112 protein-coding genes, 2 pseudogenes and 1 riboswitch (2 of these 115 cut by a window edge) are annotated in these 115,343 nt (G+C 38.1%); of the genes and pseudogenes, 46 read left to right on the forward strand and 68 right to left on the reverse strand.

The features are described from left to right. The 4 genes in view from NDN11_RS09185 to NDN11_RS09200 are tightly spaced (at most 34 nt apart) and all read right to left on the reverse strand, a layout consistent with a single transcriptional unit that may run on beyond the window. Nucleotides 1-72, reverse strand: the 5' end (the start) of a protein-coding gene (locus NDN11_RS09185) for an ABC transporter ATP-binding protein (protein WP_049175663.1). The gene continues 684 nt to the left of window position 1, outside the view; only the first 72 of its 756 coding nucleotides appear in the window; the start codon lies at nt 70-72; its stop codon lies off the left edge, out of view. 34 nt (nt 73-106) lie between these two features. Then, complete coding sequence (locus NDN11_RS09190) at nt 107-892, reverse strand: ABC transporter permease (RefSeq protein WP_251109419.1); 786 nt, start codon at nt 890-892, stop codon at nt 107-109. Further along, nucleotides 892-1,731, reverse strand: a complete 840-nt coding sequence (locus tag NDN11_RS09195) for an ABC transporter permease (protein WP_251109420.1) — start codon at nt 1,729-1,731, stop codon at nt 892-894. The genes NDN11_RS09190 and NDN11_RS09195 overlap by 1 nt, the downstream gene beginning before the upstream one ends. A 3-nt stretch (nt 1,732-1,734) precedes the next feature. Then, nucleotides 1,735-2,808, reverse strand: coding sequence for an ABC transporter substrate-binding protein (locus NDN11_RS09200; RefSeq protein ID WP_251109421.1), 1,074 nt, complete (start codon nt 2,806-2,808; stop codon nt 1,735-1,737). A gap of 313 nt (nt 2,809-3,121) precedes the next feature. On the opposite strand from NDN11_RS09200, the gene NDN11_RS09205 reads away from it, so the two are divergent. From NDN11_RS09205 to NDN11_RS09220, 4 genes are all read left to right on the forward strand, one after another. Continuing rightward, nucleotides 3,122-4,255, forward strand: coding sequence for an LLM class flavin-dependent oxidoreductase (locus NDN11_RS09205; RefSeq protein ID WP_251109422.1), 1,134 nt, complete (start codon nt 3,122-3,124; stop codon nt 4,253-4,255). 190 nt (nt 4,256-4,445) lie between these two features. Then, on the forward strand, nt 4,446-5,273 hold the full coding sequence (locus NDN11_RS09210) for an energy transducer TonB (RefSeq protein ID WP_251109423.1): 828 nt from the start codon (nt 4,446-4,448) through the stop codon (nt 5,271-5,273). A 31-nt stretch (nt 5,274-5,304) separates the two neighbouring features. Continuing rightward, nucleotides 5,305-6,042, forward strand: coding sequence for a MotA/TolQ/ExbB proton channel family protein (locus tag NDN11_RS09215; protein ID WP_167247244.1), 738 nt, complete (start codon nt 5,305-5,307; stop codon nt 6,040-6,042). After that, nucleotides 6,042-6,446 (forward strand): ExbD/TolR family protein, encoded by a 405-nt coding sequence (locus NDN11_RS09220; RefSeq protein WP_004655022.1) that lies wholly within the window; start codon nt 6,042-6,044, stop codon nt 6,444-6,446. The genes NDN11_RS09215 and NDN11_RS09220 overlap by 1 nt, the downstream gene beginning before the upstream one ends. Nucleotides 6,447-6,552: 106 nt before the next feature. Here NDN11_RS09220 and NDN11_RS09225 read toward each other — a convergent pair whose 3' ends face one another. Beyond that, a complete protein-coding gene (locus NDN11_RS09225) occupies nt 6,553-8,136 on the reverse strand; it encodes an ABC transporter substrate-binding protein (protein WP_251109424.1) in 1,584 nt (527 codons plus the stop codon). Between the two features lie 276 nt (nt 8,137-8,412). Between NDN11_RS09225 and NDN11_RS09230 the strand changes: the two genes are divergently transcribed. The 5 genes from NDN11_RS09230 (at nt 8,413) to NDN11_RS09250 (ending at nt 16,647) form a co-directional block, all read left to right on the forward strand. Beyond that, nucleotides 8,413-11,025, forward strand: coding sequence for a TonB-dependent receptor (locus NDN11_RS09230; RefSeq protein ID WP_251109425.1), 2,613 nt, complete (start codon nt 8,413-8,415; stop codon nt 11,023-11,025). A gap of 238 nt (nt 11,026-11,263) precedes the next feature. Continuing rightward, a complete protein-coding gene (locus NDN11_RS09235; protein WP_353050819.1) occupies nt 11,264-13,597 on the forward strand; it encodes a TonB-dependent receptor in 2,334 nt (777 codons plus the stop codon). A 19-nt stretch (nt 13,598-13,616) separates the two neighbouring features. Then, nucleotides 13,617-14,810, forward strand: a complete 1,194-nt coding sequence (locus NDN11_RS09240) for an LLM class flavin-dependent oxidoreductase (protein WP_033133529.1) — start codon at nt 13,617-13,619, stop codon at nt 14,808-14,810. 89 nt (nt 14,811-14,899) lie between these two features. Further along, nucleotides 14,900-15,625 (forward strand): FMN reductase, encoded by a 726-nt coding sequence (msuE, locus tag NDN11_RS09245; RefSeq protein ID WP_251109426.1) that lies wholly within the window; start codon nt 14,900-14,902, stop codon nt 15,623-15,625. A 143-nt stretch (nt 15,626-15,768) separates the two neighbouring features. Further along, nucleotides 15,769-16,647 carry a LysR substrate-binding domain-containing protein gene (locus NDN11_RS09250; protein ID WP_251109427.1) on the forward strand — a complete coding sequence of 293 codons (879 nt, stop codon included), beginning with the start codon at nt 15,769-15,771 and terminating at the stop codon, nt 16,645-16,647. A gap of 92 nt (nt 16,648-16,739) precedes the next feature. On the opposite strand, the gene NDN11_RS09255 is transcribed toward NDN11_RS09250, so the two are convergent. Continuing rightward, nucleotides 16,740-17,441, reverse strand: a complete 702-nt coding sequence (locus tag NDN11_RS09255) for an SDR family oxidoreductase (RefSeq protein WP_251109428.1) — start codon at nt 17,439-17,441, stop codon at nt 16,740-16,742. A gap of 305 nt (nt 17,442-17,746) precedes the next feature. On the opposite strand from NDN11_RS09255, the gene NDN11_RS09260 reads away from it, so the two are divergent. Further along, a complete protein-coding gene (locus tag NDN11_RS09260; RefSeq protein ID WP_251109429.1) occupies nt 17,747-18,085 on the forward strand; it encodes a hypothetical protein in 339 nt (112 codons plus the stop codon). Nucleotides 18,086-18,102: 17 nt separating this feature from the next. Here the strand turns inward: NDN11_RS09260 and NDN11_RS09265 are convergent, their stop codons facing one another. Beyond that, complete coding sequence (locus tag NDN11_RS09265; protein WP_016141020.1) at nt 18,103-18,339, reverse strand: VF530 family protein; 237 nt, start codon at nt 18,337-18,339, stop codon at nt 18,103-18,105. A 532-nt stretch (nt 18,340-18,871) separates the two neighbouring features. Here NDN11_RS09265 and NDN11_RS09270 point away from each other — a divergent pair. Then, the gene (locus NDN11_RS09270) at nt 18,872-19,120 is read left to right on the forward strand and encodes a hypothetical protein (RefSeq protein ID WP_251109430.1); all 249 of its coding nucleotides are present in this window, start codon (nt 18,872-18,874) and stop codon (nt 19,118-19,120) included. 903 nt (nt 19,121-20,023) lie between these two features. Here NDN11_RS09270 and NDN11_RS09275 read toward each other — a convergent pair. Further along, nucleotides 20,024-21,418: a hypothetical protein gene (locus NDN11_RS09275; protein WP_251109431.1), complete on the reverse strand. Its 1,395-nt coding sequence runs from the start codon at nt 21,416-21,418 to the stop codon at nt 20,024-20,026. Nucleotides 21,419-22,172: 754 nt separating this feature from the next. Here NDN11_RS09275 and NDN11_RS09280 point away from each other — a divergent pair. The 5 genes and pseudogenes from NDN11_RS09280 to NDN11_RS09300 form a co-directional block, all read left to right on the forward strand. Further along, the gene (locus NDN11_RS09280; RefSeq protein WP_251109432.1) at nt 22,173-22,889 is read left to right on the forward strand and encodes a hypothetical protein; all 717 of its coding nucleotides are present in this window, start codon (nt 22,173-22,175) and stop codon (nt 22,887-22,889) included. Between the two features lie 427 nt (nt 22,890-23,316). Continuing rightward, entirely contained in the window at nt 23,317-25,227 is a 1,911-nt protein-coding gene (locus tag NDN11_RS09285; RefSeq protein ID WP_251109433.1) for an ATP-dependent nuclease, read from the forward strand. Continuing rightward, on the forward strand, nt 25,220-27,073 hold the full coding sequence (locus tag NDN11_RS09290; RefSeq protein WP_251109434.1) for a UvrD-helicase domain-containing protein: 1,854 nt from the start codon (nt 25,220-25,222) through the stop codon (nt 27,071-27,073). Before NDN11_RS09285 ends, NDN11_RS09290 begins: the two co-directional genes overlap by 8 nt. 343 nt (nt 27,074-27,416) lie before the next feature. Continuing rightward, on the forward strand, nt 27,417-28,388 hold the full coding sequence (locus tag NDN11_RS09295) for an HNH endonuclease (RefSeq protein WP_251109435.1): 972 nt from the start codon (nt 27,417-27,419) through the stop codon (nt 28,386-28,388). Nucleotides 28,389-28,591: 203 nt separating this feature from the next. Next, nucleotides 28,592-29,538: pseudogene (locus NDN11_RS09300) on the forward strand (excinuclease ABC subunit A); the annotation flags it as partial. 102 nt (nt 29,539-29,640) lie between these two features. On the opposite strand, the gene NDN11_RS09305 reads toward NDN11_RS09300, so the two are convergent. The 9 genes and pseudogenes from NDN11_RS09305 to NDN11_RS09340 all read right to left on the reverse strand — a co-directional run bounded on the left by NDN11_RS09305 (nt 29,641) and on the right by NDN11_RS09340 (nt 37,897). Continuing rightward, the gene (locus tag NDN11_RS09305; protein ID WP_251109436.1) at nt 29,641-30,873 is read right to left on the reverse strand and encodes a hypothetical protein; all 1,233 of its coding nucleotides are present in this window, start codon (nt 30,871-30,873) and stop codon (nt 29,641-29,643) included. Nucleotides 30,874-30,921: 48 nt separating this feature from the next. Beyond that, complete coding sequence (locus NDN11_RS09310; protein ID WP_251109437.1) at nt 30,922-31,872, reverse strand: TniB family NTP-binding protein; 951 nt, start codon at nt 31,870-31,872, stop codon at nt 30,922-30,924. Beyond that, complete coding sequence (locus NDN11_RS18260) at nt 31,865-33,055, reverse strand: TnsB C-terminal domain-containing protein (protein WP_502801372.1); 1,191 nt, start codon at nt 33,053-33,055, stop codon at nt 31,865-31,867. The genes NDN11_RS09310 and NDN11_RS18260 overlap by 8 nt, the downstream gene beginning before the upstream one ends. Before the next feature lie 129 nt (nt 33,056-33,184). Continuing rightward, nucleotides 33,185-33,778 (reverse strand): annotated as a pseudogene (locus NDN11_RS09315) (transposase); the annotation flags it as partial. After that, nucleotides 33,775-34,485: a hypothetical protein gene (locus tag NDN11_RS18240; protein WP_353050820.1), complete on the reverse strand. Its 711-nt coding sequence runs from the start codon at nt 34,483-34,485 to the stop codon at nt 33,775-33,777. The pseudogene NDN11_RS09315 and the gene NDN11_RS18240, both read right to left, overlap by 4 nt. Before the next feature lie 220 nt (nt 34,486-34,705). Next, nucleotides 34,706-34,885, reverse strand: a complete 180-nt coding sequence (locus NDN11_RS09325; RefSeq protein WP_251109438.1) for a DNA-binding protein — start codon at nt 34,883-34,885, stop codon at nt 34,706-34,708. A gap of 951 nt (nt 34,886-35,836) precedes the next feature. After that, a complete protein-coding gene (locus tag NDN11_RS09330; RefSeq protein ID WP_251109439.1) occupies nt 35,837-36,067 on the reverse strand; it encodes a hypothetical protein in 231 nt (76 codons plus the stop codon). Between the two features lie 10 nt (nt 36,068-36,077). After that, nucleotides 36,078-36,404, reverse strand: coding sequence for a hypothetical protein (locus tag NDN11_RS09335; protein ID WP_251109440.1), 327 nt, complete (start codon nt 36,402-36,404; stop codon nt 36,078-36,080). An 11-nt stretch (nt 36,405-36,415) separates the two neighbouring features. Beyond that, nucleotides 36,416-37,897: a phage/plasmid replication protein, II/X family gene (locus NDN11_RS09340; RefSeq protein WP_251109441.1), complete on the reverse strand. Its 1,482-nt coding sequence runs from the start codon at nt 37,895-37,897 to the stop codon at nt 36,416-36,418. A gap of 141 nt (nt 37,898-38,038) precedes the next feature. Here NDN11_RS09340 and NDN11_RS09345 point away from each other — a divergent pair, with 141 nt between their 5' ends. Beyond that, nucleotides 38,039-38,245, forward strand: a complete 207-nt coding sequence (locus NDN11_RS09345) for a hypothetical protein (RefSeq protein ID WP_005230419.1) — start codon at nt 38,039-38,041, stop codon at nt 38,243-38,245. Nucleotides 38,246-39,117: 872 nt separating this feature from the next. Here NDN11_RS09345 and NDN11_RS18205 read toward each other — a convergent pair. The 10 genes from NDN11_RS18205 to NDN11_RS09390 all read right to left on the reverse strand — a co-directional run bounded on the left by NDN11_RS18205 (nt 39,118) and on the right by NDN11_RS09390 (nt 46,508). Next, a complete protein-coding gene (locus tag NDN11_RS18205; RefSeq protein ID WP_285292122.1) occupies nt 39,118-39,246 on the reverse strand; it encodes a hypothetical protein in 129 nt (42 codons plus the stop codon). A gap of 446 nt (nt 39,247-39,692) precedes the next feature. After that, on the reverse strand, nt 39,693-40,991 hold the full coding sequence (locus NDN11_RS09350) for a zonular occludens toxin domain-containing protein (RefSeq protein ID WP_251109442.1): 1,299 nt from the start codon (nt 40,989-40,991) through the stop codon (nt 39,693-39,695). Next, nucleotides 40,988-41,272, reverse strand: coding sequence for a DUF2523 family protein (locus NDN11_RS09355; RefSeq protein WP_251109443.1), 285 nt, complete (start codon nt 41,270-41,272; stop codon nt 40,988-40,990). The genes NDN11_RS09350 and NDN11_RS09355 overlap by 4 nt, the downstream gene beginning before the upstream one ends. Beyond that, nucleotides 41,272-42,555, reverse strand: a complete 1,284-nt coding sequence (locus tag NDN11_RS09360; protein ID WP_251109444.1) for a virulence factor TspB C-terminal domain-related protein — start codon at nt 42,553-42,555, stop codon at nt 41,272-41,274. Before NDN11_RS09360 ends, NDN11_RS09355 begins: the two co-directional genes overlap by 1 nt. Next, nucleotides 42,552-43,433 (reverse strand): virulence factor TspB C-terminal domain-related protein, encoded by an 882-nt coding sequence (locus NDN11_RS09365; RefSeq protein ID WP_251109445.1) that lies wholly within the window; start codon nt 43,431-43,433, stop codon nt 42,552-42,554. Before NDN11_RS09365 ends, NDN11_RS09360 begins: the two co-directional genes overlap by 4 nt. Nucleotides 43,434-43,546: 113 nt before the next feature. Beyond that, the gene (locus tag NDN11_RS09370; protein WP_251109446.1) at nt 43,547-43,780 is read right to left on the reverse strand and encodes a hypothetical protein; all 234 of its coding nucleotides are present in this window, start codon (nt 43,778-43,780) and stop codon (nt 43,547-43,549) included. Nucleotides 43,781-44,001: 221 nt separating this feature from the next. Beyond that, nucleotides 44,002-44,289: a hypothetical protein gene (locus NDN11_RS09375; protein WP_251109447.1), complete on the reverse strand. Its 288-nt coding sequence runs from the start codon at nt 44,287-44,289 to the stop codon at nt 44,002-44,004. Nucleotides 44,290-44,447: 158 nt separating this feature from the next. After that, entirely contained in the window at nt 44,448-44,678 is a 231-nt protein-coding gene (locus NDN11_RS09380; RefSeq protein ID WP_251109439.1) for a hypothetical protein, read from the reverse strand. Between the two features lie 10 nt (nt 44,679-44,688). Then, nucleotides 44,689-45,015, reverse strand: coding sequence for a hypothetical protein (locus tag NDN11_RS09385; RefSeq protein WP_251109440.1), 327 nt, complete (start codon nt 45,013-45,015; stop codon nt 44,689-44,691). A gap of 11 nt (nt 45,016-45,026) precedes the next feature. Next, nucleotides 45,027-46,508, reverse strand: a complete 1,482-nt coding sequence (locus NDN11_RS09390) for a phage/plasmid replication protein, II/X family (protein ID WP_251109441.1) — start codon at nt 46,506-46,508, stop codon at nt 45,027-45,029. A gap of 141 nt (nt 46,509-46,649) precedes the next feature. Here NDN11_RS09390 and NDN11_RS09395 point away from each other — a divergent pair, with 141 nt between their 5' ends. From NDN11_RS09395 to NDN11_RS09425, 7 genes are all read left to right on the forward strand, one after another. Beyond that, complete coding sequence (locus tag NDN11_RS09395; RefSeq protein ID WP_005230419.1) at nt 46,650-46,856, forward strand: hypothetical protein; 207 nt, start codon at nt 46,650-46,652, stop codon at nt 46,854-46,856. A 528-nt stretch (nt 46,857-47,384) separates the two neighbouring features. Continuing rightward, nucleotides 47,385-48,020 (forward strand): CDP-alcohol phosphatidyltransferase family protein, encoded by a 636-nt coding sequence (locus NDN11_RS09400; protein WP_167247260.1) that lies wholly within the window; start codon nt 47,385-47,387, stop codon nt 48,018-48,020. 10 nt (nt 48,021-48,030) lie between these two features. Beyond that, nucleotides 48,031-49,779, forward strand: coding sequence for a bifunctional alpha/beta hydrolase/class I SAM-dependent methyltransferase (locus NDN11_RS09405; protein ID WP_251109448.1), 1,749 nt, complete (start codon nt 48,031-48,033; stop codon nt 49,777-49,779). Nucleotides 49,780-49,791: 12 nt separating this feature from the next. Next, a complete protein-coding gene (locus NDN11_RS09410; RefSeq protein WP_251109449.1) occupies nt 49,792-51,162 on the forward strand; it encodes a phosphatase PAP2/dual specificity phosphatase family protein in 1,371 nt (456 codons plus the stop codon). Beyond that, the gene (locus tag NDN11_RS09415) at nt 51,159-51,581 is read left to right on the forward strand and encodes a hypothetical protein (protein WP_251109450.1); all 423 of its coding nucleotides are present in this window, start codon (nt 51,159-51,161) and stop codon (nt 51,579-51,581) included. The genes NDN11_RS09410 and NDN11_RS09415 overlap by 4 nt, the downstream gene beginning before the upstream one ends. A 7-nt stretch (nt 51,582-51,588) precedes the next feature. Then, nucleotides 51,589-52,239: a lysophospholipid acyltransferase family protein gene (locus tag NDN11_RS09420; protein WP_251109451.1), complete on the forward strand. Its 651-nt coding sequence runs from the start codon at nt 51,589-51,591 to the stop codon at nt 52,237-52,239. Further along, nucleotides 52,236-53,180, forward strand: coding sequence for a phosphatidate cytidylyltransferase (locus NDN11_RS09425; RefSeq protein WP_251109452.1), 945 nt, complete (start codon nt 52,236-52,238; stop codon nt 53,178-53,180). The genes NDN11_RS09420 and NDN11_RS09425 overlap by 4 nt, the downstream gene beginning before the upstream one ends. A gap of 3 nt (nt 53,181-53,183) precedes the next feature. On the opposite strand, the gene NDN11_RS09430 is transcribed toward NDN11_RS09425, so the two are convergent. After that, nucleotides 53,184-54,209, reverse strand: coding sequence for an AraC family transcriptional regulator (locus NDN11_RS09430; RefSeq protein ID WP_251109453.1), 1,026 nt, complete (start codon nt 54,207-54,209; stop codon nt 53,184-53,186). Between the two features lie 130 nt (nt 54,210-54,339). On the opposite strand from NDN11_RS09430, the gene NDN11_RS09435 reads away from it, so the two are divergent. Then, nucleotides 54,340-55,038 (forward strand): NAD(P)H-dependent oxidoreductase, encoded by a 699-nt coding sequence (locus tag NDN11_RS09435; protein ID WP_251109454.1) that lies wholly within the window; start codon nt 54,340-54,342, stop codon nt 55,036-55,038. Between the two features lie 47 nt (nt 55,039-55,085). Here the strand turns inward: NDN11_RS09435 and NDN11_RS09440 are convergent, their stop codons facing one another. The 3 genes from NDN11_RS09440 to NDN11_RS09450 form a co-directional block, all read right to left on the reverse strand. Continuing rightward, nucleotides 55,086-57,776 (reverse strand): TonB-dependent receptor, encoded by a 2,691-nt coding sequence (locus NDN11_RS09440; RefSeq protein ID WP_251109455.1) that lies wholly within the window; start codon nt 57,774-57,776, stop codon nt 55,086-55,088. A gap of 200 nt (nt 57,777-57,976) precedes the next feature. After that, complete coding sequence (locus NDN11_RS09445) at nt 57,977-58,945, reverse strand: FecR domain-containing protein (protein WP_251109456.1); 969 nt, start codon at nt 58,943-58,945, stop codon at nt 57,977-57,979. Nucleotides 58,946-58,952: 7 nt separating this feature from the next. Further along, nucleotides 58,953-59,438, reverse strand: coding sequence for a sigma-70 family RNA polymerase sigma factor (locus NDN11_RS09450; protein ID WP_251109457.1), 486 nt, complete (start codon nt 59,436-59,438; stop codon nt 58,953-58,955). 308 nt (nt 59,439-59,746) lie between these two features. Here NDN11_RS09450 and NDN11_RS09455 point away from each other — a divergent pair, with 308 nt between their 5' ends. Both NDN11_RS09455 and NDN11_RS09460 read left to right on the forward strand, forming a co-directional pair. Then, nucleotides 59,747-59,971 carry a hypothetical protein gene (locus NDN11_RS09455; protein ID WP_167246559.1) on the forward strand — a complete coding sequence of 75 codons (225 nt, stop codon included), beginning with the start codon at nt 59,747-59,749 and terminating at the stop codon, nt 59,969-59,971. A 31-nt stretch (nt 59,972-60,002) separates the two neighbouring features. Next, entirely contained in the window at nt 60,003-62,231 is a 2,229-nt protein-coding gene (locus tag NDN11_RS09460; RefSeq protein ID WP_251109458.1) for a phosphocholine-specific phospholipase C, read from the forward strand. A 106-nt stretch (nt 62,232-62,337) separates the two neighbouring features. On the opposite strand, the gene NDN11_RS09465 is transcribed toward NDN11_RS09460, so the two are convergent. Beyond that, nucleotides 62,338-63,084 carry an iron-containing redox enzyme family protein gene (locus tag NDN11_RS09465; RefSeq protein WP_167247295.1) on the reverse strand — a complete coding sequence of 249 codons (747 nt, stop codon included), beginning with the start codon at nt 63,082-63,084 and terminating at the stop codon, nt 62,338-62,340. A gap of 294 nt (nt 63,085-63,378) precedes the next feature. On the opposite strand from NDN11_RS09465, the gene NDN11_RS09470 reads away from it, so the two are divergent. Further along, a complete protein-coding gene (locus NDN11_RS09470) occupies nt 63,379-64,608 on the forward strand; it encodes a GGDEF domain-containing protein (RefSeq protein ID WP_167247297.1) in 1,230 nt (409 codons plus the stop codon). Between the two features lie 109 nt (nt 64,609-64,717). On the opposite strand, the gene aroC is transcribed toward NDN11_RS09470, so the two are convergent. From aroC to NDN11_RS09525, 11 genes are all read right to left on the reverse strand, one after another. Further along, the gene (gene aroC / locus NDN11_RS09475; protein ID WP_167247299.1) at nt 64,718-65,809 is read right to left on the reverse strand and encodes a chorismate synthase; all 1,092 of its coding nucleotides are present in this window, start codon (nt 65,807-65,809) and stop codon (nt 64,718-64,720) included. Between the two features lie 11 nt (nt 65,810-65,820). Continuing rightward, nucleotides 65,821-66,831: a 50S ribosomal protein L3 N(5)-glutamine methyltransferase gene (gene prmB / locus NDN11_RS09480; protein WP_167247301.1), complete on the reverse strand. Its 1,011-nt coding sequence runs from the start codon at nt 66,829-66,831 to the stop codon at nt 65,821-65,823. A 125-nt stretch (nt 66,832-66,956) separates the two neighbouring features. Beyond that, nucleotides 66,957-68,162 carry a tryptophan synthase subunit beta gene (gene trpB, locus NDN11_RS09485; protein WP_251109459.1) on the reverse strand — a complete coding sequence of 402 codons (1,206 nt, stop codon included), beginning with the start codon at nt 68,160-68,162 and terminating at the stop codon, nt 66,957-66,959. A gap of 37 nt (nt 68,163-68,199) precedes the next feature. Beyond that, nucleotides 68,200-69,387, reverse strand: a complete 1,188-nt coding sequence (locus NDN11_RS09490; RefSeq protein ID WP_167247305.1) for a vWA domain-containing protein — start codon at nt 69,385-69,387, stop codon at nt 68,200-68,202. A gap of 12 nt (nt 69,388-69,399) precedes the next feature. Beyond that, a complete protein-coding gene (locus NDN11_RS09495) occupies nt 69,400-70,251 on the reverse strand; it encodes an AAA family ATPase (RefSeq protein WP_005203533.1) in 852 nt (283 codons plus the stop codon). 35 nt (nt 70,252-70,286) lie between these two features. After that, a complete protein-coding gene (locus NDN11_RS09500) occupies nt 70,287-70,673 on the reverse strand; it encodes a hypothetical protein (RefSeq protein WP_016163650.1) in 387 nt (128 codons plus the stop codon). Beyond that, nucleotides 70,666-70,926 (reverse strand): YcgL domain-containing protein, encoded by a 261-nt coding sequence (locus NDN11_RS09505; RefSeq protein ID WP_010590136.1) that lies wholly within the window; start codon nt 70,924-70,926, stop codon nt 70,666-70,668. Before NDN11_RS09505 ends, NDN11_RS09500 begins: the two co-directional genes overlap by 8 nt. A 312-nt stretch (nt 70,927-71,238) precedes the next feature. Further along, nucleotides 71,239-72,381, reverse strand: coding sequence for a ribonuclease D (locus NDN11_RS09510; RefSeq protein ID WP_167247307.1), 1,143 nt, complete (start codon nt 72,379-72,381; stop codon nt 71,239-71,241). A gap of 287 nt (nt 72,382-72,668) precedes the next feature. After that, nucleotides 72,669-73,265 carry a recombination mediator RecR gene (gene recR / locus NDN11_RS09515; RefSeq protein ID WP_251109460.1) on the reverse strand — a complete coding sequence of 199 codons (597 nt, stop codon included), beginning with the start codon at nt 73,263-73,265 and terminating at the stop codon, nt 72,669-72,671. Between the two features lie 82 nt (nt 73,266-73,347). Then, the gene (locus tag NDN11_RS09520; protein WP_167247311.1) at nt 73,348-73,677 is read right to left on the reverse strand and encodes a YbaB/EbfC family nucleoid-associated protein; all 330 of its coding nucleotides are present in this window, start codon (nt 73,675-73,677) and stop codon (nt 73,348-73,350) included. A gap of 12 nt (nt 73,678-73,689) precedes the next feature. Then, nucleotides 73,690-74,877 carry an O-succinylhomoserine sulfhydrylase gene (locus NDN11_RS09525; protein WP_167247313.1) on the reverse strand — a complete coding sequence of 396 codons (1,188 nt, stop codon included), beginning with the start codon at nt 74,875-74,877 and terminating at the stop codon, nt 73,690-73,692. Nucleotides 74,878-75,012: 135 nt separating this feature from the next. Between NDN11_RS09525 and NDN11_RS09530 the strand changes: the two genes are divergently transcribed. The 4 genes from NDN11_RS09530 to NDN11_RS09545 all read left to right on the forward strand — a co-directional run bounded on the left by NDN11_RS09530 (nt 75,013) and on the right by NDN11_RS09545 (nt 80,262). Further along, the gene (locus tag NDN11_RS09530) at nt 75,013-76,098 is read left to right on the forward strand and encodes an alpha/beta fold hydrolase (RefSeq protein WP_251109461.1); all 1,086 of its coding nucleotides are present in this window, start codon (nt 75,013-75,015) and stop codon (nt 76,096-76,098) included. Between the two features lie 3 nt (nt 76,099-76,101). Then, nucleotides 76,102-76,974, forward strand: coding sequence for an NAD(P)-dependent oxidoreductase (locus NDN11_RS09535; RefSeq protein WP_251109462.1), 873 nt, complete (start codon nt 76,102-76,104; stop codon nt 76,972-76,974). A gap of 219 nt (nt 76,975-77,193) precedes the next feature. Further along, complete coding sequence (locus NDN11_RS09540; protein ID WP_251109463.1) at nt 77,194-78,261, forward strand: AraC family transcriptional regulator; 1,068 nt, start codon at nt 77,194-77,196, stop codon at nt 78,259-78,261. Nucleotides 78,262-78,561: 300 nt separating this feature from the next. After that, nucleotides 78,562-80,262 carry a hypothetical protein gene (locus tag NDN11_RS09545; protein WP_251109464.1) on the forward strand — a complete coding sequence of 567 codons (1,701 nt, stop codon included), beginning with the start codon at nt 78,562-78,564 and terminating at the stop codon, nt 80,260-80,262. A 113-nt stretch (nt 80,263-80,375) separates the two neighbouring features. On the opposite strand, the gene NDN11_RS09550 is transcribed toward NDN11_RS09545, so the two are convergent. Then, nucleotides 80,376-80,927, reverse strand: a complete 552-nt coding sequence (locus NDN11_RS09550; protein WP_251109465.1) for an isochorismatase family protein — start codon at nt 80,925-80,927, stop codon at nt 80,376-80,378. 88 nt (nt 80,928-81,015) lie between these two features. Then, nucleotides 81,016-81,297: a hypothetical protein gene (locus NDN11_RS09555; protein WP_171525986.1), complete on the reverse strand. Its 282-nt coding sequence runs from the start codon at nt 81,295-81,297 to the stop codon at nt 81,016-81,018. A gap of 314 nt (nt 81,298-81,611) precedes the next feature. On the opposite strand from NDN11_RS09555, the gene NDN11_RS09560 reads away from it, so the two are divergent. Both NDN11_RS09560 and NDN11_RS09565 read left to right on the forward strand, forming a co-directional pair. Next, nucleotides 81,612-82,055 carry a BLUF domain-containing protein gene (locus NDN11_RS09560; protein WP_167247325.1) on the forward strand — a complete coding sequence of 148 codons (444 nt, stop codon included), beginning with the start codon at nt 81,612-81,614 and terminating at the stop codon, nt 82,053-82,055. Between the two features lie 201 nt (nt 82,056-82,256). Further along, nucleotides 82,257-82,574 carry a DMT family transporter gene (locus NDN11_RS09565; protein ID WP_167247327.1) on the forward strand — a complete coding sequence of 106 codons (318 nt, stop codon included), beginning with the start codon at nt 82,257-82,259 and terminating at the stop codon, nt 82,572-82,574. Nucleotides 82,575-82,698: 124 nt separating this feature from the next. Here NDN11_RS09565 and NDN11_RS18265 read toward each other — a convergent pair whose 3' ends face one another. The 4 genes from NDN11_RS18265 to NDN11_RS09575 form a co-directional block, all read right to left on the reverse strand. After that, nucleotides 82,699-82,812, reverse strand: coding sequence for a hypothetical protein (locus tag NDN11_RS18265; RefSeq protein WP_416224633.1), 114 nt, complete (start codon nt 82,810-82,812; stop codon nt 82,699-82,701). Between the two features lie 230 nt (nt 82,813-83,042). Then, nucleotides 83,043-83,621 carry a lysozyme gene (locus NDN11_RS09570; protein WP_251109466.1) on the reverse strand — a complete coding sequence of 193 codons (579 nt, stop codon included), beginning with the start codon at nt 83,619-83,621 and terminating at the stop codon, nt 83,043-83,045. Nucleotides 83,622-83,733: 112 nt separating this feature from the next. Beyond that, on the reverse strand, nt 83,734-83,847 hold the full coding sequence (locus NDN11_RS18270; RefSeq protein WP_416224634.1) for a hypothetical protein: 114 nt from the start codon (nt 83,845-83,847) through the stop codon (nt 83,734-83,736). A 1,347-nt stretch (nt 83,848-85,194) separates the two neighbouring features. Further along, entirely contained in the window at nt 85,195-85,479 is a 285-nt protein-coding gene (locus NDN11_RS09575) for a hypothetical protein (RefSeq protein WP_251109467.1), read from the reverse strand. Between the two features lie 437 nt (nt 85,480-85,916). Between NDN11_RS09575 and NDN11_RS09580 the strand changes: the two genes are divergently transcribed. From NDN11_RS09580 to NDN11_RS09590, 3 genes are all read left to right on the forward strand, one after another. After that, entirely contained in the window at nt 85,917-86,186 is a 270-nt protein-coding gene (locus NDN11_RS09580) for a YARHG domain-containing protein (RefSeq protein WP_251109468.1), read from the forward strand. Nucleotides 86,187-86,285: 99 nt separating this feature from the next. Then, nucleotides 86,286-86,699 (forward strand): HIT family protein, encoded by a 414-nt coding sequence (locus NDN11_RS09585; RefSeq protein ID WP_167247332.1) that lies wholly within the window; start codon nt 86,286-86,288, stop codon nt 86,697-86,699. Nucleotides 86,700-86,952: 253 nt separating this feature from the next. After that, nucleotides 86,953-88,047 (forward strand): porin, encoded by a 1,095-nt coding sequence (locus tag NDN11_RS09590; protein WP_251109469.1) that lies wholly within the window; start codon nt 86,953-86,955, stop codon nt 88,045-88,047. A gap of 64 nt (nt 88,048-88,111) precedes the next feature. Here NDN11_RS09590 and NDN11_RS09595 read toward each other — a convergent pair whose 3' ends face one another. Both NDN11_RS09595 and NDN11_RS09600 read right to left on the reverse strand, forming a co-directional pair. Continuing rightward, nucleotides 88,112-88,726: a YidB family protein gene (locus NDN11_RS09595; RefSeq protein ID WP_251109470.1), complete on the reverse strand. Its 615-nt coding sequence runs from the start codon at nt 88,724-88,726 to the stop codon at nt 88,112-88,114. Between the two features lie 146 nt (nt 88,727-88,872). After that, entirely contained in the window at nt 88,873-89,334 is a 462-nt protein-coding gene (locus NDN11_RS09600) for a DUF6231 family protein (protein ID WP_016540206.1), read from the reverse strand. Nucleotides 89,335-89,371: 37 nt separating this feature from the next. Here NDN11_RS09600 and NDN11_RS09605 point away from each other — a divergent pair, with 37 nt between their 5' ends. Further along, complete coding sequence (locus NDN11_RS09605) at nt 89,372-90,241, forward strand: DUF2797 domain-containing protein (RefSeq protein WP_251109471.1); 870 nt, start codon at nt 89,372-89,374, stop codon at nt 90,239-90,241. 41 nt (nt 90,242-90,282) lie between these two features. On the opposite strand, the gene lpxB is transcribed toward NDN11_RS09605, so the two are convergent. Further along, entirely contained in the window at nt 90,283-91,461 is a 1,179-nt protein-coding gene (gene lpxB, locus NDN11_RS09610) for a lipid-A-disaccharide synthase (RefSeq protein ID WP_251109472.1), read from the reverse strand. Between the two features lie 248 nt (nt 91,462-91,709). Between lpxB and NDN11_RS09615 the strand changes: the two genes are divergently transcribed. Genes NDN11_RS09615 through NDN11_RS09625 form a run of 3 tightly spaced genes read left to right on the forward strand, consistent with a single transcriptional unit; the run spans nt 91,710 to nt 93,834 of the window. Next, nucleotides 91,710-92,003, forward strand: a complete 294-nt coding sequence (locus tag NDN11_RS09615; RefSeq protein ID WP_251109473.1) for a hypothetical protein — start codon at nt 91,710-91,712, stop codon at nt 92,001-92,003. Nucleotides 92,004-92,005: 2 nt separating this feature from the next. Continuing rightward, nucleotides 92,006-93,559 (forward strand): PepSY-associated TM helix domain-containing protein, encoded by a 1,554-nt coding sequence (locus tag NDN11_RS09620; protein WP_251109474.1) that lies wholly within the window; start codon nt 92,006-92,008, stop codon nt 93,557-93,559. Beyond that, nucleotides 93,556-93,834 carry a DUF1634 domain-containing protein gene (locus NDN11_RS09625; protein WP_251109475.1) on the forward strand — a complete coding sequence of 93 codons (279 nt, stop codon included), beginning with the start codon at nt 93,556-93,558 and terminating at the stop codon, nt 93,832-93,834. The genes NDN11_RS09620 and NDN11_RS09625 overlap by 4 nt, the downstream gene beginning before the upstream one ends. A gap of 56 nt (nt 93,835-93,890) precedes the next feature. On the opposite strand, the gene NDN11_RS09630 is transcribed toward NDN11_RS09625, so the two are convergent. After that, nucleotides 93,891-94,082 carry a hypothetical protein gene (locus NDN11_RS09630; protein WP_251109476.1) on the reverse strand — a complete coding sequence of 64 codons (192 nt, stop codon included), beginning with the start codon at nt 94,080-94,082 and terminating at the stop codon, nt 93,891-93,893. A gap of 36 nt (nt 94,083-94,118) precedes the next feature. Continuing rightward, nucleotides 94,119-94,493, reverse strand: a complete 375-nt coding sequence (locus NDN11_RS09635) for a hypothetical protein (RefSeq protein ID WP_251109477.1) — start codon at nt 94,491-94,493, stop codon at nt 94,119-94,121. 217 nt (nt 94,494-94,710) lie between these two features. On the opposite strand from NDN11_RS09635, the gene NDN11_RS09640 reads away from it, so the two are divergent. After that, nucleotides 94,711-95,598 (forward strand): sulfite exporter TauE/SafE family protein, encoded by an 888-nt coding sequence (locus tag NDN11_RS09640; RefSeq protein ID WP_251109478.1) that lies wholly within the window; start codon nt 94,711-94,713, stop codon nt 95,596-95,598. A 118-nt stretch (nt 95,599-95,716) separates the two neighbouring features. Further along, nucleotides 95,717-96,808, forward strand: a complete 1,092-nt coding sequence (locus NDN11_RS09645; protein WP_004653380.1) for a 3-deoxy-7-phosphoheptulonate synthase — start codon at nt 95,717-95,719, stop codon at nt 96,806-96,808. A gap of 55 nt (nt 96,809-96,863) precedes the next feature. Here the strand turns inward: NDN11_RS09645 and ppa are convergent, their stop codons facing one another. Next, on the reverse strand, nt 96,864-97,385 hold the full coding sequence (ppa, locus tag NDN11_RS09650) for an inorganic diphosphatase (protein ID WP_167247353.1): 522 nt from the start codon (nt 97,383-97,385) through the stop codon (nt 96,864-96,866). Beyond that, nucleotides 97,378-97,710, reverse strand: a complete 333-nt coding sequence (locus NDN11_RS09655; protein ID WP_251109479.1) for a DUF190 domain-containing protein — start codon at nt 97,708-97,710, stop codon at nt 97,378-97,380. The genes ppa and NDN11_RS09655 overlap by 8 nt, the downstream gene beginning before the upstream one ends. A gap of 62 nt (nt 97,711-97,772) precedes the next feature. After that, nucleotides 97,773-97,841, reverse strand: a riboswitch (Fluoride riboswitch). Nucleotides 97,842-98,040: 199 nt separating this feature from the next. Between NDN11_RS09655 and NDN11_RS09660 the strand changes: the two genes are divergently transcribed. The 3 genes from NDN11_RS09660 to NDN11_RS09670 all read left to right on the forward strand — a co-directional run bounded on the left by NDN11_RS09660 (nt 98,041) and on the right by NDN11_RS09670 (nt 102,196). Then, nucleotides 98,041-98,544, forward strand: a complete 504-nt coding sequence (locus tag NDN11_RS09660) for a hypothetical protein (RefSeq protein WP_251109480.1) — start codon at nt 98,041-98,043, stop codon at nt 98,542-98,544. Between the two features lie 73 nt (nt 98,545-98,617). Further along, nucleotides 98,618-100,729: a TonB-dependent receptor gene (locus NDN11_RS09665; protein ID WP_251109481.1), complete on the forward strand. Its 2,112-nt coding sequence runs from the start codon at nt 98,618-98,620 to the stop codon at nt 100,727-100,729. Between the two features lie 3 nt (nt 100,730-100,732). Continuing rightward, a complete protein-coding gene (locus NDN11_RS09670; RefSeq protein ID WP_251109482.1) occupies nt 100,733-102,196 on the forward strand; it encodes a PepSY domain-containing protein in 1,464 nt (487 codons plus the stop codon). Nucleotides 102,197-102,259: 63 nt separating this feature from the next. On the opposite strand, the gene NDN11_RS09675 is transcribed toward NDN11_RS09670, so the two are convergent. The 12 genes from NDN11_RS09675 to acbD form a co-directional block, all read right to left on the reverse strand. Then, nucleotides 102,260-103,003, reverse strand: coding sequence for an adenosylcobinamide-GDP ribazoletransferase (locus NDN11_RS09675; RefSeq protein ID WP_251109483.1), 744 nt, complete (start codon nt 103,001-103,003; stop codon nt 102,260-102,262). Between the two features lie 100 nt (nt 103,004-103,103). Further along, nucleotides 103,104-104,687, reverse strand: coding sequence for a histidine-type phosphatase (locus NDN11_RS09680; RefSeq protein WP_251109484.1), 1,584 nt, complete (start codon nt 104,685-104,687; stop codon nt 103,104-103,106). Nucleotides 104,688-104,797: 110 nt separating this feature from the next. Continuing rightward, nucleotides 104,798-105,403: a histidine phosphatase family protein gene (locus NDN11_RS09685; RefSeq protein WP_251109485.1), complete on the reverse strand. Its 606-nt coding sequence runs from the start codon at nt 105,401-105,403 to the stop codon at nt 104,798-104,800. Beyond that, nucleotides 105,393-106,463, reverse strand: a complete 1,071-nt coding sequence (gene cobT / locus NDN11_RS09690; protein WP_251109486.1) for a nicotinate-nucleotide--dimethylbenzimidazole phosphoribosyltransferase — start codon at nt 106,461-106,463, stop codon at nt 105,393-105,395. The genes NDN11_RS09685 and cobT overlap by 11 nt, the downstream gene beginning before the upstream one ends. Before the next feature lies 1 nt (nt 106,464). Beyond that, nucleotides 106,465-106,983, reverse strand: a complete 519-nt coding sequence (gene cobU / locus NDN11_RS09695) for a bifunctional adenosylcobinamide kinase/adenosylcobinamide-phosphate guanylyltransferase (RefSeq protein ID WP_251109487.1) — start codon at nt 106,981-106,983, stop codon at nt 106,465-106,467. Between the two features lie 2 nt (nt 106,984-106,985). Then, on the reverse strand, nt 106,986-107,609 hold the full coding sequence (locus NDN11_RS09700; RefSeq protein ID WP_251109488.1) for a 2'-5' RNA ligase family protein: 624 nt from the start codon (nt 107,607-107,609) through the stop codon (nt 106,986-106,988). Nucleotides 107,610-107,693: 84 nt separating this feature from the next. Beyond that, nucleotides 107,694-109,820, reverse strand: a complete 2,127-nt coding sequence (mtlD, locus tag NDN11_RS09705; protein WP_251109489.1) for a bifunctional mannitol-1-phosphate dehydrogenase/phosphatase — start codon at nt 109,818-109,820, stop codon at nt 107,694-107,696. A gap of 200 nt (nt 109,821-110,020) precedes the next feature. Beyond that, nucleotides 110,021-111,277: an MFS transporter gene (locus tag NDN11_RS09710; RefSeq protein ID WP_285292123.1), complete on the reverse strand. Its 1,257-nt coding sequence runs from the start codon at nt 111,275-111,277 to the stop codon at nt 110,021-110,023. A 25-nt stretch (nt 111,278-111,302) separates the two neighbouring features. Continuing rightward, on the reverse strand, nt 111,303-113,573 hold the full coding sequence (locus NDN11_RS09715) for a TonB-dependent receptor (protein ID WP_251109490.1): 2,271 nt from the start codon (nt 113,571-113,573) through the stop codon (nt 111,303-111,305). Nucleotides 113,574-113,582: 9 nt separating this feature from the next. Then, nucleotides 113,583-114,833, reverse strand: coding sequence for an MFS transporter (locus NDN11_RS09720; protein WP_167247380.1), 1,251 nt, complete (start codon nt 114,831-114,833; stop codon nt 113,583-113,585). Next, nucleotides 114,830-115,201 (reverse strand): hypothetical protein, encoded by a 372-nt coding sequence (locus NDN11_RS09725; RefSeq protein WP_167247382.1) that lies wholly within the window; start codon nt 115,199-115,201, stop codon nt 114,830-114,832. Before NDN11_RS09725 ends, NDN11_RS09720 begins: the two co-directional genes overlap by 4 nt. Continuing rightward, nucleotides 115,198-115,343, reverse strand: the end of a protein-coding gene (gene acbD / locus NDN11_RS09730) for an acinetoferrin biosynthesis acetyltransferase AcbD (protein ID WP_167247383.1). 493 nt of this gene lie beyond the right edge of the window; 146 of the gene's 639 nt are visible here — the last part of the coding sequence; its start codon lies beyond the right edge, outside the window; it ends in the stop codon at nt 115,198-115,200. Before acbD ends, NDN11_RS09725 begins: the two co-directional genes overlap by 4 nt.

Consider the following 115,343-nt stretch of genomic DNA (forward strand, 5'->3'; position numbering starts at 1 on the left):
AACCGTTAATTTGTTCTGATCACGTTGAAATGATTTATTGAGTTTCTTAATCGAGAGTAAAGGAAAAGACATGTTGAAATCCTGATATGTATTTTTAAATTAAAGGCTAAGCCCGCCATTGCAGCAGACGTTTTGAAATAAGATGGATACAGGCAGTCATTAAAATACCGCTGATCGTGACCGTAATTGCGCATACCAGTAGAATGTCCATTTCGGCATTAATTTCAGCTTTCATCATGAGATTGCCTAAGCCTGCGCCTGCATTGAATAACAACTCACTTGCCGTAGTTGTAATCCAAGTAAAGGGTACGGCTAAGTTTAGCCCCGTTAAGATATGTGGTAGGGCTTGTGGTAAACGGATTCTTTTAAACTCGTGCCAAAATGAAAACCGATACATGCGGGCGACTTCACTGTATTTTTCATCGTAGTGACTGAGTCCTTGAAAGGTATTAATGACCAAAGGGAAAAAAGATGCCAGTGCAATAATAAAGATCTTGGCTTCTTCACCATTGCCAAACCATAAAGCAATTAATGGAGTCAAACCGAGCAGAGGAATTTGTCGAATACTGTTAAACAGCGGAGAAACGAGTGCATTTAAAATTTTTGAATAGGCGAGTAAGGCACCTAAAATTAGTCCAGCTGTTGAACCCAATAAAAAGCCCAAGCCCGCTTTTCTCAGACTACCCCATGTATTCAGCCATAATTCACCAGTTCCCAACAGCTGAAGAAAAGCAAAATAAATATGCTGTAAAGGGACAAAGGCATAGGCATGACTAGAGCCTAGTCCTGAGTTGTATTGCCATAAAGCGAGCAATATCAATGGAAGTAATAGACCTTGTAATAGAACCACAGGCTGTTGTAATGCACCTTTCAAACTAAGTGATAGTGACATTATTTCCCCCTTGAACTGAGCGCAGGTGATATAAAGCGCTGTTCAACCAAACGTAAAAGTTTATCGAGACTAAAACCAATCACACCTGTGATAAATACTCCGACCATCACTACATCTAAACGAAGCATTTGTCGTCCTAGCTCCATCATCTGACCAATGCCAGTACCTGCTGCAAGTAATTCAACAGCGACTAAAATCAACCATGCTCGGCCTAAAGCGATTCGCAGTCCGCTGATTAATGGCGGTAATGTTGAGGGGATGACGATGTACCTAAGCCACGCTCGCGTTTTAAGTTTGTAGATTTGACCGAGTTCAATATATTGTTTAGGAATATTTTTCACTGCATCTGCTGTTGCCAAAGCAATCGGGAAAAAGCAGGCTTTGATAATGAGTAAAATTTTAAACAGTTCGCCAATCCCAAAAATGAGAATAAAAATAGGAATAAGGACGAAGATCGGAATCTGGTATAGGAGATTGAATAGAATATAAGTGTAATTACGGAATGTAGTGATTGAACCATAGGCAATTCCAAAAGCAATGGCACTGAATGCTGCAATAGAAAATCCATAAAACAACCGAAAAAGACTATCCTTTAAGTGCAGTTGTAGTTCACCACTTTGCAATAAACTCATAAATGTATTCCAAACCGTTGCGGGCGGAACCAAAATTTGAGTCGGAAAAATTTGTAAAGAGCAAATAAACTGCCATGTGAGTAAAGCCAATAAGGGCGAAATCATCGAGAGTAGCCGATACAACCGCTCAGCAGAAATTCTCCTCCATAGCGGAGGTCTAACTACAACGATATTCTTTTCAAGGGGAGGATTCACGAGCGTTTTCATCGCTTAGTCTCCCTGTTTATTCTGATGATCGTTTGCATGTAAATTTTGAATTGCTTGATCGGCAAATTTTGGATTTAACAGCTCATCTGCTTTTAAAGGCGTTTGAATCAACTGGTTTTTCACAGCATGATCAATGACTTTGGCATAGTGCTGTTTAAGGAAATCAACTTTGTATTCAGGTGACCAATCCTGTTGCCATGTACTTGCACTATTTTGACTTTCACGTTGAATCACATTTAAAGGTTGACCAAACTTGGTTTGACTTTGCTGAAATTCATCTTGGTGTTGGGATATCCAGTTCATTGCTCTAACTGTTGCGTCAGCAAGTAACTGAGTGGTCTCTGGGTATTGTTCAATATAGTTTTTACGTCCCCATAATTCTGCACGCATTTTCCAGTCAGCAGGCAAGGATTGAGATGACCAGATAATTTTACCGAGATGGCGGTCTTGTAAAGTTAGTGCATCACTTAAAGTAAAAAATGCATCCACACTTTTGGCAGATAAAGCTGCTGCACCTGCTTGAGGGTTTAGGTTAATAATTTGAAAGTCTTTGAGGGTTAAACCTTTGCTTTGTATCAGTTGACCAAAATTGATTTCCCAAGGACGGCCACGGTGTAAAGCAATTTTTTTACCTTTTAAGTCCTCAATACTTTTTACCTGTGAATCAGGTGGCACAATCAGATAGACATTATTACCAATCCCCCCAGGCACAACAATTTGTGTTCTGACCCCAGTTGCATTCAGTACGACAGCTGGTAGATTGCCATAAAAAGCAAAATCAATTTTATTGTTCAGGAAACTTTCATTCACTAAAGTCGCTACAGCAGCAGTTGTTACTGGCTCCCATTTCAACTCAATATGTTGTTGCTTTAAGGCCTTGAGAAAAATAGGGTCTTGAGAGATGAGTTGTGGTACGCCAATAAAGTCCAGACTACCTGATGTTCCATTGGCTACAACAGCAATACGCAACTGTTGCTGAGTAGGTTTACTCTCAGATGCTTGTTGGTTTTGTTTTGCATCGCAAGCAACGAGTCCTAAAAGGCTAAAACTTAAAAATAAGCTAGAAAGAATACGCATATCGTCATAAGAATTAAAAAATATAGAGGGATAGAGCAAGAACTAAGCCAAAATAATTAATACATAAAAATCAATTATTTATTATTTTTTATACGGACTATTGTTTTTGAGTCAGTCATGTATGCTGTGAAACAGACATTTAAATGTATAGAAGTGTTGAAATTTCAACACTACATTTTGGCATGTTTTTATAAAGTTTAAATAAAACAATAGCATATGTTAAAAAAATAGCGAATAAAAAGCGGCATGATTTCTGCTCATGACATAGCTAACGAACACGATGTCGTGAAATGTTTAATTATTGAGAACTATTATGTCAGTTGAGTTTTTATGGAGAATTCCTGTTCATGGGGATGGTCGTCGAGCACATCAGTTACATACCCGTGGTGAATGGAATCAGTTAAATCCAGCAATTCAATCTCCACAACGCGTGGCACCGCAACATGAAGATTCGTTGTTTGCCTACTATGATTATGTACAGCAAGTAGCAAAAGCAGCGGATATTGTTGGTTTCCATGGCGCATTGATTCCTGCTTTTCCTCACACTGAAGAGCCTTGGGTATTGGCTTCAGCATTGGCTCGGGAAACCAAACGACTTCGACTTTTGATTGCGATTCAGCCATGGTTTATTCATCCAGCCTATGCCAGCCAAATGGCTGCCAGTTTACAACGTTTAAGTCAGGGGCGAGTAGAGTGGAATGTCATTTCAGGTGGAGGCGGTGCGCAGCAACGCGCTTACGGTGATTTTATTGAACATGACCAGCGCTATGCACGCACCAACGAGTTTTTGGATTTTGTAAAAGGTTATTCACATCATGCTCCATTTGACTATGCTGGCAAGTTTTTCCATGTTGAGCAGGGTGGGTTGAGATACCCAATGAATCAATATGATGTCCCTCGGTTATGGTTGGCTGGTGCGAGTGATGCCGCTCTACAAGTCGCAGGACGCCATGCTGATATTCATTTAACTTGGGGTGAACCTGTTGAGCAGCAGAAAAAAGTCATTGAACAGGCGCAAGCATTTTTTGAACAAAACTCGCCTGATCGTAAAGTTAAATTTGGTATGCGTATTGATATACTAGCAAGGCCTACACAAGAGCAAGCTTTTCAGGAGCTTAAACAGATGTATGAAACCATTGCTGTTGATGGTCACGCATTTGAACGAAAAGATACTGAGTCGGTTGGAGCAAAACGTCAGCAGGCCTTGGCGCAGGGCAATCGTTTCGAAGACTTATTTGTAAGTCCGAACGTTTGGGCGGGGATGTCCAATGTACGTGGTGGACCAAACTGTATTTTAGTGGGTAGCTATGAACAGGTTGCAGAGCGTTTGCAAGAATATATTGATATTGGTGTTGGTCATTTCATTTTAGCCAGTAACCCTCATTTGGAAGAAGCCTATCGGGTAGCAGAAGAGGTCTTACCACTGGTTGGATATAAATTAAAATAATAAATTTAGATCCCTTTGAGATATCAAAGGGATCTTGTTGTTTGAACAGCAAAATACTGTCTGAAAACCAACATTTTGAATATCAATTAGCTACAAAATATTAATTAAAAAAATATAAATCAAATACTTATATTGTTGGCATGACTTGTGCAATTTTTTATTCAATATTTTATTTTTCATTTAAATCCTTATGAGTGAACTAATATTTAACTCGCATAAACGAGCACTGCTATTTGAACAATATGCACCTGCATCTGGTTCAAACAATATATCAGATCCATTGACACGACATTCCTTGGAGGTGATCCAACCATCGCCACCTCAATTGAATAAAGTGTTGATTGCAATTATTGCAGTTGCTTCAGCACATTTGGGAATTTGGTATATCGCAAAACACTTGCCTACACCGACTTTGGACATTCATAAGCCAGAACCCGTGGTGATTGAAATTGTAAAACCTGAACAACCACCCAAAGTGATTGAACCTAAAATTCCTCCTGTAACAGAGAAACCTAAAATTCCACCGGTTGTGCAAAAGCCAAAACCAATCGTTAAACAGCTTGAACAACCCAAACCTCTACAGAAAGCGGTGGAGCAACCTAAACCCGTTGCAAAAGCAGTCACTCAGCCTACCCCACAAAAAGTTGAAGAGGCTGTCGTAACCAAAGAGGTGGTACCTGCACCTGTTCAGAAAGTAGTTGAACCTGTGAGGTCGGTCGATGACAACTTAGCTGTGACTGAAGCGAAAGGATATGCAGGCTATCTAAGTAATCCTGCACCCGAATATCCAGAACAGGCACTCGAACGGGGTTGGGAAGGTTCCGTGATTTTAAGGGTCAAAGTGCTCGCAAATGGTAGCCCTGACACGGTCAGTGTCAAGCAAAGTAGTGGCAAAAAACTTTTAGATAGCGCTGCTGTAAGAACAGTAAAGCAATGGAAATTTTCACCCGCTTTAAAAGGTAAAACACCTATAGAGGGTTGGGTCGATGTTCCAATTCATTATCAATTACCGAAATAAATTTAATTTTATAGATTAAGAGGATATTTACATGACTGACATTAATTCATTGATCCATGACGGCACCATCTGGTTATTGGTTGCTTTCTCTATTGTGACTTGGGCACTGGTTGTCATCAAAATAGTTCAGACCCAAAGAGCATCAAAACAAGATAAACGTTTTGTAGAGGCGTTTTGGAAAGCAAAAAATTTATCTGACGCCGTGACTAAATCTGAATCGGGTCAAGGACCAGCAGCACGTGTTGCAAATGCAGGGTTTAAAACACTGATAGAAGCAGATGAAAAAACACACCATGACTTGCAAAACAGTTGGAGCCGTCAGGACTTACTGGAACGTCACTTACGCAAACAAATTTTAACTGAACGTCGTCAATTAGAGAAAGGTTCAGCGCTATTGGCGTCTATTGGAAACAATGCACCCTTTATTGGTTTGTTTGGAACAGTATTCGGGATCATTCATGCTTTACAGGCGATTGCCCATTCTGGGAATGCAAGTATGGATGTCGTTGCTGGGCCAATTGGTGAAGCACTGATTGCAACAGGAATTGGTATCGCTGTTGCTGTACCTGCGGTGCTTGCTTATAACTACTTTGTACGTAAAGTTAAAGCGATTGGTGCAGACTTAGATGATTTTGCAACAGATTTTGTCAGTTTAAATCAAAAGGCTGGTTTTCAATTACCGACTGCTAAAACCAAAAATACGGCTGACAATACGATTCTGAATGATGCTTCAACAAAAGAAGTGAAAGAGAAAGGAGTATTTGCATAATGGCAATTTCAACCTCTCAAGATGATGATGTGGTGAGTGAAATCAACATTACACCGTTGGTGGATGTGATGTTAGTTTTACTCATTGTCTTTATCGTCACAGCACCTTTGTTGACCAATACGGTAAAAGTAAATTTACCTAAGGCTGCACCGACTCAGTCAACTGATCAGAATAAAGCTGTCGTGATTAGTGTTAATCCACAGGGTGAGATATTTTTGGATAAGGACAAAGTTTCACTTGCAAGTTTTGAACAAGAAATTCAGTCACGCAAGAATAGCAACCCGAAGCTGGCTTTGAACCTAAATGCGGATGAAACTGTTCCTTATGGGACAGTGGCAAAATTATTGGCAAGTATTGAACGTGTAGGCGTAGATAAATTATCGGTGATTACTGTTCCTCAATAATCTCAACTTTATCTTAAATAGCTGCTTCGGCAGCTTTTTTAATTTATTCTACCGGCAGAATAAAAATCCCCTCATCAAGAGGGGAAGCAAAGTTAAACGGATGTGCTTAAGCCTTCCATAATTTCTCAAAACGCCACGTTGGAAAAATAGTATGTTCTGGGGCTAGGCCTCCAATATTTTTTGTGGCTGCATCAATGGTATGGCTAAATCCCCAGATCAGCATTCCACCACGTTCGTGTTGAATTTTCTGTGCTTGAGTCAAATACACTTTTCGCTTTGCTAAATCTGGTTCGGCAAGCGCCTTATAAAACAACTCACTATATTCAGGATCTTTAAAATTGATTTTATTGGTTGTTGAAATCGGTGCATCGTTGACAACAGCAGTAGATAAATAGGGTGTGCCGACATTGGTTGCGTTACTTGACAGTTGCCATTTATTGCGATCTGGTCCATTAAAAGTTGCAGCATCGACTTGTTTGACTCGTATATTTACATTGGCAAGTTTTGCTTGTTCTGCAAAGATCAATGCAGGCTGGGCGCTGCCAGCAGGTGCAACAAGTTCAACACTTAAACCATCTTTAAAACCAGCTTGTGCCAATAATTTTTTTGCTTGCTCAATATTTTGCTGACGTTGGGGTAAGCTAAGAAAAGCAGGGTCCTGTGGTGAGTAAAGATCATTGGCAATACGTCCCTGACCATTTAACCCGCGTTGTACAAGCTCTTCACGATTGGCAATTAAACGGAATGCCTGACGGACTTTAGGATCATTAAAAGGGGCTTGTTGAGTATTAAAGTCAAAACCATTATGGGTATTTGTTTCAGAACGAATGGTTTGAATATGTTTTGCCTGTTCCAGAATTTTAATGTATTCAGGAGAAATGGCATTGGCGACATCAATCTGTCCTGCTAATAAGGCATTTAAACGCGAGACCTGATCTTTAAAATCAATCACCTCAAAACTGTCTGCATAAGGTTGATCCGCTTTAAAATAGTTTTCAAAACGGGTGAAGACAGAACGCTGACCAGGGATAAACTGTTTGACTTTATAAGGTCCAGCACCGACTGGATTGTGGATTGGATCAAAGTCGGTAGGTACGATTCCACCAAAATTCACCCAAGTTTCAGGTAGTGTAACGAAACCAGCAATTGAATTGATAAAAGGAATACGAACGGTATATTCATCTAATTTTTGAATGCGATCCCGATCAATCCATTGCACCAGACTTCGAAACGGTGAGGCAAGCTTTGGGTCAGTTAAACGCTTTACTGAGAAAATCACATCATCGGCAGTCATTGTTTTACCGTGATGGAATTCTAGACCTTTACGTAGACGAATGGTCCATTCACTCGCATTATGATTTGGTTCAGCAAATTCAGCCAAGGCAAGACGTGGGAGCATATTTTCATCCCATTCCCATAGCTTGTTATATATGGCAAAACCTCGGGTAATTCCTGCGCTTGAAGTAGATAGATGTGGGTCTAAACTGCCTGACTGTTGTCCACCAATTAGACCCAAGCGAATCGTTCCACCATGTTTGGGAGTGAGTGAAGATGGGCGCTGTACTTCAGTATCCGTTTGTGGTGATTGATCGCAGCCAGACAAGCTCCCTATTAAAGAAACACCACCTAATGCGCTAAGACTTTGTGCTAAAAACTTTCGACGTGACAATAGAATTGATCGACTTGTCATTATAAATACTCATATTGGATAATCATCTGTTAGGGACTTGCAGAATAAATGCCAAATATTTACTTATATTTATCAGTATCTTAATTAACTATGGTTTTTGTTTACTGTCTTTATTTCAACAAATCTGTTGAAAAAATAAACATTTATAAAGCTGATATCTAAATATATAAAAATTAAAAACTATTAAATCAATATCTTGGGTGTTGTTTGAAGGCTGTTTAATGATTGGCATAGGCCTTGCGTAACGTACTGTAAATTTACTTTACTGAGTATGATATGAAGCAGACTTTTCAATTAAAACCTCTAGTAATTGCCTTAGCATTTTCGGGGGCATCTTTACCCATACATGTATTTGCCGAAGAAACCCAAAATACATTGGCAAATACTGAAAGTGATGTGATTACTTTGGCAGATGTCGTGGTGACTGATGCAAATAAAAAACAAACTGTTGTTCCCAAACGTAAAGTGACTTCAATCTATGGAACGGATAGCTCAGTATTAGACACACCTCGTGTGGTGTCCCAAGTATCGGAACAACAATTTCGTGAAGATGTGATCCGTAGTGCAGATGATCTTGTTAAATATGCGCCGAGTATTACCCGAGGTGGAGGACAAAATGCCAATTTCGCACCACAGATACGCGGACAAAATTCAGAGGTCTTCCAGGATAGCCAACGAATTTATAGTACCCGTCATCCGACCAATTTAAATGCATATGAAGCGGCTGATATTGTGGCAGGGCCAACGGGAGTAATTTTTGCACCCACTTCAGGTTCAGGTGGATATATTAATTATCTCACTAAAAAACCTAACTTTAATAAAGCAGAAACAACGATTTCTGGTTCGGTTGGTTCAATCTATGCAGGAAAAGGTACAGAACCTAATTTTTCTGTCAGTATTGATCATACAGCCCCAATCTCTAAAGAACTTGCATTTCGTGTCAGTGCAACAGCCCAAAAAACTGATGATTTTTATGACAATGTGAAAAATAATTTTAATGCATTCTATGGCGCCTTAGCTTGGCGTCCAGATGACAGTCTACGTGTCGACTGGAACATCAGTTATGACGATTATTATGATTTTAACGTGACACATGGTTGGAATAGGGCAACACAACAATCAGTTGATAGCCGTCAGTATTACAAAGGTAGGGCTACGCCAATTATTCAAAATGGTTCAGCTTTCTGGTCACCTGTATTTGAATCTGGAGCTGCGAATTCCAAAGTGATCGGTTGGCAGAATCGACAAAGGAATGATAAAAACCAATATATTGCTGTAGGCCCAGTTCAAACAACACCTTTACCTAATGCAACAGCAAATCAGGCTGGAACGATTCGAGGTTGGGTCTATGATCCATCTATACCCGGTAATGGATTGGTCAAACTAGACGATAATATTTCTGGTCGCAGCGAAGATAAAAATAGTGCCAAACGATTCAGCACCCAATTAAAATTAGTTAAAGATTTGAATACGCATTGGTCTGTTTCGAATAGTACGCTTTATCAAAACAGCAAGGATTTAGGTGATTCGGTTGGGAGTTTCTTTACTGATCTGGAGCATGAGTTATTTGATAATCGCCTAGAATTCCTCGCAGATTATGATTTCGAATTGTTTGGCCTGAGAGTGAATAATAAAGGCAGTACTGGAGGAGCATTTCGCCGTGAAGAGTTTACTTCTTTAGCAGCCAATAATAGTTTTAATATTAACCCTTATGATCTGACCAATGATCCTTCTCAAAAAAATCCAGGGGATTTACTGGGCTTGGTTAACAATAGCAGTTCAACAGGAGGCTGGATTGGACAGGCGGGTGTTCCTAAATATTCTCAATACTTTGGTTATTTAAATCTGCCAAGAATGTATCCAGTCGGCCATGGCTTATATGCTGAAAAAGGGGGTTTCCCTCCCAATGGAGGTGGTGCTGTTTATACAGGAACAGGGTCTTGGGATACATGGAGTGTGTTTACTCAGCAGAATTTTACTTTTAATGATGTGTTTGGCATTAATCTTGGGATTAATCATAGTTCAATCAAAGCCAAACTTGAAAACCCGTTGGTCTTAGTGCCGACAGATGTCCGTTCAGATCGTAATAAATATAGTTTGCTCAGTTATCAAGCCAGTACATTTATCAAGCCGACAGAAAAAACTACCCTGTATTTTACTTATGACAAGAGCACTGCACTCAACACAGGTGTTTTTGGCCCATTTCTCATTTGGGGTGCAGGCAATCAGCTCAATCCTTTAGCTTTTGACAGTCAAAGTGAATTAAAGGAATTAGGATTTAAATATGAGCCGATTATCGATCAACTATTTCTCACATTAAGCGGATTTGAGCAGAAGCGAGATTTATCACCTGATACCAATGGCAATATGGCACGCTTTGAAGTGAAAGGGATTGAATCTTCACTACGCTGGCAACTGCAAAAAAATATTGCGATAGGTGGAAACTTAACTTATTTGAATGCGGAATATAGCTCAATTATTCCAGCTGGATTTTCTCCCTTTGGCTTCCATGCAGATAATGCGACTGTTTGGGGGGACAGTAATGGGTTAAACCAGCGCAAAGCTGGTCGTTATGATGCAGCGGGAATTCCGAAATACTCTGCCAGTGCTTATGTAGATTATCAACATCAATCAGGTTTTGGTGTAAATCTGTCAGGTTGGTGGACCAGTAACTGGTATACCAATTTAAGTCAAACGGTTAAAGTTCCAAATAACTATAATTTAGATTTGGGATTATATTATCGACAACCCCAATGGACAGTGGGCTTAAATATTCTGAATTTAACCAATGAACGTAATTTTGTGAATGGTTTAGCTGGGGCAAATAGTGAGTTCTTGCAGCCGATGCGTCCGTTAACGGTGCAGGGACAATTTAGTTATAAATTTTAAATACATGAATATTTCGAATTCTTAATAGTCATACAGTTGTATGGCTATTTTTTTCTTTCATTTTTCAAAAACAAACAATGTTGGAATAACAACAACAACATAAGAAAAAATGTTTATCTATCAGCAAAATCTGATCGCAAGTTTTACTTTTATTTCTTAAGATACTGAAATTTATAAAATAAATTAAGTGGCATAGAAGTTGCCAATATAAGAATAGATTTATTTAAATGGAGTCACCATGTTTAAGGTCACAAAAATTAGGCAGAGTATTTTAACTGCTATGTGGGGAGTAACAGCGAGTGTTTCGACATTGGCTTTGGCAAATGAAGAGATCGATACAGGCATCACAGCTGAGCAACAGGCACAGGTGGTCAATGCAAAAGATGTCAAAAAGTTAAGTGATGTGATTGTAACAGCACAATATCGAGCACAAAATATTCAAAAAGTTCCAACTGCGATTACGGCTGTTTCTGGTAAAGATTTGGCTGCCAAGGGCTCAACCTTTATTGGTGATGTTTTAACGTATACACCGAATGCAGCAGCGGAAAATCCAGATGGTGATAGTCGACCACGTTGGTATATCCGCGGTTTGGGTACAGGGGATGTTGCGGCATCGACTGTATTTCCAGTTGGAATTTATGCAGATGGTGTTTATTTGAATGCTCCCGTTGCAGGTGCAGGAGACTTATTTGATCTAGAGCGTATCGAGGTTCTACGTGGGCCACAAGGGACGCTTTACGGTAAAAATACTACAGCAGGTGCGGTTAATTATATTTCCAAACGACCAACTTTCTCAGAAAAACCAAATGGCTATGCAACGATAGGTGTAGGTGATCATAACCTACGTACTTTTGAGGGGGCTGCCAATGGCAAAGTCTCAGACAATATTGCGGTACGGGGAGCTTTTTATTCTGAAGATCGTGATGGCTATGCAAAGAATTTAGCCAATGGTGAAGATTATGGTGATGTTGATAAGAAATCTTTCCGTTTCCAGATTTTAGGTAAAGTGAATGACCAATGGAATGCATTAGTCAATTTACATAGCCAAACCTATAATGGTTTAGGAAACAATGGTTCCTTAAGTATTGGGAAATACTGGGGAATTTATGAAAGACCAGAGGGACGTAACACCAATTTAGATTTAGATGAAAGTAATAAAATTCAGCATGATGGTGCTTCACTCACTTTAAATGGTGATTTGGGAGGAGGTCACAGCTTTACCTCAATTACTGCTTTTGACAAGACTACACAAAAGTCGATTTCAGATGGTGATTACACACCTTATGACGTTGCACGTAGTTATAGCGATAATGAATGGCGTCAATATAGCCAAGAATTTCGAATTTCATCCGATGCAAACAAACGTTTAAGTTGGATTGCAGGATTACATTATTTTAACGAAGATTTAGATTCTACGGGTGTTGGTGCACGGGTCAAGAAAACGCTGCCAAATGGTACTGCTGCACAGACGGCATCAACCACAGCATTTAGAGACATCACTTATAACCAAGCCACACAAAGCTTTGCCATATTTGGAAATAGTACCTATAAATTTACAGATAAATTTAAGGTGACTGGTGGACTACGCTGGACCAGTGAAGAAAAAGATATTGATCTCGATCTGACTCAGATTACAACAGGTGACTATACAAAAGGTAGTTGGTGGAAAAAAGAGGGGTATAGCAATGCCGTCTATAACCCAACTCCAAATGCGAATGGTTCAACAAGCCGTAAGAAAACATGGAATGAGTTGACCTATGACATTACACCAGAATATGAAATTACACCTGATTTAAATACTTATTTCAGATTTGCACGTGGATTCCGTTCAGGTGGTTTTAATACTGGTTTATCCAGTAGCCTAACCCAACTTGCGGACGTTAACCCTGAATATTTAAACAGTTACGAACTCGGTTTGAAGTCTAGCTTATTGGATGGGGATTTAGTCGCAAATGCCAATATCTTCTATTACGACTATAAAGATATCCAAACCAACTTACTAGTTGCAACAGAGGGACAAGGGGGCGGTGTTACTTCAGTTTTAGCTAATGGACCCAAAGCAGAAGTTAAAGGTGCAGAGTTAGAGCTTGATTATTTAGCCACTGAAAATCTACGTTTACGTTTTGCAGGCGCTTATTTAGATAGTGAATATACTGACTTCGTTGACAAGAACCCAGTAACCAATGTGGTCAATGCTGACAATACTGGCAACAGTTTAGTCCGTTCACCAAAATATACCATCGGTGTTGGTGGTGAATACACCTTCAATTTAAATGATGGTGCTCGTATCGTTGTTGGTACTGACGCAAGCTATCGTGACCGTGAATATTTCTTGGTGAATCGCCAAGACTATTCGGTTGATCCAATCCTAAGCCAAAAATCGTATACCTTGTGGAATGCCAATATTGGTTATCACAGCGCAAATAATAAATATCAGGTCAATACCTATGTTAAGAATTTGCTAAACGAAGAATATCAGGTACACGGCCGTCCAAATGGCCCAGCAGGACAATATGTTTTAACCTACGGAAACCCACGCCAAGTTGGTGTTTCTCTCACAGCCAAATTCTAACTGTTATACGGAGAACATCATGGGAATTGAATTTTTTACTCGTTTACCTTTGCATGGTGAGGCTGAGTTTTTGGCAGGCGATCCTCGTAATCGTGGTGATTGGGCGCGGGTATCTGGCGTGGAAAATACTGGAGCAACATCCAACTATCAAGTGGGTGATGACTTTACCTATATTGACTATTTAGCACAGGTGGCGCGTGCAGCAGAAATCAATGGCTTCGCAGGTGCTTTGATGGTCAATGCACCAACAGGAGAGGAACCTTGGACGGTTTGTTCGCTATTGGCCAGAGAAACCAAGCGACTAAATTTTGTGACTGCATTCCAGCCTTATCACTTTAGTCCATACAATGCAGTACAAAGTGCAGCAACCTATCAGCGTGCAACAGGTAACCGCCTCGTATGGAATATTATTAATGGTGGATCTGAGGTGATTCAGCGTCAAGTTGGCGATGCTACACCACACGATGACCGCTATATCCGCGCAACCGAGTTTCTCGATGTTGTAAAAGGCTATTGGTATAACGAATCCTTCCATTATCAAGGTAAATATTATTCTGCTGAGGGTGGAGGATTAAAATATCCACTCAATAAAGCAGAGTTACCCATCATTTGTACGGCAGGTTCTTCTGAAGCCGCACGTGAGTTTGGTGCAAAGCACGCAGATTATTATTTAATGCGTGCCGAAAAACCAAGTGAAATTGCAGCACTTATCGCTGATGTACGTAAACGTGCTGCAAAATATGGACGTGACAATATTAAGTTTGGTTTATCTATCGATACGATTGCTCGCCGTAGTGAACAGGAAGCTTTGGCAGAGGCACAACGTTATCTAGATGAGGCAGCAGAGAAGCAACGTTTACATGCATCAGCAGCCCATGCAGGGCTCAGATCAGCGCGGGTACTTAGCTTTGAAAAAGAATATGCGGATAAAGATGGCAGTAAAAATGTGAATGATTTCTTCATTCATCCCAATGTTTGGTCTGGCTTTGGCTACATTGGTATCCCACCAGGTGTTGCTTTGGTAGGGAGCTATCAACAAATTGTTGAACGCATCAAGGAATATAACAGTATCGGAATCGACTTATTCTTCTTAGCCGGTTATCCGCATTTAGAAGAAGCTTATCGCTTGGGTGAACATGTTCTACCACATTTTAAAAATCAACGTCAGGCGTTACAGCGTATTCCAGAAGAGTCAAAGTACCGTATTGCCTAGATCACACTCGATCCTATTCAACCAAGGCTTTAAATAGAAGTCTTGGTTTATTCCATATTAGTCATCGTTTTATTTTTTAAAGGCCAAATATGTCATATTCAAATGATAAACCTCTCAACATCGTCGCAGTTTCAGGTGGTCTTAACAGCCCATCAAAAACTGAAAGCTTGATTCAAACTATTTTGGATGAATTAGCACAAGCAATAGAAATAAATGTGAAGTTTGTAAAACTCAGTGAGATTGGGCCTTTGTTGGGTGGTGCAATTTATCGAAGTCAGTTACCCAAACAAGTACAAGATGATCTGGCTGCTATTGAAGCTGCTGATGCTTTAATTGTTGGTACGCCAGTTTATCGTGCTTCTTTTACAGGGCTGTTCAAACATTTATTTGATTTTGTTGAGCAGACCGCTTTAGTGGATGTCCCAGTATTATTGGCAGCATCGGGTGGAAGTGATCGCCATGCTTTAGTACTCGAGCATCAACTTCGCCCTTTGTTTAGTTTTTTTCAGGCGCAGACTTTGCCTATAGGCGTTTATGCAACAGATCGAGACTTTGCACCTGAATATACGGTCAAAAGTGAAGCATTGAATGAGCGTATTTTGCTTGCTGTTGCTCGAGCTTTACCAATTTTGCAATGGGCACCAGCTAAAGGATTGCGTGAGCAAAAGGTTAAAGCTAAATCAGAAAAGGCCAATCAAGATTTAAGTATCAATAAACAAGTTGAACAAGATTCCATACTACCATCTGTAGAGGTGCCAGATTTAGATGTTGCTGAGGCAAGATTACATAGCAAAAGAGCTGTAAGTGTTTTATGACTTCTTAAATAGCGGGGAAGTACAGCAATTTTGTAAGAGTAAAATGAATATAAAGAGCTTTATGCAATCATGGATGATGCATAAAGCTTGTATACGATCAACAAAAAAATTAGAGTGTAGAAAAACTACTTTCTTATGTGTTTATGGTATCTCGTAGAAAACTTCCATCTTTAAATGCCTTACGTGCATTTGAAACAGCCGGGAGAAAGTTAAGTTTTCGTGCTGCTGCTGATGAATTGGGAGTGACTCAGGGTGCAATCGCACAGCAGGTTCGAGCATTAGAAGAACATCTCAAGGTTACTTTATTTCAACGACTTCCTCGGGGATTGTCTTTGACGCCTGAAGGAACAAAGTATCTGGTCGATATAACGCGTGCTTTTGATATTATTGCTGAATCAACAGAATCACTGCTAGACCAGCCAGATCGTGTAACTATAAGTGTGACACCAACGATTGCGACCAAAATATTGATCCCTCGATTAGGTGATTTTCATGCAGTACTACCTGAAATAAATTTATGCACACTTGCAACTGAAGCGATATCAGACTTTGATCGCGATCAAGTTGATATCGCGATAAGGCTTACCCAACAATCATTTCCAGAAAATCTAGAAGCACAATTATTGTTTCATCAAGAACTTATTGCTGTAGCGAGTCCTGATTTTGTTAGGGATCTAACGCTTCCTCTTGAACTTGAACAGTTGATTCGTATGCCATTGCTACATGATGCCCATGATCATTGGTCAAATTTTCTGAACACTAATTCGAAATTAGCTGGAGCTGTATTTAATCAAACAGCGTTGGCAATAGATGCTGCTTTGTCTGGGCAAGGAGTAGCTTTAGTATGCCGAGCATTTGTGGATGCTGATATTCAATCAGGAAAACTCATACAAGTCACTCTGGAAACAAAAACTGTCGAAGCAAGTTATTATCTTGTCAGAAAGAAAAGCTCGCATCCGAATAGCACAGTCGATAAAATTTGGCAGTGGTGTATCGAATATTTAGGTACTAAGCAAAAATAAAAACTGATACTGATTATCCTGATGAGATCAGTTTTTATTTTAAAGGGATAATATATAGATAATTTATCCCTTCAAATTTTTATTCAAAATCATTATACAGAGCGAGTTAAGCCACCATCTACTCGGATATTTTGTCCTGTGATATAGGCCGCGCCATCCGACGCAAGGAAAGCGACTGTAGCTGCAATCTCTTCTGTTGAACCATATCGTTTCATTGGAACACTATTAGCGCGTTCGTCTGTTTTTGGTAGACTATCGATCCACCCAGGCAAGACATTATTAATACGAATATTATCAACAGCATATGTGTCTGCACAAATCTTGGTAAAAGCTGCTAATCCTGAACGAGCAACTGCAGACGTTGGAAATAGTGAACTTGGCTCAAAAGTCCATGCACTGGAAATGTTGACAATCACGCCGTGTTTTTGTTGTTGCATGATTGGAATTACTAAACGAATAGGACGTACAGCATTGAGAAAATAAGTATCTATACCATCATGCCAATCTTGGTCGGTTAACTCTAAAATTCCTTTGCGTGGGCCATGTCCAGCACTGTTAACTAAAACATCTATACGTCCCCAACGAGCCAGCGTTGCATCAATAAGGCGTTGAATATCTTGGATTGATTGATTAGAACCAGTAATGCCTAAGCCATTCAGTTGTTCTGCAAGAATTTCACCTTTACCTGATGAAGATAGAATTGCAACTTTGTATCCATCCTCTGCTAGTTTTTTTGCAACAGCTGCGCCCATACCACTTCCAGCGGCTGTAACAATAGCAACTTTCTCAGTCATGATTTTTACCTCTTAATGTCATTCGGAATATGAAAGAGTTAACTAATTTTAAAATAATATTAAAGTTCAACAGTGTGCTGAGCAAACGATAAATTTTCGTTAAATCCAGTAGAAAATCTACAGGCTTGATCCTTAATCGAATCAAGTTTAAAAAAAGGGACATCCTAAAAAACAAGCTGAACAGGTCTAATGAGAACTATGTGTAATCCTGAATATGTGCTGTTACAACATGTGTAAATTGCTAGATTCTCTCATAAGATTATTTCAGTATAGATCCAGACATTAGAATTTACAGGACAAGAATCATGGCAATAAGACAACGTATCTTATTAAAATATATTGCTATTTTTAGTTTTTTGGCAAGTTCTGCTGTGAGCAGCGTAACTTTCGCAAGTTCTGAGCAGTCATGGAACAAACATGATCAGGAAATAAAAGCGGCTTGTATAAAAGCGAGTCAACTTAAAAATGCCAAGACAGTAAGCAATGTCATGCTGTTTGATGATCGTGTTGGATATTCGGCACTTCTGATTGAAGGAAAATATCCTCAAGCACATATGAAAAACAAAACAGGGCAAGAGCTTTGTTTATGGAACAAGACCTCGAAGAAAGCTTATTTAACCGAAACAAACATGAAAGCGCATTGAAGTCATAACTTTGATAGCTACGATTTCTGTTTGGCTTTTTGGCGTAAGACATACAAATATAAGTTTTCTACTTTTTCACGTGCCCATGGTGTAGTACGTAAGAATCGCAATGATGACTTAACACTTGGATCTATGCAAAAACATCTAATTTCAATTTTACGACTTAAGCCTTCAAAACCACCGTAGTAATCCAATAATTCATCCAAAATGTCAGCAAGTTTTTTGCCGTGTAGAGGGTCATTGGAGGTATTCATAATAGATCAACCATATTTTGGGAGACCATCATTATAACCTGAGCGAGTTGAAAAATCAGAGGGTTAGCATTTAAGCGTAATTAACGATGTGCGCTGAAATAGCAGGAGACATTCACTTGGGAAATTCTAGGCAGCCGACTTGTAAAAATTTTCTGCCATTTATGGAATGAGAACTCGAAGTCAGCAACCTGAATTATGATGGTAGAGATTCAAATTGATGAGTTGTGGTAAGAAACACGTCATGCGACATATAAGTTGTCATTTCTGCAATCTAATAATCAATAACTTAATGCTTTAAATGACAAAGAATGTCAGCAGTCAACGACACATAAGTTGTCATTTTTATACTCAATGTATTCAATTGCTTGAAGTAAATATTTCAAAAATCAATTAAGCCCTCATATATTCTTCAAAACTATTTTTATCCAAAAAGATTTTTATTTAATTCACTATTTTTATATGACATTGGGCTAAAATAGCTATTATGTTATTCGTCAGCTTAACCAAATTTAATCAAAATAAGGTTTTAGATATGAAAATTAACAGCTTAGAGGATGAAAGTGATATAGCTACCGCAGCAGCTAGGGAACTTTGTAAAAGTTTTATTGTGAATGCACGTATCAACACAGTACTTTATGTGGAGAATGATGCAATATGGAGCAAGGCTCCTAATAGCCCTCCCGTCTTAATTAAAAAATTGTCTGGACGCAACCCTGAGCTGACAAAAAAAATTGATAGATCAGTCACTTATAAATTTAAAAAACGGAATGTTAGTACATAAAATAAATAGTTCATACTAAGCAGTAGCTCTCTAGCACAAATATAATAGTGGTATGAGAGCTTTGAATATCAATGACTATGAGTTTTTAACAGATGATTAGCATGTAAAAGAGAAATGGTATTCTGACTCCGAATTAAGTTCCTTTCATATCATAGGAAAAGATAAAATTGCTTTATTAGATACAAGTTTATATATAGGTGAAGAGGGGCGCTTTGAAGCTAGTGAAATCTTACAGACAATAGGAGTTCCAACTTTTTCACCTATAGTATATGCTGCCACATATGCTAGAGCAATTACTGATGAAATTATTGCAGAAGCATTTTTGACCATAGAACTAATGGCAGTAAAACTATTTTGATATATTTCATTGCATGATTTTGATAGCTATATACCAAAGATGCTGATAAACAACGTGTCTATGTACTACTTGAGAAAGTCATAAAGCTTTTATCATAAGTACAATCCGATCATGTAAAAGAATGGTTATATCAAGCAAAGTGTAAGTTTGGAGACTTAACTCTTGAACAAAAGAAAATCTGTAGTGCATGGCTCATTGCTCAATCGAATGCTCGACAAGCATTTCCAGAAGAAGTAGTCAATGCATGTAGAAAAATTCAAATTCAAGACTAAAAAGAATACTAGATGGTGAAAAAAAATATTGTAGAAGAAGATTAGATCTCTTGAAAAATGGTATGAGCTAAATAGTATTAAGCACTAGAATTAATCTAATTAATATATACTTGCTAGCTCAGACCTGAGATAATATTTAGTTATTCAAAAATTGACTGTAACTTATTTTTCTTTAATAAATGAGTTAAATACAATGAATGGTTACCCTATTGAGTTGATGAAAAATTGTGTCTTTATCAAAAAAGCACTCCAATGAAGTGCTTTTTAATAAAATTAGATAATTAATAAATCATCATGTTCAGACATTAACTTACTGGTGATCCCGTAACTCTTTTTATCATTTGAATATTCTTTTGGAAAAATTGCTTCATAAATAATACCTCTAGGACCAACTGATGACATTTCTATTGAATAGCCATCTTTTCCTTTAATCATATCAAATTTGTACACACCCTTTTGAAAGTTATAGAACCCCTTTAGATCTAATTCTAAATTTCCTTGTTTTATTATAGGAAAGGGTATTTTAGCAATTGAACCAACCAATCCATCCAAGTGAAGTGGTGCAATAACCGCATTTGCACCATTTTGTACATATCTCAAAAGCCTATTTGATATAGTGATATCAGTTTTAATGTTTAAGACGCGAATATCATGCAGAATTTCTTTACTAAACTTCTCGGCAATTTCACCATGGCAGACTGCAGACTTGTGAAGTACAACTATATCAACGCCAAGGTCATCAGATAAATCAAGAGGTTTATAATGTTCCTGTAGAAGATTTTCGACTAAATCCATATCACAATTTTCATTCACATTCACATATAACATTCTTAAAGCATTTTCATGTGCTGGTGAATTATCAAGAGTTTTTTTAATATTTGTTATCTCTTTAACAATATTTTTAACAAATCTAGTTTGCTCATTCTTGTTTTCAGGACCCATCAGATTTAATTGCCAAGATCCACTGTTAGGACTCACACCTGCTGCAGTCAGAGTCGTTGAATGCATCATCAGCTCACCTCCTCTATAGTAATTAATATTTTCTGGCTTTGATGAATTTTCTATGGCTCTATATAAGCTTTTAAATAAAGCTTCATTAAATGAAGTATTTATTTGAATAGTTAGAGAAATATTTTTCTTATGAGCTGCTGCTTTTAATTTTAATATATCTGCCAACTTCTGGCAGTAGTTTTCAAATTCTTTATGTTTATCCGACTTTCCAAATTTTTTTAAAGAAACAACAAATTCAACATTTGGAGTTCTGATTTCCACATCGTAAGCTTGTTGAGCCTTTTTTGCAGGAATTATTTCTCCTATAGTTCCAAATAATGACCCACAGTATATGATTTCACGAAGGAAACCTTCTGATTTTCCATGAAATTTAGCTTGTTTCTTAACAGTTTTTGCAGTTGAATCTAGCCATTCATTGATACTGTCCCCATTCATTGCTTTTAGAGAGTGAATGGCCTTTCCCAAGGCAAATAGCTCATTTGTTGCTAGAGCATCTTTCCTTTTCCAAAGTATAGGTAAAACCCCTAATGATTTGTCTGAATTTAGATAATCCGCTTTAAAAAGTTCTTCTACAGATTTCAAATAGCTTTCAATAACTTCTTTAGAATAATCATCTGTGATCAAATGATTAATCGAACGCTTAAAAATTTCAGACATCAAGATCACTATTCTTTTTAAATTGGAAATTATATTATCCAGATTTATTTTTTATTTTCCAGCTATTTAAATAAAAATTTCTCTCAGCCTGTATGGTAAACATTAATACTCATATTCCAGCTCTGAGGCTCTTTTTCAGTTCCATGCACTAGAAGTTCAATGCATTAATCCAATTTGTGAATTTTTAAAATGGAATGAGAAGAAGTCTACATGTAAGTTATTTCTTATCACTAAATAGCAATCAAGCACATGGCCAAATTCGTGTACTAAAACCTCAATTCTTGACCAAATGTATTAACAAGTTATCTGGTTCAAAGTGTACAGTTGATCCATTTGACACATGTCCCTCTTGAGCCAAATGTAACCCCGAGCTTCTTAAACAAGAATGAAAAGGTAGTTCCGTTTATGAATTGATTCTAACCAAGTAGCAGATAGATGCCATAAGACCTGAGCTCCTGCAATTAGGTTCAATTCAACAGCTTTTAGATAATAGTATAAAATTAGCAAACTTAGAGAATGCTATAGATTCTCGAATTTCGGGCTATGAAACAGCTTACGTTGATTGTATTACTAACTAAAAAGAACTTGAAAATAAGTTAGAGAATTTACAACAAAAAATACTTTTAAATATCTACAGGCCAAGTGGATTAGATATTAATATAAGTAAATTAACAAGTGAGAATGAAAATTCCTTGGAATAAGTTGGATATATCTGTATGTTTTTAAATATATAAACCATAAATGGTGAAACGACATGCTCTATGAAGAATTAGCAAAAATACAATTCTCAAAGCAACTATACATAAGTGGTACAAGAGCTTTAAATATCAATGACTATGAATTTTTAACAGGTGATTGGCATGTAAAAGAGACATGGCATCCTGATTCTAATTTAAGTTCCTTTCATATCATGGGAAAGGGGAAAATTGCTTTATTTGATACAAATGTATATTTAGGTGAAGAGGGAGTCTTTGAAGCTAGTGAAATCTTACAGACAATGGGAGTTCCAACTTTTTCACCGACAGTCTATGCTGCCACACATGCTAGAGCAATTGCTGATAAAATTATTGCAGAAGCATTTTTGGCTATAGAACTAAATGGCAGTAAACTATTTAGATATATTTCATTACATGATTTTGATGATTATATGCCAGAAGATACCGATAAACATCGTGTCTATGAACTACTTGAGAAAGCCATAAAGCTTTTACCGCAAGAACAATCCAATCATGTAAAAGATTGGCTATATCAAGCAAAATGTAAATTTGAAAACTTAACTCTTGAACAAAAAAAAATTAGAAGTGCATGGTTAATTGCGCAATCGAATGCTAGACAAGCATTTCCAGAGGAGGTAGTCAATGCATGTAGAAAAAATTCAAATTCAAGACTAAGAAGAATATTAAATGGAGAAAAAACTGTTGACGAAGAAGAGTCAGTGCTCTTAAAAAAGTGGGAAGAGCTTAATAGATGATTTTTTTACACTTTTCATAGATTGATCTCATAATTTCTTTTTAGATAAAAATCAATACAGCATAAATATATTTTTGCTGCGTAAACCAAGATTTTGTAACATTCTTCCAAGAGCATGTTAAGTATAGAAAGTTTATGAGCTTTATCAACTAGAGTAACTTTAGTTTTGAATTCTGCTACGTGGTTACGACGTTAACTTTGAGTCTCCAAAAAGCAAACATTTCTCATGCTTAAGGGGGAGTTGATGATCACTTATAGTCATGCTCTAAAATCCTTGATTCACATCATATCACGCAAAATACTGTCTTCTTTATACCAATAAAATCCAATGAATAACTCAATCTAAAGTTTTATTTACTTAACCTTTTAGTCTTTCAGGAAGAAAATATGATATAAATTCCATATTTAATTAACATCTAGAGTAAAGCATGTACTTACAAACCATAAAAATAAATAATTTTCGTATTTTTCAAAATTTTGAACTTGAGTTCAATAAGGGGCTAAACCTTCTAATAGGTGAAAATGACTCTGGCAAAACGGCTCTTATTGATGCGATCAGACTTGTGCTAGATACAAACTCATCAGAGTGGACAAAATTTACACTTACTGATTTCCATGATGGGAAAAATACTCTCAATATTCAATTGAAATTTGCAGATCTTAGTATTGATGACCAAAGCATATTCCCAGAGCACATCACATATATCCAAAATACACAGCACCGATCTGAAGCATTTTTATACGTAAACCTAACCGCATCTATCAAACAATTAACCAATAAAGTTGGGCAATTTATTCAAACAGATATTAATTCTGGACAAAATGCTGAAGGACCTACAATAGACAAAGCAGCTCGCATGTATCTTTCCACGACGTATTTAAAACCTTTACGTGATGTTGAAGGAGAATTATCAGCAGGTCGTGCATCTCGTTTATCTCAAATTTTAGCAAACCATAAAACATTAGGTGGAAATGATACGAATGTTGAGCGACTAATTCGGACCATGATTTCTGCAAATCAAGCAATAAAAGAGGATGGCGCAGTTCTAAATACAAGAGGCGAAATTCAATCTCTTTTAGATAAAATCACATTTCAAGATAAAAAATTCAACCCATCTTTAAATATGATAGGTAGTAAGGCATTCGATGACCTCAATGAAACAGAAAGGCATGCTCTTTTCCGAATAATTTTAGAAAGATTATCATTAGGTCTAGATCATACAGGTAGATCTCATGGTCTTGGATATAGCAACTTACTATTCATGGCAACAGAACTTATGCTGCTATCACAGAATTCTGATGAATTTCCATTACTTCTCATAGAAGAACCAGAAGCACATTTGCATCCACAACTTCAGATGAAGTTCCTCAAATATTTAACTGAAGATCAACAAAATCTACAATGCATATTATCGACTCACAGTCCTCACTTTGCTTCTAAAGCACATTTAGAGAATCTAATTATCATGAATAATGGAAAGGCATTTCCTTTACGAAAAGAATGCACATTACTCAATTCTGAAGACTATCCTTTTTTAGAAAAATTTTTAGATGTTAGTAAAGCGAATATGTTTTTTGCTAAAGGCGTTTTAATCGTTGAAGGTGATGGAGAGAACATTCTTTTACCTACTATCGCAGAACTACTAGATCGGCCTCTAGAAAATTATGGTGTTTCCTTAGTGAATGTAGGTAATCTCGCCTATAAACGTTACGCGAGGATTTATCGTAGAAATAATACAACTTCAATACTTCCAATCAAAGTCGCGTGTATTACAGATCTAGATATTTGGCCAATGAACGCAGAAGCAAGAGATGATAACCCAATCGGATTTAAGAAGAAAAAACTTCCTAATACAGCTACTGGAGCAAAAGGAAATTTAAGGTATTGGAAAGATTATTATGATACACAGGATAAAATAGATATCCACCTTCAAAAGAAACGAGAAATAGATGGTGATAATGTTAGAACATTTGTATCTAATGATTGGACTTTTGAATATTGCCTTTGTAAGTATGGATTAGCTGAGTCAGTTTATGAATCAATAAAATCAGATACTGACTCTGTATTTTCATCATTACCTGAGGATATCGAAGCAAAAGCAATTAAAATATATGGCATGATTGAAAATAAAGGTTCAGGAAAAACAGAGGCAACATACAAGCTAGTCGATATATTAAAAAGAGAATATAAAGATAGAAGCTCAGAACTCCGAGCAGCTCTTCCATCATATATCGTAGAAGCAATTGCATATGTAACAGAGCCTTTTCCAGAATTAACTGCAACTGCAACTGCAACTGCAACTGCAACTGCAACTGCAACTGGAGATAATCATGTTTAATATTTCTGATGATGATATTAATTTACTAGAAATAGAAATGTCCCTTCAATTTGATAGTAGTAGAAGAGAAGCTTTAAAAAATTTTATTGATGTCCAAGCATGCCCTGGCGGAGGAAAGACAACATTAATTGCTGCCAAACTTATTTTATTAGCAAAAAAATGGAATAGTCCATATAAAGGTATTTGTGTAATTAGTCATACTAATGTTGCTAAAGAAGAAATTATTGCTCGGCTTAAAAAACATGAACATGGTAGAACAATTTTATCCTACCCACACTTTATTGGAACCATCCAAGAGTTTATAAATAGATATCTGGCTATACCATATTGCCGTCAGAATAATATATCCGTAAATCAAGTCGATGATGAAGTTTGTACAAAAATTTTATCATTTCAAATAACCCGAGGTACTACAACTTATCTAGATAGACGTTATGCACAGATTTCCGATCTTCAATATAAATTTATAAATAATAAATTAAGTTTAAATGTTCCTGGATTTATAAGAAAATCTGATTCTTTATCCTATACGAACCTAGTGAATGCAAAAAAATCATTAATAGGCAAAGGTTTATTTTTCTATAGAGAAATGTTTGAATTCGCAAGTGCGAATATGTATGAGAATGCAGGAACAGTCTTATCTATAAGAAAAAGATTCCCTATTGTATTTATAGATGAAATGCAAGACACCTATAAATATCAAGATGATATCTTGAGTATGATATTTAATCAGGACTCTAATCTTCAACGATTCGGGGATCCTGATCAAAGTATTTTCGAAAGTAGTAATGAACCTTTAAATACATCTTACAATTGTAGGAATCATCATAATATTACTGACTCTAATAGGTTTAACCAGACTATAGCCAATTTGTCTTCTGGATTAAGTTGTAATAGGTTAAGCTTAACATCAGCTATTACATCAAATTTTCAAAATACTATTTTTTTAATAGATAGTGCAAGTCAACATAAAGCTATTAATGCTTTCGCAAATCTATGCTCTAATCAGTTAACAGACTTCAAAACAGATCCTATTAAAATTGTAGGTGCTATAGGAGCTAAAAATGATACCAATATATCTTTGGTTAATTACTTTCCAGAATTCAATAAATGTAATTCATCATCAAATTATAGACCTGAAAAAATTATTTATTGTTTTAAAAGAGATAATATCAATCAAAATTGGCATTCTAAAGATATTTACAAATCCGTATTAGAAGGAATATGTTACTATGCAAAAATTAATAATAAAAAAATTCTTATAGATACTGAAGTACAAGAATTCGGAGTTAATAGTGTTAAAAAATACCTAAAAAAAGAATCAAAATTAAAAGATTTTAATAAATTATTTATATCCATTTTAAGAAAAGAAAATTTAAATCAAGAATTTTGGGATAGCTCAATTTCGCAAATACTCCAAATTTTTAATTTAAATGGTTTATTAAAAATCCCTGAGTATCTTAGCTACGATGGACACCCCCCATCTACACAAAGCAATAATGAAAATTGTGAACAAAATAAAATTTCTATTGAAATTAATAACAAAAATATAGAAATGGAAGTTGCAACTATACACAGCATTAAAGGTGAAACACATGCTGCGACTCTGGTAGTTGAAACCACATTTGGAGGGTTACATGATATTTCAAATATATTTACTTACCTTGTACATCAACAACCTCCAAAACCAAAACCACAAACAATTAAGTTTATGAAACAAATCTATGTCGCTATGACTCGTCCTAGGCATTTTGTTTGCTTAGCCGTGCATAAAAATAACATTAACCAGCACCTTTCTTTGGCTGAACAAAAAGGTTGGAAAATAATTGATCTTACTGTGACTTAATTTATACTTTACTAAATATGATGGATTTATTACATATAAATAATAATTTTTAATTATTGTTTTAAATTCATATGGTTGTGAGTTTTTTATTCAACAAAGTCGCTATAAATTTCTAGAAGAGATCCTGATTTATACATCTCTGATGATTTATGGAATGAGATTGAAAAAGAAACAGTCGATGTCAAGTCTCTCGTGTTAATCACACTGGTCTTGAAATCATATATGGGGCAATAGTTTGCTCTGTTTTATAACGCTTACGGGAGATGTTTCGTTGTGGGGAAGTTAAATTGCTGGCCCAGAATGATAACTAATCTTAGTTGTATTTCCTTGCGGGAGGGGTAATTTGATTTTTTCTGAAAATTACAAATCAGAAGTTAATCTGATTTTAGACAAAAGAATATATCTAGGGGAAAAGGGTAAATGCAGGTACTGTGGGAAAAGTGCCCCCGCGGTAACTTTTAAAAAGATTGCGCACGCCATACCTGAACTTCTAGGTAATAAATTTCTTTTTTCGAATGACGAATGTGATATTTGCAACTCGTATTTTGATAAGCATCTTGAAAATAACTTAGCCAATTTTCTAGGCGTCTCACGCACTACGAGCCAGATAAGTGGAAAAAAAGGAGTGCCAAACACAAAATCATCTGGTGGAGATCGCATTGAAGCCATAAATGGCGATATTGTCATCATTCATTCTGAAGAATCTGAAATTCTAAAACCATTGGATCATAAAACTGTAATGATCAGTTCATCATCCACAACTTACGTACCAATTAATGTATACAAGTGCCTCGTCAAAATAGCATTATCTGCGATGCCCGCATATGCACTAAAAGGTTTTAACGAATGTTTTCGTTGGATTAGGTACAACGAAGAACCGGCAAAATTTGACTCAAAAACTTTAACTTTAAATATAACAATGGTCCCCGGAATAAATCCTTTTCGCAAGTTATGGTTGCAGATATATAAACGAACCGGAGATAAAGGGAAATTTCCCTACATGATATGTATAATTGCATTTTCCAATTATATGTTTCAGTTTGTTATTCCATTTAACAAGAAAGACAAGTATTTAAATCAAGATAAAATTCAAATTCCAATCTTCCCTATGTTAAATGGACTTATATTGCCTGGACAGGCTCCAAATATCAAGCCAAGCTTTCAAAGTGTAGATCTTTCAGGAAAAAGTAAAGTTTCAACTCCTAATGTTTCTTATATGCATATTGAGAAAGAAGAAAAATTAATAACACCAAATGATCTTCCAGAGGAAATTAAGCGAAGGATTAAAAGCCTAGGTTTGGAGTTTAAAATATAATAATCCGCTAAAAGAGGAGACCTTACAGGTATTGATGTGTGCTGAAATAATAGGACCTTTCACATGGTAGATTCTAGGCAGCCAACTTGTAAAGGCTTTATGCCATTTGATTTGGTGTCTTAAAATCTAGACCTTTCTTTTAGTACTCGATTAAATTAGATTTATAACCCTATGTGATTTTTTGAAAGATTAAGGATGGGCTTAACCTGCATAATATTGATGCTCGTATACCTCTTGGTCTACTTACAGCAGTTACAGGTATTTCAGGTTCAGGTAAATCTAGTCTCGTTTCTCAAGCTTTACCTGAGTTAGTACTTTCATATTTAGGCAATGAATCTGAAACTGAAAACAATAATGAAGATAATCCTTTAGCTGGTGATGTGTAGGCTATACAGCTTCTTGTACAGGTTGATCAAAAACCAATTGGCCGTATGGCAACTTATACGGGTTTATTTAATTATGTAAGAAAGTTATTTGTTGGGACTTTTGAAGCTCTCCAAGCATCATTATGATGCTGGACGTTTTTCGTTTAATGTGGCTAAAGGGCAATATGAAACTTGTGAAGGTGAAAGGCTTTGTCAGTGTAGAATTATTGTTTATGCCAAGTGTATATGCCTCTTTTCCGACATGTCATGGTGCACGATATTATGATGATACTCTGAAAATTCGCTGGAATGGACGTAATATTGCTGAAGTATTAGGAATGACAGTCAATGAAGCACGTGATTTTTTTGATGGAGAGATCTCGATTGCTCGTTCACTACAATTATTAAAGGAAATTGGCCTTGGTTATTTACGTTTAGGGCAACCAGCGATGAACTATCTGGTGGAGAAGCGCAACGTATTAAATTGGCTACCGAGCTGCAATGCAATCAACGTGGAAATACACTGTATATACTTGATGATCCAACTACAGGTTTGCATCCATCAGATTTAGATCGATTGTTAGTTCAAGCGATTAGTCGATGCGGGTAATACCGTGGTTATGATTGAGCATTATATGCGTGCCGTTGCACAAGCAGATTGGGTGATTGATGTGGGACCAAGTGCTGGAAATGCTGGTGGGAATATTGTTGTGGCAGGAACACCAAAACAAATAACAGAAAATCAAGATAGCCGTACTGCTCCATATTTAGTTAATGAGTCGTGAAAATAAACGTTGATATTTCGAGTGGTTGGAAAATAACCTTAAATTAAAAACCTGTAAAATCAATCAGATATTTTTGTTTTAGGTAATGTATAAGCATGAAATCTAAAAGTTTTTTTCAACTAAGTTTAAATCTACTTTTTTAATTTTAACTCCCATCAAAACTTCTTTATAATTAAAATTATACAGAAAAGTAGGGCCATAAAATATTTTATCAAGCAATTCTAATTGTTTGCTAGGGAAAAAATCATGAAGATAAATAAAATCATCATTAATATCTTCAAAGCTTATATTTTTAGATAAACTTTTGCAAAAATGAATAAAATCCTCTAATTTAATAATGTTGTTTTTATTGTATTTTTCAAAATACTTGTTAATTATAAGTTCTGAAACATCATCACTCGTGTTCAATATTTTTTTTACATTTAAATCAACTCTCCTTTGACCAAAATTTTCATTGTAATAACTCAAAAAATTATAAAACTCTTTATCATAATTATTAGTAATATTATCAACCAACTCAAATCCCACAATGTTTGAAAGACTCTCTCTAATCTTCAGCCCAACTGAAGAAGTGCTATTAATAAATCCAATTACTTTAAATACTAACAAGAAAAATTCATATCTAACTGTTTTATAATTAGGGAATCGAATGTCAGTCCTTATAAACAATCCTCTAAACTCTTTTATAATAAAATAATCGGGTTGTGTTAAAAAATCAATAGACTTTCTTAATCCTTTATACAAATTATTTAAACTATACTGCTCACTCCTGCTAGGTGACAAACCTTTCAAATTTAAAAAATCATTATAAATTATAAAAATATCACTATGGGTTATTTTATCACCATATTCCAAAATATAATCACTAATATTTGAATAAACAGAAGTCTTGCAGAATCTACAAATTTCAATTTTTTCGGCATCCCAATCTAACAGTTCATTACAGTGTGGACATCTAGTTATATATGGAATTGAGTGTGTAGGACATATCACATTTTTTCTGTATCCATTAAGAGATACATAACTTTGCTGCTTAATACAATATGGACAAATCAAGAGACAACTAACTATATAAAAATTATTATTGTTAGTTATACACAATTTATTTATCTCATCTTCTACTAAGTCTGTAAATTCGTAAAAAACTGACTTATCAAAATTCCCCTTAACTATATTGATAATACTTATCTTTTTTTTAAAAATTGTTTTTATGACAGAATTTAGTGAAGGGTAAGCATTAGCTATTTTTATACGGTTTAAAAAACTCAGAATGAATTCATCTTCTTCTGGTATAGGGATGACAAGAAATTTTCGATTAAAATTTTGATTATTCAATACTTCTACTCCACATAATGAAAGTATGATTTCGACATACAATCAGAATTAAGTGTTTCTTATTTTTGAGGAAATACTAGTCATATCTAGACGAAATGGATTTGATCTGGTTTTACTTACATAGGAAGTAATACCGTCATCCCATGCTTTAATAAACTCCTCAATCGTTATTGTATATTCATCTTTTTTCATCACTTGGAAAAGACAACTTTCTAAAAGAAGCATGAGGTAGGCATGGTGACCATTTGTAGCTATATAAATCTGTAAAGCTAATAATTGACTTGTTAAAGAAGGTTCAAATTTAATATTTAAGTATTTTTCGATATTTAATGAAATTTGATGAAGGAATGCATGTAATGTTCCTGGTTCATCTATTTTTGTAACTTTAAGATGATTCAGCTTAAAGGTTTGTGAGAATCTTCGTGCAAGCTGACTATCAATCTTCAATAACGACTCAAACTCAGGTAGACCTACTAGGCAAAAGCAAATACCAGTTTCATTCACCAAGGTTTTTATCCAATTGCATACCACTGTATTCATTCGTTTGGTCGAAGTTTGAAGATCAAACAAATGATGAAATTCATCCATAAATATCAGCCTTGTTTCACATACTTTTAACAGTGCTACAAGTTTGTGATTCATCTGCGCTGTGCTCCCTGAAAATGGAGCAGGATCATGCAAAGCATTTAACATACAACTTGCAACAGATTTCACAGTAGCTGGTGAGGGTACTTCTATATAAAACACAGGGACTATGGACTTCTTAAATCCCTCCTCAATCCGATAAGTAGGGGGATGCTTTTTCACAATAGTTTGGCAGAGAGTTGTTTTTCCTAAGCCACCCTTTGCTAATAACAAGCAACCAAATGGCTGAGCGTATATTTTATTTTTTTCTGCACAAAGCAAAATCCCTTTATAAGCTGTATTAAATTCAGATGAAACTATAACTAGTTGCATGATTTTATTAATTTTATCTAAAATAACTTGATCACTATTCATTATCAAACTCCCAAGTTGAAAAATCTGAATAGTTATCTCTTTCATCGAATAGATTATCTGAAACTAAGTCTGATGTCTGTGCTGTCATAAGCGGTAAGTTACTGAAACTAAATACTTCTTCTTTAGCTAGATTAAATTCTATTGGGTCATCCAAAAGATTTTTTAAATGATTTGGCAATTCAATCTTAAGTTGTTTCGCTTTTTTATTTAACTTAACATCCGATTGAATACGCTGATGTAAAGCCCATCGTGCAAAATCTGTTACATGTTCACCTAATTTTTCTTTATCTGCTTTTGTTATTTTCTTTTTTTCTTCGAGAACTAACTCATGTTCATACAATGTCAACTCTCTTGTATAGCTTGGATCAGTTGAATCAGCTCGAATATAATTACTACTATCTAATGGATCTTGAAAATAAATATATTCTAGATTTGATTCATCCACCATAAGGATAACTTCAAGTATCCCTTGAGCTGACAATGTTGCCAGTACGTGAGATTTATAAGTTAAATACAGAAATTTAATCTGACCATGATTTATATTTCTTTTAAAAGTTTTCCGTGTAAGCACATCAATCTGAGATTTTGAGAGCAGAATAGGAGGGCTTATTTTAACTGCATCTTTCCATGCAAGTATGGGTGCTCGACTGATACTTGAATGTATACTTTTATGATAAATTTCGTCAATCCATTCAGTTAGATAGGATCTTAATTTAGTTAAAGTAATGCTAGCATTTTTTTTGGGATCATAATCGGCCTTTTCTCGAGGATTTGAAAATGTGGTCCCCTTTATCTTTTGAATCAGATTATGAGTTATTGTCCCAAAAAAACGTTCGATTTTAGCTTTATCATCAGGGGTTCTATTTTGAGCTGGCTGAATTGTAATACCTAGTGCACAGCATATTTTGCTCATTGTATTGTTTTTAAATTCCACACCATTATCAGGGATAATTAAAGCAGGAATTCCACCTGGAAGACCATTATGTGGTCTATTCAACATATCTTTAAAAGTTGCAAGAGTACTCGAAGCATTAACAGGTAGCATACTTAGATACCATCCAACAATACAACGAGTAAAGATATCGATAGCACAAGTTAGAAAAGGACGCCCCATAACATCTTTTGATTCCTCATCGATAATAAATATGTCTAAATAATGAGTATCAATTTCGACTATTGCCATTACAAATGGACTTTCTTTTTTTATTCCAGCAGCTTTAAATGTTGTATTTGCGATTCTCGCACCTTTTTTTGCTCGTAATATGATGTAAGGATCCAACTGCTTAATTCTTCGTTGAATAGTACGTAATGATGGACATTGATTAACGTTTATATCTTGCTCAAGCATTTTTGCTTTGATAAATGCTATAACATCAATGCTGCTTCGATGTTCTTTCGGTTCTAAATAGCACTCTCTAATTGCAAGAGTTATAATTTGCTCAATTTCAATATTGAATCGAAGAAATTTATTTCCTGCCTTGATTTTATTTAAGACATAAAGATCCTTGTCATTATCTAAATACAGTTTTATCCACCTCATGACTGAACGGGGCGAGGGGGGAGAATGATCCTTTATTCGTCTTGAAACATCGATAATTGTCTTATAAACATTAGGATATGAATAGGGATGACTAACTGAATTTAACACGGTTTTAATGTATTCTTGTTTTCTCAATAGATCTCTAGTTTTTTCCTTACTTAATAGTGAGTCAGATAAATCTCCATTTAATTTGATCTCACCTGAATGATATTTTTCAGTAAATTTTTCGATACTAATTGAGTAGATTTTTCCCCCAGTGATTGCTGAGTAACGTACTATCCCTTGACTTGTCCAACTAACTTCATAGGAGGTTCCAGTTAGCAAAAATCTTAATCCTATCTTTGGGATTAACAAATGTGAGTTCATAGTAGCCCCCGAGATCTGACTGCTTCTACTAGAGCTGGGATGTAAACTGGCATAGGAATATATTTATAAAATATTAAGTAATATGCTATATCAACAGGCAAACTATTGTTTTCAAGTATTTTTTGTATTTCTGTGAATAGTAATCGACCATGAGTAGGAATGACTTTTATTGCTTTATCTATCAGCTGATCTGTCCACGATTGTATTCCTAAGCGTTGATAAAAATATAATAATGCACTTTGGTTAAATCCCAACACAACATCATTTTTATCAACTACCTTATATTGTATGTTATGGTAATTTATTATTTTTTTAATTCGCTGGTGTTTCTTAGCTTTTTTTTCCGTCAAATTATGTTTATCTGGTTTTACTTCATGGACTTCAACACGGCCATCAGAGTATTTAACTAAAAAGTCAGGATAATTTGATTCATATTGGCTTAATTGGATTTTTAATGCTTGTGTCCGATAGTAAACAACAGAAAGATCTCTCTCTAATTCAATTGCATATGCTAATTCCAAATTACTTTCAATAGGTATCATTCCAGCATTTTTCTTACTAGGAAATAACGAGGTACGCTTACCAACGCTACCTTGATGAATTTTCCTGATGCCGTGCAAGACACCTGCAATATCAGAGCCCCGCTTAAAAGCAAGTTCGATCTGCTCATGAAGATTTGAGTTTGGATCATCTTTATATTTTTTCATGTTGAGTACCTTCCTTAACTCGTTTGAAAAAACAGCAGGGCTGCTATTCAGAAACGAGCCTATTTATTCACTTTGTAAAAAACAAAATGTAGGGCTTGACGAATTGCCCAATACAGAAGATACTTTGAGTAAGAGGTTTCAATATTTCTGTATTGGAATCAAACGACTTATGTCTGCAAACATAAGTCGTTTTTTTATATAAACCTATAAGAATAAATTTCTATTGCTTTATACCTAGCTTCACTGCGATCAGATGGCTTTTTCCTCTTTGTGGAATGCGTGTGTGATTCAATATTTGGTAGACCAATTGAGCAGGGAAATTATTCGCCCTTGACCATTCCGCAATTGATATACCAGAACTATTAAATTCTTCTTTTACTTGCTGGATACTTTTAATCATCTCGAAAGCTCCTAAATTTTTTATAAAAATATAGTAATTTTATAAAAACTACAATTTTCCATATTTCTTGTTTAAGACCAAAATTTTCCATAAAAAATCAAAAAATAGAGTATAAGTTTCATATAAGTCATTGTTTTTATTATCTAAATATGCATTTTTAAAAGTTAAAGACTTTAATATCTAGTCTTAAAATATATTCAAGGGTTTAAGAGCTAAGTTTAATTTTTTTAGATACTTATTATCAATTTTTAGCTAGGGTTTTAAGTAAGATTAATTTACTAAGACTTTTATATACTTAATAAAGGCGGAGTGGTTTAAATACATTTTAATTAAAACCTAGTGATACTTTTAAAGCTTCATGAATATATTTTAAGAAAGCATAGGAAAAGGGATAAATGTATTTTAAGGTATTGAAATATTTTATTACATTTTCGTAAAAATTCTTTTTAAAGACATAAAATATTCAGGAGATTTTTTAAGAACAGTAACCAAGTAGTATTTCATCAGAGTAATAGAAATTCTTTATTCTACTAAATGAGCTGCGTAAACTTCACAATGATATAGATGCTGATGTTAGATCATTGAAGCTTGATAAGCGCATACAATATGTTGGAAAGATAAAAGGGTCATTCATTAGAGCTAAAGAATTGCTAAGAACTCTAGGTTGGACAGCATGAAAAATAGGGAAAAGTTGAGCCAAAAAGTTTCAAGAGTCAGGTCAATGAAGTACATGCATGTGTAACAATATTAAAAAAGTTCATCAAATTAGGTAAACCCGTAATACCCAAGTTGTAATTTAAATTTGAATGCTATGCACAACATTAGACATGTGAATGACATAACATCTGTCGCAAATGACAACTTATATGTCGCGTAATGAAACAATATTGTGTAGGCTACAAACTCAGATATTCTATTTAACATAATATACATTATACGAAATTTCGTATTTTAAGCCTTTGATTCGTAAAGGCTTTTTAGTTCTGCAATCTGTAATCTTAGATATTCAATTTGTCTTCCAACAAGATTTTCATGATCTTCAAGATCAATATCTGATTGCACGATACGCAGGTTGCTAGAAATTCTTTCTAAATTAGTAACGATACGTTCAATCTGACCTTGCTTCGGATAAACCCTTACAACCTTATGAGCAACTGTAGGTACAACTACATTCTTAGTCATGACGAGATCCTTAAGCAGTTTTTAATTCAGGTTGCTTTTCTTCTTTCAGCATCAACGGCTTGCCATCGTCAGCCGTACGGAAATAAACGTTCCCATCCACAGCTACCAATGCCACAGGCAGATAAATTTCTTTGTTCTGGTAGCACTTATAAAACTCTAATAAGTGATGATGCTCAGGATCTACTTTGACTGGTTGCGAGCAATCAACCATTTCCTCTAAACCACGGTCAAACTTCTGTGATTTAAAAATAAGACGCATATTCGGCTGTCCAGTCTTTGGATCAGCCTTGACATCAATCTTGAGTAATTTGGCATTAAAAATAATTTGTGCTGACATGATAAAAATCCTTATGCGACGATGCGTAGTCCACGCTGATTGAAAGTAGAAATCGGTTCGATAAAATTGCTTGGTAATTGAGATTCGAAATTAACTTCGATGTGCTTAACAAATAAAATGATGTTGTTCTTGGTCTGAACATGTAAGTTCTGGAGAGTCAGCTTCGAATATCCGCAACTCTTAAGTTTATTAACGAGCAGAATAAATTGAGCTTTGCTATAACGGCCACGAACAGCGTCATAACCTTCTGATTCAATTGCTTTGTAAAATTCAAAGGTATTACGAGCCTCAGTCAATGAAACCGTTCCACCTTTAGAAACCTTTTTAAAACGATTAAAAACAATGGTATAAGCTGTGAAATGGTCTAGATTGATTTCAGGTCTAGAAGCCAAATTCCTGATGTATTCCTCAGTAAAACCACACTGAACCAAATCAGAAATATATTTAAAATACTGATGCTCAAACTTAGCCTTAGCCTCAGCATGACCCTTATTCTCTAGAAATTGATAAAACTGGAAAATCTTATCTGAACGACCTGCTGTGACAACGTCATTTTCTCTAACTTTCTGTAATTTATTAGAAATTTCTTTAAAAATAGTTTCATGATCTGTAGCTTTCATAGTCTGACCCTCTAGGGCTTTAAATAGTTCACGGTTGGCTTTTACCCACAAATTACGCAAGAAATAAGGATTTTCACGTTGATAACGAATTAATTGAAAAAGATTAGTAGGTATATTTAATTCACGAAGTGCGAAGGCTTTAACGCCAGTTTCAAAACGAAGTAGACCCTTTGCATATTCTTGAAGTTCAGGGTCAGACATAACGGCAACAACGCGTTGGGCGTTCTTATCGTTCTTCTTAGCCAGTTCTTTAAGGTCTGCTAATTGGTCCATAAATTCACAATGTTTACCGTAAACCTTGCGTGCAAAGCGTTTAGAACGTTCGGCACCGAAATAAACAGTATTCTTATGAATCACTTGTTTCTCAGATTTACCAATGTACTGCGTTGATAAATTCCTAAGAAACTCTAGAGCTTTACGGACTTGATTCTCATCCTGTAAACGAGCCGAATAAGTTACATCCAAGTGTCGAACCTCAGTTTCACTTATCGCTAATAGCCCATACAGCACAGGTTGAGTCTCAGCCAAATAGCCCAGCATCTCTAAAGCTCCCTGCTCTATCCAGTCAGTTCCGTAAACGTTATGACCTTGGAGAATCTTCGCAGGACTGCATTTAAGTTCGACATAAGGGATATAGGTCCCCTCATGGAAAAATTTAAAAGCCATCTCGGTAAAAGAAGTCGGCAGCTTAGAGTAAGGATGATTTAAAACATGGTGTTGAACTGTGCCATCGTCATCCTTGTAACAAGAGCGTGATTCAACTCTGATACCAATATCGAATAAATCCATACCGAAAACGCAATATCTGCCGTCTTCTCGCACATCAACGAGAGACATATCAACAGGTATATGCATTACGATTTTATCCAACATAATTCAGCCCAAAGCAGAACCAACCCCAAACGTGCAACAACATCACACGCAACATTTTGACAGAAATATAACAGAATTGCGCGCAACACTGCAACGTGTGACACAATAATGTTGTTGCATTAAACAATGTTGAGACATCACATGAAAAAATCAGACTTATCAAAAACTTATAGAGTTCGTGGGGAATTCGTAGAGTCGATTAAAGAAAAATCACTTGATTTTATTATCGAAACTAAAGAGAGAATTGAAGAAGCAGACATAATTAATGCCTTGATTTACAAGCATTTAAAAGACATTAGCGCAAAAGATGTAACAAAATATATCGAAGAAATAAAAAAAGCAGATTGATAATAAACGTCGACCCAGAATACTAGGCACCAAAGATGAAAAATTAACTATGCACCTCATTGGTGCATTTTTTAATTACGCGAAAGTCTTAAATTTAAGACCATAGTCCACCACTAGAGATGGTGGACGAAAACTTCTGTCACGACATATTATGTCGCCCTCTCCCATGGCGAAATCTTATTGTCGTCGTTCGGTCGGGTCGGTCTGTCGCTCCGCTCATCCTCCCTCCTCACTCCTCCGCTTCGATTTCGCATAATGAAGATTGATGTTAAATATCAATCGAGTGCAGCCGATAGCATTGCATTGTTGACATACAAAAAAAGCCGTGAAAATCACGGCTTTATTGGTATATCTAACACATTGATAAATAACATAATCTAGTTATTATGCGAAATCTCAGCATAAAAATATCCTGGATAAATTCACCTGGTGTAAGACCTGGAACCAGGTAAAAGCCCTGGATAAATTCACATGGTGTGAGACCTGGAACCAGGATAAAAGCCCTGGATAAATTCACCTGGTGTGAGACCTGGAACCAGGATAAAAGCCCTGGATAAATTCACCTGGTGTGAGACCTGGAACCAGGATAAAAGCCCTGGATAAATTCACCTGGTGTGAGACCAGGAACCAGGACAAAAGCCCTGGATAAATTCACCTGGTGTGAGACATGGAACCAGGATAAAAGCCCTGGATAAATTCACATGGTGTGAGACCTGGAACCAGGATAAAAGCCCTGGATAAATTCACCTGGTGTGAGACCAGGAACCAGGACAAAAGCCCTGGATAAATTCACCTGGTGTGAGACATGGAACCAGGATAAAAGCCCAGGCAAATCACTTGGGCTTTGAACATATTCCCCATTATGCGAAATCTCAGTAACCTTTTAATTCAAACAAACCAACAATTAATGCCCATAAAAATACGAGAGCAGTAGCAACTACAACAATAGAAAAAAATACTATTAAAAACCAATCAAAAAGTGGAATATTTTGCCAATCCATTTTTTTAACCTCTACGAACTATCAATAACTTAAGTGCATTTTTATTTTCTTCAGGTCAGGAGCACTCGGCTTGGAAGATGGAAGAAAATGCCAATCACTTTAACTTTTCTTTGACGTAATCAAAGACTTGATCAAAACAAAAAAAGAAAGCCAAGATGATTACAGTTATCCCTAAAATATCTCCAGTTGTCATAGCTCTATCCCCCCAGTAGCATTTGTATGAAAAATTGTTGTATGTCTTGTCTGCTGTGAATATAACATTGTACGCCCACAATAACGACATTCAACGTATTTCGAGGTGTAATCTTGCAAAAATCCGTAGACTACGCCTTGCGACCCTTCCGCACTGCTACAGGGACTCGCAATTCCCCTGAACGGCTTTTTTTGGTTACTTCTGCGATAGAACATATTCATGCCTTTAGTAATCAAAGGGAAATACTTTCAAATCAAATTAAACCCTGTTGTTTAGCTTCTTGAATGCGGGCAATGTATTCAGCATCAAACTGTTTAACGTCCTGTTGTGGTTTCTGTTGTACCCGTACAGGTTGTTGCTGTTGATACTGTTGTTGCTCTTTACGGAAGTAATCGAAAGGACGTTCACCATCTTCAAGCCATCGTTTACAGACTTGTTGATTGACTTGTGGCATCAAATTACCCTGTTGATCTATTGCATGGTATTTACCAGCATATTTGATGCATCCTGACACTCGTGGGAAATCAACATTGTTGAGCTGCTGAACAGGACTTGTAACCGTTGCATATGGGTCATTTGGATTGTAGTAAACGACATTAGTAATTTGAGTTTTAATGCCATCACCTTGTTCTAATGTTTGGGGTTTCACTCGATCAAGCAAATCTTTGCACTGAGGAAGATATGCATTAGCTTGGTTACAGATTACCTTGTCACCCGTATCAGGTTGTGTACCTTGGGTTTGCGCGACATGTTGTTGTTCTTTTTTGCCCCAAAAACCAAAGAAACCCGTATCCATAGAATTTTTTGTAGCCAAGCCAAAAATTGCCAAAGGGACTAATCCAAATGCGGCATATTTAAGCGGAAATGACTTCCTTACTTGATGGTTCTCACTGGAGACATAGAACTTGTATAAATGCTTGGGATAACGCCACAAGGTCTTATTCAATGCTGTAGCAGCAGTTGAACGTGACCAAGATGTCATAGCTTCGCCAAATTCCCAAATAATAGCAGCATCCATACCAAACTTACGCCGCATCACAAAATGCGTTGTAACAGACGCTAGAACGTCAGGATTAAGCTTAGAAGGTCTTTGAGTGATAAATATAATCTCAATTCCATGATGACCATGCATGAGCAATGCACGTCCTATATCGCGTATTTCTTCTTTCTTACGTTCCAGTGCTTCTTTCTTACGCTTCTCTACAGTGGCTGTATTTTCTTTAATTTTTGCAGGTGTGATATTGGGTTCACGATTTAAAACAGATAACAAATGATCGAATGGTGTTTCGTCAATCTTATAATTTTTTAAGAGATCTTGTTCAGAGAATGCAGGATGCTCGTGAGCCTCATCCCAAATAAGAACAGATCCGTTAGGTAGATTACGCCAGTCATAAGGTTCGCCAATATCGGAACTAACAGAGATAACCCCCGGAATTTTTATACCAATAATGTTCGTGTAAACCTGACGACTTTTATTTAAATATTCATAGCAAAGCTCCATTGCTTTGAGTGTTTTACCTGTTCGAATTGGTGCAGATATTAGTAAACTCATCCTCCAAACCTCCCGAGAAAGACTTTAGAAGTCTTAATGAAAGCAGCTAGTCCCAGTGCAGAAACAACGACACTGACAGCTTGAGGAATTTTTAAAATCGAAATTAAGCCAAGGAAATCAGCAGGCAAGCCATTAAATAGATGACCAATTTCAAGTTGGATATTAGCGACAATGTCGTTAATCCAGTTATAAGTGACAAAAGCGAGACCCGCACCCAAAAGAAGTCGAGCCACAAGTGATGAAGCAAAAGCAGTTAAGATCGTTATAAGTAATGCAGGCATTAGTCATCACTCCAAAGTATTCTTGCACATAAGTAGAGAACAAGAGCCATTAATAATTTAGATAGAGTTTCTAGTGGGGTACAAAGTTTTGAATATTTAAATGTGTATTCAGTTTTAAGAAGTACTACTGTGCGATCAGCAGGACATTGGGGATTGTTTGGGTAATAGTTTTGATCGTAAAAATTAAAGAAATCTTTCGTAAATGCAGGAAGCTGCTTAAAAGGTGTTTCAGCATTCATTTCTGATGTATCTACTGAATCGGGCAACTCCTCACCAGTAGGATTAATAACATTGTTCTCAACCGCGTCATCTAAATCATCAAGCCCATCATTGAATACAGAAAATAAATCTAAAATCTGAATAAAAGAATCTTCAAGAAAATCCCCTAATAATGAAAATGCGTCTGATACATTCCAATTAAAATTATTTACTGACTCTACTATCGGGTCTTTATCTGTACATTGACCATCAATAAAAAAGTGATCCTTTGGGCATCTTTGATAGCAAGTACCATCAATTAAAAACTCATCGGAATTGCACAGGCTTTCACACTTAACATCTTCGTAATACGTAGAGCCAAGCTTTGTCTGATTAATTCTTATTTGTGTTCCTTGAGGACATGATGGATAAGGGCGACATTGGTAAAAATTAGGGTCGGCAAAATTAGAAGATCGATACTCCATAGGAGTGCCTGGTAAAAATTGACTTGGATCTTTTTTGCAATAATTTGAACAGAAAGCCTTAAACGTAGCACCTGAAGGCGGAAGAATTGTTTCCATACCTTGTTGTTCACATTTAGGGTCATAATCAATGCAAGTGCCTGTTTTAGTGTCAAGCATCTTATTTGAAGGGCATTTTTTTGCTAAACATTGCTCGCCAATTTCGGGATTATCTACACGCCATTCTTTGTAAATCTCAGGACATGATTGGCACATGCCACGTAATAGCTTAAATCCCGAATCACAAGGTTTCTGACAGTTGAAATATAAAAAATTTCCTTCTGAATCATAGACACTACCTTTACCGAAACCCGTTGGACATGAATTGCAGTAAGCAGCATTAATAGAGCCGTTTTCTTTATAGTATGTCTCTAACCATTCTCCTTCACCCTTGCACCCATAAACAGGGATAAAACACGTCTGATTTCCATTACAGGTCGTTGTACCCGATGAGCCAACTATGTCAGCATCCCTATACGATTTAGCTCGTGACTCAGGATAATATTCACCTGCAAATGCATTAAATGAGAAGATGCATAGCAAAAAAGCAAGCAAGCACTTCATGCTTTAATCACTATATAAGCAGCTACGATATAAGCGAAGATCATCACTAAATATGAAAACCAACTCAAAAAGTCGCAGATTTTTGAATAATCAAATTGATAATTAATATTGTAATTCGGCAATGAAAGTACATTATTTGCAGGACATTGCGCAGAAGAAGTAAATAGACCAGAATCTAATTCCTTTGCTTCTGTTTCTTGAATTGGTACTTCTGCATTGAATGGTGAAGTATCTACATCACCCCAACCGCCATCGGGATTTGTACCACCAGTACCACCGCTTCTGATCTTGTCAGCAATAGCAGTTAATTTATCAGAAATATCTTGTAGACCATCCTTGATTGCACCCAACGGGCCATCCATACGTTCGCCTAAATTATTAACACTGCCAGTAATATCAGCATTGGCATTATCTACAGCTTGAACAATTCGCTCTGTACGTAAATCATCACAATTTTGCGTTGCAGGGTCACATTCAGTATCAGGCTCATTATCTTTGCTTTTTGCGCAGATCTTCTGACCGTTAAAAGTACCTGAAACATAACCAGTTGGGCATTTTAAACCGTTGGGATTAGGACAAGAATCAACATTACACTCAAGTTCTGTCGGTTGCGGTTGCACTGGATCAGGGTTAGAACCATTACAATTTTCGCCCGTTGATGTAGCTGCACATGTTCCGACTTGACCTTCAATATCAACGTCAACACATGAGTTTAGTTTGTATCGACAAGAGTTATTACATACATAGCTTTGTGTGGAATTAATAATTGAACTAGCTACAGATAAATCTTTGTTTATCCCTGATTGACATGTAGCTGCATAAAGATTTGCAGATAAAAAAAAAGCCACACACCCAAGTAGATATTTAAAAAAAATCATAAAATCCCTCTAAATAACTACTTAAGCATGTGATAAAAAGCGAGTGCCATCACAAAAAGCTGTATCCAATTCCAATCTGATTCAGTCATCGTTTAGCACTCACTTAATGAAAGTTATTTGAAGAAACCAATAACCTTTCGAGCCGAGAAAATGACAATAACAATGCCTAGAATCCACAAAGCACCTGTTTCAATATCAGTCTTTGCAGTTGAGCCTGTTGTTGCTGTAGTAACATCCAAAGCATTCGCTTGAGTTGTCATTAGAGCAACACCAGTTAAAGCACCAGTACCAACCCCGAAACGTTTTAATGTTTCAAGACGTTTTTGTGTTTCTTTGTTAGCGTTCATAAGAACTCTCCTTTTTAAAGTTATGCCCCAAACATTTTTCTTAATTGTTTGAGAGTAAAAACGACCATGAAAATACCAATCATCCATAAAAGAAGACTGTTCTTGTCCGCAGTCGATAATTCAGGCAAAACACCGCTAGATTGGTAAATAACCCACTGGAGACATTCAAGACGCCCCGTTTGTGAATTAGTAACCAATTCATTGCAGAGATAAGCCATTCGTTACACCCGTTTGATTTTGTATTTACGAAGATTACAAAGCGTTTCGTAATCCTCTAACGGGTAATATTTGTCTTCAAAGCGATATAATTCTTGTTCGTAAGTACCAGACTGATAAGAAAAAGTGACCTGATTTGGTTTTTTCTTATCAGCAATGCGATCAATAAAATCAGCAAGACGACTAAAGAAAAAAACACCGACCAATAAGCCCAAAAGAAACGCCCCCACTAGCAAAGGAACGAATGCATTAAGCAATTCAAGCGCAAGTTGTGCGCGTTCAACCTCAGTCATTTTTTAGCCCCACAGGTGTAATAATGGACACAGTATTGAGCGTGAACCGTGAAGGTTTTACCGCATTTCTTGCATTTATATTCAAACTGTGCCATTATGATTATCACCTAAGTTATTGATTTTATTAACATATTATACATTATACGAAATTTCGTATTTTAAGCCTTTGATTCGTAAAGGCTTTTTAGTTCTGCAATCTGTAATCTTAGATATTCAATTTGTCTTCCAACAAGATTTTCATGATCTTCAAGATCAATATCTGATTGCACGATACGCAGGTTGCTAGAAATTCTTTCTAAATTAGTAACGATACGTTCAATCTGACCTTGCTTCGGATAAACCCTTACAACCTTATGAGCAACTGTAGGTACAACTACATTCTTAGTCATGACGAGATCCTTAAGCAGTTTTTAATTCAGGTTGCTTTTCTTCTTTCAGCATCAACGGCTTGCCATCGTCAGCCGTACGGAAATAAACGTTCCCATCCACAGCTACCAATGCCACAGGCAGATAAATTTCTTTGTTCTGGTAGCACTTATAAAACTCTAATAAGTGATGATGCTCAGGATCTACTTTGACTGGTTGCGAGCAATCAACCATTTCCTCTAAACCACGGTCAAACTTCTGTGATTTAAAAATAAGACGCATATTCGGCTGTCCAGTCTTTGGATCAGCCTTGACATCAATCTTGAGTAATTTGGCATTAAAAATAATTTGTGCTGACATGATAAAAATCCTTATGCGACGATGCGTAGTCCACGCTGATTGAAAGTAGAAATCGGTTCGATAAAATTGCTTGGTAATTGAGATTCGAAATTAACTTCGATGTGCTTAACAAATAAAATGATGTTGTTCTTGGTCTGAACATGTAAGTTCTGGAGAGTCAGCTTCGAATATCCGCAACTCTTAAGTTTATTAACGAGCAGAATAAATTGAGCTTTGCTATAACGGCCACGAACAGCGTCATAACCTTCTGATTCAATTGCTTTGTAAAATTCAAAGGTATTACGAGCCTCAGTCAATGAAACCGTTCCACCTTTAGAAACCTTTTTAAAACGATTAAAAACAATGGTATAAGCTGTGAAATGGTCTAGATTGATTTCAGGTCTAGAAGCCAAATTCCTGATGTATTCCTCAGTAAAACCACACTGAACCAAATCAGAAATATATTTAAAATACTGATGCTCAAACTTAGCCTTAGCCTCAGCATGACCCTTATTCTCTAGAAATTGATAAAACTGGAAAATCTTATCTGAACGACCTGCTGTGACAACGTCATTTTCTCTAACTTTCTGTAATTTATTAGAAATTTCTTTAAAAATAGTTTCATGATCTGTAGCTTTCATAGTCTGACCCTCTAGGGCTTTAAATAGTTCACGGTTGGCTTTTACCCACAAATTACGCAAGAAATAAGGATTTTCACGTTGATAACGAATTAATTGAAAAAGATTAGTAGGTATATTTAATTCACGAAGTGCGAAGGCTTTAACGCCAGTTTCAAAACGAAGTAGACCCTTTGCATATTCTTGAAGTTCAGGGTCAGACATAACGGCAACAACGCGTTGGGCGTTCTTATCGTTCTTCTTAGCCAGTTCTTTAAGGTCTGCTAATTGGTCCATAAATTCACAATGTTTACCGTAAACCTTGCGTGCAAAGCGTTTAGAACGTTCGGCACCGAAATAAACAGTATTCTTATGAATCACTTGTTTCTCAGATTTACCAATGTACTGCGTTGATAAATTCCTAAGAAACTCTAGAGCTTTACGGACTTGATTCTCATCCTGTAAACGAGCCGAATAAGTTACATCCAAGTGTCGAACCTCAGTTTCACTTATCGCTAATAGCCCATACAGCACAGGTTGAGTCTCAGCCAAATAGCCCAGCATCTCTAAAGCTCCCTGCTCTATCCAGTCAGTTCCGTAAACGTTATGACCTTGGAGAATCTTCGCAGGACTGCATTTAAGTTCGACATAAGGGATATAGGTCCCCTCATGGAAAAATTTAAAAGCCATCTCGGTAAAAGAAGTCGGCAGCTTAGAGTAAGGATGATTTAAAACATGGTGTTGAACTGTGCCATCGTCATCCTTGTAACAAGAGCGTGATTCAACTCTGATACCAATATCGAATAAATCCATACCGAAAACGCAATATCTGCCGTCTTCTCGCACATCAACGAGAGACATATCAACAGGTATATGCATTACGATTTTATCCAACATAATTCAGCCCAAAGCAGAACCAACCCCAAACGTGCAACAACATCACACGCAACATTTTGACAGAAATATAACAGAATTGCGCGCAACACTGCAACGTGTGACACAATAATGTTGTTGCATTAAACAATGTTGAGACATCACATGAAAAAATCAGACTTATCAAAAACTTATAGAGTTCGTGGGGAATTCGTAGAGTCGATTAAAGAAAAATCACTTGATTTTATTATCGAAACTAAAGAGAGAATTGAAGAAGCAGACATAATTAATGCCTTGATTTACAAGCATTTAAAAGACATTAGCGCAAAAGATGTAACAAAATATATCGAAGAAATAAAAAAAGCAGATTGATAATAAACGTCGACCCAGAATACTAGGCACCAAAGATGAAAAATTAACTATGCACCTCATTGGTGCATTTTTTAATTACGCGAAAGTCTTAAATTTAAGACCATAGTCCACCACTAGAGATGGTGGACGAAAACTTCTGTCACGACATATTATGTCGCCCTCTCCCATGGCGAAATCTTATTGTCGTCGTTCGGTCGGGTCGGTCTGTCGCTCCGCTCATCCTCCCTCCTCACTCCTCCGCTTCGATTTCGCATAATGAAGATTGATGTTAAATATCAATCGAGTGCAGCCGATAGCATTGCATTGTTGACATACAAAAAAAGCCGTGAAAATCACGGCTTTATTGGTATATCTAACACATTGATAAATAACATAATCTAGTTATTATGCGAAATATTGTAATTGTTAAATATGGTGCTTAGCAACTTCTGCAATTACCATTTTCCTGCTATCCCAATGTCTGTTGACATACATTAGAAAGTTACACACAATGCTATTCACTATATAAGTATGCATATATCAATAACAATGCCTTCGATTTATCAATTAAAACCAGCATTTCAGAATTTACTTCGCCCATTTGTACAATGGCTTTACTCTAAAAAGATTACAGCGAATCAGGTTACGCTTTTAGCAATGCTAATCTCTGTTGTATTAGCTGTTGCACTTTACTGCCTGCATCTTTACCAACAACCTTTAATTCTGTTTTTATTCTTTCCTGTATGGATGTTAGTTCGTATGGGTTTTAATGCAATTGATGGCATGCTCGCACGTGAGTTTAATCAACAATCAAAACTTGGTGCATATTTAAATGAAATTTGTGATGTTATCTCCGATTCTGCGCTGTATTTATGTTTTTTGGGCTTAGCCTTCATTAATTCCTATTTATTGGGTTTTGTTGTATTTCTAGCGATTCTGAGTGAATATGCTGGCGTTATGGCTCCATTAATTGGTCAGGAACGCCGTTATGATGGTCCTATGGGTAAAAGTGATCGTGCATTTTGGTTTAGTTTAATTGCTGTGCTTGTCAGTTTCAGCCCGTATTTAATTGAAAATAATTACATAAATTCAATAATTTATATCTGTAATGGGCTGCTTATTTTTATTGCAGCGCTATTGGTTTTGACAACTTATAACCGTATTAAAAATAGTATTCAACTTTAAGGAAAATCAGATGCAAAGCTCACAAAAACATGTGTTTATCAGTCATGATGATACCCAATTAGCCTATCAACACTGGCCTGCAACTGCAGAAAAAGAGACAAAAAAAGCAATTATCTTATTCCATCGTGGTCATGAACACTCTGGACGTATGGCGCATTTGGTCAATGAGCTCAACCTACCAGAATTTGATTTCTTTGCGTGGGATGCACGCGGACATGGAGATTCCCCAGGTTTACGTGGCGATGCACCAAGTTTCTCTGCATGTGTGAAAGATATTCAATCTTTTGTACAACATATTGAATCGACGTATAACATTGTATCAACCAATATCGCCGTCATTGGTCAAAGCGTTGGCGCAGTTTTGGCAGCGACATGGGTACATGATTATGCTCCAAAAATCAGAGCCTTATGCTTAGCTTCACCCGCATTTGATATCAAACTGTATGTACCATTTGCAAAAGCAGGTTTAACTGTTTTAAGTAAACTCAAAGGTAATTTCTTTATTACCAGCTATGTAAAAGCCAATATGCTGACGCATGATGTTGATCGTGCGAAAACTTATGATACAGATCCACAAATTGCCAAAGCCATTTCTGTACGAATGCTTTTAGGCTTATATGCAGCGTCAGAACGTATCGTTAATGATGCACAAAATATCTTTGTTCCTACACAAGTTTTATGCTCTGGATCAGATTTTGTAGTATTCCGTAAGCCACAACAACAATTTTATGAAAAGCTTCCTCATCCACGTAAAGAGTTCCATGTACTAGATGGTTTTTATCACGATACTTTAGGTGAAAAAGACCGCCATATTGCAATCGAAAAAATCCGTCGTTTTATCTTGCAAAGCTTTGTTGAGGATTATCAGGCCCCAGATGTATTGAATGCCGATAAAATTGGTACAAGTTGTGCGACAGCTGAGCAATTGAGTAGCCCACTTCCCGCTGCTTCCATCAAAAAGCTATTCTGGAATTTAACCAAACGTAATTTAAAGCTCGGTAGTAAATTCTCGCATGGCTTAAAAATTGGTGAAGATACTGGTTATGACTCAGGCAGCACTTTAGATTTTGTTTATAGAAATCAAGGTGAAAGCAAAAACATTCTTGGCAATATTATCGATAAGCAATATTTAAATGCGATTGGTTGGCGTGGCATTCGCGTACGTAAACAACATATTGAGCAGTTATTGGCAAAATATGCGAAAGCATTGACCAAGCAACGTAAAGATGTTCGCATCCTAGACATTGCTGCGGGTCATGGCCGCTATATTTTAGATGCAGTCAGTCAGCTTCCAACAACACCGAAATCCGTTTTATTAAGAGATTATAGTGAATTAAATGTTGAGTCAGGTACAGCATTAATCCAAGAGCGGAAATTGGACAATATTGCCCAATTTGAACTCGGTGATGCCTTTGACACGGCGTCATTGGCCAAAGTTAAACCTAAGCCAAATTTGGTGATTGTTTCAGGGCTTTATGAGTTGTTTAGTGATAATGACTTATTAAGACAATCACTCACAGGTATTCATCAAGCCATGTTACAAGGTGGCTTCCTGATATACACAGGACAAATTTGGCACCCACAACAAGAGTTTATTGCACGTGCGCTTACCTCACATCGTCAAGGTGATGCTTGGGTAATGCGGTTACGCTCGCAAGCCGAAATGGATGCACTGGTTGAAAAAGCAGGCTTTAAAAAAGTAGATCAATGTATTGATGAATTTGGGATTTTTACAGTTTCAGTTGCTCAAAAAATTTAAATAAAGACCTTTATGCAAAATAATATTTTAGATCGCCAGCCCGGTACTTGGAAATGGGGACTACTCTGCTTAGTCTTTTTAGCACCCTTTTTCTTTTTAACCTATGGTTTTGCAAATCAATATGCATCCAGCCTCAGCAATGTTCCGAGTATTGTGTTTGAATGGGAGCATCATATCCCACTTTGGGCATGGACCATTGTGCCGTATTGGTCAATTGACCTTTTTTATGGGTTGTCACTATTGTTATGTTGGAATAGATTTGAATTAAAACAACATTCGCTTAGGCTATTTGCTGCCCAGATTATTTCGATAAGTTGTTTTTTAATCTTTCCTTTAAAATTCAGTTTTGAACGTGCTGAATTACATGGTTTTTTTGGATTATGGTTTGATGTATTGATGGGTTTTGATAAACCCTTTAATCAAGCACCTTCATTACATATCGTTTTATTGGTCATTCTCTGGGATTTTTACCGTCGACATATCAAGCCAAGCTATCGTTGGTTGGTTCATCTTTGGTCTTTTCTAATCGGACTTTCTGTCTTAACCACGTGGCAACATCACTTTATTGATATTCCTTTAGGGCTATTGGTTGGTGCACTGTGTTTATGGCTATTTCCTCTCACCGTTAAAGCACCTTATCAAAAAGATAGCTTACAGCAAATTACAGGCAAACATTTAAAATTAGGGTGTTTTTATCTCATAGGTGCCTTGCTGTGTCTGGTACCTGCATTTTTATTTAAAGGTGTATGGCTATGGATGTTATATCCAGCAATCAGTCTTTTCTTAGTTGCTTTAGCATACTTTTTGGTTAGACCTCATTTTTTCCAAAAGCAAGAAAATGGTCAAATGACTGTCGCTGCATGGTTATTGTTCGCACCTTATTCTCTAGTCGCATGGATAAATAGTCGTGTTTGGACCTATCGACATCCTGAAGACTCATTGATTTTGCAACTCAATGGCGTTGATCTGTATCTAGGCCGTATTCCATCTGCTGAACATAGCAAACAATACAATGCCTTATTTGATTGCTGTGCTGAGTTAGCGGTAAATCAACAGGTACAACATTATGAAAAATTTAGCACGCTCGATTTAATCCCTGTCCAAAGTCAACAATTGTTGGTCGCCGCAGTAGCATTCGACCATTTTATCCAACCTTTACTACAAATCAATCAACCACATAAAGTTCTGATTTTTTGTGCGCTTGGCTATTCACGTAGTTGTAGTGTATTGATTGCATGGTTATTGCTACAAGACCACGTATCTACCGTTGAAGAAGCGATTGCCTTAATACAACGATCGCGTCCGTGGATTGTTTTGAGTGAGACACATATTGCTGAAATTAAAAATTTCCAACAACTGATCTCTCAGGAGATACAGCCATGAAAATGAATTTTGTTGTAGTGAGCCAACTGCTAAAGCAAAGTCAGGCTCTTTTAAAATCAGGATATTTAGCCTTTGTTTTATCAATTGTAAGCTTATTTTTATTTTCAAGTATCCCGATCTTGATCCTACTGTTACTGGTCACTGCTCTATTAGCGATTCACCATTATTTATTTATTCGGATTGAATTTGATCGTGGCCTGTTACAGCATATGGTGGACCAACCAGAGGATATAGACCGTCTTACCCAACAATTGGATCAATCCCTGTTAAACTTGCAACTGATTCCATCCAGTAAAACGGGTCGTGATTGGTCGATACGCTTCAAAGGCTGCTTAAGACTGTTAAAAATACAGATCTTCATTGTCTTAATTCAGTATTCTGTATTTATTGTACTTTTTTATAAATTAACGCATAGATGAAGGTTGAATGAAAAGAAATATAATTACGCAATCCGTTGCTCGTTTTATCGCATTTCTTACCCGTCGTGGTGCACGGTTGTTAACAGGTGCTCGAAGTTTATGGGTCGGCTGTGAACCTGAACTTAAGCAAAGGATCTATTATGCCAACCATAATAGCCATATTGATTTCATTTTATTATGGTCTTCATTACCCACCCACATCCGTCGCAAAACACGACCAATCGCAGCATCAGATTACTGGCTCAAAGATGGGCTGAGACGCTTTTTGATTCAAGATACTTTTTCAGGTGTTACCATTCAACGAAATCGTAGTGATCAGCAAGATCCTTTACAGCCAGTCAAAGATGTCTTGGCAGAAGGCTATTCCATTATTTTCTTCCCTGAAGGGACACGTAATTTAAATGATGATGTAGAGATGCTGCAGTTTAAAAGTGGCCTTTATCATCTCAGCCAGCAATTCCCTGACGTTGAAGTTGTGCCTGTTTGGATTTCTAATTTAAAACGAGTCATGCCTAAAGGCGCATTTATCCCCTTGCCTCTACTCTCTACTGTCATCTTTGGTGAACCCTTAGCACTTGATCAACTCACGGGCAAAGATCAATTCTTGCAGCATGCTCAGCAGCAATTATTGAAATTAAAAGAGGCTGAGAATCAATGAGTTTAGACAATTTACAACAAACTTATCTATTGTTTGGCATCTTTGCAGTTATCTTGATTATCGCCTCTAGTATCGGTTTTATCCTCAAACAAAAAGCAGGTACAGCCCCTTCTCCTGTCATTGATAACCTGAATGCGCGTATCAATGCTTGGTGGATCATGCTGATAGTCTTGGCAGCAGCTATTCTATTAGGAAAAACTGCGTTTATTGTCCTGTTTGGCCTTATTTCCTTTTTTGCATTACGTGAATTTATTAGTTTATTACCCACACGGCGTGGCGACTATCTGCCTTTACTGATTGCGTTCTATTTTGTTATTCCTTATCAATACTATTTGGTCTATACCAATTGGTATGGGTTATTTTCGATTTTTATTCCACTCTATGTATTTTTACTGATTCCAATTGCCAGTTTAAAGTTGGAAGATACCACACACTTCTTGGAACGCAGTGCCAAAATCCAATGGGGGCTTATGGTGAGTGTGTTCTGTATCTCACATGTCCCCGCTCTGTTAAATCTGGATTTACCCCAATTTAAAGGAGAAAAAATTTGGTTGGCAATTTGGCTGATTATGGTAGTACAAGCCTCAGATGTGCTGCAATACGTATGTGGCAAACTTTTTGGAAAACATAAAGTTGCCCCTACGCTTTCCCCATCAAAAACCGTTGAAGGATTAATTGGCGGCATTGCTCTCGCAACCGCACTCGGTGTATTGATGTCATCACTCACCCCATTCAATTACTGGCAAGCGGCTCTGATTGGTTTGATTGTTTGTATTTTTGGTTTCTTTGGTGGACTAGTCATGTCTGCGATCAAACGCGATCGTGGTGTGAAAGATTGGGGACAGCTCATTCAAGGTCACGGTGGTATGTTAGATCGTATCGACTCGATCTGTTTCTCTGCACCGATTTTTTTCCATATCCTTCGATATTGGTGGAGCTAATCTCTATGAAGAAAGTCGACCAATGCTGACTTCACGGAAAAACTTAGGCGTTACATTGGTCCACTTTTTAAATGCCCGTGAAAAATGGGAAATATCGGCATAGCCTAAACGCTCTGCAATTTGCTCAATCGAAAGTTTAGACTGTTTTAATAACTGCTCCGCCTGATTCCTGCGTACTTCAGCTACAAGACTTTGGAAAGACGTTTGTTTATTGCTTAACTGTCGCTGTAGGGTACGCTCTGAGAGATGGAGTTTTTCAGCGACCTGTTTCAGCGATAAGAAGCCAATATCTCCATCATATAGCAAGGCTTTGACTTGTGAATCCAAGCGATTTTTTTGATCCCTTTTCAACGCAAGCTTATCGACATCTTGCTCACATTGTTGTTTGCTTAGCCGAGCCAATAAGGCATCTGCGGTCTTTAACGGGAGTGATAGCGATGCCTTATGAAAGCTTAAACAATCTTTTTCACACTCGAAACTGATATTTGAATAATTGAATTTATGAGTATTTTTATAAAAATCTGGTTTGTCTTGTTGGAACTTAAACTGGATTCCAAGTTTATTTTGGGCTAAGTTTTCCAAAATTTGTGAAAAACCCAAAATCAAGAACATCATTCCATGTCGGTTTAACTTAAATTTTTGTGAGGGTTGGTTGAAATACAAATAAGCCAAGTCACCTTCTATCTTTAATTTAGGTTTAAACACAGAACAATGTAAGCCAATGAACTGTTCTAGAATTTTGATAGCATCGCCTAATGTGTCAGAGGCAGTTGCAGCAATGCCGACATGACCATAGCAAGAGACTCGCATTTCCTCTGCAAGATAGAGACTAATCGCAGGTTCATGCGTTAACAAAGCTGCTTTATCCAATAAATGATTAAAGATATCGAAATCTACATACCAAAACGGCACATTTAAAGTGTGTGCAGAAATCCCTGTTCCAGACAAAAGTTGTTCTGAAGATACATTCCATTTTTGTATGACATCCACTAATAGGTTGACATAAGTACCGGGTAATTCTGGATTCATGCAGTCTCCATGAAACAGCGAAAAATTGGCGTAAAATGGTAAATATTGGCGGTTAATGAACTATGACATCTTTCTCGATTTAAGCATAGTAGCTCTATCTAAAAAACTCAGATATTAAACTGGTGAAATCATGCATATTTTGATCGTACATGCGCATCCTGAACCGCAGTCATTTACCTCTGCGCTTAAAGATACAGCACAGCAAACCTTTGAACAGCAAGGTCATACTGTCGAGGTTTCCGATCTCTATGAAATGAACTTTAATCCTGTTGCGTCTAAAGATGATTTTGGCAGCCTGAATCAACCTGATTATTTTAATTATGCTTTAGAACAACGCCATGCATTTAAACAACAGCAATTTTCAGCAGATATCCAAGCTGAAATTGAAAAAGTTCAACGTGCTGATCTGGTTATTTTTAGCTTCCCTTTGTACTGGACTTCTGTACCTGCCATCTTGAAAGGTTGGATTGATCGTGTATTCGTATCTGGCTTATTTTATGGCGGTAAGCGCTTTTATAATCATGGTGGTATGCGTGGTAAAAAAGCCATGTTATGTTTAACACTCGGTGGTCGTGAACATATGTTTGGTGAAGGTTCTGTACATGGGCTGATAGAGCATTATTTATCATCATTGCAACGTGGCACACTCGCCTATGTCGGCTTTGAAGTACTGCCTCCATTCCTTGCCTATCATGTGCCTTATATCAGCCAAGAAGATAGACAAAAGATTGTGAGTGATTTCGAACACTACTTGCAGAACATAGATGATTTACAAGCCTTAGTATTTCCGTTACTGGAAAATTTTGACGATAGAATGAATCCACTGTGATAAAACAACGATAAGGCTCTAGGCTAAGAACCTTATCGTTTTATCTCTTAGAACTTCATTTCAATGCCTGCTTTGATGGTACGCCCTGGAATCGGCATACCAATCACTGTACCAGGATCAAAGTTATAGCGATTTGTTAAGTTATCGACATTAAATGACAAGGCAACATTTGGATTCCACTTATAGCTTGCAAACAGATCAATTAAAGTTTCAGAAGAAATTTCCGTCACAGCTCGTCCACTTACACCTGTACCTGCCAACCAGCCTTTAGGGTTGGTCTTTTCAGAATGATATTTTGCACGCGCACCGACAATAAGTTTATTTTCAAATAGGTTTTTGCCTACCGTAATATTAAAAATCTTACGCGGTGGCAAACGAGTTGAAATCAGACTCCAAGAATCACCCACTTCATTACATTCCGCTTTACTTGCAGGACAGACTTTAGGTGCTTGATACAAGGTTCCATTCAAACTGGTAAAGAAACTCGGATGATTATAGGAAAGATCAAACTCCAAACCCTTCATTACAACTTGATTGTAATTGACGAATGTATAAGAGCTTGTATAGGGAAGAATAAAGTCAGGCGTAATTTGGTTCGGAATATCTTTTCTTTGCACACCTTGTGTTAGAAAATCCTTAGTTTGATTGCGGAAATAATTCAGGTTAAATTTCAAATGGTCATCTTGAGCAAACACGTTGTCACGCTCACCGATAAATCCTAACTCAATAAGACGTGAATTCTCAGGTTTAATCGGCAGGTCTGGATCATAACTAAAGGTTTGACCTGAAACAGTTGATTCAAACAGACTTGGGCTACGATGTGTATTGGAGAGTTTTCCATAAAGATCAATACCGTCCCATAACTTATAGTTGAGTTGAGACATCCAATCGATGTTTCCTCCAAAGTCACGTACAACATAACCCTTATTATTTAAGTCTGAATGCACAACAGGTGTCATTGGTCGATACTGATCACCATAGTCTTTCACTTTGGCTTTATGCCATTTACTCCCTAAACTTAAACTAAAGTCATTAAAAGCATAGTCACCATTCAGAAAAACTGAGGACTCTTTGCGTAATCCATCCCGTGCAATTTCATGATCAACCAGATGACGCGGCTTCATACGCTGTTCATCGTAGGTTAAGCCATAATTCAATGTGACCTGATCAAATTTACTGGTATTTTCTAGATTCAGACCACTACGATAATCTTGGAAACTCCCCCAGTATTGATCTCCATAACTGGAATTCTTCATCCCAATCATGCCATTGTGCTGGCGATATTTAGCGTTGGTATGCCAAACACCTAATTCGAGATCTACCAAAGGGTTATGCTTCGGCTTATAAGTATAACTGGTGCTGAATGCATTCACAGCTGCTGAACCTAGAGACCACTGTGGCATGGTATAGGCATCTTCTATATATCGTGGCTCAACATACTCGTCATCAATATACCCATATGGTGGAGAGTTGGGATCAATCACTTTCGATCGACTCCAGTAAAAGGCCATCACCTCACCCGCTTTTTGAACATGACGGCGTAAGTTTACTTCGACACGATGCTCATCGGTGATATTCATTCCTGCTTTAATAATGCCAGAATCACTTTTATAACTGGTATTCACCACCTCTTGGCCTGGACCGACATCGACTATATCGCGCTTTTCGTAATACTCAATGCCATGTTTTCCAGCATAGTAATTACCAACTTCTCGCTTACTATAAGCAGCGACTAAGTCAAACATATCGTTTCGATAAGCCAGCGCCAATGTACCAGCACCATTTTGAAAATTGTTAGATGAAATTTTATTGTGCAGCAAATAAGACATTTGCTCCTTTTCATTATCTGAGGTTTGAGGCGTTCTGTTATTGTTATAAAAACTTCCTTTGAGCATGACACCTGCATTTTGATTCGGCAATAAAATATCATTGGCACTTAGGGTTCGCATTTTTACAATTCCCCCTATTCCGCCTACGCTAAACTTAGCCCGAGATGCACCTTTTTCAACCTCGATTTGGCTGATCAAATCCATATCGATATAAGTACGGTCACTCTCACCTTGATAACCTCGGAAGGTATGACTGGACTGTAAACTACCATCAATGATCACAGGAACGCGCCCTTCACCCTGCATGCCACGGATTCCAACATCTATTGCACCTGCTTCATTACGTAAGCTGTTAACCTGTACCCCTGCAATATCGGAAAACACATCCCCATTACCCGTTCCTCTAAATCGGCTAATCTGTTCTCGATCAAGATGAGTACTATTTACCCTTTGCTTTTGTTGTTCGGCATTCACTTTTATTTCTGGCATGGCCACAATAGCTTTAACATGCTGCTCTAATTGTGAATGCGTATTCGCATTAGAACTCAGTTTTTCTGCATGACTGGGCATGGAGCTCGTTTTGGGAACTAAAAGATAGGTTTGCCCTTGTTTGATCACTTGATAAGGTTGATCCGCCAGTAAGTAGTCAAAACCGCGCTGAACTGAGTACTTTCCTGATATTCCCTTACTTTTTAACCCTTTTAAATGATTAGAATCATAGCTCAACACAATGCCAGACTGTGCCGCAAAGCTCGACAGCACGTAGCCCAATGGGTTCTCTGCAATTTGATAGGTCCTTTCCACAGCTGGCTTATCTAATATCTGAACAGATGACGTTATTTCGGCATAAGCCCCACTGATACAAAAACAATGTACCAGTAGTGCTAAAGTTTGCTTTTTAAATTTCATTGGATGATCCATACTTGCTAATGATTTTCATTTTCAATAATCATTACCAAGTGACTTCCAAAAATATGACATTAAATTTCAAATTTTTCTGCTCTACTTCATATCAGCAGTAAGAATGACATTGCGATAAGATTTAGCTGATTTCTTTGGTTTAACTTGTATTACCAGCTCAACACTCAAAAACTGCCAACAATTTTTAATTATTTTTCTCCTTTTTCATTTTTAGCCTGAATTGTAATGACACGATCACCTAAATGTCGCTGCATACGAATCGGATAAGTTAATTCCAAAGCAGACTGTAACTGAGTCAAGTTATTGACAGGATAAGAACCAGAGACCTTTAATGCTTTTAATTGAGGGGCGAGATCAACATATTGATGCTGATAACGCCCAATCTCTTGAAATAGCTGCTCTAAAGGCATTTCAAATGCCATGATCATCTGATTTTTCCAAACCAATACATTCGGATCAAGCTGCCCCAATGCTTTAAAATCAGTATCATCAAAACATAACTGTTCTCCGGCATGTACTACCGTGGTTTTTCTCGATTGACTTAGCGTGACCTTGACAGCACTTTCAATCACGCCTAAACAGGTTTGCTGTTGTTTATTTTTGAGATATTGCACATTAAAAATTGTTCCTAGTGCCTGTAAATGCGCACTATCCGTCTCAACATAAAATGGACGAGGGTTCTGAGTTTCTTTCGCGGTATGAATCTGTATTTCGCCGTAATGTAATCTTAGCGTCCGTAGATGTGGTGTATAGCGAACATCAAGTGCTGTATCTGTATTTAATTGAAGTTGTGTTCCATCCTCAAGTGTCACACTCTGCTGCTCACCAGTAGCCGTACTGTAATCTGACAGCCACAAATATTTATAATCAGAACTCCATGCAATGATACTACCCAGACACGCAATACATGCCACGACAAGATGTTTGGTCCACTGAAACTGTGCAGCTTGATTGCCTTTTTTAATAATTGCATAACCTTCTTCAGGGAAACATTCAAGACTCTTGAGCAAAAGCTCTGCTTTAATCCATGCAGTTTGATGTGCTTCGCTTTGGCTCTTCCAGTTTTCGAATTCAAGCTGTTGAGCTTCTGTTAAAGCTGATGCCTGAATCAGCACAATCCATTCAGCGGCCTCTTTTAAAATTTGTGTTTGAGACATGTCAATCTCAATCCATGATCGCTAAACATTGTGTCAGTACAGCAACCAAATCTCGCATAACTGTTCGTGTAGAAATATTCAAACGAGTCGCAATCTCTTGCTGTGTAAGGCCTTCTAGTTGTGACCAGATAAAGACCTGCTGTTGACGTTCAGGCATTTGATTTAAAAGTTGGTTAATTAAACATAATGATTCAATGGCTGAGATTTTTTGCTCGGGGCTAATCTCATCATACTCAGGTCGACTACTTAGTGCTTCCAAATAAGCTTTTTCTATCGATTTACGCTGATACCAATTAATTAATACTCCTTTCGCCACAGTCGTCAAAAGTGCACGAGGCTGGTCAAAATACAATTGATCTTTACGTTTCAAAATACGAATAAAGGTATCGTGTGCTAGATCTGCAGCATCTTCACTGTGATTGAGCCGCCGTTTAAGCCATTGATACAACCAAGAATGATGTTGGCGATAGAGAGAATTGATTGGGTCAGACATTTTAAAAGATAATGAGAATCATTAATGATATCTTAACAAAAAATAAGAGAATGATCACCCCTGTTTTGTGTGTGAATCTGGATAAACACCTGATGATTAATTAAATTTTTTTTAGAACCAATTTTTACGATAATCAAGATACAACTAGACTTGTTTTTCTAAGACTTTAATATGCACACTTGCTTCGCAACAGCTTTAATCACTTAAAAAATTACATTGAGTGATCTTAAGGCTTTATGTCTCATCCGAATACTGCCATTCCAAAAGCTTTTAGCTCATTTTACTGCTTATTTTCATATGAAACGTCAATGAATCGTCATAAAGATGACACTGTGCTGTCACAAGGCCTGTCTAGTGTGTTGTCATCTTTGTTATGGATGAAGCAGATGTTGAAAAAAACCAAACGATGGCTGGCATGTCTTTATGTTTTCCCCATTCTATTGGCACTCACCGCGTGTAATGACTCAAACGACGATCAGGTCGCAGCGAAACCAGATGAAACCAAAAAACCAGTCATGCGCTGTGCACCATAGGCATAAGAACAACTAAGATAGGGAAAATATCGTGATTAATCGTCGTCAATTTTTAGCAAATACACTTAAAACTGGCTTTGGTGCTGCCGCTTTGACCACCTTTCCAGCTAGCATTCAAAAAGCATTAGCCATTCCTGCCAACAACAAAACAGGAACCATTCAAGATGTAGAGCATGTGGTGATCTTGATGCAGGAAAACCGCTCATTTGACCATTACTTTGGAACATTAAAAGGCGTCCGCGGTTTTGCAGATCGTTTGACTATTCCTTTGCAAAATGGTCGCACTGTTTGGCAACAGCAACGCAGTAATGGTGCCTTACTAACACCCTTTCATTTAGATGGCTCAAGCAACAATGCGCAACGTGCACCAGGCACTAACCATACTTGGGTAGATAGCCAAAAAGCATGGGACAATGGCCGTATGTCAAACTGGCCAACCTATAAAACTGACTATGCCATGGGGTACTTCAAAGAACAGGAAATTCCCTATCAATTTGCATTGGCAAATGCATTTACCATTTGTGATGCTTATCACTGCTCAATGCATACTGGGACAGATGCAAATCGCTCATTCCACTTAACTGGCACCAATGGTGCAGTACCAACCAGCACTGCCTTTGTGAATAATGAATGGGACTGGATTGATGGCGATCCTAAAACAGTTGATGTTGGCTATACATGGAAAACCTATGCTGAACGCCTAGAAGAAGCAGGAATCAATTGGATTTGTTATCAAAATATGCCAGATGAATGGGGCGATAACATGCTAGGTGCCTTCCGTACATTTAGAAAAGCCAACATCGATTCGGGTTATCCTGTTTCAAGTGGAGGTGCACCAAACAGCCCTTATAACGCAGCCGCGCAAAACTTGCCTTACAAAGCCTATGATGCAACCACGGATAATGCCAAGAATCCGCTTTATAAAGGCATTGCAAACACCTTACCTGGCAATAAACCTGAAGAGTTTTTAGATGCATTTAAAAATGATATCAAAACTGGCAAATTGCCACAGGTATCATGGATCAATGCGCCTTCAATTTATTGTGAACATCCTGGTCCATCTAGCCCAGTACAAGGTTCATGGTTTATTCAGGAAATTTTAGATGCTTTAACAGCCGTGCCTGAAGTTTGGAGCAAAACCGTATTTCTGATCAATTTTGATGAAAATGATGGTTATTTTGACCATGTTCCATCTCCATCAGCACCGACATTGCAAGCAGATAATACTTATGCAGGCAAATCAACCCTCAGCCAAGCAGATATGCGTCATGAATATTATGTGCATGATGCACCGCTAGGCAGTACCAGCCAACCTAAGAAGGACAATGCTGTTTATGGTCCTGGCCCCCGCGTTCCCTTATTTGTGATTTCACCTTGGAGTCGTGGGGGGATTGTCAACTCACAAGTATTTGATCATACCTCGGTATTGATGTTCCTCGAAAAACGGTTTGGCGTAAAAGAAAGTAATATCAGTCCTTATCGCCGTACGGTATGTGGAGATCTCACCTCTGCATTCAACTTTAAAACGCCAAATGAGGATGTACTACCAACACTAAACGGTAAACAAACCCGTGAACAAGCCGATCAACTGCGTAGCTCACAGCAGAAGTTACCCAATGTTCCAATTCCAAGCAATTTACAACTGCCAATTCAAGCCAGTGGTATCCGTCGTTCAAAAGCACTTCCTTATGAATTGCATACCAGTGCACGCTGCCTGAATGACGGAACAGTCAAACTGCTGTTTTCAAATACAGGGACTCAAGGTGCGGTGTTTCATGTCTACGACAAATTAAATTTAAGTCGAGTTCCACGCCGTTACATTGTAGAGGCAGGAAAAACTCTTGATGATGTCTGGAATGCACAAAAAGATAACCAAGGCTTATACGATCTTTGGGTGATGGGCCCTAATGGCTTTCATCGACATTTCAAGGGTGATCTGAATCGTAATCAAGATCTGCAAATCAATCCTGAGATTCGTGTTTGCTATGATATTGCCAACGGCAATGTTTATGTCGATCTAAACAATACTGGCACTAAAGATATTGAGTTGGTTATTACGCCTGTGGTTTATCGTACTGATGCACCACTGAAACTAACCGTAAAAGCAGGACAAAGCACCATTCAGCATTGGGAATTGAAAGATGCTTGGCAATGGTATGATTTTGCTGTGACTTGTACTCAAGATGCTAAGTTTTATCGTCGCTTTGCAGGTCGTGTTGAAACAGGTGAAGATTCTGTCAGTGACCCAGCAATGGTCTAGGACTTAAAAAAGAATAATCACTTAAGCCCGTTCGGTTTTCCTAAAACTGTACGGGCTTTTATTTCCTATATCAATCAGGTCTCATTCAGACTGGATACTCGAACTCTTAATTTTTATGCTGTAGCTTGTAACACTCATCCAAAGCCAGTTCATAATATTCAAGCCCTTCCTTTGCCGCTAAGAATGCTTTTCTTTGCAATACAGGATCTTTATCACATAAACGCTTAATCAGCTCCATCGCCTCATAGGGATGAAGATCATCATAATGTGCATGTGCTCTTAGCCAAGCGAGAGAACGCTTATTAATATTGACTTCTGGGTGTTGGGTATAGGTTTGAATTCCTTTATAGACTTGAATGGTCCAATCACCAGTCGCCCACTCGATCGCGAGATTGGTTGCAGCAATACTCTCTGCCAGACTTCCACGAAAATTAACATCCCACAAGAAGTGATTCACCGCATTCATTGCAACAGGTGGTTTCACGTTATTCAACATCTCAACGGTTAGACCAAAGCCCCCCGCCCAGTCCTGATACCAGTTCAAATGTCGCTCCTCAACCTTGATGTTTTGAATCAGCCAGTCCCGGGTTTCCGTTACCCCATCCAGTGAAAAAGCAGTCGCTTTCGCTAAGGAACCTGCCATATAGGAAGGGAAATGCGCGACTAGAGGATAAAAATTCAATAAGGCTGAACGAAAGCATTCAAGGCTTAAACAGCCATTGGCCATATCTAAGAATAGCGGATGTTTACTCACCCGTTCTTTTGAGGGTAATAATTCATCCCAGAATCGTTGCGCCCAACCCGAATGGGGTGTAATTTCTAATTTTGTTCCATATTGATTCATAGCAGTCATTGCGATGCATCCTATTTCGTATGACTTAATCCAATCATCTTCGATGATTGCTGCTTTTTTATAAATTGTATCCTAATATCGCAAAGATACAATCGCTTGTGATTTAGTTTGTAACAGTTTTTATTTCTTGAATCTAATTTAAACTTGAATCATTATATTAGGCAATGACCCTTATATAAAAATTAATATTTTTTTATAATCTAATACACATTCCATTTAAATCAGTGTAACGTAGTAAAAAAATAATCCCTATTTTGACATTTATAACAACATTTGGGAGTGGTGAGAGATAAGATGAAGTTGAAAGCTTCCAATATTTTGGGACAAGAACAAATCGACTTGTTAATTTCTCGCGGGCTAAATTTAGTTTGGTTTCCTAAAGAATTAGAAGTGATCTATCGAGATCAGTATAGAAATGAGGCTGCGCATGAGTTCCGCTATCGCGCCCCTATTATTTTAGGTTTATATCTATTTCTAAGCTTCGGTATTTATCAGGTTTTACCTACAGACCTACGTATTACTTGGATGGCAACCTACGGTTGGGTGGGTATCATCATTACATTGGCATGGCTGCTTTCTTTCCTGCCTAGCATGAATAAGTGGTTTGATTACTATGTTTGCATCGGTTCAACGGGTGCTGTAGCAATCTCTTTCACCATCATTAACGTATTGGAACAAGGACAAAATAATGTCCTGTTTCATGCTGCGATGATGTATGCCGTGGTCATCATCTATGCCTTTGTTGGAATGCGTTTTTATACTGCAATCATTGCTGGATGGGTTGGTGGCCTCATTGGTATTATTGCCAGTACATGGTTTAGTGGTGCAATTGACTGGACATTCTTAAACCGTACATATACGTTCAGCAGTTTTCTGGGTATGGCACTTGCCTATGCGACTGATCGGCAACACCGTGAAAACTATCTGCAAAACTGTATGATCGAACTTAACCGCTTGGAATTGATGCGACAAGCACAGCAACTCTCTATTTTGTCTCAACAAGATGCTTTAACGGGTCTCGCCAATCGACGCTACCTAGATGAAGTATTGGAAAATGAGTGGAAAAGAGCAACACGCCATGAAATGCCGATTACCATCATGATGATCGATATCGACTTTTTTAAGCTTTACAACGACACTTTGGGGCATATTCAAGGTGATCAGTGCTTACGTCGAATTGCCATCATGTTGGGTTCCATCGCCTCTCGTAGCGGTGATCTTGCCGCACGTTATGGTGGAGAAGAGTTCCTGTTGTTATTTTCGATGACGGATCGAGATCAGGCCATCACTCAGGTACAAAGACTAATGGAGTTAGTACGTAATATTGGAATTTTGCACCCACGTAGCAATGTTTCAAAACATGTGACCATTAGTGTAGGCGTTGCAACAATGGTTCCCTGTGTAGGTGACAGTCTTTCTGAGTTTGTTGCACAAGCAGATCATGCATTATATATCGCAAAAAGTAATGGTCGTAATCAATATCATATTGCAACATCAGATAATATGATTTCTGAAGCTTTATAATTGATCCATTATTATTAAATGAATATTAAACTAATATTTAATTAAAGTACTTTAAAATGTGATGCAAGCCGCAGATATAATAAATTATATGTGCGGCTTAATATTTTTGTTACGGTTCGATTGGTTTAAATGGAGCAACAACATCTGCATTCTGTGCACGATGTCTTAAAAAGTGATCCATTAACACGATCGCTAACATCGCTTCTGCGATTGGCGTAGCACGCACCCCAACACACGGATCATGACGACCTTTGGTCAATACATCGGTATTTTCTCGCTCAATCGTAATGGTTTTACCTGGTGTGGTAATACTTGCAGTTGGTTTCAACGCAATCGCCACACGAATGCTTTGACCGCTTGAGATTCCACCTAAGATACCACCTGCATGATTAGCAAGGAATCCATCTGTCGTCAGTTCATCACGAGTTTCATGTCCAAATTGTCCTGCTACAGCAAAACCATCACCAATCTCAACGCCTTTAACCGCATTGATACTCATCATGGCATGGGCGATATCTGCATCTAAACGATCAAATACAGGCTCACCCCAACCCACAGGCACTTTTTCCGCAACAATTTCAAGCTTGGCTCCACAACTGGTTCCTTGCTCACGTAAAGCGGTTACGAGTTGCTCGAAACGAGGAACCGCATCCACATCACCACAGAAAAATGGATTGTTTGGTACTTCTGCCCAATCCAGTTTTTCAGCGACTTCATTACCAATTTGTGTGACATGTCCACGAATATCAATACCAAATTTTTCAGCAAGATATTTCTTAGCAATTGCACCTGCCGCAACACGCATCGCCGTTTCACGGGCGCTCGAACGACCGCCACCACGATAATCACGGAAACCGTATTTCTGAGTGTAAGTGTAATCCGCATGGCCTGGACGGAAAGTTTGAGCGATATTGCCGTAGTCTTTTGATTTCTGATCCGTATTACGGATCAATAAACCAATCGATGTTCCTGTGGTTTTACCTTCAAAAACACCCGAGATAATCTCAACTTGATCTGGTTCTTTACGTTGCGTTGCAAACTTCGAAGTTCCCGGTTTACGGCGATCTAAATCTTTTTGCAGATCGGCTTCACAAAGCTCAAGACCAGGCGGCACGCCATCGACAATCGCCATCAAGCCTGCACCATGTGACTCACCACAGGTCGTTACTCGAAACAGTTGCCCAATACTATTCCCTGCCATGCTTTAACCCCTTAGTTTTGAACTGATTGCTGAAATACTTCTTTATAACGACGGCATTGTTCAGCAGTTAAAGCAAAAATACCAGAACCGCCTTTTTGGAAAGTTAACCAATGGAAGTCAACTGTATTGAAGTTCTGACGCATTGCCCACTCAGAATTCCCCACCTCAATCACGATCAAACCATCTTCAGTTAAATAATCAGCGGCTTGAGCTAACATCTTGCGGACTAGATCTAAGCCATCTTGACCTGCAGCCAGTGCAAGTTCAGGTTCATGCAAGAATTCTTCTGGTAAATCAGCCATATCTTCTGCATCCACATACGGTGGATTACTGACGATCAGGTCATATTGATTTTCAGCAGGAATTTTTGAGAATAAGTCAGATTCAAGCAACGCAACTTGGTACTGCTTATCGTGATGCTCAGTGTTGATAGAAGCCACTTCCAACGCTTCTTTTGAAATATCAGTCGCGTCGACTTCTGATTCTGGATATGCATAAGCCAATGCAATCGCAATACAACCCGAACCTGTACACATATCTAAAATACGTTGTGGTGTTTTTGGATTGTTATTTTCAGGCAAATTGTTTAATGCTTCCAGCATACGTCCATTTTCATCTAGGCAGTATGGCGCAAAACGTTGTTCAATCAACTCAGCAATCGGTGAACGTGGAATCAAGACACGCTCATCTACATAGAACGGCTTATTGAAGAAATAAGCCAAGTTCAATAAATACGAAGTAGGAATACGATCATTGATACGACGTTCTAACAAGCTCAAAAATTCTGCTTTTTCGCTTGGTAAAAGTTTGGCATCCAAAATTTCAGCATCTGCTTTCCATTCAAGTGATAGCGTTTGCAGTACCAGTGCAGAACTCTCTGCAAAATAATCTTGAGTACCTTGACCTAAGTGTGCGTCATATTGACGAAGTGCGGTTACCCCAAAACGAACAAAATCTCGAATGGTTACTAGGTTTTCAGCCGCTTCTTGTAAATGTTCAGGGCTGATTGTAGGTCGCTCCACTTAGGCGTCTCCAAAAGTGCTAATTGCAAAACGCTTTATTCTAACGGGATTAAGGTCGTTTTAACAATAAAAAAACCGCCTCTCTACAAGAAGCGGTCAATTAAAACCAGATATTGGATAAGAACTTATAGACCTAGCTTTTCAGCTACATAATCAGAGTCTTTATCACCACGACCTGACAGGTTGACCACGATCTTAATACGCTTATCCATTTTAGGTGCTTCTCGTAACGCCCAAGCTACAGCATGTGAACTTTCCAAAGCAGGTACAATGCCCTCAACACGAGAAAGTGTCATAAAAGCATCTAAACATTCCTGATCAGTTGCAGTTTCATATTGCACACGACCTAACTCTTTAAGAAAACTATGTTGTGGACCAACACCTGGGTAATCCAATCCTGAAGCGATTGAATGAACAGGTAGCGGCTCACCGTTATCATCTTCCAGTACATAACAGGCCATTCCATGAATTTGGCCTGGTTTACCTAAAGTTAAGGTTGCAGAGTGCTTATCAGTCTCTAGACCATGACCAGCTGGCTCAACACCTACCAATTTTACTTCTGGTACATTTAAAAATGCAGTAAATGCACCAATCGCATTAGAACCACCACCGACACAGGCAACCACATAATCTGGATTCTGACCGAAACGTTCATTCGATTGAGCTTTGATTTCATTACCGATAATCGACTGGAAGTCACGTACCATTTTTGGAAACGGGTGTGGACCGACCACAGAACCAATGGCATAGATATAGTTTTTAGGGTCTTTTAAATATTCTTCAAAAGCGCTATCCACCGCATCTTTTAAAGTTGCTGTCCCTTGAGTCACTGAAACCAGTTTAGCACCCAAGATTTTCATCTTCACAACATTCGGATGTTCTTTTTCAATATCGACCTGCCCCATGTGGATTTCACATGGGATACCGACCAACGCACAAGCCGTTGCCAAAGCCACGCCATGTTGACCAGCACCTGTTTCAGCGATGACTTTACTCTTGCCCATATATTTGGCAAGCAAGGCTTCGCCCAAACAATGGTTAATCTTGTGAGCACCCGTATGGTTAAGATCTTCACGTTTCAGATAAATCTGCGCACCACCCAATTGATCAGACAGGCGCTTGGCATGGAACAATGGACTTGGACGACCTACATAGTTTTTGAATAAGTCATTTAACTCATCTTTAAACTCATCCGTATGACGAATCTCTTCGTAGGCCGCATTAATTTCATCCATTGCTTCTTTTAAATGTGGTGGAATGAACTGACCACCAAAGTTCCCAAAGAAACCTGCTTCATTCGGCAAAGCAACGCCATTAATTTGATGTTCCATGTCTTTTTCCTGTTCTTATAAAGTTTTAATATAAATTTTAACGTGAAAGATAACGGGTCATGTCCTCAAGGCCCTTCAAGGTCATTGGAAACATGTGATTCTCAAAAATTTCTTTAATCCAGTTAATGGTCTGGGTGTAATGCCAATAAGCTTCCATTTCAGGGTTCAGCCAAGCGGTTTTGTCGAAATGCTGACGTAAACGCCTAAGCCACACTTCACCCGATTCTTCATTCATATATTCAACTGAACCACCCGCAGATTTTAATTCATACGGTGCCATACTGGCATCACCGACTACAATGACCCGATAATCACGACCATAGGTATGGAACAGATCCCATGTATTCATTCGTGTTGAACTACGACGATGGTTATCCTTCCATACATGATCATACAAACAGTTATGAAAGTAGAAATATTCGAGGGTTTTAAACTCTGATTTGGCTGCACTGAATAGCTTTTCACACTCGGCAATATAGGCATCCATTGAACCACCAACATCAAACAGTATTAACACTTTAATACGGTTACGACGCTCTGGAACCAACTGGACATCCAAGATCCCTTGCTTGGCTGTCTCACGAATGGTGCCATCAACATCAAGCTCTTCAGCAGCCCCTTGTCGCGCAAACTTACGCAAACGACGTAAAGCGATTTGCATCTGACGCGTACCCAAAACTTGATCATCATCAAGATTTTGGTATTTACGTTGTTCCCAAACTTTAACCGCTGAACGTTTACGCCCTGGCCCACCGATGCGAACACCTTCAGGATGGTCACCAAAAGCACCAAAAGGCGAAGTTCCTCCAGTGCCAATCATACGATTGCCACCCTGATGCTTTTTATGCTGTTCACGTAAGCGTTCTTCCAGCATTTTCATCAGTTCTTCGAGAGAACCTGCTTTTTTTAATTCTTCACGCTGCTCAGGTGTAAGGTGCTTTTCTAATAGCTCGAGATCAAACCAATCTTTAGGTAACTTATGAACTTGTTTCAGCAACTCATCCAAATCAAAAGTTTCGATGCCATCAAAATAATCTTTCATGGCACGATCAAACTTATCAAAAAAGCGCTCATCTTTGACCAAAACGGTTTTAGCCAACTGATAGAATTGTTCCTGATCTGCAAACACAAGACCTGACGCTACCGCCTGATTAAGATCAATGAGCTCGCGTGTTGTTACAGGTACGCCATATTTGCGTAAGGTGTAAAACAATCGCACAAACATTTGTAAACACTCTTAACGGCGTGACATAAAGGCTAAACGTTCAAGTAATTGCACATCTTGTTCATTTTTAATTAAGGCACCATACAAAGGTGGAATCGCCTTTGATTTATCGTGGTTACGCAATACATCTTCAGGCATATCATCTGCCATCAACAAGCTTAACCAGTCGATCAGTTCAGACGTTGAAGGTGGTTTCTTCAAATTCGGAACTTCACGTAATTTAAAGAACACCTGTAATGCTTCACTGACTAAGGTATTTGAAATATTCGGGAAATGTACTGCGATAATGTCACGCATGGTTGCATCATCTGGGAACTCGATATAATGGAAGAAGCAACGACGCAAAAATGCATCTGGTAGCTCTTTCTCATTATTCGAGGTAATAATCACGATTGGGCGTTGTGTTGCAGTAATGGTCTCGCCTGTCTCATAAACATAAAATGACATTTTGTCGAGTTCATGCAATAAGTCATTTGGGAATTCAATATCTGCCTTGTCGATTTCATCAATCAACAATACACAACGCTCTTCGCTGGTAAATGCTTCCCACAATTTACCGGGTTTAATATAGTTTTTAATATCGTAGACACGATCATCACCTAACTGGCTATCACGCAAACGTGATACAGCATCATATTCATACAAACCTTGCTGCGCTTTAGTTGTAGATTTGATATGCCAAGTAATCAGCTTCAAACCCAAACTTTCCGCGACTTGCTCTGCAAGTAGGGTTTTACCTGTACCTGGTTCACCTTTCACCAATAATGGTTTCTGTAAGGCACGAGCAGCTTTCACTGCAAGTTTCAGGCTATCGGTCGCAATATATTGATCTGTACCAGTGAAGTGTTGTGTATCAGCAGACATTTTAAAACCTTATTTTTCTATATTTAACATCGTATCTAAACTGAACGTGCAGTTTTATTTGCAGTGTATTTTGACCAGCAGAAGCCGATCAGTAACCCCGTACCAATGACAAATAAAATCAATGATAAGTTTGACCAGACTAAGACATGCTCTTTAGTAAGTACACCAAAAAGCAAACCAAAAATTGCTGGTGCTAAGGCCGAGTTTGGACCTTCAGAAATTGTTGGAGTCGCAAGAATTGCAAAGGCAATAATCCAAAGGATGCCACCAATTGGATTGGGTAGCCGTGACATCAAACGATACCAGCACCACAATGCAATGAGCGTTCCTGTAACATAAACAATGATCGCAACATTTTCTTCAGGAAACTGATCCAGTACTGAAAGAATGTTTGACCAAATTGCTGTTAAAGTTTCAAGCACCGCGTAAGCCCTCTGGTTCTACCGCATTTGGATTAATCAATCCTTCTGGCGGCATTTGAATAAAAAAGCCTTTGGTATTTAATGAATCTAAAACATGTAAAACATTGGCACGTGCAAGTTTACGCTCATTATGAAGTTCTAAATGCATGACAAAAGTGGCTTTGCCGAATGCTTGTAAAACGGTTTCTGGAACACCTTCAAATGGGTTTTCTTGTTCCTTGTCATCAGGATAATTTGGACGAGCAATATACATATACATTTCATCTTTCTTGCTCGATCTATAAATATCGCAGTGCATGTTTACTCACATCTATTAACAATCAAAGACAGCATACATGAAAATAAAAATGGATACATTAACGATTGTTAACGCTAGAGTCGTGTTTTTAACTCATGGTATAAGACGGTCTATTTTTGACCTTGTCCTAACATGCTATCTTTAGTTCAGAATATCGTGAAATAGCATAATAATAAAAACTCAAATAATTAAGCTAGCAATGAAAACACGCCGTGATGGTTAATCAGTAGAGCAAAAAAAGAGCTAATTTCTTAGCTCTTTTCTCTTTTAACGTGCGGCTTTCATTTGCATCGCAAGATATTCAATATCTTCTTTTAACAACGCAATCAATGGTTGCGTCAAAATGTCATAGCGCCAGCCCATTAAATAACTCGGCAAAGACTGTTCATCTAAATGGAATACCACATGTTCATAGATGGCATGCATCCACTTCTTACGCAGTAGTACTTCTTTGGGTATCCCAGTTTTTAGCACTACACTTTCAATCAGCGCATCAATTTTAGGTGCAACTTCTTTAGAATTACTCTTTATTGGTTTAGCCATACGTAATGGCCATTCTTCCTCTGGCGGTAAGAATTTGAGTAAATCAAGAATCATTTTGCCATGTTCACGCACAATATTCGGACGAATATCTTTAATCCGAGCAAGCTGAAAGTTATTACGTGGATTTTTTTCCACCAAATCAATCATGGTCGAGTTGCGAAGAATAAAACTGCGCGGCTGGTTCAATGCTTTGGTAATCTGCTCTCGCCATATACTCAATTGCTGTAACTGCATCAACTCACGGCGTGAATGTCGATAGTTACCAATATCGGTATACAATTCTGCCAGTGGGGTTTCCATCGCAATTTCTTTGGTGAGATTCTGGCAATCTTCCAGTACGTATTGATATAAACCTTTCGCTTTTAGATCTGTTTTTAGTGCATCTGCAAGTTTACTTAAATAAATCACATCATTTGCGGCATAACACATCTGCTCTTGCGTCAATGGTCTTGCCAGCCAATCCGAGCGAGTTTGATCTTTTTCAATTTCAATATTCAAACAGGTCTTCAGTGCGTTCTGATAACTGACCTGTAAGCCATGCCCGAGAAATGCCAGTGCAACTTGCGTATCAAATACATTATTAAGTGGCTTTTGGTCTGCATAATGATAGATCAGATCAATATCTTCACTACAGGCATGAAAAACATTCTGTTGTGCTGCAAAAATTTTTGGCCAAAACTCGGTAAAATCCAAGCTTGCACCATCAAGTAATACAATTTGACCGTTTAAATTGATTTGGCAGACACCAAGTTTAGGATATAAGGTGTCAACCTTAATAAACTCAGTATCAAGTGCATAGACAGAACACTGTTCCATCTGATTGAGGAGAACAGCTAAATCTTGTTGCTGTTGGATAAACTGAAACATGTGTGCTCAAATAAAATAATATAGAACCATGCGCAATAGAACTGTCTAAACCAGTCATTGCTCAACTGAAATCAAATACAAAAAATTAGTTGGTATTCCATATATACAACATGAAATCACTCCTCTTCCATTCATCAAAAAACGAAAATCCTTTTCGCTCGCTCATAGTGCCACAAATTACGCTAAATAGATCTACGATAATGTTAGACAATATGTAAAATTTAATTATTTGTTTAAATTAACAGCATGAATTTAATATAAATATAAAAAAATGCGAATGAAAGCTATTATTTCATCCGCATACGGTTATGTACAGCTTGGCTTAAGGTATGGCTATCTACATATTCCAACTCACCACCTTGTGGTACGCCTTGTGCAATTCGGGTCATATGGATCGGTAAATGTTTGGTTGCTTCAACCAAGTAATGCGCCGTAGCCTGTCCTTCTACCGTTGCATTGGTTGCCAAAATCACCTCTTGAATTTCACCAGCACTGAGACGTTGAATCAGATACGGAATTCCAATCTCTTCTGGGCCGATACCGTCTAATGGAGAAAGGTGTCCACCGAGAACGTGGTACTTTCCACGAAAACTGCCGCTCTGCTCGATTGCCATCACATCTGCCGGTGATTCAACCACACATAACAATTGTTCATCGCGCTCTATTGAAGCACAAATATCACAGATTTCATTTTCTGTTAATGAATGACAAATACGACATTCATGAATATGGCTCGAAGCTTCATGTAAGGCATGTGACAATGCAAATGCACCTTCACGATTTTTCATTAATAAATGTAATGCCATACGCTGTGCGGATTTAGGACCGACACTTGGTAATATACGTAATGCTTGAACTAACTGTTCAAATCGTTCACTAAACACAAATCAACTCTCATAATCTCCCTAACCCCTCTTTATTTAAGAGGGGTACTCCTCCCTTTAAAAAAGGGAGGTTGGGAGGGATTTAAAATAAACCAGATAGACCCGGTGGTAAGCCCATACCTGAGTTTGCACCTTGTAACTTCTCTTCAGAAATCACTTCAACTTGACGTGCTGCATCATTCATAGCCGCAGCAATTAAGTCTTCGATCATATCTGCTTCATCTTGTAATAAATCAGGACTGATTTCGATACGCTTAACCACATTACGGCAAGTCATGGTTACTTTAACTAAACCACCGCCTGCTTCCGCATGAACTTCAGTTTTTGCAAGCTCTTCTTTGGCTTTTTTAAGATTTGATTCCATATCTTTTTGCATGCGCTGAGCTTGCTGCATGAGCATATTAATGTTCATAAGTTTCTCTCGTTAAATTAAATCTAAACCGCGTGATATGTCGCGAATAATATCATCAATGTCTTCTAAACCAACAGACACACGAATCAAACCTTCTTCAATTCCTGCAGCTTGTTTAGCTTCAGCTGACATTCTACCATGCGAGGTCGTTGCTGGATGCGTAATTGTTGACTTAACGTCACCTAGATTACTGGTAATCGACAAGAAACGGGTGTTATCGATCACAGTCCAAGCACCTTCACGTTGGCCTTTCACCACAAAAGATACAACACCGCCAAAACCTTTTTGCTGTTTTTTCGCCAACTCATGTCCAGGATGATCAGCTAAACCAGCGTAATACACTTTTTCAACTTTTTCGTGCTGATGTAGCCATTCCGCCAATTTTTGTGCACTTTCACAATGCGCTTTCATACGAATGCTGAGTGTTTCCAAGCCTTTCAAGAAAATCCATGCATTAAATGGACTCATCGAATTGCCCAAAGTACGAATCACACCATTTACTTCTTCAAGCAAGTCATTTTTACCAACCACTGCACCACCAAGCGCACGACCTTGCCCATCGATATATTTAGTTGCTGAATAAAGCACTAAATCCGCACCAAACTTAATCGGTTGTTGTAATACTGGCGTACAGAAACAATTATCCACTGCAAACAACGCGCCATTGGCATGTGCGATATCAGCAATCGCTTGCATATCACCCACTTGTGCCAAAGGATTAGACGGCGTTTCAATAAATAAGATACGAGTATTTGGACGAATCGCTTGTTTCCAGCCTTCTAGATCATCTAGATCTACGAAAGTGACATCAACTGCAAATTTCGCCACATATTTTTCAAACAACGCGATGATTGAACCAAATACTGCACGAGAACAAATGACATGGTCACCAGCTTTTAAATAGGCCATGCACATTGCATGGACTGCTGCCATGCCTGAACTGGTCGCCACTGCACGCTCTGCACCATCCAGTACCGCTAGGCGTTTTTCAAATGCCTGTACCGTTGGATTGGTATAACGTGAATAAGTATTACCAGCGATTTGCCCAGAGAATTTTGCAGCAGCATCAGCCGCACTTTCGCACACAAATGATGAGGTCAGAAAGATCGGCTCACTATGCTCACCTTCAGAGGTACGATCATGCCCTGTGCGAATTGCCAGTGTTTCTAATTGGTATTCTAAATCATCGCTTGGATTCATCGTTCTGTATGCCTTATGATCATAATGATTAAATGTGCCAATATTTTGATCGCCTAGGGTATTTAAGGTCAAGGCGTATGATGAAATTATCGCTTAGACTTCGTGCAATCTTGACTCATGATGAGACATTCTAAGATGAAATCGCTTGTGGAACAGCAAAAAATAAATTTTAAACATCTGGCTATGCGTGTATTCGATGCCGACAAACTGGTTTTGTCTCAATCGACACCGTATCAAGTGATTGCGCAATTTAAACAAACCCGTGTTCGTTTTTACGCTTCAGAAAATAAACGCTATAAAGAACCATTGGTTTTTGTCGCGCCTTTAGCGATCAATATGGACATCTATGATTTATATCCTTACCGCTCATTGGTCAAACATTTTCAGGAAAGCGGCTTTGATGTTTATCTAATAGATTGGGGAAAACTCACCTATAAAAATTATCAAATTAACTTCTTATCTTTTATTGATAAGTTTATTCCGAAATGTATTGAAGCCATTCAACAACATTCCAAATCTGAAAAAATTTCACTGCACGGTTGGAGTATGGCCGGGATTTTTGTCACGCTTTATACCGCTCGCCATCAGCCAAGTGTGGTGAAAAACCTTGTGGTGTTAGGTAGTCCAATCGATAGCTATGCCTCTGGTTATATTGGCAAACTCTATAAGACTTTGGCTTATCTGACCACCCGTAATCCAACCATTAAGGATTACATCTATAACCGTTTACCAAAATTAATGATCCACTCACCTGGATTTTTAAACTCGCTTGGATTCAAACTGTTAGACCCTAAAGGCTGGATTGACGGTAATATCCAATTACTGAAAAACTTAGATAATCTAAAGTTGGTACAAGAAGATGCAACGCTTAGCCACTTCTTAAATAACATGGTTGATTATCCGGGTGGTGTGAACCAAGACATGCTGTTTAACGTCTGGCTGCAGAATCCTTTAAAAAATGGCGCAATTCAGCTCAAGAACAAAACCATAGAACTCAAAAACATCAATTGCTCTCTATTTGTGGGCGCAGGTAAAGGCGATCAACTGGTCACTTCTGAGTCTGCGTTTCCGCTAACCCAGTTGACAAGCAGTCAAGATGTCACGTTTACTCTTATTCCTGGCGGGCACTTAGGTTTAATGTCCAGTCAAAACAGTTCAATAGAGTTCTGGCCAACGCTAGCGACTTGGTTAGCCGAACGATCGACGCAAATAAGAAGGTAAAGTATGACTCAATCTGTTGCATTCATTGGTTTAGGTGCTATGGGCTATCGCATGGCAGCACATCTTCCTAAATATTTCGAAAACGTTTATGTCTGGAATCGAAATTTTAGTAAAGCAGAACAACATGCAACAGAATATGGAACTCAAGCAGTTGAACTCGCTCAAGCGGTTCAGGCTGATATTATCTTTTCTTGCTTACCAACCAGTGATGACGTTGAAGTCTTAATTGAAGGTATTGATATTAAATCAGATTCGATCTGGATTGACTGTACCAGTGGCGTGCCTGAAGCTGCACGCCGTTTGGCGGAGAAATTGAAAGTTAAAAATGTGGACTTTTTGGATGCACCTGTCAGTGGACAAACCATTGGTGCTGAAAATGCAACCTTAACCGTCATGGTTGGCGGTGATATTAATGCATTTGAACGTGCTTACCCTGCAATGGCAGCAGTCGGTAAATTAATTCAGCATGTTGGTGAATCTGGTGCTGGCTTTGCGGTAAAAGCAATTAATAATATGTTGCTCGCTGTAAATTTATGGTCTGTTGCTGAAGGTTTTAGTACCTTAAAAGCACATGGTGTCAATCTTGATGCAGCTCTGAACTGTATTAATGCTTCTAGTGGCAAAAGTCTGGTTACAGAAACTATTTTTCCACAACGTGTACTGAGTCGCGAATTTCCTGTGACTTTCGGACTTCCATTACTCGCAAAAGATACAGGTATCGCACTGGATCTCGTCAAGGACGCAAAACTCCCCGCTCCAATTCTGTCTTTAACACAAAGCTTGATTCAGGCGGCTAACCTCACTGCTGAGCCCAATAGCGACTTCTCGGCAGCTGTTAAATTGTATGAATCTTGGAGTAAAATTACACTGAAATAACAAAATTTTAGTGTAAAAAGTCTTTCTAAATTATTAAAACCGCTCTTTGAAGCGGTTTTTTTATAAGGGGAAATTTGACATGCTAATGTCAGCAGCTCCAAAATATCTTTTATCATCAAAACAAAATTTTCTTTCCGATGTAATATAGCGTTGAAACGATATGCTTATCGTGATTTGAAATTTTTAGTCATTAGAGCAAAGTTATCTAGGATGGTAAGGATGACCATTGAATTACATGGAAAACTTAATGAAACTTGTGAAATAAAAGTATTGGTTGGCTTAATAAATCACTTTTTGGATCACGCTAATTTTTTTGGAATTGATAGACAAACTTTACTATTACACAGTGGCCTTACAGAGCAGCAACTGCATGATTCAAATCAGTGTATAGCCCTTCATTACCTTGAAAAACTTGTAGCCTATACATACTCGATTTGTAATGATCCATTGATTGCATTGGCTTTTTTCAAAAAGATGGATTCCACCGCCTATGGTGTGTTGGGACACTTAGTCCCATTATCTGCTAATTTAAATAAAGCCATAGAAACATTAAAAGAATTTCAGCCATTAATCGGATGTATTGGTGATATCTCCCTGCAAGTTAGCCCTGAAATTGTCTATTGGAAGTGGAAATGTAGATCGAATGATCCAATATTCAGTCGCTGTGCGAATGAGTACAATTTATTGTGGTGGATCAGCTTAATCCATTTGGTTCGAAATGAGGATTTTTCTGTACTTAAGGCGGTTCACTTCACACATAGCTTACTAAAACCTGAATTGCAGAACTACTATGATGAATTCTTTGGATGCCCTGTCCACTTTAATCAACTGGAAACAGCGTTATTATTACATCCTAAGTCTTTAAATATGACCTTAAAAACTGGAAATGCGGGCCTATATGATAGTGTGCGATTATTTGCCTCGAAATTATTAGAGCAACAAAAATTTGAGCAAACTTTTACTCAACAAGTTAAGTCACAAATTTATTTACTCCTCTCTCATGATCGCCTATCTCGTGAAAATGTCGCGGAGCAATTAGGAATCACGGTTAGAACCTTAAGTAGAAAATTACAATTCGAACAAAGTTCTTATAGTGATCTACTCGATAAAGTCCGATTCGAGCTTGCTGTCAATTATTTAGAGAATTATCAACATTCAATATTATTCATTGCTAAAGCATTAGGCTTTTATACCAGTCATTCCTTCATTACTTGGTTTAAATCACAAACAAATTTGACACCAATCCAATATCGTAAAAATTCGAATGCAAAAACGATTGCAGTTTAAAGTCTATTCATCAGTATCTGATCCGTGCTCATTTGTCCTATTTTAGAAATGACGTGGCTCAGATGCGTTATTTTTCACACATAAATTAATAATATGATGAAATAAGAGAACATCAATTGTCTTATTACTTGTTTCAAGTATATTTGACGATATAGCCTCTTTATTGTTGTGTTGAAAATTCTAAGAAAAACAAAGCAGACATAACGTAATTTTATAAGGATCTTTTACCCAAGAACATGCCAATAGTCATTTTATGATTTAAAGGTACGCACGGATTTGGGTATACAAAAGGGAGTTAGTATGAAAGCGAATCGAAAATACAAGCAATCGATAGGATTAATCTTGCTCGGATTCTCAATTTCAGGTTGTGGCGGAAACAATAACAACATGGCAGAGATTTCCCCTGAAACAGGAGGTTCATGTCCAACAATAATGGATGAAGCATCTTTTACTGATGCAAAAACTTTAGAAAAACTCGTACAAGTTGGACCTGAATTAGCACAATTACGATCGACTGGTAGCCAAGCACACAAACAACTGGTGGACTGGATTGAACTTGAAGCGAAGAAAATACCCAATATGCATGTTCAGTCAGACAGCTATGAGATTCAACGTTGGCAACCTTTACTCAGTGCTGAGAATGGTAAAGGACGCAGTTTATTTCGCTCAGGGCAGTTATCTGTTAATGGTAAAGAGATTCCGATTGCAGGAGCTGTTCCTTATTCACTCGGTACAGCACTCACAGGGAATACAGGTCAATTGGTTTTCCTAGCAAGCAATCAACCAATAACAGCTGAACATAAAGGGAAAATTATTGTACGTGAAATTCCAACATCACAAGATCCTGTATATGCCAATATGGTTGCGCCGCCATATATATTTTTATTTCAGTTTGCAAAATATTTAAGCCAATCTCTGAATGAACAAAAAGCACAACGATATGACAAACCCTTTTTAGCGGGTGAGTTAATGAATAAAGATCTCATCGCGGCTGGTAAGGTTGGCGCTGCTGGTATGATTATTGGATTTGATGTGCCTAGAGAACAAATACAAGATTACTTCGATCCGCATAACGGTTTGCATTATAAGCTTCCTGCTGTCTTCTTAGGGTCGGATGAACTTGCTGAAGTAAAAGCATTAGCTTTAACAAATACTCAGGCTAAGATTACTGTTCAAGCTGAGCGAGATACAACCACGACTCGAAATTTGATTGCAACGCTACCCGGTCAAAGTAGTGAAAAAATCGTATTTGTTGCAAATACAGATGGTAATACTTGGGTACAAGAAAATGGTGTAAGCGGTATGCTTGCGTTGGCGCAATATTTTGCAAAATTACCATTAAAATGCCGACCTAAAACTTATGAGTTTGCGTTTAATACAGCCCATCTGCATATGTCTAAAGAAGGAACTTTTAGATATATGGAGCAACTGAATCAAGAATATAAGGCAGGTAAAGTCAGCTTCGTTTTTGCTGTTGAACATTTAGGAACGCGTGAGATCATTGCCAAACCTAGACAAGACGGTGGTTTTGGACGGACTTTAGCTTTTACAGGGAAAGCTGAAGCCCAAGCATGGTTTGTTCCTGAAGACCATGCTTTAATGCAAAAAGTTGCAATTGAAGCAGCACAAAGACGTAAATTACCAGCGGTCATGATATCGACTGGCCAAGATGTGCCCAATACTCAACGTACCCCTAGACAATGTGATTTTGGTGGTATTGGGAACGCATCACACAAAAACTTAATTCCGACCATGGCAACGATTTCTGGCCCATGGTCACTTTGGGCACCATCATTTGGTAAAGATGCAATTGATTTCAATCTCATGAGAGATCAATTACTTGCGATTGGCGATACCGTTCTAACTTTACAGAACCGAACCAAAACTGAAATTGATGGTCCCTATACCGCGTGGAGAGCTGCGAGTGATGCTGGTAAATTAGTTTGTTCTCACTCAACAAATAATGGTGTAGAAGATGCCCCAAACGCCATAAGTGAATAATAGAGTTGGCGGATTCTCTTTTATAGCCTTACGTTAAAATATAAAAAACCGCTCAATAGAGCGGTTTTTTTAACTTCTTAATGTCAAAAATCTTGTTAGGTGAAAATACATTTTTAAATGATAAAATTATTCAACTTGCTTGAGTCTTTTTCCTGCTTCATAAAAACAATCTCATCTACCGATGCACAAATCATAATTTCATCTCCAAGAGACCACTCTGCTACTCTGGCCGCTAGAGCAGCTGGCACACTCTCTGAACCTGGTCCTGCCGGCACATCATAAGTTGCATGGGCATCATGCGGTAACCATACCGCATAATCTCGCGCTAAAGCAGCACGCGCTGTTGCGGCAACGCACATCTCTGATAAAACACCACATATGGCTAAAGACTTCACATTATGGTCATCTAAGATCTGTTGAAGTGATGTTCCTTTAAAACCATTATCTTCACTTTTCCGTATAATCACTTCATTAAGCTGTGGAGAAAAAAATAACTCCCAACCAATTTGATATGGCTCATCTAAAGTACCAATCTCCCCATCATTTTGCAGGAAAATCACTGGCGCATGCGCAGACCTTGCTTTAGTAAGTAAAATACGGATTGAAGCAATCAATTGCTTTGATGCAGGCACAGCTTCCGCACCTGATACAAAAGCATTTTGCATATCTACAACAATCAAAGCGTCAACAATATGTGCTTGAATTGAAATAGCAGTCTCCTCTACTGATCCAAGATCAATTTAGTTATAGGTCTTATTTAGTATTCACATCAATTTTGAAAATCTTTCCATTACAAACCAAGACGGTATAGATCTGCATATCAATTTCATAAACATATTCTGTAGCTTCACATGAGCGACGACCTTCTTTGTGAATGAAATATCTTGGGTAAGATTTTCCCATTTTTCTAAGTAAATCGCTTTCGCTATCCCCTAAATTAACAAGTTCATAGGATGAGCGCATTGAGTTTGTGTCTCTAGCAAAAGTAGCTGTTGTTATTAAAACTGAAATTATTCCAAAAATTATGTAATTCATTTTATAAACCATTTGTTCTTCGTATGGTCAATTTACCAAACGGTTAAAACAAAGTCATTAAAAGAAAGCTTTCCTGTTGATTTCTGTTTTAACCTGCCTATTCATAAAATTTATAGACAAGATGGAAGTACAAGAAATAATCAAACCTATTTAGCAAATTGGAAAATTATTAGCACTCAGCTTTTCAATTCCATATAGCTATCTCTTGAGGGGAGTTATTTATAAAATCCGTGTTTCAGTTTACAGACTAAAGTATACAAATTATTGTTTTTTCTATATAACAAGAAATGAACCTTCAAAAATGAGCATATCCAATGAAGTCTGTAAGACTTTTATACGTAAGTAAAATTAAGAATATTGACTCAAACTTAAAAACTGATTTGATTAAAATCCTCGATGAAGCCGTAGATTTCAATTATCGTAATAATATTAGAGGTGTCTTATATTATGGTCATGGATATTTTGTACAATGCTTAGAAGGTCAAAAAAGCCTTATTGATGATTTGTTTTATAATAAAATTGTGAAAGATCAACGTCATATCAATTGTGAAATCCTCTATTACATAGAGTGTGAGAATCAATTCTTCTCGCAATGGTCTATGAAATTTTCACCAATTAACCAGAATATCTCAGATTTTTTCATGAAGTATCATTTAGAAGAATTTAACCCATATCTACTAACAGCCGAGACAGTTGAAAAATTTGTTTCTGTTTTAGCTGGTGAACCTGAATATGATGTAAAAACTTATATTTCATAAATGTAAAACATTCGATCTGAACTAAAAACTAAATTGGTAAAAGATATCTCTACTAATCTTTTACCAATTGGAATAAAGTTTAACAAAAATAAATTGAAGTCATTACCCAACAGTGCTTTTATAGTACATGAAGAGGACGACCTCTTTATTCAATTTTTCAAGCTTTAGGACGACCTAAAATATTAATAATGAGGTGTCGAAATGGCTTGGGCTTATCTAATTTTAGCTGGTATTTTTGAAATCGTATGGGCATATTCTATGAAAATGTCTGATGGTTTTAGCAAACTTACGCCCAGCATCATTACGATCGTATTCATGATCCTAAGCTTCGGTTTATTAGCTGTTGCAATGAAAACGCTTCCTTTAGGGACTGCCTATACGATTTGGGTAGGTATCGGGGCTGTTGGTGCATTCCTGATTGGGATCTTCTTGCTTCATGAACCAATGGGATTTTTACGCCTATTAGCCGCCACCTCCATCATATTTGGTGTGGTACTGATGAAAGTAACTTCTAACTAGTTTAGGTCGTATAAAGGCTCTCATTCGGGAGCTTTTATAATACTTTTAAACAGCAAGATATCCCCTATTGTTCTAATCCCCAAGAACCAATAAAAAGTCGCTTTGAGTATTCTGCATTAGTCGCTTAATTTGGATTAATAAAATAGAAATATACAATCAGAGTAGCTAGCAGAATGCTCGCAACTGTTAAATAAAAACCTGCAGTATTGAAGCTTTTCAAGAATTTCAAAATAGTCATATTTCGCAAAATATTGATAAGTTAAGAGAATTATCACATAATTTCACGCTAATTCAAATTTCAACCGAACAAAAAACAACCACTCACCTGTTTTAATTCTTGCCCAAAAATTTAATAAGTATCAGGTGTTTTTTACTCCCTTTGTAAATACTACCACTTCAATAATACGCTTTTATAAATCTCTTCATTCATAATGATTTTTATAAAATAATCAATCATGTAAACAATAGTTATACCTTTAAGAATAAATTTCGTTCCACTTCACGACGTCTAACCAACCCTTTTAGAATTTTCCCTCCACCTTTATTCCACACATGGAATTGATCTGCTGCACCTACATAGTCACTTGCATTTAGTTTTTTCAGAAGAGTAGAGTTTTTGAAAGCTGTTTGCCCAATGTTATAAGTCAAAGAAACTAGCGCATCGAATTGATTTTGAGACAGTGCAACAGTTACTGCATCGTTGACAGTAGACTGAAATCGATTCAAGTCATGTTGAAAAAAGAACTCTGCCTGCTCCAAACTACAATAATCGCTCTTCACAACTCGAATACCGTTTGGATAAACAGCGGTGCCAAAACCAATGGTCCATATACCAGTACCGTCATCATAGGCTTGTAACTTTAAATCTTCAAAGCTCGTAATTAGGCGAATACCATCAACACTTATTGTCATTGCAGAATCAATACCAACCGCTTCAACAACATCGCTTACAGTTGCAATATTGCTTAATTTCTTATTAGCGTGTCTCTTTGCTCTGCTTAATCTGCCGATACCTATTTTTCTCAAGCAATCAAATATCGCTTTCATCAAGTATCCTTATGTACTCGCTATATCGCTTACAAGTTATGGCGTCCAATGAAATAATGTTGATCAACGTACACAGCATCAAAATTACCCTGACACTTTCGTTCAACATTCATTAATTCGGATTGATATAGTAAAAATATACGATAACAGTGGCTAGCAACAGACTCGCAATAGTCAGGTAGGATCCAATCGTATTAAAACTTTTCAAAAATTTTAGAATATCCATAATTCACTGTTTCTTCATAAAACGAGTTAATTATCACACATTCAATTATAAATTATGAGACGAGTTATGCTAAAAAATTATCATTTCGACTAAACCTTGGTCTAATCTGAGTCAATATTGACGCTAACGCTAACCATGAAACACACCAGTCTTGGAACTTTAAGCACTCCCATCAAAGATTAGATTTTAAAAATTAAAGCTTAAGCTTATAAGAATTGCTAAATTCTCAAGATTCCTCTATGAGTGATGCTTCTTTTAGGCTATATGGTTTTGTTAAAATTTTTTAGCATCTAAAATTATTCGATTTTCTTCCAAAAAATAACGGATAATTTAAACTCATGTTTAATTAAAAATGCACAAGCGATAAGACCAATACACACTGAAAATAGTGTTAAGTCTAAAAGTACACTACTCAGTACAAGAATTATCAGTGCAAGTAAATTCAAAATATAAAAAACAACAACGCCGATGTTGTCATTCATTATGTTCCCCAAAACATAATTTTAAGTGCATATAAAATAATTACATTACAAACTTTATACAATATGGTTTGATTATTGAATTTTACGCATAAGATCTATAGTTTAAATGGTTTTTATGTTACACAATTTTACATTAATTAAGTTAATTAGAAATTTTACGTTCGTAGACCATTAAAAAGCCCACTCTTAGAGTGGGCTTCCCCTTAATTCTTTTTGCGCTGAATGAAGGTTATTGTTGTTTAGTTTTTATAAAACAACAATGCAAATATAGATAAAAGTGTGACTTAAATCAACAAAATTATGCTTATTTCATAAATATTTAAAAGTTAATCTACACAATAAAACATGTACTGGCATTTATATTAGAGCTCAATCCAAAGCGTTTCCTGTGGTAACAGATTTGGCTATAAACACAAGAACCTAAGCACAATATTTCATATACAAATTTAATTAAAATAACGCATTACCTGATCGTAAACACGATAAATAAATAAGCACATTTTCAGATGGCTTTATGAAACATTAGTCTCTATCCAACGGGAACTGAAAACTTGAGCTGGTTGTCTTTTGTCTTTCCGTTCTAGAGATGTTTGATTCTGCTGTATGGATTTTTGTCGAGAGTCTCAGTCTGAAATTACATCTCTATTACGCGCCTTCTGTAATGAATTTAGTTGCTGCTCGTACTCTTTTCTTGCACATTCAAAGCATAAGTATCATTATTTTCAGTGGATATTGCAGTTTCACAACATCTGTATTTATAAGAAAATCATAATTTTTCTTTAACAATATCAAATAAGTAAAGTTATTTTTATATTTTACAATTCCTAAATAATTCTTTCAGATTTAAGTCGTAAGGGTTAAAGCATCAAATACTTGGATTTCTATTCGTTATCTTATTCATCCTATCAGTACAATACTTATATTTCTCTTCTTTTGTTTCCATTCCAACTGTATGGATGCATGAACAAAAGTGAAGCACTTGCTGATATTCAATATTGTTTGGTACATCTACGCCATAACATTCACTATCAATTTCACTTAATTTGGGCGCCATAATCCATTTACCTGTTAAAAATGGATAACCGAACCCGCCCACCACAATGATGATAAGTGTGAAAATAGGTAGATTGTTTTTAATAAATTTCAGCATTATTTTGATTCTGAGCAAAAACCCACCTATTGATGAGCAATAATAAAATTAAAGAATTGCTTTCTGATTCACCCTAAAACGGTCGGCTGTTATTAGCAAACGCTTAAAGACCAAAGGCTCTCACACACCGTTTTCGCTTTGATAGCTAAATCATCGATCATATAATTATATAATTATATAGCTGTACAACCAAATAGAATAATACAAAATCAATTTATTATAATTTGTTGTTTTACACAAAAATTGAAAAGCTATTGATATATAAAACTTTTCTATATTATAAGGATGAATTATGGAGTAAAATTACACTCGTACTATACAGTTTCATTGATATTTCATTAATAAACCTTATATTGGTATATACGTAGCAATCAAATGCCATATGAATAAATTCCATACAGCTTTGATTTATACTTTTTTGATTAGAGGAACACCTCATGAATAAATTGATGGTTGCAGTATTTGCTGGTTTAGTTGCCTTAACAGGTTTTAGTGTACAAGCTGCAACACCAGAACAAGAATGTAAAAAGTTACAAGATGACTCTAACCTGATCTATGCATCTAAAGGATTCTGTTTCAAAGACGCTGATGCCAAAGCTAAGTTCGGAAATGAAAATTGCCACACAACTAAGCCGAAGTTCTCTGACAAAGAGCAGCAACGTCTTGATGAAATTAAAGCTCGCCAAAAAGAGCTAAACTGCAAATAAGCTGTTCTATATAGTGCTTTAAACGCTCTAGCTCACTCTCTAAATTCAGAGAGTGAATTTCAATTTTTTATTTTAAATGCGCCCTTTAAAGGATGAATCATGGCATACGATGACCAAAATATTTTTGCACGCATCCTTCGTGGTGAATTACCTGCAATCAAAATCTATGAAGATGATCAAGTTCTCGCGTTCATGGATATCATGCCCCAAGCAGATGGTCATGCTTTAGTGATTCCAAAAACTCCTGCTGTTACTTTATTGGACTTACCTGCTGATGCTGCAGCGTATACCATTCAGGTCGTGCAAAAGATTGCTAAAGCAATGGAAACAGCATTGGAAGCCAAAGGCATTGTTTTGATGCAATTATCTGGCGCAGCTGCTGGACAAACTGTACCTCATGTACACTTTCATTTGATTCCAAGTTCAGTGCATGAGCTTGGTCGCCATGCAGCAAAAATGGGTGATCAAGAAAAAATTACTGCGCTTGCTGAAAAGATCAAAGCTGCGCTCTAGTTTTTGATTTTTAAAAAGACGGAGTTTTACTCCGTCTTTTTTTGCTTTCTAATTAAATGAAAAATAATAAGAAATATAATTATTACCAAATATGAATCGTCATCAAACTGTCATTTTTCTTTCACTTCTCTGTCACAAAGTTTACCGATACTGCATACAAGTCAGTGAGCTATGTAACTTTATGTACATAAGCAAGCTCATAACAGTAACTAAGGCATCAGCCATTTACAAAAAGTGTTTTGGAGAAATCTCAATGAAAAAATTGCTTCTTGCTGCTACTGTAGCAACTTTAGCCATGAATGCAGCGCAAGCAGCACCAACATTGTATGGTAAGCTCAATGTGACTTTAGACCAAATTGATAAAAATGGCTTTAAAGACGAAAGCGTAACAAAAGTAAACTCAAACGCTTCTCGTATCGGGGTAAAAGGCGAAGAAAAATTGACTGATAACCTTTCAGCAGTTTACTTGATTGAATGGCAATTTAATGCGGATGGTGATGGTGATCAATCATTCAGCAACCGTAACCGTTATGTAGGTATTAAATCTGAAGGTATCGGTACTTTAAAAGTAGGTCAGTTTGATTCTTACTTTAAAAATGCAGCAGGAAACAACCAAGATATTTTTAACGATCACAATGAGCTAGATATGACAGCTGTATTAGCTGGTGAAGATCGCTTAAAGAACGTGATCGGTTTTGAAACTGATAAGAAACTGTTAGGTGGCTTAGCATTTAACATCATGTTCCAACAAGGTGAAGAATCTTCAGCTGCTGACAGTGCTGCTAAAGGTAAAAAAGGCAGCCGCGATGGTTTCGGTGATGGTGTATCAACCTCTATCACATATGAAAATAAGAACATCGGTTTAGCTGCAGCTGTTGCAGGTAACTTTGGTGTAGCATCTAAATATAGCGCTTATAGCTTATCTGATATTTATACAGATGCAATTCGTGTAACAGGCTCTTTAGACTTAACTCCTGCAGGTGTTGATGGCTTAGTGTTTGGTGCATTATGGCAAACTGCTCAACCAACTGATGATACTGTCACTACAAGTGCTGGCACTCCTGCAGTTGTGACTTCATATAAAGGTTTACAAGAAGATGCATATGGCGTAACAGCTGCATATACGATTCCATCAACACCAATCAAGTTAAAAGCAGAATATATCTCTGCAACAACTGAGTCTGATGGTCGTAAAGATCGTAAACAAGATCTTTATGGTGTAGGTGCTGACTATCAAATCAACAAACAAACGCGTTTCTACGGTGTTGTAGGTCAACAAAAACGTGATTGGTTAGTAAAAGATGATAAGAAAACTACAATCGGTTTAGGTATGGAATACAACTTCTAATTTGAAGTTCAAGTCATACAAAAAATAAAAGGGCATTTTGCCCTTTTATTTTTTGCTGTTATTTTTACTTCTTTAAGAAACCACTCACCAAATTCAACACTTGCTGAATATCTTGATTGGCTTCTTGAGGATTGGTGCTATTCCCTTGTGGAGTTAAAGAGTCAATCACTTGTGGTAAAACAGAAGCAATTGCACCATAAATGGCTTGCTTAGGTGCTTGAGTTTGTTGTGCAACCTGCTCAACATCTTGATCATCAAATAAACTTTGAATGTTCTGTTCTGGAACATCAGCGGCATTCTGCTGTTGCGGATCAACCCAACTTTGCACTTGATTAGATAAACCTGCATTTTTCAGTTTATCCAATGCACCTTGTAAACCACCTTGTTTTTGAATCCAAGCTAACACCAATGGTAAAACTGCAATCAATAAAGTTTGTGCGGTATTACCACCAGCTGCATTACTTTGGGTTGAAGTATTTCCACCACCCAATTGGCCCAATACTGAACCCAAGATTCCCCCCAAACCACCTTGCTGGCTCTGTGTATTTTGTTGCTGCCCACCAAGTTGTCCTAAAACAGAACCTAAAATTCCGCCTAAACCACCCGCTTGGCCTGATTGTTGCTGACCGCCTAAAGCTTGCTTTGCTAAAATTTCAACAATGTTGGTTAAATCAGTCATGACTTAAACTTTCCTTTGGAATTATTTATCCAAAAAGCATACGCTGCTTTGAAAGTACAAAACAAAGTTAAATTGTTAAATTTTGCAAGAACTTGCAACACGCCCTCGCCGAATCTTATTTACCTAAAATGTAGGCATTTAAGGACTTACCATCGAAATTTATTCCAATTTTCAGGATTCGCCCAGAACTTGGAGTTAAACCAATCAGGTACATGCTTATAAGTCAAAATATTAAATTGCCATAAAGCAAAATCACTGCCGTGTGTGGTTTTATCAATCAACTGAGTAAAGCCAAGCGAACGCAATAATTTTTCATCCCCCAATTTACTGACGACCACAATTCGTTTTGCCATCAGGTCTCGTAACTTCACCAACAGCTGTGATTTCTGCGTTTCAGTGATGTTTTGCATTTCTTCTGTATCAAATAATACAAAACCTAAATCATAACGCTGCGTAAATGGCAGACTTAAAAAGTCAGTTACGCTAAAATAATGCCATTGAATTGAAGCATTTTGGTCAATCTGCTGACCTATACAAAGTGCAGTATGAATGGGCTGTTCTTGAGATAAATCGTCTAGCATAGAAGTGATGACATTTTGTTCAGCCATAACTGCAACCCTTGATTGAAAAGATGAGAGTTTATTAATGGAACTACAAGGCATTTGTCATAAAATGCATGCAGCGCTCAAAACGCATAGTGTAACTGATCAATCAACAAGCAAGGCAAATGTTGAATATAAATTTATATTAGATCGTTCAGAAACTGACCTTCCTTTTGTCTTAGGTCAAGAAATTGAGATCGAATGGACTGGCAATATTTTTTGTACCTCTTGCGGCTCAAAAACCCCAAAGTCTTATTCACAAGGTCATTGCTTCAAATGTTTTAAAACAAAAGCTGAATGTGATCTTTGTATTATGAAGCCTGAAACCTGCCATTATCACTTGGGAACATGTCGTGAAGACCAGTTCGCACATGATGTTTGTTTCCAGCCACATATTGTGTATTTAGCCAACTCAAGTGCCTTAAAGATCGGGATTACCCGTATTGTCAATATGCCGACACGTTGGTTAGACCAAGGCGCAACACAGGCATTGCCAATCATGAAAGTCGGTTCACGTCGTTTGTCTGGGCATTTGGAAACGTTAATTGGTACACAAATCGCAGATAAAACCGACTGGCGTAAACTGCTCAAAGGTGAAGCTGAACCTTTAAATCTGCTTGAGCAACGTGATCAAATTCTTGAAGAATTCGCTCCAAAAATTCAAAGCATTCGTGAAGAATTCAATCAGAACCTTGAATTTAACGAAAGCTTGGAATTCTTGGAAGATGAAACGCCACGTGAATTTATCTATCCGGTTGAGCATTATCCTGAAAAGATTAAATCGCTGAATTTGGAAAAAACACCTAAAATTCGTGGCGTGTTGCAAGGGATTAAAGGTCAATACTTATTATTTGATATTGGTGTGATCAATATCCGTAAATATACTGGTTATGAATTGATTCTTCGTGCTTAATCAATTCCAGAAAAAAGGTGGCTTAATTGCCACCTTTTTATTTATCCTGCATTCAGACAATTGAGAATTGCATGTACTGGATCTTCGGTATTACCCGAGATCAACTGTTTGTGCATACTCAAATGTTGCATCATTTGGATATGTGCCGTTTCATGATCCATTAATTTTTCAATTTCAGTGGCTAAATGCTGAGGCGTTGCATCTGCCTGAATCAGTTCCTCAATTACTTTTTTACCCGCAATAATATTTGGCAATGAATAGTACGGAATTTTCACCATGAACTTCGCAATCAGATAGGTCAACCAGTTTAACTTATAGAAAGTCACCATTGGACGATGCAATAACATTGCTTCCAATGTTGCCGTACCAGAAGCTAATGCCACAATATCACTGGCATTCATCACCATACGACCAATTTTTGACTCTGCATCACTATTTTCCAGTACATGAATTTTAGACTTCAAGCTCGAATCTAAATTTTGAATGCCCTGTTCAATCTGATGCTTACGCGCATCATTAATTGCTGGGATTAAAAACTCCAGATCAGGATGCTTTCGATGAAGAATTTCAGCTGCACCAGTAAGCAACGGTAGCAATCGTTCAATCTCGCCACGGCGACTTCCTGGTAATAAAGCAATATGGGTTTTATGTGCAGACAAGCCCAATTGATGTTTGGCTTCAATAATTGGATTTTTTAACGCCAGTTGCTTTGCCAATGGGTGTCCAACGAAGGCAGCAGCAACCTCGTAATTTTCATAAAATGTTTTTTCAAAAGGAAATAAGCATAAAACTAAATCAACACTGCGCTTAATACCATGTACACGACCCTGACGCCACGCCCATACCGATGGACTGACATATTGCACGGTTTTTATGGGTAGCTGTTTTTCTTTAATCGTTTTTGATAAACGTAAATTAAAATCGGGCGCATCAATACCAATAAAAATATCAACGGGATGCTCTGTCCAGCGTTCGACTAAACCATCACGCACAGCAAACAGCTTTTTTAAGTCTTTAAGGACTTCAACAATACCCATCACTGAAAGAATTTCCATCGGATAATAACTGTGAAATCCCTCTGCCATCATTTGTGGGCCACCAATCCCTTCAAATTCAGCATCGATGCCTTGTTCGCGAAAACTGCGCATGAGTTTCACTCCTAGAGTATCTCCAGAAACTTCCCCCACCACGATACCAATTTTTAGTTTTTGCTTTAACAAGACCCAAGCCCCACAGAAATGTTTAAATGATTCTAACAGAATGATTTTACATCGAATCACCCTAAACCGTGCAAATTGTTCACGATTGGTGAAAATCAGTTCTGATCTAAGATGGCATTTATTATTTAAAATACAATCTAGATTTACGATAAATGAAGAATTGATTGAGATTCAGCTAAGATTTAACATAAACAAGAATCATTTCCATGTGTAATTTATTTCTCCCTTCTTTCGCTTCAAGACCCTTTATGGCTAAATCTGCATCTACTCCGTTTGTCTATCGACTCAGCATCTTCTATCGCTTTGTGCTGAGCTTTGCGCTTGGCTATCTCTGTATGATGTATTTAAGTATTAGCCTGACCATGTTATTAACAGCGGTCTTGGATAAAGCGGAAGCCGTTTATCTGGCAGCATTTATTGCAACACTCTTTTATTTAGGCTTCATCATCATTAGTTTTTGTGCAAACTCATTACTCAAACTCACTGTGATCAGCCTAATTTTGACAGGTGCTTTGTTTGGCTTATCTGTAGGTTTAAATTAAAAATGCAAAATAAAGGTGTTCGCCAATCAATGGCATGGTTACATGCTTGGACAGGCTTAATTTTTGGTTGGCTTTTATTTGCCATTTTTTTAATGGGTACCAGCTCATATTATCGCCATCAGATTAATCTTTGGATGCAACCGCAACTGGCTCAATATCAAGTTAATCAAGATACTGCTATTCGTACAGCAACAGATTATTTAGCCAAGAATGCGACTGATGCCAAATCATGGTATCTCAATATTGCCAATCATGAAGACCCAGTCAATAAAATGTATTGGGAGAAAGCCAGTGGTGGCTATGAAAGCCGTAGTTTAGATGCCAATACAGGACAAGAGCTTCAACTCTCTGCAACCCAAGGTGGAGATTTCTTTTACAATTTTCATTTTCAGCTCTATGGCGTGCCCATCATGGTTGGGCGATTGATTGCTTGCCTCGCAGCATTCATCATGTTGGTTGCCTTGGTTTCAGGTATCATCACACATAAAAAAATCTTTACTGATTTTTTTACCCTTAGAACCTTTAAATCACAGCGGTCTTGGTTAGATTTTCATAACGTTTCTTCTGTGTTGGCACTCCCATTTTTCCTCACCATTACCTTTACAGGCTTGGCGATTTTCTTTTACCTCTATCTACCTTGGGGAATGAAAAAAGTCTATCCAGACAATCCTTTTCAATTTTTTACTGAAATCAGAACAGTTAATCAAGCAACGACCGATACAGCGCCTAATAAAGCTGAAATGTTACCAATCAACACGTTATTAGAAAAAGTGAAACAACAATGGGGAGATCAAGCCTTAGCATCAATTGAGGTCAAAAACCCCAATACAGATCAAGCCATTATTACCTTTAAACAATTAGAAGATCGATCGATCACATTAAATCAGGCACAAATTACCTTTGACGGTACAGGAAAAATTCTCGGAAATACCCGTAATAATAGTGCTGTTGCAACCCTACACTCGGGTGTTTATGGTCTACATATGGCAACATTCGCACAGCCTGTGCTTCGCTTCGCTTTCTTCTGCTCAGGCATTTTGGGCTGTTTGATGATTGCGTCTGGCCTATTGCTCTGGAGCTTAAAGCGTCAGATTCAAAACAAATCTGATCAATTTCATTTTGGCTATTATTTAGTGGATCGCTTAAATGTTGCTGCATTTATTGGTCTTCCAACTGCAATGCTCGGCTATCTATTTACCAATCGATTTGTCCATGTGACTGAAACTACCCCAAACTATGAAATCTACACATTTTTCTGCGTATGGGGACTGAGTTTTATCCTCGCTTTATTGACGAAAAAGCAATATTTATGGAAATCACAGATCTGTATTTTCGGCTTGATTGCTTTGGCTCTACCTGTCTATAACTTGGTGTACTTAATTCAACATCAGTTAATTACCGATTTACAAAGCTATTGGATATTCTTGAGGATCGATTTATTCCTACTGGTCTGTGCCCTATTTGCCGTGTTTATTTTTAGAAATATTCAGCCAATTCAAGTGAAATCTGCTCAGAAAATCAAAGCGAAATTAGCCAAAAATGAGGTTCAAGCATGATTATTTTGAGTCTTATACTGACCTTGATCGGGATGCTATTGCTGTATAAATGCAGCTCCAAACAAATCAATAAAACCAAACAACAGATTTTCATTCGCTATCAAACACAACTGAGGGTCTTAGCATATCTTTGCTTGTTACTGGCTGGTAGCCTGCTTTGTTTAGAGTATGGTAGCTCCATTGGATTCATCAGTTGGTGGATTTTCGCTACGCCTGTGACCTTTTTATTGGTGTTATCCGTGAATGAGCTGAAGCCAACTAAAAAACTAAAATGATTTTGCTACAACAGCTATCCTCAACTTCTGTCAAGGATAGCTTTATTACTTAAAAATTAATGCCCGTGATGGCTATGGTCTTCCTGAGAAGCCGTTTTATCTTTGTCATCACAACATTTCATCTTTTTTTCACAGCACTCTTTTTTTGTGGTGGCCTCTTTTTCCTTACAGCAATCACTTGCAGCAAAAGCAGGTACAGTAGCGATCAATAGAAGCGTTGAAAACAATACAGTTTTAATATTAAACATGATGATGTCCTTTAAATAAAAATAAGAAATTTGAATTTATAAAAAAAGGACATGATTTGGGGGACGATAAGGTAACTGGTAAATCCCTAAAGTCAGTTGATCTACATAAGCTGAATTTTCGGTTCTAACCAATTCTATGCTTCGCTCAATGGAATGATGGCTATGTTCAAAAGTTGCAGCGATACAGCACAGACTCTTTTGACAGTGTGATGTATCCATTTTGCCACCGTCCATATGGTCATACTTCGTCATCGTAGACATTCCACAATCAGACATTGCAGCATGATTTGAAATGACGTGCACTACGGCAGATTGACTCTCTTCATTCATAGACACAGCCATTGCATAGCTATTGGTGATAAAACACATAGCTATCAGCAATGAAATGAGGCTTCGAATGAAAATAGACATAAGGCGAAATGATCAAACATACAATCCATGTATGAATCTCAAAATAAACCAATCACAGCGTATAACGCAAGCTAATCTGAATAAAAGACGATCTTAAAAGCCATAAATTTGACTCTCTTTAGCTTTTTTTTGCATAAGCAAATCATTATTCATCACAACGAGTTATCTAAAAAAAGCATAAGATATGCTGATTTTTGCATAATTAGGCATATTGTCGATGTTTGGTCCTATAGAATTTATTATGGCTGGGGTATTGGTTGGCTTCTGTGTCGGTATCACAGGTGTCGGTGGCGGTTCATTGATGACCCCAATCCTGATTAGCCTGTTTAAGATCGAACCACATATCGCCATTGGTACTGATCTACTTTATGCCTCGATTTCTAAATTCTGTGGTTCAGTCGTTCATGCCAAAAAACTGAATATTGTCTGGCCAATTGTACTTTGGCTGTCTTTGGGCAGTATTCCTGCCTCATTCGCAACCTCTTGGGTGCTTGAACATTATCTCAGTCAATCCACCCATTATAAAGCTGTATTGACCATGGTCTTGGGCTTTATGTTGACCTTGACTGGTATCTCAATTGTCTTCCGTGCACAGATAGAGAAGTTCTTTGACAAGTTCCGTAACCGTGAACAAGCGGATATGGAAAGTGAACAGCATGCATTGCAACACAAACGTCATTACATTGTGATTATGGGTGTTGTGCTCGGTATCTTTGTAACCTTATCTTCTGTGGGTGCTGGTGCTTTCGGTATCATGGCCTTAGTGCTTATGTTCCCGAACCTTCCTATGATCCGTATCATTGGTTCAGACGTAGTACATGCGGTATTACTGACAGCAGTTGCTGGTCTAAGCCATATGTCTTCAGGTAATGTCGACTTTAGCCTGTTGATGTGGTTATTGGTGGGTTCAATTCCAGCCATTATTGTTGGTACACTCATCAGCTCACGTATGCCAGAACGATTGATCCGTAAAATTCTAGGCATTACCCTATTTGCTTTGGGTGTGAACTTTATGGTGAACCCAATTAAGGCTAAACCAAAGCCAGTTGAAACACATCAAGCAGTTGTGGTTCAGCAAACAAAGCATGTAACAACAACTGTTTAAGCGTTGTAATGCCGATTATTTCTACATAAATTATGCTTTTCGCTAGTTAATCAATCGGCATTTCATGCTATATTCGTAGACAAAATAACCTTTTCTTTCGATTGAATTTGTGACAGCAATGAATACTCTACAGTCAAATCCAGTTTCTCAGCCAGATATCGACGACGTTAATATTAAAAGCATTCAAACTTTGATTACCCCAGCAGAACTGAAAGCTGACCTCCCTTTATCTGATGCTGCTTCTCAAACTGTGTTACAAGGACGTGCAACTGTACGCAACATTTTAGATGGCAACGACAAACGCTTGTTTGTTGTGATTGGCCCTTGCTCGATTCACGATCCTAAAGCTGCACATGAATATGCTGATCGCCTTAAAGTCCTTAGTGAAAAAGTAAAAGACACTTTATATCTGGTCATGCGTGTTTATTTTGAAAAACCGCGTACCACAGTTGGTTGGAAAGGTTTAATCAACGACCCTGACATGAATGACTCTTTCAATATTGAAAAAGGCTTGCATATCGGCCGTGGATTATTGATCGATTTGAATGAAAAAGGTTTGCCATGTGCGACTGAAGCACTTGATCCAAACTCACCGCAATACTATCAAGATTTGATTTCATGGTCTGCGATTGGTGCGCGTACCACTGAAAGCCAAACTCATCGTGAAATGTCATCAGGCTTATCATCTCCTGTAGGCTTCAAGAATGGTACAGATGGTGGTTTAACCGTTGCGACCAATGCGATGCAATCGGTTAAACATGGTCACAGCTTCTTGGGCCTGAATGAAAATGGTCAAGTTGCGATTATCAATACTAAAGGCAACCCTTATGCACACGTGGTATTACGTGGTGGTAATGGCAAGCCGAACTATGATGCGACTTCAGTTGCAGAAGCGGAAGCAGCTTTGGCAAAAGCGAAAGTCAGCAACAAGATCATGATTGATACCAGCCATGCCAACTCAAACAAAGACCCGTACTTACAACCTTTAGTTTTGAAAAATATCACTGAACAAATCCTTGATGGCAACAAATCAATTGTTGGGATTATGGTGGAGAGTCACTTAAAAGGTGGTCGTCAGGATATTCCTGAAAACCTCTGTGATCTTGAATACGGTAAATCAGTGACTGATGGCTGTATCGATTGGGAAACTACTGAAAAAGCATTACTCGAAATGCATGAAGCATTAAAAGACGTCTTACCAACACGTTAAGCTTAATCTGCAAAATAAAAGCCCATACAACATGGGCTTTTATTTTATCTATTATTTAAACTGGATAAGCTTGGACAGATTTTAAAATTTCTTCTTTTGCTTTCTGCACATTTTCCCAGCCAATAAATTTGACCCATTTACCCTCTTCCAAGTCTTTATAGTGTTCAAAAAAATGTTTAATCCTCTCCAGAATGAGAGGATGAATGTCTTGAATATCTTTTATAGACTCATATAGAGGAGAGACTTTAGTATGCGGGACAGCAATAATTTTTGCGTCCATACCATGTTCATCCTCCATATACATGACACCAACAGGGCGACTCCGAATCACTGAACCAGCCACCACTGCATATGGTGCAAGGACTAAAACATCTAAAGGATCGCCATCTTCACTGAGTGTTTGCGGAATATAGCCATAATTCGCTGGATATACCATTGCTGTACTTAAAAAACGATCAACAAATAAAGCATCATATTCTTTATTCATTTCGTATTTGACAGGTGCATGATTTTCTGGAATTTCAATCAAGCTGTAAAAATCATCAGGAATGTTTAAGCCTGAAATTATATTAGACATTATTATTCTCCTTATTTCCCACACTTCCAAATTCAATGGCAGTTTTTGTATAAAAAAGTGAAATATTTTCTTGAGAAATTGATGAAAACAATAAGATCTCTTGTTCAGTGTCTAAGACAAACTCAAGCTGTATCGGACGGTCAGCCAGTTCAAAAAAATGAGCAGAGTGTAAATGGCCTTGTCGATCAAAACTTTCAACACCGCTATTTACAGTTACACCTCTGAGTCCTAGCGATTTAGCTGTTTCAATAAGCCACTCATAGAGCTGCTTTCCTTTATATAGCTTATTTTCTTCAAGATAAAACTTTAGTAAAGAACCTTTCATACGCATCTCCAAAAAATAGAATGCGTAACCCTACGCACCCTATTTAATTGTTATAAATTCAGGGTTACGTAGGCATCATTAGCCAATGATTGGCGGTTTTTTAAAGGAAGAATGCCATTTCCTTATTTTAAGTTATTTATCTTAGTACGATCTTAAAGCATTTGCAATTTAGGATTGAACCAATGATTTGACTTCTATATTTATATGAATCCCTAGTGAAAAATCATTTAGTTAATAAAAATATCAGCCTACATGTAACCAATATGTTTTGAAGTGTAATATTTTTTTAATTATACTGCTGCCACATTTCTCCTACGACGTATCGCTGATATGAAGTCCAGTTTTCGTCAACATTTGCTTAAGTGGCGTGCCTATTTTGGCGCGATTACTTTGCTGTGTTTACTCTGGCATATCTTCTTACCAACGATGGTCCATACAGGCGTCGTACCTGCACTTTATGCAATGCCAAGCCATTGCCAAGTCACAGAAATTCAAAATGCCTCTTTGATGTCACAGACACATTCAAGTCATCATCAACACAGCATGCACGACATGCATCATGGATCGCAGCTACAGCAAGTCAAACATGCTCAGCTCAGTGAATATGCACAACACGTGTATGCACTGGCGAGCCAAATCATGAAGCATTGTCCTTTATGCTCCCATGGTCTAGACGCTGCCGCTATCGTCCCAATCATTGCATTCATCATTATATTTCTACTGGCTTGGTTCAGTCGCGTACGATGCCTGTGCCATACGTGGACAGAAGATCTGCACATCGCCCGTATCTTTTATATTTTCCCCACCAAACAAGCCCCACCACTCGCTTTATAAATCGCAAATTTTACTTCGTACCCCGTAACTAACGGTGGTGCGTCCTTATTTATTGCTTATTATAGAGTTTAAAATGAATACTCAATTCCGTTTGTCTGTATTAGCGGCTGCGTGCCTTTCTGCTGGCTATAGTAATGTTGTTTTTGCAGAAGCTACACCATCTGATGCCACCAAAACCTTAGCCACCATTGTAGTGACTGCCAGTCGTGAAGGTGAATCGATTAATAATACCCCTGCTGCGATCAGTAAAATTAACAGCAAGGACATTGAAGATAAACATGCAACCTTTATTGGACAGGTGCTGAATCAAACCCCAGGTGTATTAATGAATGACTTGGGCAATGAACAGCATATGATGTCGATTCGCCAACCAATTACCACAGCAGCCGTTTATCAATATTTAGAAGATGGTATTTCGATTCGTCCTGTGGGTGTGTTTAACCACAATGCCTTATATGAAGTGAATTTGGCGGGTATTGATAGCATTGAAATTTTACGCGGGCCTGCCAGTAGCTTATATGGCAGCAATGCGATTGGTGGAACCATTAATTTCCTCACCAAAGCACCGAGTGCTACACCGACAGCCGACCTTGGCATTAGTGCCAGTTCTGAAGGATATCGCCGTGTCGATGTCGGTGCATCGAATACCTTTGATAGCGAATGGGGTGAGCATGGGTTAAGACTTTCTGCCTATGCCAGTGATCGTGGTGATAGCTGGCAAGACCATGCTGAAAGCAATAAACAAAGTGTGACACTCAGACATGACTGGCGCATTTCTGATGCCACACAGATCAAAAATATTGTCAGCTATAACCATTTAAAAGCGGATATGACCGGTAGCTTAAATCTGGATGATTATCGCAAACGACCTGGATACAGCTACCAAACTTTTACCTATCGTGAAGTTGATGCCACACGGCTTTCTTCGCAAATTAGTCATCAATGGAATGATCAGCAACAGAGTCAAGTTACCTTATATTATCGTGACAATACCACCGAGCAAAACCCAAGTTATAACATCCGCACCGATGTTAAAAATGGCAAACCGACTGGCACCTATAGCGGACAAACGGCCTATAACGCTTTTCAGTCCTATGGTTTGAATGCTCAGCATTCGGCTGCATTTGATCAGGTCAAACTGATTGTTGGGGCGATGGCTGATCATTCACCCAACCAAGCCAAAACCAATGATATTCAGGTGTTCCGAGACCCGAATACCTTGGTGTATACCGGTTATCAACAACGCCAGCGCTTGCGCGACTTCAATGTTGACGTCAATAACCAAGCCATCTATGCACAAGCCAACTGGCAAGTGTTACCTACTTTGAATTTAGTCGGTGGTGCACGTTATGACTGGATTCGTTATGACTATGAAAATAAATTAATTCCATCAAAAACCACAGGCGCACCGAATGAGAAACGTGATTTTCATAAAGCCAGCCCGCAAGTCGGTTTTGTCTGGAACATCACGCCAGCGATTGATCTTTATAGCAATTGGTCACAAGGTTTTGTACCGCCAGAGGTGAGCAGTTTATATGGGGCGAATCTAGTGACACCTGACTTGAAAGAAGCCACATTTAATAATATTGATGCAGGTCTGCGCTTTAAATTATTGGATGATCGCTTAGATGGTGAAATCACCTTATATCGCTTGGAAGGCGAAGATGAAGTGATGAGCTATACCAAGCCAGATAACACACGCGAGCCACGCAATGCAGGTAAAACCTTACATCAGGGAGTTGAAATTGGGGGAAGTTGGAAGCTCAGTGATCAATATGATCAGCGCTTAAAACTTTCAGGCAGTGTGGCCAAACATGAATATAAGCAGTTTCAACCCTCGAGTGTTTTAGATTATAGCGGCAACACCATGCCAAGTGCGCCTAAAACATTTGGCACGCTTGAATATCAGATCAAGCCAATACCTGAGCTATTACTTTCTGCGGAAGCGGTTTATGTCGGTTCTTATTGGATCAATGATGCCAATACGGAAAAGTACGATGGTCATACTTTGCTGAATCTGCGTGCCAATTACCGTAAAAATGCTTATGAAATCTATGGCCAGATCCTAAATGCCACAGATCAGCATTATGCAGAAAGTACCTCGTTTAGTAATAACCAAGTCAGTTATACCCCCGCTGCGCCAAGAACCTATCTATTAGGGCTACGTTATCATTTCGGGAAATAAGCAATGAATGCCAAACAACTGAAAAAACTACTGTCTTTACACCGTAGTTTTGGGATGGTGTTGGGCGTTCTCGTTTTACTTTGGTCTTTAACAGGTGTGTTGCATCCGATGATGAGTGCAACACAACCTCAGCCTGTGAAACGAATGCCTCCATCTCAACAATTGGATCTAACACATGCATTAGCGGCAACCGATGTTTTAAAGTTACATCAGATAACACAATTTTCAGCATTACAGGTGATTGAATTAGATGCTCAGCATATTGCCTATCGCATATTACAGCCCAAACAAAAGATTGCTGAATACTATGATAGTCAGACAGGCCAATTGCTGATTAATGCCGAACAACAGGATGCCGAGCGTTTAGCGCGCTGGTACACGGGTCTCTCTCAACAGGAAATCGTATCCAGTCAAATCATCACCGCATTCAGTGATGATTATCCGAGCGTGAATCGTTTACTGCCTGTTTGGCGTGTTGATTTTCAAAATGGTTTACGTGCCTATGTGGATCCTTCACAAGCACGACTGGCCACGCTGTCTAATGATCAAAAGATGTGGATGGCAAAAATCTTTCGCTTAGGTCATACCTGGACGTGGGGTGATCAAGCTTGGACAGGTCAAACTATTCTCATGCAAATGGCTTTGATTGGCATACTGTGCATGCTTTTTATGGGGATTGGCTTATTCTTTAAGATTCATAATCACCGCAATCACCGTCTAGGGAAAAAACCGATCCGCTTTCTACATCGCTATTTAGGCATCAGTTTAAGTGCCTTTATTCTACTTTGGGTGCTCAGTGGTTTCTATCATATTTGGCAAAAAAAGCCCGATATTAAAAACATTCAACCTGTTTTCCATACTGCTGATCTAAGTACCGAAGCATGGCAGCAGGTCACTCAGCAGCCCATTCAACGTCTGGATCTGGTTCCAACCACCTTTAGCCAGACACATACTCGTGCTGCATGGATGATTCAAGCCGTTGGACAAAGCCCTTTGCAAGGTAGCATGACGGCGGCAAGCAAAGCGCATGATCATCACACGACTAAAACAATAGCTCCCACGATTCAGTTTATAGATGCTGGTAATGGTAAAGCGCTTGATATTCTTAAACAAAGCAAACAATTAGCCGCAAGCTATTTAGCTTTACAACCAGAACAGGTTCAACAGGCCTCATGGGTGACAAGTTTTGGAGGAGAATATGGGTTTATCAACAAACGCTTACCCGTGATCAAGGTTGAAACTCGTTTAGAGAATCAACTCAGACTGTATATTGAACCGAGCAGCGGTGTGATTGCAGCTCAGGTCACGCAACAAGATGCCTTAGAAGGATTTAGTTTTGCTTATTTGCATAAATGGACATGGTTGCCAATAGATAAAACACTTCGAGATATCATTCTGGCTACAATTGCAGCACTGGTTGCCTTACTCGCTGTACTGGGTTTCTTGGTTCAATTGCGTAAACGTTAACATTCATTTTTAAAGTGATCCTTCTGTTTGCAGGAGGAGCACGCCAACTCAAGCGATCAATTTCTAAATGATATAGAACGAAGCAACCACAGCACTGAGAAGCACGCTAGTTTCAGCCAGTTCAATTGCAGCGCCCACAGTATCTCCTGTAATTCCGCCGATTCGTTTAATGAATACTGATCGCAAATAAAAAAGCATCACTAAAAAAACCAGTAAAGCAATTAACCCAAGCCATTTAAACATACAAAGCAATGCCATTGTAATGACAAAAACCGTCCAAAATTGTTTTTTAGGCATAAAATCTGTCATAGAACAGCCTAAGCCTTGAGCACGTACATAAGGCGTAGTAGGGAATAAAAACAGTGGCACACTGCGCCCAAGCATAGGCAAGACGATTAAAAAAACAGCCATTTGTTGTTCAAGCAAAACGTATAAAGCCACAAATTTCAGCAAGCAAACGACGACTAAACTCAGTACCCCGATTGGACCACACGCAGGGTCTTTCATGATTTTCAAGGTTCGTTCAGGATCACCAAATCCACCGACCCATGCATCGGCTGTATCCGCTAAACCATCGAGATGTAGTCCACCAGTCAGCCAAATCCAGAGTACGAGGATTAGTGCTGAGCTCAAGATGATCGGAAGTTTTGCCAATAACATCGCAGATGTAAACAAAATCAACCCAAGCAACAAGCCAACTAAAGGATAAAACAGCATGGCCTGACCATTCTGCTTTGCGCTTGGCATCGTTTTGAGTTCAATTGGTAAAACGGTCAAAAACTGCAAGGCAATCCAAAAAGGTGTCATGCAACCTCTCAATCACATCAGGTTCATCATGCATGGATTATGAAGAAATAAAATTGGGAATAGCAAGTTATTCCCAATTGAAAAGGCTAAATATCTTAGATTATTGAATTTGATAACATTGTTTAAGCTTTAAATAGTCATAATAAAAACTGTTAGTGCTATAACGTGCATAGTTACAACTTGACTTAAATAAAGTTTCTTTCTCGTTATAGAACATCTTCACCAAGGTTGTGCCTTGCTTGTCTTGATAGATATCCCACTGTAGATTCGCTGCCATTGGTGATACCACCTCACCTCGCCAAGTGCTGCTGTTGTAACTATAAGTTTGACGTAATGGTAAAGGCTGCATCATATTGTGCAACTCTAAACTGGTCGCCAATGGAATGATAATTTCGGCATGGGCAAACCGTAATACCGCGCGATGTGCTTGCTGCTGATCTACAATCGCATCGACTTGCTTAAATAGGTCCTGCTTTAGACCCTGAGCAATTGCACTGGTGACGTTCTTCGATTCATTGAAACTTGGCCCTTTACTATAAAAATCATTGGCATCGTTAAATTCAGCATAAAATTTTGCTGCATCTACAGGCATATATTGATCAAAATCAACACCTTTCAGTTCAGTTTTCATACCGCCAGAAATTGAATATAACTCATATAAATAAGCTGCAGCATCTACAGCACTGGCTATACTGTTTTTACCCTTGCCTTTTTCAGTGATGGTTTCACCTTTAGGTGAAGTGACGCTATATGAACCCGTATTGCTAAATACATAGCCTGTGGTTCCCAATTTTTTAATAAACTCTGCTTTAAACAGTGGATTCAATACGCTCATTGCAATCTGTTCAGCACGGCTATTTTTCGTAAGTTCATTTAACTTATTGAGCAGATCTGCATCATCTTCTTCAAAATGTTGATAGGCTTGACTGGCATCGTAAATCGCCTGTTGTTGTACTGATAATGGCTGTACTAAATCTTGCTCTTTATTCAAACTATGAAAATAAAGTTTAAAACGATCCACTCCACCATCTTCAATTGTTGGCACACTACTACTGGCTAAATTGGTGTATGAAATTGGGGTGATGTGTGCCTTTAATTGCGGTTGCTGTTGGATCAATTCAGCAGTGAAAAATTTGGCACTATCCACCGCACGATCTACCCCTGAACTCTGTACTAAAATTGATGCAGGTTGCTGTGCTGCGGCTTGAAATAAATTGGGAAGTCGTTGCAATAAACGATCAGCAATACCGCGATGTTCCTGAATACCTTGCATGGTTTCATTGCCATAGCCAAACTGACGGATGCCATCCACACCATAACCCAAAAGAATATTGGCCTTCATCATGCTTTCCAAATCTGCCCCCAGCTTTTCGCCTAAAGGTGTGAGTGCATTTTCAGCTTTGGCTTGTTTCCAAAGGTTATACAGCGCTAAATCATATTTAATACTGGATAAACCGCGAGAGCCATGACGTGCAACCAGTTCAGTAAATACAGGCTGAAATCCTTGCGGAATGGCTTCATATTTTTTGAGATCTTGTTGTGGTTGGTATGGCGTTTTAGTCTGATAATATTTTGATACAGCGTTATTTTCTGGTGTAGTTTTCGATTCTGAATGATCGTCATTATTACATGCCGCCAATACAATACTTGCGCATAACACACTGCTTTTCAATAATATATTCATGAATGATTTGCTTATAGGTCAAGAAATGCCATGTATCATAGGCAGTGGCAATGACAATTCGATTACATGATCCAAGCAAATACTGGAAATAGAATAAGATTTTGTGACTACTAAGTTGCTGTCATTTCAGAAAAATGAATTTGATTGTCAACTTGGGTTAGGTTTAAAGCATATAACTTTCCTAACTCTGCGGGCATGACTAACAGGTCATCCAGCTTTTGCTGACGTGCCAAACAAGTCAACAATTTAATTACCCCGCCATGCGTCACAACCAATGCCTTGTTCCAGTTGTGTTGCTGCATTTGAACATAAATTTCAGTAAAACCATGCATAACTCGCTGCTGGAATTGATGCAACGACTCCCCATTCGGGGCATGATATTGGGTTGGAAATTGCCAGAAATTAGCCAATCGCTCAGGTGCCGTTTCATAAATGGTTTGTGTCGTCATACCTTCCCAATCACCAAAATACATTTCCTTGATTTCAGCATTGAGTAGCAAAGGCAATTCAAGTTGTTTGGCTAATACGGCCGCAAACTTTTGGCAGCGTTGCAAGGGCGAGCTGATAATCACATCCCACTGTACCTGAGTATCAAGATACTGCTGAATGGTGGATTGCATTTGCAACCAACCATGTTCAGTCAAGGCATCATCGAGATGTCCACGCAAAGTATGGCTGAGTGTGGTTTCACCATGCCGCAGCAAATCAAGGTGCAACTTTATCACCTGTTACAGCAGCTTCAGCAAAGGTAGCCATTTGGTTATGCAGCACGCAAGCAAGTTGTAGCATCGACAGTGCAGCTCCTGCACCACTGCCTTCGCCAAGACGCAAATTCATATTTAAAATAGGCTGAGCTTCTAAGGCTTTTAGCACACGCTGATGACCATATTCAGCCGATTGATGTCCAAACAGCATCCATTCACGACTTTGTGGCTGAATGCGTACTGCGCATAAAGCGGCAACCGAACTAATAAAACCATCCACCACGATTGGCATACCGAGTTGCGCACAGCGGATATAAGCACCCGTCATTGCAGCAATTTCCAAGCCGCCAACAGCAGCCAGGATTTTTAAAGCATCGTCTGCAACATCCATTTGATGTCGCTTCACCGCTTGATCAATGACAGAGATCTTATGTTGTAGCTGTTGGTTGTTAATTCCAGTACCCACACCCGTCATTTGTGCGGCATCTTCGTTCAACAATAAACATGCCAGTGCTGAAGCTGAACAGGTATTGCCTATCCCCATTTCACCTGCAATAAAAATATCAGCAGCTTGTACTTTGGCGCGATCAACGCTGTCTTTACCCAGTTGTAATGCTGCAAAACACTCTTGTTCCGTCATTGCAGCTTGTTGAGCAAAATTGGCTGTACCTGCACGGATACAATGGCGCTCAACACCAACATAATCATAGGCCTCACCTACAGTTCCACAATCCACCACTTGTAAATGTGCATGATGATGTTTGGCAATGACACTGATAGCTGCACCACCTGAGGCAAAATTTTGCAGCATTTGACGGGTCACAGCTTGCGGATAGGCTGAAATGTTTTCTGCAACCACCCCATGATCGCCAGCAAAAATAGTGATCCAAGGTTGTTGAATCTGAGGATGTACTGTGCCCTGTAAGCTCGCCAATTGAATGGCAAGCTGCTCTAACTGCCCTAAAGCCCCTGTGGGTTTGGTCAATTGCAGTTGACGTTGTTCAGCTTGTTGTTTTGCATCTAAATCAGGTTGTTGAGCGGCGGCTAAAAACCATTGTGCTTGTTCAGTCATGTTATTTCTCATCTTTTAAAATCATTGGAAAGCCTGCCACACAAAACACGACTTTATTGGCGAGTTGCCCCAAGGTCTGGTGCAATCGCCCTGCTTCATCCACAAAACGACGGCTGATTTCCCCCATCGGTACCACTCCAAGCCCAGTTTCATTACTGACCAGAATAATTTGAGACTGTAGTTGTGGTAAGACCTCGAATAATTTTTGCATCTGTTGTTGCTGCAAGGCTGGGTCTTCAGCCAATAACAGATTACTGAGCCACAAGGTCAAGCAATCGACCAGAACCAGCTGATTGGCTTGATCGCATTGCAAGAGTCGATCTGCCAGATAAATCGGTTCTTCAAGCACGTACCAATGGGCTGGACGTTGCTGTTGATGATGTGCAATACGTTGCTGCATTTCTGCATCTAAAGCCTGCGCAGTTGCAATATAAATGACGGATAAACCTGTCTCTTTGGCGGTTTGTTCTGCCAAACGACTTTTACCTGATCGCGCCCCACCTAAAATCAGTTGCAACATATCTAACCTAGTTCAATTTGCCGATAAGGATACAGTAATCCTTGTAAAATCTGTGCCTTATAATAGCCAAAAGTCAGTTTTTTGACCTGAATCTTCATAGTTTTTATCGAAAGTTGTTGTATCCGCTGCAATACCCTATCACTTGGCCAAGCTTCACGATACAAACCTAAAGTAATGTGCGGACAATATTCAAGTGCTGCGATCTCTTCAGATACATGAGCAAATTGCTGACGAATTTGGGCGAGTACGCCCTGCTGATCTTGAATGTGCAGGAACAAGGCACTGTTAAAACTATCTATTTGCGTGATTTCCAACTCAAAAGGTATGAGCTGTAATGCTTCAATCAGCTTGATCTGCTGCTGTAATTGTTGAATCTGAAAATCATCATCGTATTGCTTAACAGCAGGCTGCAAGAAACCACAAACAAATAAAGTAATGTGATATTGGCGTTGATGTGCAGGAAGCAATAGACCTGAAAATTGTGCTTGGATTTCATCTAAATAGTGAATCAACTCAGGTTGATCAATCTCAATATACCAAAGCCCATAATCTGAACGCCCCAAATGCCATTCGGGATAATCACGCATTTCGGTCGCAATCAACTGGGTCTCTGCTTGTAATAACACAACTTCAGCATTCTGTTTAACGTTGTGTTATTCAAACATAAACCCAGATAGAAGTTAAGGCACTTTCACTGTGATCATTGCTTCTTATGCAGAAAGAGGTTTTAACTCCTCCAACTGTGACATGAACGTATTATTATCATTGAGTTGTGCCTGAATCCCATGATAGAGCTGGTTTAATAGGGCTTTCTTCTGATTTTCAGTAATATCCATATGTTCAATATTGGTCTGGACATGTTTTACAATCTTAATTTCGTCCAGCTCAAGCATTTTCAGCGCATAGGCATAGCCATAAATTGCACCTTGCATTAACTTCTGGTATGGAAGCTGTTGCTGCACATGAGATTCTAAACTACCTAAAACCCGCTCATTCAGATTGAGTTTTCTAAGCGGATCACGGGCTACACGTTCACATGGATCTTTATAGGCAGCTCGGCAAGAATGCAGAAAACTTTCCGCCATACGATCCAGTTCTTTGGCTTGGTTGGGAATCATATTGGCCAAACCCAATTTAACTTCGTTGACCACCTGCTCTGCATATTTCATGATTTTTGGATCTGCCATAGCGATACCAATGGTTTCATGTCCAAGTGCACTGGCATACCACGCCAACATGGCATGACAGCCATTCCATAGTCGATTTTTAATAATTTGAATCTCAGAAATCTGATCAACTAAAATCATTTGACGCATTTTGCTCAACAATGGACTGCGATTTTCCACGTAAATCGGCATATCCATTTCACTATGGAATAGGATCAAATCCATATTTTGTAAGAATTGCCCTGTTTGAAACTGCCCACGCATGTCTTCTAAACAATGGGTAATCTGCTGTTCTTGCTTTTCAGTCAGAGCGGTTTCCTCTGAAAGTTCAATCGTTTCTGGATTGAGATCATTTTGATATTGTTTAAATAAATTGTGCTTGATATTGAGCTGACGATATAAGGCTTGATCAGTCAGTTTTGACACCATACGATTGACCACGGTATCGCAAAAATAATGTTCACTTAAAATATGTTCTGCAATATCTTCATCCGTCATGGTCAGTAAGGCTTCACGGATATGTTTTAAGACCAAATATTTTGCACACACTTTATTCAAAATAATCAAAAAGGTAATGGGCTCATTATTGTCTGCATCTGCTGACATAAAACGGGCCAATAGTCCCTTCGCAATCGTTTTCGCCTCGGACTCAATTGCCTGTTCTGGCAAACACAGTGCAATCAGGCTGGATTGCATATACATCTCTAACATCTGCTGTTCATGGTCAGCATCAATCACAGTGAGATTATCAATACGCTCATCATAGGAAGACTGTCCATATCGAATACTATAGCTGCCAAAACTGTTCACTGACTCTAAATATAGACGATTTCGAGTTGAGGCCAGAATCCGTTTTGGCCGTGTATAACCATCCCAATAGGACAGGATCTGTGCTACATAGCCCCCACCAATGGCACCAAAACCATGAATCCCAACAGTCAATTGATTGATACTTTGCGGAAATAATTCTTGTAATTGTGGCATGCCCATTTCAGGAATATATTGATCCAAAGCATTCAGACAGTCATACATGTCCTGATAGTAAAAATTTGCTTTAGAGAGCATATGATCATTGGGTTCTTTAATGTCTTTGAATAAAATCGTGATACCGCCAGCATCAAAGGCCGAACAAATCCCGTTTTCCGAATCTTCAAACATTAGACATTGTTGCGGTTGTAGGTTTAGTTTCTGTGCCGCTTTTAAAAAGATTTCTGGATGCGGTTTACCCTTTTCTACTTCATCCCCACAGACCAACAGATCAAAAAATTTATAAACATTGGCATTAATTAAATATTCTTCTGCAATCGCACGACGACTGGAGGTCGCAACTGCCATTTTTAAACCTGATTTTCTTAAGCGTTCCAGAACTTGAACCAACCCTTTTTTAATCGGTACACCATTTTTACGTACAGACTCCAATTCCACTCCATCCGCACGTTTGCGAATGGCGGCATAAGGAACATCTGTACCATAAAACTTTTGTGCCAGCTGCTCCGATGCTTTGGCACTTAAACCGAGACACTGCATCAAATATTCATCTGAAAATTCCTGTCCAATCAGCTCTTTTGATGCCTGTTTCAATGTCTGGAAGCGCAGGCGCTCGGTATCAAACATTGTTCCATCCATGTCAAAAAGTGCGCCTTGAACAGGATAATCATGAAAAATAAGCATCTTTACTCCTTTATCTATCTTGTTATGACGTTTTATAGGGTACATAAAAAATCCCTTTAAAATCTAAAACGTCAATAAATGAAATAAATTTGGTTAAAAAATAAGCATAAAGGCGACTTGTCACAGCAATATATGACTGAAACAATCGGAATACTTGCATTATGAGGAAAAAGATGAGTTGTTTTTAACCAAAATCCCTTTTATTCATCAAGTAGCAATGCAGTTTCAGCTTCTTTTCGAATCAACATCCAACTAAAATAAAGGCCAATCGATAGGATTAAGAACAGTAATAAATAGAATGGGAAATGGGTATTAAAACGGTACAAAAATGTACTGAGTAAGGGGCCAACAATTAAACCTAATGCCTGTGTCGCCGTACAAAAACTTGCCATTTTAACCTGTGATTGCTGAGATACCGCTTGGGCAGCGCCTGTAGTAAATGCAGGTAATAAGCACGCCACAGAAATACCATAAAAAATATAACTGGCCTGAAATACAATGATTGTAGGTGCGTAGAGTGAAAGTAATAGACCAAAACACATGGTGACCAAACCAATAATCACCAAACTATTTAATTTGAGTTTAAACACTTTCACGATTAAAAGCTGGGTTAGCACCAAACAGACCCCGACAACCAACATGCATTGAGAAAAATAAACTGCACTCTGTTGGCTACTGAGATAAAACTTATCCTGAATATAAAAACCTGCCGTCATGTTTAAAGTCACAATTGCAACATAAGTGACAAAACCTAAAACCAGCCAAATAAAACTTTGTTTGAGAATCGATTCATGCGCTGGTGTATCATCTTTATCTTGTTGGTGATTAAATGACTCCGTTTGAGCTTGTTGATTTTTACTAAATAGGATGCCGAGTGCAATACTGACTAAGCCAAGTAAAACCACAGCAATCCACATCGGGAAAAGCAAACCACCAAACAATAAAACTGAGGTTGCAAACGGTCCTATAATCATCCCAAAACTATTCATCGCACCAAACATCGCCATTTGCTTGCTACGATCAGCAGCTTCACTCGCATGTGTCATTACATAGCTTTGCAGACCAATTTGTGGCAAAGCCATAAAAATGCCTGTAGAAGCACGACTCAATACCAGTAAGATAAAAATCAATAACGTGGGTAAAATCGCTTGTGTTCCAAAATACAGAATCAAAGTGAAAATAGCCCAAGTAAAGGTCATTCCCCAAAAGCCATAATTAACAAGTTGCTTAGGAGATAGCTGACTTTTCCTTTTCGCAATCCAGATCGATGCAATCGCCATACAGATTGCCCCTGCTGAAACAATCACACCACCTTGGAATTCAGATAAATGTAATTGTCGTGTCAATGGGGCAAGTAAAGGGAGAATCATGGAAAAACAAGTTCCATTGATCAAAGCAGCAAGTGCTAAAAACTTTAAATTATTGTTCATCATGAAATTCATCAAAAGAAAAGGCATCTAAACAGATGCCTTTTTGATTAGATTAGTATTTGAGGGTATAGCTCAAACCATAAGTACGGCCTTGTGCAGGCAAGCTAGAAATATCGCCATACACGGTCGAAACTGCTTGGCTGTATACAGACTTATAATCTGTATTCCAAACGTTATATACACCAAACCCTAATGTACCTGGCCCTGCTTTTGCATTAGCAATTACATCCATCACTGCAAAACCTTTAATTTCTGCTGGTGGACGGCTTCCATACTCAATTGCATCTTTACGCGCTTTATCTGTACCACCAATAGCAAGAGTTTGAACGCGTAAACCTAGACCATCATTAAATTGCCAATCTGAATATACAGTACCTTTTAACGGTGCTACACGAATCGCATCTAACTCTTGCCATTTTCCATTTGTATTTTTAAATTGGCCACGTGTATAAGCCAAAGTACCACCGATATTCCATGTATCGGTAACAGCATACTTCACATTACCTTCTAGACCATAAACACGTTCATCGGTATCAATGACTTCAATTGCAAAGTTCGGTGGGCCAAATTTCAAAGATTTATCCGACTTGTTATAGAACGCAGTAAGCCCCGTAGTTAAAGCATTATCTTGCAAGCGCCACCCTAACTCAAAGCTATTCACTTTAATTGGATCAATCGTTTGATTGCTTACAACAAAGTTTGCAGGTACATCTCGCAACATACGTTGTACGTCAGGTAAGTTTGCTCCTTGAGAGAAATTAGCAAAGACTTGTTGAGCATCTGTTAAATGATAAACAGCACCTAAGTTAAATAAAGTAGCATCATGCTTGACCGAACCACCATTTAAAGTTTTAGGACTATATCCTGAGACAAGGTCTGCAACCATCGCTTCTGAATAAGGAACAGAGTCCTGTACTTGGCTATCAATACGCTCATGTCGAACGCCTGCTTGAAGGTTTAAACGATCAGTGACTTCAAATTGGCTCTGCAAGAAGAAACCTAACTTCTCCGTATCAACATCAGGACCAAAAGCATAATTTTTTAAAGGCTTGAACTTCAGACCATTACTACTCATAAAAGTATTTAGATCATAAAGTTGCGCTGTTTGCTTACCTTTTTCTTTATCATAATCTACGCCATAAGTTAAATTTAAAGCCCGTTCTGCAAGGTTTAATTTGCTTTGTAAAGCTAATCGTGCACCAAATACGTCAATATCTGTTTCAGACTGGGTGACGATATATGTTCCTCCACCTCGAATGGATGTATGTGCTAAAGCATTTGCACTCGGATAAAACCGACCTTTTTCTGTACGATAGTATGCTTCTGCATTTAAAGTCTGACCAAGAAAATCTTGGTTTTCATATTGTGCATTTACAGCTGCACGTTTCGTTCTTGGCTGAGTATTAAGTTCCAAACCTTTAACTGCTTTCTGGCTTGGTTTTGCACCTTTAACCAATAAAACAGCTAAGCCTGGACCGTAATCTGCACCATAGTCACTGTCTTGTTCATCATTATAATATTGCGCACCAACACTAATACTTTGCTTGTCAGCAAACTGCCAACCTAAACGACCATTAACATCGATAGTTTCCGTATCTTGACGATCCGTTTGTGCAACTTCAGGCCCAATTCGGTCACCGTGGCTGTCTTGAATCTCACCGCGTTTGGTGTAGCTTGCTCCTAAGAAACCATTCCAATCGCCTTGTTTAAATGCAGCAGATTGATATGCTTCATAAGCCAAAGCATCATTTTTAAAGTTATCGCCTGACGTTACACCAAGTTTTGATTCAAAATGAACACCCTCAGTCGACCCTTTTTTAGTAATGATATTGATGATCCCGCCTGTTGCACCAGAGCCATAAATACTACTAGCTCCAGACACAACTTCAACACGCTCAATCATATCTGGGCTAATACTATTTAATTGACGAGAACTATCACGTGAACCCGTTTGTGGTACGCCATCAATCATATATTGGACTGTACGGCCACGCATGGTCATTCCATAGTTACTGGTTGTACCAGAACTTGGTGTTAGCGATGGAACGAGTAAACCTAAAATATCTGCTGTACTTTTACCCGCAGCGGCTTGTTTTGCAATATCTTCTTGTTCAATGCGATACACCGTACCTGCAATTTCAGCAATACTTTGTGCTGAACGCGATGCTGTCACTACAATAGGTGCAAGTTGGGTTGGTTTCTGACTTGTTACAGCAGCAGTCGTTTGAACAGATGCATCTGTTTCAACTGTTTGAGCATATAGCTGAGTACTGATTGCTAAGCTTAACAGCGTTAATGATGTCGAAAGTGAACGTACTTTCATAAATTACCCCTAGGTGAGTTGTTCCGTTTGTTTTGCTTTGTGGATTAACACTTGGCTGAGCAAGACGCTCAACACAGATGCTGCTGCGAGAATGAGATAGAAATTTCCATAACCAAATGCTTTGGCCAAGAAACCAGACATTGCACCGCCAATGAAATAAACCAGGAGTTCAAAACAGACCAAAATAGTGAAGTCTGTTCCAGCTTGCTCCTTAGAGCTGGTATGCATGAAGTGCGCATATAAAGCAGTCATCGCGATATAACGAATCGCCAAAATAACTACAACAAATAGCCCCAATAACATGTGCCACTGATTAAACCAGCTGAGTAAGACCGCGATGCCCAGTAAGGCATACACCAAACTGCGTGCCCAACCAGCCCAAATCAGTAATTGTGTTGCTGCTATTTTTTTTAGTAAGAACGCAGCTGTCACTGCCGCCAATAAACCAATGCCCGCGCCAATCACAGACATCAGTACACCAATCTCTGCCAATGACCATTTTTGATCAATCAACATCGGATTGAGCATGGCCATTGCGGGTGCTTCAACTACGCGATAACAGACAATCAAAGCCAAAGCCCATAACATCTCAGGACGCTTAAAGGCTCGGATCAGACTCGGCGCTTGCTTGGCAATTTTTTCAGTATTGGTTTTTTCTTTAATTTGAAACACTGCAAGCATGGTCAGTGCTGTCATTGCAGCTAAACAAATCAGCGCTGTTTGCCAACCATACAATTGATAAAGCCACAAAGTTGCAGCACCACCAATCATACTGCCCAGTGCCACGCCAATACTTTGCGCCATACTGCCTAATCGGTATTCAGATTCAGAAAAGGTTTCAACGGTATAACCATCAATCGCAATATCTTGGGTTGCGGCAAAGGTTGAAATCCACAAACCGACTATGACAAATACACTTAAACCATAATCGAATTGTGTCAAAGCTAAGGCAACGACACCCAGAACCAATGCAATTTGGGTGAATAAAAGCCAAGTTTTACGTTTACCAAGTGCCTTAAAATAAAAACGATCAATTAAGGGTGCCCAAAAAAACTTAAATGCCCATGGGATATACAGCAGCGACAACATGCCAATCCAGCGTAGATCGACCCCTTGATGACGCAAAATCGCAGGTAAGGCAACATTGTAAAAGTACAGCGGTAATGCATGTGCAAGGTACAGTACGACCACCACCGATAAACTCAGTGCAGAGACTGTTTTTATAGGTAAACTCTTGTCTGGTATTATTTGTTGATTCATGAATACCTCTGCATCGCCCACTGCACGGCATCGGCTTTTTCTACACTGACAAAATAAGGAACATGCCAAGCTTTTTGCAAAGCTGGCGTGTCTAATCGAATACGATCTGCCTCATCTTGGGCAATTCGGGCAAGGCCTAAACAATATTGATAAAAATCTTGTTTATATTGTTTGTACCATTTCCCCTGAATGACCCGATATTCTTCGGGAAATTCAGTGTTCGGTTCGGTTTGCATAATCAGCACAAAATTTCTTTTTTGTTCGAAATATTGTTGAATATGCATTAACCATTGCTCAAATTCTGCCACTGAGACATGCGCTGCAAAGCGCATGTCCAAGATATGCATCTCATTGATGGATAGGCTCATGTAACACTCAGGATTTTGGCTGGCTGATCAGCTAGCTGTTGTTGTGAGGTTTGGTAATATTCACCAAACTTGTTATAGAAAGTTTCTCTAAAGCAGTAATACAACATTGCCGTTTTTTCTGGCATAGGAATGAGACGTTGAG

The sequence above is a fragment of the Acinetobacter sp. C26M genome (assembly GCF_023702675.1).
Taxonomy (GTDB): domain Bacteria; phylum Pseudomonadota; class Gammaproteobacteria; order Pseudomonadales; family Moraxellaceae; genus Acinetobacter.

Excerpts from the sequence above, each read along its gene's own strand:
- NDN11_RS09235 (WP_353050819.1), top strand. The coding sequence starts at position 11,264 with ATGTTTAAGGTCACAAAAATTAGGCAGAGTATTTTAACTGCTATGTGG.
- NDN11_RS09640 (WP_251109478.1), top strand. The coding sequence starts at position 94,711 with ATGTTTGGTCCTATAGAATTTATTATGGCTGGGGTATTGGTTGGCTTC.
- NDN11_RS09205 (WP_251109422.1), top strand. The coding sequence starts at position 3,122 with ATGTCAGTTGAGTTTTTATGGAGAATTCCTGTTCATGGGGATGGTCGT.
- NDN11_RS09260 (WP_251109429.1), top strand. The coding sequence starts at position 17,747 with ATGGCAATAAGACAACGTATCTTATTAAAATATATTGCTATTTTTAGT.
- NDN11_RS09710 (WP_285292123.1), bottom strand. The coding sequence starts at position 111,277 with ATGCCTTTTCTTTTGATGAATTTCATGATGAACAATAATTTAAAGTTT.
- NDN11_RS09415 (WP_251109450.1), top strand. The coding sequence starts at position 51,159 with ATGAAAATGAATTTTGTTGTAGTGAGCCAACTGCTAAAGCAAAGTCAG.
- NDN11_RS09600 (WP_016540206.1), bottom strand. The coding sequence starts at position 89,334 with ATGGCTGAACAAAATGTCATCACTTCTATGCTAGACGATTTATCTCAA.
- NDN11_RS09580 (WP_251109468.1), top strand. The coding sequence starts at position 85,917 with ATGAATAAATTGATGGTTGCAGTATTTGCTGGTTTAGTTGCCTTAACA.
- NDN11_RS18205 (WP_285292122.1), bottom strand. The coding sequence starts at position 39,246 with ATGGATTGGCAAAATATTCCACTTTTTGATTGGTTTTTAATAGTATTT.
- NDN11_RS09595 (WP_251109470.1), bottom strand. The coding sequence starts at position 88,726 with ATGACTGATTTAACCAACATTGTTGAAATTTTAGCAAAGCAAGCTTTA.
- NDN11_RS09455 (WP_167246559.1), top strand. The coding sequence starts at position 59,747 with ATGAATCGTCATAAAGATGACACTGTGCTGTCACAAGGCCTGTCTAGT.
- NDN11_RS09545 (WP_251109464.1), top strand. The coding sequence starts at position 78,562 with ATGAAAGCGAATCGAAAATACAAGCAATCGATAGGATTAATCTTGCTC.
- NDN11_RS09520 (WP_167247311.1), bottom strand. The coding sequence starts at position 73,677 with ATGAACATTAATATGCTCATGCAGCAAGCTCAGCGCATGCAAAAAGAT.
- NDN11_RS18260 (WP_502801372.1), bottom strand. The coding sequence starts at position 33,055 with ATGGCAATAGTCGAAATTGATACTCATTATTTAGACATATTTATTATC.
- NDN11_RS09220 (WP_004655022.1), top strand. The coding sequence starts at position 6,042 with ATGGCAATTTCAACCTCTCAAGATGATGATGTGGTGAGTGAAATCAAC.
- NDN11_RS09285 (WP_251109433.1), top strand. The coding sequence starts at position 23,317 with ATGTACTTACAAACCATAAAAATAAATAATTTTCGTATTTTTCAAAAT.
- NDN11_RS09645 (WP_004653380.1), top strand. The coding sequence starts at position 95,717 with ATGAATACTCTACAGTCAAATCCAGTTTCTCAGCCAGATATCGACGAC.
- NDN11_RS09280 (WP_251109432.1), top strand. The coding sequence starts at position 22,173 with ATGCTCTATGAAGAATTAGCAAAAATACAATTCTCAAAGCAACTATAC.
- NDN11_RS09310 (WP_251109437.1), bottom strand. The coding sequence starts at position 31,872 with ATGAATAGTGATCAAGTTATTTTAGATAAAATTAATAAAATCATGCAA.
- NDN11_RS09255 (WP_251109428.1), bottom strand. The coding sequence starts at position 17,441 with ATGACTGAGAAAGTTGCTATTGTTACAGCCGCTGGAAGTGGTATGGGC.
- NDN11_RS09575 (WP_251109467.1), bottom strand. The coding sequence starts at position 85,479 with ATGCTGAAATTTATTAAAAACAATCTACCTATTTTCACACTTATCATC.
- NDN11_RS09660 (WP_251109480.1), top strand. The coding sequence starts at position 98,041 with ATGAAGTCCAGTTTTCGTCAACATTTGCTTAAGTGGCGTGCCTATTTT.
- NDN11_RS09425 (WP_251109452.1), top strand. The coding sequence starts at position 52,236 with ATGAGTTTAGACAATTTACAACAAACTTATCTATTGTTTGGCATCTTT.
- NDN11_RS09195 (WP_251109420.1), bottom strand. The coding sequence starts at position 1,731 with ATGAAAACGCTCGTGAATCCTCCCCTTGAAAAGAATATCGTTGTAGTT.
- NDN11_RS09420 (WP_251109451.1), top strand. The coding sequence starts at position 51,589 with ATGAAAAGAAATATAATTACGCAATCCGTTGCTCGTTTTATCGCATTT.
- NDN11_RS09670 (WP_251109482.1), top strand. The coding sequence starts at position 100,733 with ATGAATGCCAAACAACTGAAAAAACTACTGTCTTTACACCGTAGTTTT.
- NDN11_RS09340 (WP_251109441.1), bottom strand. The coding sequence starts at position 37,897 with ATGTTGGATAAAATCGTAATGCATATACCTGTTGATATGTCTCTCGTT.
- mtlD (WP_251109489.1), bottom strand. The coding sequence starts at position 109,820 with ATGCTTATTTTTCATGATTATCCTGTTCAAGGCGCACTTTTTGACATG.
- NDN11_RS09680 (WP_251109484.1), bottom strand. The coding sequence starts at position 104,687 with ATGAATATATTATTGAAAAGCAGTGTGTTATGCGCAAGTATTGTATTG.
- NDN11_RS09635 (WP_251109477.1), bottom strand. The coding sequence starts at position 94,493 with ATGTCTATTTTCATTCGAAGCCTCATTTCATTGCTGATAGCTATGTGT.
- cobU (WP_251109487.1), bottom strand. The coding sequence starts at position 106,983 with ATGTTGCAACTGATTTTAGGTGGGGCGCGATCAGGTAAAAGTCGTTTG.
- NDN11_RS09395 (WP_005230419.1), top strand. The coding sequence starts at position 46,650 with ATGAAAAAATCAGACTTATCAAAAACTTATAGAGTTCGTGGGGAATTC.
- NDN11_RS18240 (WP_353050820.1), bottom strand. The coding sequence starts at position 34,485 with ATGAAAAAATATAAAGATGATCCAAACTCAAATCTTCATGAGCAGATC.
- NDN11_RS09540 (WP_251109463.1), top strand. The coding sequence starts at position 77,194 with ATGACCATTGAATTACATGGAAAACTTAATGAAACTTGTGAAATAAAA.
- NDN11_RS09435 (WP_251109454.1), top strand. The coding sequence starts at position 54,340 with ATGCATATTTTGATCGTACATGCGCATCCTGAACCGCAGTCATTTACC.
- NDN11_RS09330 (WP_251109439.1), bottom strand. The coding sequence starts at position 36,067 with ATGACTAAGAATGTAGTTGTACCTACAGTTGCTCATAAGGTTGTAAGG.
- NDN11_RS09630 (WP_251109476.1), bottom strand. The coding sequence starts at position 94,082 with ATGTTTAATATTAAAACTGTATTGTTTTCAACGCTTCTATTGATCGCT.
- NDN11_RS09625 (WP_251109475.1), top strand. The coding sequence starts at position 93,556 with ATGATTATTTTGAGTCTTATACTGACCTTGATCGGGATGCTATTGCTG.
- NDN11_RS09375 (WP_251109447.1), bottom strand. The coding sequence starts at position 44,289 with ATGACTGAGGTTGAACGCGCACAACTTGCGCTTGAATTGCTTAATGCA.
- NDN11_RS09620 (WP_251109474.1), top strand. The coding sequence starts at position 92,006 with ATGCAAAATAAAGGTGTTCGCCAATCAATGGCATGGTTACATGCTTGG.
- NDN11_RS09490 (WP_167247305.1), bottom strand. The coding sequence starts at position 69,387 with ATGTTTGTGCGATTGTTTTACACCTTACGCAAATATGGCGTACCTGTA.
- trpB (WP_251109459.1), bottom strand. The coding sequence starts at position 68,162 with ATGGAACATCAAATTAATGGCGTTGCTTTGCCGAATGAAGCAGGTTTC.
- NDN11_RS09565 (WP_167247327.1), top strand. The coding sequence starts at position 82,257 with ATGGCTTGGGCTTATCTAATTTTAGCTGGTATTTTTGAAATCGTATGG.
- NDN11_RS09210 (WP_251109423.1), top strand. The coding sequence starts at position 4,446 with ATGAGTGAACTAATATTTAACTCGCATAAACGAGCACTGCTATTTGAA.
- NDN11_RS09385 (WP_251109440.1), bottom strand. The coding sequence starts at position 45,015 with ATGTCAGCACAAATTATTTTTAATGCCAAATTACTCAAGATTGATGTC.
- NDN11_RS09725 (WP_167247382.1), bottom strand. The coding sequence starts at position 115,201 with ATGAGCCTATCCATCAATGAGATGCATATCTTGGACATGCGCTTTGCA.
- NDN11_RS09430 (WP_251109453.1), bottom strand. The coding sequence starts at position 54,209 with ATGAATCCAGAATTACCCGGTACTTATGTCAACCTATTAGTGGATGTC.
- NDN11_RS09265 (WP_016141020.1), bottom strand. The coding sequence starts at position 18,339 with ATGAATACCTCCAATGACCCTCTACACGGCAAAAAACTTGCTGACATT.
- NDN11_RS09585 (WP_167247332.1), top strand. The coding sequence starts at position 86,286 with ATGGCATACGATGACCAAAATATTTTTGCACGCATCCTTCGTGGTGAA.
- NDN11_RS09675 (WP_251109483.1), bottom strand. The coding sequence starts at position 103,003 with ATGACACCTTTTTGGATTGCCTTGCAGTTTTTGACCGTTTTACCAATT.
- NDN11_RS09550 (WP_251109465.1), bottom strand. The coding sequence starts at position 80,927 with ATGCAAAATGCTTTTGTATCAGGTGCGGAAGCTGTGCCTGCATCAAAG.
- NDN11_RS09555 (WP_171525986.1), bottom strand. The coding sequence starts at position 81,297 with ATGAATTACATAATTTTTGGAATAATTTCAGTTTTAATAACAACAGCT.
- NDN11_RS09655 (WP_251109479.1), bottom strand. The coding sequence starts at position 97,710 with ATGAAAGGTTCTTTACTAAAGTTTTATCTTGAAGAAAATAAGCTATAT.
- NDN11_RS09535 (WP_251109462.1), top strand. The coding sequence starts at position 76,102 with ATGACTCAATCTGTTGCATTCATTGGTTTAGGTGCTATGGGCTATCGC.
- NDN11_RS09225 (WP_251109424.1), bottom strand. The coding sequence starts at position 8,136 with ATGACAAGTCGATCAATTCTATTGTCACGTCGAAAGTTTTTAGCACAA.
- NDN11_RS09450 (WP_251109457.1), bottom strand. The coding sequence starts at position 59,438 with ATGTCTGACCCAATCAATTCTCTCTATCGCCAACATCATTCTTGGTTG.
- NDN11_RS09715 (WP_251109490.1), bottom strand. The coding sequence starts at position 113,573 with ATGAAAGTACGTTCACTTTCGACATCATTAACGCTGTTAAGCTTAGCA.
- msuE (WP_251109426.1), top strand. The coding sequence starts at position 14,900 with ATGTCATATTCAAATGATAAACCTCTCAACATCGTCGCAGTTTCAGGT.
- cobT (WP_251109486.1), bottom strand. The coding sequence starts at position 106,463 with ATGACTGAACAAGCACAATGGTTTTTAGCCGCCGCTCAACAACCTGAT.
- NDN11_RS09335 (WP_251109440.1), bottom strand. The coding sequence starts at position 36,404 with ATGTCAGCACAAATTATTTTTAATGCCAAATTACTCAAGATTGATGTC.
- NDN11_RS09405 (WP_251109448.1), top strand. The coding sequence starts at position 48,031 with ATGCAAAGCTCACAAAAACATGTGTTTATCAGTCATGATGATACCCAA.
- NDN11_RS09525 (WP_167247313.1), bottom strand. The coding sequence starts at position 74,877 with ATGAATCCAAGCGATGATTTAGAATACCAATTAGAAACACTGGCAATT.
- NDN11_RS09365 (WP_251109445.1), bottom strand. The coding sequence starts at position 43,433 with ATGATTTTTTTTAAATATCTACTTGGGTGTGTGGCTTTTTTTTTATCT.
- NDN11_RS09615 (WP_251109473.1), top strand. The coding sequence starts at position 91,710 with ATGGCTAAATCTGCATCTACTCCGTTTGTCTATCGACTCAGCATCTTC.
- NDN11_RS09665 (WP_251109481.1), top strand. The coding sequence starts at position 98,618 with ATGAATACTCAATTCCGTTTGTCTGTATTAGCGGCTGCGTGCCTTTCT.
- NDN11_RS09240 (WP_033133529.1), top strand. The coding sequence starts at position 13,617 with ATGGGAATTGAATTTTTTACTCGTTTACCTTTGCATGGTGAGGCTGAG.
- NDN11_RS09360 (WP_251109444.1), bottom strand. The coding sequence starts at position 42,555 with ATGAAGTGCTTGCTTGCTTTTTTGCTATGCATCTTCTCATTTAATGCA.
- NDN11_RS09275 (WP_251109431.1), bottom strand. The coding sequence starts at position 21,418 with ATGTCTGAAATTTTTAAGCGTTCGATTAATCATTTGATCACAGATGAT.
- NDN11_RS09190 (WP_251109419.1), bottom strand. The coding sequence starts at position 892 with ATGTCACTATCACTTAGTTTGAAAGGTGCATTACAACAGCCTGTGGTT.
- NDN11_RS09410 (WP_251109449.1), top strand. The coding sequence starts at position 49,792 with ATGCAAAATAATATTTTAGATCGCCAGCCCGGTACTTGGAAATGGGGA.
- aroC (WP_167247299.1), bottom strand. The coding sequence starts at position 65,809 with ATGGCAGGGAATAGTATTGGGCAACTGTTTCGAGTAACGACCTGTGGT.
- NDN11_RS09560 (WP_167247325.1), top strand. The coding sequence starts at position 81,612 with ATGAAGTCTGTAAGACTTTTATACGTAAGTAAAATTAAGAATATTGAC.
- NDN11_RS09200 (WP_251109421.1), bottom strand. The coding sequence starts at position 2,808 with ATGCGTATTCTTTCTAGCTTATTTTTAAGTTTTAGCCTTTTAGGACTC.
- NDN11_RS09590 (WP_251109469.1), top strand. The coding sequence starts at position 86,953 with ATGAAAAAATTGCTTCTTGCTGCTACTGTAGCAACTTTAGCCATGAAT.
- NDN11_RS09400 (WP_167247260.1), top strand. The coding sequence starts at position 47,385 with ATGCCTTCGATTTATCAATTAAAACCAGCATTTCAGAATTTACTTCGC.
- NDN11_RS09215 (WP_167247244.1), top strand. The coding sequence starts at position 5,305 with ATGACTGACATTAATTCATTGATCCATGACGGCACCATCTGGTTATTG.
- NDN11_RS09530 (WP_251109461.1), top strand. The coding sequence starts at position 75,013 with ATGAAATCGCTTGTGGAACAGCAAAAAATAAATTTTAAACATCTGGCT.
- NDN11_RS09355 (WP_251109443.1), bottom strand. The coding sequence starts at position 41,272 with ATGCCTGCATTACTTATAACGATCTTAACTGCTTTTGCTTCATCACTT.
- ppa (WP_167247353.1), bottom strand. The coding sequence starts at position 97,385 with ATGTCTAATATAATTTCAGGCTTAAACATTCCTGATGATTTTTACAGC.
- NDN11_RS09570 (WP_251109466.1), bottom strand. The coding sequence starts at position 83,621 with ATGAAAGCGATATTTGATTGCTTGAGAAAAATAGGTATCGGCAGATTA.
- NDN11_RS09495 (WP_005203533.1), bottom strand. The coding sequence starts at position 70,251 with ATGTCTGCTGATACACAACACTTCACTGGTACAGATCAATATATTGCG.
- NDN11_RS09505 (WP_010590136.1), bottom strand. The coding sequence starts at position 70,926 with ATGTATATTGCTCGTCCAAATTATCCTGATGACAAGGAACAAGAAAAC.
- NDN11_RS09350 (WP_251109442.1), bottom strand. The coding sequence starts at position 40,991 with ATGAGTTTACTAATATCTGCACCAATTCGAACAGGTAAAACACTCAAA.
- NDN11_RS09720 (WP_167247380.1), bottom strand. The coding sequence starts at position 114,833 with ATGAATCAACAAATAATACCAGACAAGAGTTTACCTATAAAAACAGTC.
- NDN11_RS09230 (WP_251109425.1), top strand. The coding sequence starts at position 8,413 with ATGAAGCAGACTTTTCAATTAAAACCTCTAGTAATTGCCTTAGCATTT.
- NDN11_RS09390 (WP_251109441.1), bottom strand. The coding sequence starts at position 46,508 with ATGTTGGATAAAATCGTAATGCATATACCTGTTGATATGTCTCTCGTT.
- NDN11_RS09510 (WP_167247307.1), bottom strand. The coding sequence starts at position 72,381 with ATGTTTCAGTTTATCCAACAGCAACAAGATTTAGCTGTTCTCCTCAAT.
- NDN11_RS09470 (WP_167247297.1), top strand. The coding sequence starts at position 63,379 with ATGAAGTTGAAAGCTTCCAATATTTTGGGACAAGAACAAATCGACTTG.
- NDN11_RS09270 (WP_251109430.1), top strand. The coding sequence starts at position 18,872 with ATGAAAATTAACAGCTTAGAGGATGAAAGTGATATAGCTACCGCAGCA.
- NDN11_RS09380 (WP_251109439.1), bottom strand. The coding sequence starts at position 44,678 with ATGACTAAGAATGTAGTTGTACCTACAGTTGCTCATAAGGTTGTAAGG.
- NDN11_RS09440 (WP_251109455.1), bottom strand. The coding sequence starts at position 57,776 with ATGAAATTTAAAAAGCAAACTTTAGCACTACTGGTACATTGTTTTTGT.
- NDN11_RS18265 (WP_416224633.1), bottom strand. The coding sequence starts at position 82,812 with ATGACTATTTTGAAATTCTTGAAAAGCTTCAATACTGCAGGTTTTTAT.
- NDN11_RS09605 (WP_251109471.1), top strand. The coding sequence starts at position 89,372 with ATGGAACTACAAGGCATTTGTCATAAAATGCATGCAGCGCTCAAAACG.
- NDN11_RS09370 (WP_251109446.1), bottom strand. The coding sequence starts at position 43,780 with ATGAACGCTAACAAAGAAACACAAAAACGTCTTGAAACATTAAAACGT.
- NDN11_RS09465 (WP_167247295.1), bottom strand. The coding sequence starts at position 63,084 with ATGACTGCTATGAATCAATATGGAACAAAATTAGAAATTACACCCCAT.
- NDN11_RS09250 (WP_251109427.1), top strand. The coding sequence starts at position 15,769 with ATGGTATCTCGTAGAAAACTTCCATCTTTAAATGCCTTACGTGCATTT.
- NDN11_RS09345 (WP_005230419.1), top strand. The coding sequence starts at position 38,039 with ATGAAAAAATCAGACTTATCAAAAACTTATAGAGTTCGTGGGGAATTC.
- NDN11_RS09325 (WP_251109438.1), bottom strand. The coding sequence starts at position 34,885 with ATGATTAAAAGTATCCAGCAAGTAAAAGAAGAATTTAATAGTTCTGGT.
- NDN11_RS09290 (WP_251109434.1), top strand. The coding sequence starts at position 25,220 with ATGTTTAATATTTCTGATGATGATATTAATTTACTAGAAATAGAAATG.
- NDN11_RS09445 (WP_251109456.1), bottom strand. The coding sequence starts at position 58,945 with ATGTCTCAAACACAAATTTTAAAAGAGGCCGCTGAATGGATTGTGCTG.
- NDN11_RS18270 (WP_416224634.1), bottom strand. The coding sequence starts at position 83,847 with ATGGATATTCTAAAATTTTTGAAAAGTTTTAATACGATTGGATCCTAC.